Genomic DNA, 112,610 nt, shown 5'->3' on the forward strand with positions numbered 1-112,610 from the left:
GGTCGGCTGGCCAAGCTCCGCGCAGCGGTCGTCAACGCCCGCGCGCTGGCCGAGGTGGGTCGTGCGATCGGCCTGGGCGACCACGTGAAGCTCGGTCGCGGCGAGGAGTCGACGGGCGGTCGGGGCAAGGCCTCGATCCTCTCCGACACCGTCGAGGCGGTCATCGGTGCCGTCCACCTCTCCGGTGGCGGCTTCGAGACCTCCGCCAAGGTCGTCCACCTGCTCTTCGACCCGCTCATCGAGGCCGCCTCGGCCATGGGTGCGGGCCTGGACTGGAAGACCTCGCTCCAGGAGCTCGCCGCCGAGCACGCCCTCGGCGTGCCCGAGTACGTCATCGAGGACGAGGGCCCCGACCACCAGAAGACCTTCACCGCGCAGGTCCGGGTCGGCGACACGCTCTACGGCAACGGCGTCGGCCGCTCCAAGAAGGAGGCCGAGCAGGCCGCCGCGGAGACGGCGTACGGCGAGATCGCGTCCGCGCTGGGCGTCACCGACCCCGCCGCCGACGCCGCCGCGACCGCCGGCGGCACCTCGCAGCCCGGCTGACCGCGTGCCCGAGCTGCCGGAGGTCGAGGTCGTCCGGGCCGGCCTCGAGCGCCACGTGCTCGACGCGACGATCACCCGCGTCGAGGTGCTGCACCCGCGGCCCGTCCGTCGCGACGCCCGCGGGCCCGAGGGCTTCGCGCAGGCGCTGGCCGGCCGCCGCATCGTCGGCGCCCGCCGCCGCGGCAAGTACCTCTGGCTGCCGCTCGACGACGGCGACGCGCTCCTGGCCCACCTCGGCATGAGCGGCCAGCTGCTCGTCCAGCCGCCCGACGCGCCCGCCGAGCGGCACCTGCGGGTGCGCCTGGCGCTCGAGGGCGCCGACGAGGGCCGCGAGCTGCGGTTCGTCGACCAGCGGATGTTCGGCGGGCTGTCGGTCTCGACCGGCGGGGCCGACCTGCCGCCGGAGATCGCCCACATCGCCCGCGACCCGCTCGACCAGCAGTTCGACCTCGCCGACGTCGTACGCCGCGTGCGCCGCCGTGCCTCGGGCGTCAAGCGGCTGCTGCTGGACCAGAACCTCGTCTCGGGCGTCGGCAACATCTACGCCGACGAGGCCCTGTGGCGCGCCCGGCTCCACGGCGAGCGGCCGGGCGAGCGGCTGGCCGGTCCGCAGGTGCGCGAGCTGCTCGGCCACGTCCACGACGTGATGACCGACGCGCTGGCCCAGGGCGGCACGTCGTTCGACGCGCTCTACGTCAACGTCAACGGCGAGTCGGGCTACTTCGACCGATCGCTGCACGCCTACGGTCGCGAGGGCGAGCCGTGCGACCGGTGCGGGACGCCGATCCGGCGGGTCGCGTTCATGAACCGGTCGTCGTACTTCTGCCCCCGCTGCCAGCCGGTCCCGCGGCGCCGCCGCGTGGTACTGCCCGTCGTCGCCCCGGATTGACCCGCGGACGCTGTGGTGGGACTCTTGAAGACGGCCCGCCCGCGTGCGGCCCTCGTCTCCGGCGGCCTCGATGCCGCCCACGGTCCCCTCGCCGGGGACCACCCCTGGCACGTCCACCCCGAACCGAAGGAACACCCCATGGCCAAGGCGCTGATCGGCTACCTGGACAGCGACCTGCGTGACCCCCGCCTCACGGCGGACAACGCCCGCCTGCGCGCCCGCGTCCGCGAGCTCGAGGCCCTCGTGCTGCGGCTGAGCGAGGAGAACGACCGCCTGGTCGCCGCCTCCGCCGCGGACATCCTCGACCGCGAGTCGGGCCTGCAGGAGATGCAGCCGGCCTGACCGGCGGCGCCTCCGCCCACCTGCCCCACGCCGACTCCCCGCCGGTCGCGGACCCGGACGGTCCGCGGGCGCTAGTCTGACGTCCGCTGAGCTTCCCCCGGCGCAGCCCACCCGCCGCCCCGACATCAGCGCCGACGACCGACCGGTGTAGGGAGCCCCCGTTGTACCTGAAGAGCCTGACCCTCAAGGGGTTCAAGTCCTTCGCGTCCTCGACGACGCTCCAGCTCGAGCCGGGGATCACCTGCATCGTCGGGCCCAACGGCTCGGGCAAGTCCAACGTCGTCGACGCGCTCGCCTGGGTGATGGGCGAGGCCAGCGCCAAGTCGCTGCGCGGCGGCAAGATGGACGACGTCATCTTCGCCGGCACCTCCGGCCGCCCCCCGCTGGGCCGCGCCGAGGTCGTGCTGACCATCGACAACACCGACGGCGCGCTCCCGATCGAGTACGCCGAGGTCACGATCAGCCGCACGATGTTCCGCTCCGGCGGCTCGGAGTACGCCATCAACGGCAGCACCTGCCGCCTGCTCGACGTCCAGGAGCTGCTCTCGGACTCCGGCATCGGCCGCGAGATGCACGTGATCGTCGGGCAGGGCCAGCTCGACCAGATCCTGCACGCGACCCCGGAGGACCGCCGCGGGTTCATCGAGGAGGCCGCCGGCGTCCTCAAGCACCGCAAGCGCAAGGAGAAGGCGCTCCGCAAGCTCGACGCGACCGAGGGCAACCTCAACCGGCTCGGTGACCTGATCGGCGAGATCCGCCGCCAGCTCAAGCCGCTGGGCCGCCAGGCCGAGGTCGCCCGCAAGGCCCAGACGGTCCAGGCCGACGTCCGCGACGCCCGCGCCCGCCTGCTGGCCGACGACCTGGTCACCGCGCGTACGGCGCTGGAGCAGGAGATGGCCGACGAGACCCAGCTGGCGCAGCGGCGCGAGCAGGTCGAGGCCGCGATCGCCGCCGCCCGCGAGACGGAGTCCTCGCTCGAGGCAGCGCTCCGCGAGGACCTGCCTGCGCTCGCCGCCGCGCAGGAGACCTGGTTCGCGCTCTCCGGGCTGCGCGAGCGGCTCCGCGGCACCCAGTCCCTGGCCGCCGAGCGGGTCCGCAACGCCGCCGGCACCGCCGAGACCGAGCACCGCGGTGGCCGCGACCCCGAGGAGCTCGAGGCCGAGGCCGCGCGGATGCGGGAGACCGAGGAGCGGACCGCCGCCGAGGTCGACCGCCACCGGACCGCGCTGGAGGAGGCCGTCGCCGCCCGCCGTGCGGCCGAGGACGCCGCCGCCGAGGAGGACCGCCGGATCGCGGCTCTGCAACGGGCCGCCGCCGACCGCCGGGAGGGCCTCGCCCGGCTGCACGGCCAGGTCAACGCGCTGCGCTCGCGCGCCTCCGCCGCCGACGAGGAGGTCGGCCGGCTGACGCTGGCCCGCGAGGAGGCGCTCGCCCGCGCCGACCGGGCCCAGCGCGACTTCACCGCCCTGGAGACCAGGGTCGCCGGGCTCGACGCGGGCGAGGAGGGCCTCGACGCCGAGCACGAGGCCGCGACCTCCCTGCTCGACGACATCGAGGAGCGGCTCGCCAAGGTCCGCGAGTCGGCCCAGCAGGCCGACCGCGACCGCTCCGCCCTCGCCGCCCGCAAGGACGCGCTCGAGCTCGGACTGGACCGCAAGGACGGCGCCGGCGCCCTGCTCGCCGCCACCGACACCGTCTCGGGCCTGCTCGGCTCGGTCGCCGCGCTGCTGACGGTGCGCACGGGCTTCGAGACCGCGGTCGCCGCGGCCCTGGGGCAGGCGGCCGACGCGGTCGCGGTCACCGGTGCGGACGCCGCGGTCGACGCGATCGCCCACCTCAAGGGCGAGGACCTCGGCCGGGCGGGCCTCGTGCTCGCCGGCGCCGAGGCGGACCAGTCCGCCGGCAACCGGCCCGCGCTGCCGGGCCACGCGACGTACGCCGCGGACGTGGTGGAGTGCCCGGCCGAGCTGCGCCCCGCGGTCGACCGGCTGCTCGACCGCGTCGCGGTCGTCCACGACCTGGCCGCCGCCCGCGCGCTGGTCGCCGACCTGCCCGGCCTCACCGCGGTCACCCGCGAGGGCGACGTGCTCTCCGCCCACCTGGCTGCCGGCGGCTCGACCAGCCGGCCGAGCCTGATCGAGGTGCAGGCCGCGGTCGACGAGGCCGCCGCCCAGCTTGCCGAGGTGACGGCGGCGGGGGAGCGGCTGTCCTTCGACATCTCCCGGCTGGAGGCCGAGCGGCTCGAGGCGCAGAAGCGCGTCGACGTGGCGATGGCCAAGCTGCACGAGTCCGACGCGACGCTGGCTGCGGTGGCCGAGGAGCTCGGGCAGTACGGCTCCCAGGCCCGGGCCGCCCGCGGCGAGGCCGAGCGGCTCGCCCAGGCGATCACGAAGGCGCAGGAGGCCCGCGAGCAGGCCGTGGCCGGCCTGGCGGACCTCGAGACCCGGCTGGCGAGCGCCGAGGACGCCCCCGACGAGGAGCCCGACACCGGGGACCGGGAGCGGCTCGTGGCCGCCGCCCGTGACGCGCGCCAGGGCGAGATGGACGCGCGGCTCGCGCTGCGCACCTCCGAGGAGCGGGCGCGGGCGCTGCACGGCCGCGCCGACGGCCTGCTCCGTGCGGCCCGGGCCGAGCGCGAGGCTCGCGCCAAGGCGGCCGAGCGCCGCGAGCGGCTGCTGCGCGAGGGCCGGGCCGCCGAGGCGGTCGGCGTGGCGGTGGCGCACGTGCTCAGCCGGCTCGAGACGTCGGTGGCCCGCGCTGCGGAGGCGCGGGTCGCGGTCGAGCGGGCCCGGGTGGGCCGCGAGGAGCAGCTGCGCGAGGTGCGCACCCGCCTGCGCGACCTCGCCCGCGAGCACGACGAGCTGGTCAGCTCCGCCCACCGCGACGAGCTGGCCCGCGCCCAGCAGACGATGCGTATCGAGCAGCTCGAGCAGCGCGCGGTCGAGGAGCTCGGGCTGGCCCCCGACGCGCTCGTCGGCGACTACGGCCCCGACGTGCCCGTCCCCGTCGCGCCGGCGCCCGACGCCGCCGAGGACGACCCGGAGCCCGAGCCGGTGCCCTACGTCCGCGCCGAGCAGGAGAGGCGGCTGCGCGCCGCCGAGCGTGCCCTGTCGATGCTCGGCCGGGTCAACCCGCTCGCGCTGGAGGAGTTCTCGGCGATGGAGGAGCGGCACCGCTTCCTCACCGAGCAGCTCGAGGACCTCCGCAAGACCCGCAAGGACCTGCTCGACATCGTCCGCGAGGTCGACACCCGGGTCGAGCAGGTCTTCACCGAGGCGTACGCCGACGTCGAGCGCGCCTTCGACGCCACCTTCGCCCGGCTCTTCCCCGGCGGCGAGGGACGGCTGGTGCTGACCGACCCCGGCAGCATGCTGACCACCGGCATCGAGGTCGAGGCGCGCCCGGCCGGCAAGAAGGTCAAGCGGCTCTCGCTGCTCTCCGGCGGCGAGCGGTCCCTGGTCGCTGTGTGCTTCCTGGTCTCGCTGTTCAAGGCCCGGCCCTCGCCGTTCTACATCCTCGACGAGGTCGAGGCCGCGCTCGACGACACCAACCTCGGGCGCCTGCTCGAGATCTACGAGGAGCTGCGCGAGAGCTCGCAGCTGCTCGTCATCACCCACCAGAAGCGGACGATGGAGGTCGGCGACGCGTTGTACGGCGTGACGATGCGGGGGGACGGCGTCTCGGCCGTCATCAGCCAGCGGCTGCGCGAGCCGGAGCCGGCATGAGCGCCGAGCAGGCCCGCCCGGGCCGGCCGACCCGCGCCGACTACGTGGCGTGGCGGACCATCACGACCCGCTGGCGCGACGACGACGCCTACGGCCACCTCAACAACGCGACGTACTACGAGATGTTCGACACCGCGGTCAACGCCCACCTCTACGAGGCGACCGGGCTCGACATCCGCCGGCTGCCGCAGATCGGGATCGTGGCCGAGACCGGGTGCCGCTACTTCCGCGAGATCGGCTTCCCGGCGCCGGTCGAGGCGGGCCTGGTCTGCGACAAGGTCGGCACGTCCTCGGTCGTCTACCGGATCGGGCTGTTCCAGGGCGACTCCGAGGAGGCGGCGGCCGAGGGCCGGTTCGTCCACGTGTACGTCGACGACACCGACCCGGCCCGCCCGGTCACGCCGATGCCCGACGTGATCCGCGACGCAGCCACCCCCCTGCTGCGCTGACCCGGGGTGGTTGCCCCAGGTGCCACAGGGGTAACAAGGGGGAGTGCTGACGATCTCTTTGGTGATGCTCTTCGTCCTCGTCGTGGCGGGCCTCGTGATGACGTTCGTCGCCTTCCCGCACCGCGGCCGCCGGGTGCCGCAGGCCTCCTGGCTGGGCGAGGCCATGGAGCGCGTCGCCGACCGCGCGCCGGTGCTCGACCCCGAGCGGGACGAGGCGGCCGCGGGCCGGCGCCACTGACCCACCCACCCGTCCGCGGCGCGTTTCGGGGGCTGCGGACCCGGATGGTTGGATGACGACCATGGACGCCCTCGCCATCTTGATCCTCGTCGTCGCGCTCGTCGGCCTCGGCCTCGTCGCGGCGGTCACCGGCCTCCTCGTCAGCCGCCGGCGGGGGCCGCGCCCGCTGCCGAACACCCACACCGACGTCCTCGTCCAGCCGCCGGTCGAGACCGACGAGCCGCCGGTCGAGCTCAGCTCGCCGCCGGCGACCCTCGAGCCCGAGGTCGAGCTCCCGGAGACCCCCGAGGCGCTGGTCGAGGAGGCGCCGGCCCTCGAGCGGCCGGAGGGCACCGCGAGCCGGCTCGTCCGGCTGCGCCAGCGGCTGGCCGGCTCCCAGGGAGCCCTGGGCCGCGGCCTGCTCGCCCTGCTGAGCCGCGACCGCCTGGACGAGGACACCTGGGAGTCGATCGAGGACACCCTGCTCACCGCCGACATCGGCGTCGGGCCCACCCAGGAGCTCGTCGAGCGGCTGCGCACCCGGATGCGCGTCGAGGGCGGCACCGGCGCGGACGCCCGCACCGTGCTGCGCGAGGAGCTGCTCGCGCTCGTCGACCCGTCGATGGACCGCCGCCTGCAGGTCAGCGGCGCCGACGGCCAGCCGGGCGTCGTCCTCGTCGTCGGCGTCAACGGCGCCGGCAAGACCACCACCGTCGGCAAGATCTCGCGCATCCTCGTGGCCGAGGACCACAGCGTCGTCCTCGGTGCGGCCGACACCTTCCGCGCGGCCGCCGTCGAGCAGCTGGCCACCTGGGGCGAGCGGGTCGGCGTCGAGGTCGTCCGCGGCCCGGAGGGCACCGACCCCGCCAGCGTCGCCTTCGAGGCGGTCAAGGAGGGCGTCGCCCGCGGCGTCGACACCGTCATCGTGGACACCGCCGGCCGCCTGCAGAACAAGGCCGGCCTCATGGACGAGCTCGGCAAGGTCAAGCGGGTCATCGAGAAGCAGGCGCCGGTCACCGAGGTCCTGCTGGTCCTCGACGCGACCACCGGCCAGAACGGCATGATCCAGGCCCGCGTCTTCAGCGAGGTCGTCGACGTCACCGGCATCGTGCTCACCAAGCTCGACGGCTCGGCCAAGGGCGGCATCGTCGTCGCGGTCCAGCGCGAGCTCGGCGTCCCCGTCAAGCTCGTCGGGCTCGGCGAGGGCGCGGACGACCTGGCGCCGTTCGACGCCGGTGCGTTCGTCGACGCGCTGCTCGGCTGACGCCCGGCTGACGGCCGGCTGACGCCCGGCGGGCGCCGCAAACGCGACGCGCCCGGCCCGTAACCGGGCCGCAACAAAACTCCAGGACTCGTTTCCTGCTCGCAACATCGGGCGGCGAACCGTGAAATCTCCCGCCCCGAGTGTTCTCGGCAACAGGTGGACCCGCGCCGGACAGCGACGTCGAGCACGCACGGGCCGCCTCCCCGAGAGCAACCTGGAGGTTTCGTGGACGGCTACTACGCGTTCATGCTGGTGGCGACAGCGTTCGTCCTCATGATGACCGTGCCCGCGCTGGCACTCTTCTACGGCGGCATGTCGCGGTCGAAGTCGGTGCTGAACATGATGATGATGTCGTTCGTCGCCGCGGCGATCGTCGGCATCATCTACGTCGCGATCGGCTGGTCGATGGGCTTCGGCGGGGACGGCACGTTCTTCGCCAACCCGTTCGAGCTGTTCTGGCTCGACGGCGTCGAGACCGCCGACTACGTCTTCGTGATGTTCCAGATGACCTTCGCGGTCATCACCGCGGCGCTGATCAGCGGCGCGGTCGAGGGCCGGATGAAGTTCGCGGCCTGGGTCGTCTTCATCCCGCTGTGGGCGGTCATCGTCTACTTCCCGATGGCCCACATGGTCTTCTCCTGCACCGACGACTCGCTGATCTGCGGCCGCATCGGTGCGCAGGACTACGCCGGCGGCACCGCGGTCCACATCAACGCCGGCATCGCGGCGCTCGTGCTCGTGCTGCTGCTCGGCAAGCGGCTGGGCTTCCCCAAGGAGAAGATGCGTCCGCACAACCTGACGCTGACCATGCTCGGCGCGGGCCTGCTCTGGATGGGCTGGTACGGCTTCAACGTCGGCTCGATCGTCTTCGGCGGCGAGAGCCCCGAGGCCGACATGGCCCAGTTCTTCTCCGAGACCGGCCGCACCTTCGCCAACACCACCCTCGCCACGATGGCCGCGATCCTCGGCTGGCTCGCCGTCGAGCGGCTGCTGCACAAGAAGGCGACCTCCCTGGGTGCGGCCTCGGGCATCGTCGCCGGCCTTGTCGCCATCACCCCGGCCGCCGGTGCGGTCGACATCGAGGGCGCGGTCGCCATCGGCCTGGTCGCCGGCGCCATCTGCGCCTGGGCCGTCGGCCTGAAGTACAAGCTCGGCTACGACGACTCCCTCGACGTGGTCGGCGTGCACCTGGTCGGCGGCATCGTCGGCACCGTCCTGATCGGGGTCTTCTCGACCGCCGACGGCGCCGGTGGCATCGACGGCCTCCTCTACGGCGGCGGGATCGACTCGCTGGTCGACCAGGTCCTCGGTGTCCTCGTCGCGATCGCCTACGTCGGCATCCTGACCACGATCATCGGCCTGGCCATCAAGTACACGATCGGCCTGCGGATCAGCGAGGACGACGAGGTCGAGGGGATCGACCTGGTCGCCCACGGCGAGTCGGCGTACGACCTGCACACCAGCAGCTTCGGCGGCGGCGCCGGCAAGACCGGCGTCCTCGCGGCGGCGACCAAGAGCACGGAAGGAGCCAACGCGTGAAGCTCGTGACCGCGGTCATCAAGCCGCACAAGTGGGAGGACGTCCGCGAGGCGCTCGAGACCTTCGGGGTGACCGGCATGACGGTCAGCGAGGTCAGCGGCTACGGACGGCAGAAGGGCCACACCGAGGTCTACCGCGGCGCGGAGTACGACATCGCGCTCGTGCCGAAGATCCGCATCGAGATCGTGGTGGACGACGGTGACGCCGACGACGTCGTGGGCATCGTGGTCAAGACCGCGCAGACCGGTCGGATCGGTGACGGCAAGGTCTGGGTGAGCCCGGTCGAGACGGTGGTGCGGGTCCGCACCGGCGACAAGGACGAAGCCGCCCTGTGACCCACCGACGGCCCGGCTCACCCCGCGTGGGGGAGCCGGGCCGTCGCCGTCGTCGGGCATGATCGGCGCACCTCCCACGGACGGGGGAGCGTCGCGACAGGAGAAGCGCATGAAGCTCGTCACCGCGGTCGTCAAGCCGCACCGGTGGGAGGCGGTCCGTGAGGCCCTGGAGTCGGTCGGCGTCACGGGCATGACGGTCAGCGAGGTCAGCGGCTACGGGCGCCAGAAGGGCCACACCGAGGTCTACCGCGGCGCGGAGTACGACGTGGCGCTGGTGCCGAAGCTGCGGCTCGAGGTGGTCGTCGCCGACGACGACGTCGTCGAGGTGGTCGCCGCCGTCGAGCGCGGTGCGCAGACCGGCAAGATCGGTGATGGCAAGGTCTGGGTCACCCCCGTCGACTCGGTGCTGCGGGTGCGCACCGGCGAGCGCGACGACGAGGCCCTGTGAGCCCCACCCCCAGGACGCCGTGACCGCCGCCGAACGCGCCACCCGCACCGAGCATGCCGACGCGCTCTGCCAGAAGGCCTACGACGGGGCCGGCGGCCCGGACCACGGGATGGCCCTGGTCGCCGTCGGCGGCTACGGCCGGTCCGAGCTCGCGCCGCACTCCGACCTCGACGTCGTCCTCGTCCACGACGAGGGCGTCGACCCGGGGGAGGTGGCCGGCCGGATCTGGTACCCGCTGTGGGACTCCGGCGTGAAGGTCGACCACTCGGTGCGGGCCCTGTCGGAGATGGTGACCGCGACCGAGGCCGACGTGAAGGTCGCGCTCGGTTCGCTCGACGTCCGTCACCTGGCCGGCGACCCCGGGCTCTCGCTGCGGCTGCGGACCACGATGCTCGCCCAGTGGCGGCGCGGCGCCCGTCAACGGCTGCCCGAGGTGCAGCGGCTCGTCCGCGCCCGGCACGACCTGGTCGGCGAGCTCGCGCACGTGTCGGTCCCCGACCTCAAGGAGGCCGAGGGCGGGCTGCGCGACGCCACCGTGCTCCGCGCGCTCGTCGCGACCTGGCTGGTCGACGTGCCGCACGTCGAGCTGGAGCGGGTGCGGCTGGCCCTGCTGGACGTCCGCGACCTCGTCCAGGACGTCGCCGGCCGCGCCAGCGACCGGGTGGCCCCCGAGATGTGGGCCGAGCTGGCCACCAGGCTGGAGCTGCCCGACGCCCGCGCGTCCCAGGTGCACGTCCGCGAGCTGGGGCGCCGGATCACCCACCTGTCCCGGTTGACCTGGCGCCGCGTCGACGACTACCTGGCCCGCCCGGCCGCCGTCGGCGCGCGCCGGCCCGCCCTGACCCCGCTCGCGCCGGGCGTCGCCCTGGCCGGCGGCGAGGTCGTGCTGGACCGCCGTGCCCGCCCGGCCGAGGACCCGGTGCTGCTGCTGCGTGCGGCCGCCGAGGCCGCCGAGCGCGACGTCGTCCTGGCCCCGCCCACCGCCGCCCGCCTGGCCCGCGAGTGCGCGCCGCTGCCCGACCCGTGGCCCGCCGAGGCCCGCCGGCTGCTCGTCCGGCTGCTCGCGTCGGGCCACGGCCTGCTCGACACCTGGGAGACGCTGGAGGAGACCGGTGCGCTCGGCGCCGTCCTGCCCGAGTGGGAGCGGATCCGGCTGCTGCCGCACGCCTCGGCCATCCACCGCTTCACCGTCGACCGCCACGTCGTGGAGACCTGCGTCGAGGCGTCCGGGCTGATCCGGTCGGTCGCGCGCCCGGACGTGCTGATGGTCGCCGCGCTGCTGCACGACATCGGCAAGGGCAGCCTGACCGAGCACAGCGTCGCGGGCGAGCCGATCGCCCGGGGCATCGCCCGCCGGATGGGCTTCGACGACGAGGCGGTCGACCTGGTCGGCACGCTCGTGCGCTGGCACCTGCTGCTCGCCGAGACCGCCACCACCCGCGACCCCGACGACCCGGCCACCGTCGAGCTGGTCACCTCGCGGATCGGCTCGGCCGAGGCGCTGTCGCTGCTGACCGCGCTCACCGAGGCCGACGCCAAGGCCACCTCGCCGAAGGCGTGGTCCTCCTGGCGTGCCGGCCTGGTGCTCGACCTCGCCGGCCGGGCGCGGGCCGCCCTCGACGCGGGCTGCGCCCCGGCGCCGGTCGTCGCCGACGAGCTCGAGATCCCGGGCGAGGTGCGCCGCGGCGAGGTGTCCTTCCGCGTCGAGGAGCTGGCCGACGGGGCCCGGGTCACCGTGCTCGCGCCCGACCGCGTCGGCCTGCTCGCCGACCTGGCCGGGGTGCTGGCGCTGCAGCGGCTGCCGGTCCGCGCCGCCCGCGCCTGGGCGCAGGACCAGCACGCCGTCGCGGTGTTCGAGGTGGCCGCCCAGGGCCTGGACGCCACGGTCCTCCGCACGCGGTACGACGCCGTCCGCGCCGGGGCGGTCGACCCGACCGCCCGCCTCCGGCCGGCCGGCCCCGACGTGCTGGCCCCCACCGTCGCCGTACGCCCCGAGGCCTCGGCGCGCTCGACCGTCCTGGAGGTGCGGGCCACCGACCGGCCCGGCGTGGTGCACCTGGTCTGCGCCGCCCTGGCGGGGCTCGGCGTCGCCGTCCGCTCGGCCCACGTCGACACGCTCGGACCCCAGGCCGTCGACGTGTTCTACGTGCAGGAGGCCGACGCCGGCCCCCTGCCCGACGGCCGCGCCGCCGAGGCCGCCCACGCCGTCCGCGCCGCCCTGTCGGGGGAGTGACCCGGCACCCGCTCTCAACCACCCGGCCGGTTGAGGAAGGCGCGCAGCGCCTGTCTCGAAACCCGGTGAGGTGCCTGCGGCCTCAGCCCGGGCGCAGGAGCGACCGGCTCAGCAGCAGCGCGACCGGCTCAGCAGCAGCGCGATTGGGGGTTGTGCTCGCGCAGGTCGGTGCGGTGCCGCTCGTACTCCCGGCGAGTCATCGGCTCGACGCCGTCGCGCTCGCACCGGGCGAGGTAGGCCTCCCAGCGGGACTCGCCGGTGACCTCCCGGAGGTACCACCGGACGCCGTCGACGGCGCGACGCACCCGGACCGCGGCGCCGGCGCTCATCGCCGTCCCCCGACCGTCTCGGCGCCGTGGGACTCCTCCCAGGCGCGCATCGCCTCCTTCTCCTCGGCGGTGGCGAAGAAGTCGGCGGGCGCGACGACCCGCGACGGGGTGTGGGGCACCTCGGTGGTCGGCAGACCGCCGGCCCGGGCCGCGCGGACCCAGATGACGACGGCGTTCGCGACGACGACGAGCACGAGCAGCGCGAAGGCAGCCTGCAGCACACCGTTGAGGGTGGAGTTGAACACGACCTGGTCCATCTGGCTCGCGTCGGTCGCCGGGGCCAGCACGTCGCCGGCGTCCCGAGCCTCGCGGTAGCGGTCGGCCTGGGCGAAGTAGCCGATCGCCGGGTTGTCGGAGAAGACCTTCTGCCAGCTCGCGGTCATCGTGACGATGAGGTCCCAGGCGAGCGGGATGCCGGGCACCCAGGCCCAGCGCAGCTTGCCGTGCTTGATGAGGAGCGTGACGCACAGGGTCAGCGCGATGGCGGCCAGGAGCTGGTTGGCGATGCCGAACAACGGGAAGAGCTGGTTGATCCCGCCGAGTGGGTCGGTGACACCGACGTACAGCATCGAGCCCCAGGCGCCGACGACCACGGCGCTCGCGATCCACGTCCCGACGGTCCACGAGGTGTCGCCGAACCGCTTCCAGACGTTGCCGACGGTGTCCTGCAGCATGAACCGGCCGACACGGGTGCCGGCGTCGACGGCGGTGAGGATGAACAGCGCCTCGAACATGATCGCGAAGTGGTACCAGAACGCTTGGAGCCCCCCGCCGAACGCCTCGGAGAAGACCTGCGAGAGGCCGAAGGCCAGCGTGGGCGCACCGCCCGTGCGGGAGATCAGCGACTCCTCCTCGACCGCGGCCGCCGCGGCGGCGAGCTGGTCGGGTGTGATCGTGAAGCCCAGGCTCGCCACGAACTCCGCGGCGCTCTCGACCGTCCCGCCGGTGGCGCCGGCCGGGGCGTTCATCGAGTAGTAGAGGCCCTGGTCGATGACGACCGCCGCGATGAGCGCGCTGATGGCGACGAACGACTCCATCAGCATGCCGCCGTACCCGATCATCCGGACCTGGCTCTCCTTGGCCAGCAGCTTGGGCGTCGTGCCCGAGGAGATCAGCGCGTGGAACCCGGACAGGGCGCCGCAGGCGATCGTGATGAAGACGAACGGGAAGACCTTGCCCGCGAAGACCGGACCGTCGCCGTCGGTGGCGAACGACGTCACCGCCTCGGCCTGGATCGTCGGTGCGGCGATGACCAGGCCGACGGCCAGCAGCGCGATCACGCCGACCTTCATGAACGTCGAGAGGTAGTCGCGCGGGGTCAGCAGCATCCACACCGGGAGCACAGAGGCCACGAAGCCGTAGACGACCAGGCAGATGACCAGCGTCTCCTTCGACAGCGTCAGGTCGTCGGCGAGCGCCGACCCGTCGACCCAGCCGCCGGCGACGATCGCGAGGAGCAGCAGGACCACGCCGATGGCGGTCACCTCGAGCACCCGGCCGGGGCGCAGGTAGCGCAGGTAGAAGCCCATGAACAGCGCGATGGGGATGGTGAGCCCGATCGAGAAGACGCCCCACGGCGACTCCGCGAGCGCGTTGACCACGACCAGCGCGAGCACCGCCAGGATGATGATCATGATCGCGAACACCGCGATCAACGCCGCGATGCCGCCCACGACGCCGATCTCCTCGCGCACCATCTGGCCCAGGCTCTTGCCGTCGCGGCGGACCGAGAAGAACAGCACGACCATGTCCTGCACGGCGCCGGCCAGGATGACGCCGACGATGATCCAGATCGTCCCGGGCAGGTAGCCCATCTGGGCGGCCAGGACCGGGCCGACGAGCGGGCCGGCGCCGGCGATGGCCGCGAAGTGGTGGCCGAAGAGCACGCGGCGGTCGGTCACCTCGAAGTCGACGCCGTTGTCGAGGCGCTCCGCGGGCGTCGCGCGCGTGTCGTCGACCTCGAGCACCCTGCGGGCGATGAAGCGCGCGTAGAACCGGTACGCGATCGCGTAGGAGCACAGCGCCGCGAACAGCATCCACAGCGCTGAGACGTCCTCGCCGCGGGAGAGCGCGAGGACCGCCCAGCAGACCGCCCCCACGAGCGCGACGGCGCTCCACAGGACGACGGACCGGGCGCCGGGGCGCGGCGAGGAGGGGGTGGGCCGTCCCGGCTGCGGGGAGACTTCGGTGGTCGTGCTCATGCTGGTGCTCCTGTCCCGAGTGACTGCGCTCACCCTCGCACGCCGAGCGGGCGGTGGGTACCCACGTCGCCCGGTTAGGATTTGGCTGTCCGACCACCCGTCGTACCCGTCACCGATCGTCAGGATTCACGTGTTCGCCACCCTCTCCGACCGGCTCGCCGACACCTTCAAGAACCTCCGGGGCAAGGGCCGGCTCTCCGAGGCCGACGTCGACGCCACCGCCCGCGAGATCAGGATCGCCCTGCTCGAGGCCGACGTCGCGCTGCCGGTCGTCAAGGAGTTCGTGGCCGCGGTCAAGGAGCGTGCCCGCGGCGAGGAGGTCAGCCAGGCGCTGAACCCCGCCCAGCAGGTCGTCAAGATCGTCAACGAGGAGCTCGTCGCGATCCTCGGCGGGGAGACCCGCCGGCTGCGCTACGCCAAGACCGGCCCGACGGTGATCATGCTCGCCGGTCTCCAGGGCGCCGGCAAGACGACGCTGGCCGCGAAGCTCGCGCTGTGGCTCAAGGAGCAGGGCAAGACCCCGATGCTGGTCGCCTGCGACCTCCAGCGCCCCAACGCCGTCAAGCAGCTGCAGGTCAACGGCGAGCGCGTCGGGGTGCCGGTCTACGCCCCCGAGCCCGGCAACGGCGTCGGTGACCCCGTCGCCGTCGCGCGCGGCTCGATCGAGGAGGCCAAGCGCCGCGTGCACGACGTCGTCATCGTCGACACCGCCGGCCGCCTCGGCGTCGACGCCGAGCTGATGCAGCAGGCCTCGGACATCCGTGACGCCGTGCAGCCCGACGAGGTGCTCTTCGTCGTCGACGCGATGATCGGCCAGGACGCGGTCTCGACCGCGCAGGCCTTCCTCGACGGCGTCGGGTACGACGGCGTCGTCCTCACCAAGCTCGACGGCGACGCCCGCGGTGGTGCGGCGCTGTCGATCGCCTCGATCACCGGCAAGCCGGTCATGTTCGCCTCCAACGGCGAGAAGATGACCGACTTCGACCTCTTCCACCCCGACCGCATGGCCTCGCGCATCCTCGACATGGGTGACGTGATGACCCTGATCGAGCAGGCCGAGAAGGCCTTCGACTCCGAGCAGGCGATGAAGGCGGCCGCCAAGCTGAGCGGCCAGGGCGGGGAGTTCACCCTCGACGACTTCCTCGAGCAGATGCAGCAGGTCCGCAAGCTCGGCTCGATGTCGAAGATCATGGGGATGCTGCCCGGGATGGGCCAGTTCCGCGAGCAGCTGGAAAACTTCGACGAGCGCGAGATCGACCGGATCCAGGCGATCATCCAGTCGATGACCCCGGCCGAGCGGGCCAACCCGAAGATCATCGACGGCTCCCGCCGGGCCCGGATCGCCAAGGGCTCGGGCCGACAGGTCTCCGACGTCAACCAGCTCGTCGACCGCTTCTTCGAGGCGCGCAAGATGATGATGCAGATGGCGCGCGGCGGCGGCATGCCCGGGATGCCCGGCATGCCGGGGATGCCCGGCCTGGGCGGGCCGAAGAAGGGCAAGGCCAAGGCGCAGCCGAAGAAGGGCAAGGGCGCCAAGCGCTCCGGCAACCCGGCCAAGGCCGCCCAGCAGGCCGCCGCGGACAAGGAGAAGGCCGCCGCAGCCGGCGCCGCCAACCCGTTCGGCATGCCGGGCGGCGAGGACATGGACTACGAGAAGGCCGCTGCCGCGCTGGACCTGCCGAAGGACTTCTCGAAGTTCCTGAAGTGACCACCGTCCTCGTCGTCGACGGCGCCAACGTCGTCGGCAGCCGGCCCGACGGGTGGTGGAAGGACCGCGCCGGCGCGGCGCGGCGGCTGCACGAGCGGCTGCTGGTCGCCGACGTGCCGCAGCAGCACGTCGTGCTCGTGCTCGAGGGTGCGGCCAAGGGCGGGGTCCCGGCCGGGCGCGACGCGCACGTGCGGACCGTGCACGCCAAGGGCGTCGGCGACGAGACGATCCTCGCCGAGGCTCGCACCGCGGCGGAGCGCGGTGACCGCGTCACAGTGGTCACGGCCGACCGGATGCTGCAGGCGCGGGTGCAGGGCGTCGGCGCGCTCGCGGTCGGGCCCTCCTGGCTGCTGGACCTCACCGGCTGAGCAGCCCGCTAGCGTCGGGCCATGGCTGCGCTGAAGTTCTCCGGACCGGTCCTGCCCGACGGCGAGAGCCGCGACCTGTACGTCGTGGACGGGACGGTCACCTACGAGCCCCAGCCCGGGGCCGAGACGGTCGCGCGCGGCTGGATCCTCCCCGGGCTCGTCGACGCCCACAACCACCTCGGCCTCGAGGACCACGGCGCGGTCGACGAGTCGGAGGTCGAGGCGCAGGCGCTGGCCGACCGCGACGCGGGGGCGCTGCTGCTGCGTGACTGCGGCTCGCCGGCCGACACCCGGTGGGTCCAGGAGCGCGACGACCTGCCGCGGCTGGTCCGCGCCGGCCGGCACGTCGCGCGCACCAGGCGCTACATCAAGAACTACGCCCACGAGGTGGAGCCGGCCGACCTGGCGGCGTACGTCGCGACCGAGGCCCGGGGCAGCGACGGCTGGGTGAAGGTCGTCGGCGACTGGATCAGCCGGGACGCCGGCGACCTCGCCCCGTCGTTCCCGGCCGACGCCTTCGCCGACGCGATCGCCGCCGCCCACGCCGAGGGCGCGAAGGTCACCGCGCACTGCTTCGGCCGCGACGTGCTCCAGGGCCTGCTGGACGCCGGCATCGACTGCATCGAGCACGGCACCGGCCTCTCGGTCGACCAGCTCGACCAGATGGCCGCGCGCGGGGTGGCGCTGGTGCCGACGGTGATGCAGACCGCGAAGTTCCCCGAGTTCGCCGAGCAGGGCCGCGCGAAGTTCCCGACGTACGCCGCCACGATGGAGGACCTCTTCGCCCGCCGCCGCGAGGTGCTGATGTCGGCCCACGAGGCGGGCGTGCCGCTGTACGTCGGCAGCGACGGCGGCGGCGCGCAGCGCCACGGCTGGCTCGCCGGCGAGGTCCAGGCGATGGTCGAGCTGGGCCTGCCGGCCGCCGACGTCGTGGCCGCGGCCTCGTGGCGCGGGCGGGAGTGGCTCGGCTTCGCCGGGCTGGAGGAGGGCGCGAGCGCCGACCTCGTCGTCTACGACCGGGACCCGGTCGCCGACCCGAGCGCGCTGTGGGAGCCGGCCTGCGTCGTCCTGCGCGGGCAGGTCGTCGGCGCGGCGCCGGCCTAGGAGACCTTCACCAGGTCCCCGCAGACGTAGTCACCGGAGGAGACCTGCTTCCACCGGCCGCCGTCGAGCTGGATGAAGCGCATGCAGTCCCCGCTGCGCTTGGACCCGACCTGCTGGGGGGAGTGCAGGCCGTTGCCCGTCCAGCCGGAGACCTTGCGCAGCGCCCCGACGAGCGAGGCGCGCGTCAGCCTCCCGCCGAGCCGGTTGGCCTGCTCGACGAAGAGCCGGGTCGCGGACCAGGCGTAGGCGCCGTAGATCGTCGCGACCGCGCCGGGGCGGACCTGCTCGAGCCACGAGCGGTAGAGCGCGACCTCCTTGTTGCGCAGGTCGTCGAGCAGCGCGGTCGTGGTGTAGACGAGCGTGCCCTCGCCGGCCGCGCCCGCCTCCTCGACGTACGTCTGGTCGTAGATCGTCTGGTCCTGGATGAACGCCTTCGGCCGGTAGCCCTGCTGCTGCATCGCCTGCTGCATGCGGATCGTGTGCTGGTAGGGGCCGACGTAGGTGACCAGCTCGATGCCGCGGTTCTTCAGTTCCTGGACGTAGGGGGCGTAGTTGAACTCCGCGACGTCGATCGCCTGGACGTAGTCGACGCCGAGGCCGCCCTTCTCCCACGCCTCGGCCAGCCGCTTCGAGGCGAGCGGCACGGTGCCGACGTTGATGTAGAGCACGCCGACCTTGTCCGCGGCGGCGCCGTAGGTCGTGCGGAGGTACTGCGGCACCGCGAGCGGCTGGAGGTCCGGGGTCACCGCGGCGGTCCCGAAGCAGGTGTCGCACTCGAAGACCTGCTGGGAGACCGAGAGGGCATGCAGGTCGGGCAGGCCGCACCCCTGCGCGGTCGCCGCGCCGCCGTCGTCGAAGACCGACATCGACCCGACCGCGGCGAACGCCTCGTCGCAGGCCTTGGTGTAGGCGACCTGGTTGGCGGCCGAGTCCGCCCGGCTGTCGAGCGCCATGACCTCGATCGCGCGGCCGCAGATGTCGGAGGTGGCGTTGAAGTACGCCGCGAACGCCCGCGCGCCGTCCTGCGCGGCCTGGAAGACCCCAGGGACCGGGCCGGAGATGTCCGAGACGTTGGCGAGGGTGATCGCCTCGTCGGTGACGCCGGTCGTGTTGGCGAAGCCGTCGCAGCTGCCCTGTTGTCCGGGATCGGCGGCCGGGGGACCGCCCTCGCCCGCGGCTCCGCCGGCACCCCCGCCGCTGGCGCCGCCCGGTCCGGAGCCCGTGCCGCTGCTGGTGGTGCCACCGCTGGAGACGTCACCGGACCCGGCCGCGGAGCCGGCACCGGTGTCGATGGGCCCTCCGCCCGTCACGCCCGTCGGGTCCGTGCCCGTCCCGGTCCCGGCGTCGTCGGGCCCGGCCGCGCCGGGTGCCAGCGCCCCGGTCCCGGTCACCTGCGAGACCGTCGCCGGCGCGACCTGCGACCCGCAGCCCGCCAGCACCAGCGCGAGCGCCGCCCCGAGCGCGGCCGTCGCGGCCCGTGCTCCTGTCGTGGTCACCCCATGTGTCCTCGCCACCCTGGGCACGCTAGACCCGAGGGTGACGTATGTCACTACTTACCTGCACCAGCGCCGATAAATGTCCGGACGGCCCGTCGTCGTCCGCAGCGAGCCGGATCAGGCCGCGTCGCGCGGCCGGCCCGTGGCCCACCGGACCGCGGTCACCAGCAGGACGACCAGCCCGGCCAGGCCGAGCACGAGAGGCACGCCGACCGTGAGCGCGATCGAGCCGAGGAACCCGCCGATGTCGGGCGCCGGCCCGACCTGCACGTCCGGCTGCGCCCCCGGGCTGGTGCAGGTCACGTCCAGCTCGCCCGAGCCGGGGTCGAAGCGCCGGGCCGCGAACCAGTCGCCGTCGCCGTCGGACTTCTCGAAGGTCCCGGTCACCGGCCCCAGCGGGATCTCGCCGCCCGCGGCTGCGCCGTCGCCCGCGCCGTCGCCCGCGCCGTCGCCCGCACCGGTGTCGACGACGTCGCACGAGACCGGCACGCCGGCGGGGAACCACAGCACGCGGTCGCCGTCCGTCCCGGCCACCACCGGGTGGGCGGTGCCGTCGGCGGGGACGGTCGCGTCGGTCTCCATGAAGGACGAAAGCGTCCACACCAGCAGGCCGACACCCGCCGCGACGGCCCCGAGGAGCAGCGCGCCGCCCACCACGAACCACCAGCCGCTCGGCCGGGGACGGCGCAGGTCGGGGCCGACCGGACCCGCCGGCCCGGCGGCGTACGGTGGGAGGGGCGGGGGCGCCGGGGGATTGGTCATGGGGCGACCATGCCCGATTTCGCCGCCCGTGCGCGGGTCTGGCAGACTTCCCCGCTGAGTCCTGCGCGCCCGGACCCTCTCACCCGGGCGCCGCGAGACCCATCCGAGGAGCCCGGCCCGGTCCCCACCTGGTGGCGGTGCACCTCACCACACACGACATCCTGAGGAGACACCACAGCTGTGGCCGTCAAGATCCGTTTGAAGCGCCTGGGCAAGGTCCGGGTGCCGCAGTACCGCATCGTCGTCGTCGACTCGCGCAAGAAGCGCGACGGTCGCGTCCTCGAGGAGATCGGCAAGTACCACCCCAAGGAGGACCCCTCGTACATCGAGGTCGTCTCCGAGCGGGCGCAGTACTGGCTGGGCGTCGGCGCGCAGCCGACCGAGCCCGTCGCGGCGATCCTCAAGGTGACCGGCGACTGGCAGAAGTTCAAGGGTGAGCCGGGCGCCGAAGGCACCCTGCGTCACGCCGAGCCGAAGCGCGACAAGCTCGAGGCCTTCAACGAGGCGCTCAAGGAGGCCCAGAGCGAGCCTCGCGGTGACGCCGTCACCAAGAAGTCCGCCAAGAAGGCCGAGGCCACCGAGACCGCCGCGGCCCCCGAGGCCAACGTGACCCCCGGCGTCGAGACCCCCGAGGGTGCGACGGAGGAGGCCGAGGCCGTCGAGACCGCCGAGACCACGTCGGACGCCGACCCCGAGCGTCCTGACGCGGACAAGCAGGCCTGAGCCCGATGCTGGCCGACGCGCTCGAGCACCTGGTCCGCGGCGTCGTGGACAACCCCGACGACGTCGTCGTCCGGGACAAGCAGCTGCGCCGCGGGTCCGTCCTCGAGGTCCGGGTGCACCCCGACGACCTCGGCAAGGTGATCGGTCGCGGCGGCCGCACGGCCTCGGCGTTCCGCACCGTCGTCTCGGCGCTCGCCGGGCGCGAGGGTGCGCGGATCGACTTCGTCGACGTCGACCGGCGCTGACCGGGTCAACAGTTCTTTTGGACGGGTGTCGCTCCCTGCGGGGAGCGGCACCCGTCCGTCATTCCGGTTGGTAGGACCAGCCGCACACCAGCAACGAGGAGAGCAGTGGAGACGATCGAGCTCGTCGTGGGACGCATCGGGAAGCCGCACGGCCTCCGCGGCGAGGTGACCGTCGACGTGCGCACCGACGAGCCCGAGCGGCGGTACGCCGTGGGCTCGCGGCTGCGCGCCGAGCCGCCGCGGGGCTCCGCGTCGCCGCTGCGGGCGCTGACGGTCGCGAGCTCGCGCTGGCACCAGACCACGCTGCTGGTCGCGTTCGAGGAGATCGGCGACCGCAACGCGGCGGAGGCCGCGCGGGGCATCGTGCTCCACGCGACCGTCCCGGTCGACGAGACCCCCGCCGACCCCGACGAGTACTACGACCACCAGCTGGTCGGCCTGGCGGCGTACGACCTCGAGGGGGCGGAGCTCGGCTCGGTCACCGGCCTGGTCCACGGCGGCGCGCAGGACCTGCTGGCCATCCGCACCCCCGACGGGCGCGACACGCTGGTGCCGTTCGTCAAGGCGCTCGTGCCCGAGGTCGACCTCGAGGGCGGCCGCGTCGTCGTCGCCGACCGGCCCGGCCTCGTGACGCCGCTGCCCGAGGACGCGTGAGCCGGCCGTGCGGCTGGACTACCTGACGATCTTCCCCGACTACCTCGCCCCGCTGCAGCTCTCGCTGCCGGGCAAGGCGGTGGCCTCGGGCCTGCTCGACGTGCACGTGCACGACCTGCGGCAATGGACCCACGACCGGCACCGCACCGTCGACGACACCCCGTACGGCGGCGGCGCCGGCATGGTCCTCAAGCCCGAGCCGTTCGGCGAGGCCTTCGACGAGCTCGGCCTCGAGGGCGCGACCGTCGTGGTGACGACCCCCTCGGGCGAGCCGTTCACCCAGGCGCTCGCGCACGAGCTCGCCACCCGCGAGCGGCTGGTCTTCGCGTGCGGTCGCTACGAGGGCATCGACCAGCGCGTGCTGGACCACGCGCGGACCGTCACCGAGGTGCGCGAGGTCTCGATCGGCGACTACGTGCTCAACGGGGGAGAGGTCGCCGCGCTGGCGATCACCGAGGCGGTCGTGCGGCTGCTGCCGGGCTTCATGGGCAACGCCGCCTCGCTGGTCGAGGAGTCCCACGAGGGCGGCCTGCTCGAGCACCCCGTCTACACCAAGCCGGCCTCCTGGCGCGGCCACGACGTCCCGCCGGTCCTGCTCTCCGGCGACCACGGCGCGATCGCGGCGTGGCGCCACGACCAGGCGGTCCGCCGCACGGCCGAGCGCCGGCCCGACCTGGCCCACCCTTCGCAGGTGCTCGACGGCATCGAGGTGCGGCTGGCGCAGCCGGCCGACGCGGCCGAGCTGTTCGTGCTCCAGCGCGCCAGCTGGGTGAGCGAGCAGCAGGACAACCCCGGGCTGCGGATCCCCGCGCTGCACGAGACCCACGACGAGCTGGTCGACTGGCTGGCGCGGGACCACGTGCTCGTCGCGCGGGCCGGTGGCCGGCTCGTCGGCGCGGTGCGCGGCTCGCTCTCCGACGACGGCACCACGTGGTACGTCGGGCGGCTGATGGTCGCGCCCGACCTCGGTGGCCGGGGGCTCGGCCGGCGGCTCCTCGCGGCGGTCGAGGCCGCGGCGCCGGCCGGCGTGGCGGCGTACGAGCTGTTCACGGGGGCCGGCAGCGCGCGCAACCAGCGGATCTACAAGAAGGCCGGCTACCGGCACGCCGGCGAGCTCGAGCCGGGGGTCGTCCGGATGACCAAACGGGCCGGTCAGCGGATTTCTGGCTGCTGAGGCGGCTGTGGCAGACTGATCCACCGGCCCAGTCGGCCGAAGGACCGCTCCGAGGAACGCACGGGGGGTCTGCGTCGGGCTCCTGCCACAGGGGGAGTCCTGCGCCGCCGGCCACCAGCACTGCGCCACCCGCACCGCTACCCAACGATCACCGCGGCTGACCTGTGGCACTCGCGAGGAGCAGTCATGACCAACAACCTGGTGGCCGAGCTCGGCAACAGCGTCAAGCGCGACGACGTCCCGGCCTTCCGCGCCGGCGACACGATCAAGGTCCACGTCAAGGTCGTCGAGGGCAACCGGTCCCGCGTCCAGATCTTCCAGGGCGTCGTCATCCGCGTCCAGGGCTCCGGCATCGGTCGCACCTTCACCGTCCGGAAGGTCTCCTTCGGCGTCGGCGTCGAGCGCACCTTCCCGCTGAACAGCCCCATCTTCGAGCAGATCGAGATCGTCACCCGCGGTGACGTCCGTCGCGCGAAGCTGTACTACCTGCGCAACCTCCGCGGCAAGGCTGCGAAGATCAAGGAGCGCCGCGAGGCCTGAGTCCCGGCCTGGTCCAGGGCTCGGACACCTCCTCCCTAGACTCTGCGCGTGACCACCGAAGACCGCGACCTCGATCCCGCCGACGACACCGTCGGCACCACGGACGGGTCGCGGTCTTCGTCGTCTCCGGCAGCCGCCGGCGCCGCCGGCACGGACGGGAAGAAGAAGCGCAAGCACCTGCCCGTGTGGCAGGAGACGATCCTGTTGCTCGGCATCGCGTTGGTGCTGGCCGTGGTGATCAAGGCGCTGTTCGTGCAGGCGTTCTACATCCCGTCGGAGTCGATGGAGCCCGGTCTTGTCAAGGACGACCGGATCCTCGTTCAGAAGGTCTCCTACTGGTTCGGGGACGGGCCGGAGCGCGGCGACGTCGTCGTCTTCGAGGACCCGGGCAGCTGGCTCAGCGACTCCGAGCAGGGCGAGCCCACCAACGCGATCACGTCGCTGATGGCGAAGGTCGGCCTCTACCCGACCGGCGGGCACCTGGTGAAGCGCGTCGTGGGCGTCGCCGGCGACACCATCACCTGCTGCGACAAGAAGGGGCGCATCTCGGTCAACGGCAAGCCGCTGAACGAGGAGGCCTACGTCAAGCGGGAGAAGGGCATCGACTGCCGCGGCCCGATGACCGGCAACTGCAGCTGGTCGGCCGGGCCGGTGCCCGACGGGCAGCTGTTCGTCATGGGCGACAACCGCGGCCATTCCGCCGACTCCAGCGCTCACCTCTGCCTGCCCGAGCAGGAGACCGACTGCACGAAGAACCCGTACGTGCCGGTCGACTCCGTCGTCGGCAAGGTCTTCGTGCTGCTCTGGCCCACCGACCGATTCGACTGGGTGGGGCGTCCCGACGCGTTCGCGGACGTGCCCGACCCGTCCTGACCCCCTCGGGAACCCGTGTCCGTCCTCCCACGTGGCTCGACCGTCCGGCGTGACGCCGGGATCTACGGCTACGAGCGCGCCCTGCGCCGCCACGGCATCGAGCCGATCGCCGGTGTCGACGAGGCCGGCCGCGGCGCCTGCGCCGGCCCGCTGGTCGCCGGCGCCTGCATCCTGCCCGCCGGCAAGGCCGGCATCGTCCCCGGCCTCGCCGACAGCAAGCTGCTGACCGAGAAGGCCCGCGAGCGCTGCTACGACCAGGTGGTGCGCCGCGCGGTCGCCTGGTCGGTCGTCGTCGTCCCCCACGACGAGTGCGACCGGCTCGGCATGCACGTCGCCAACGTCGAGGCGCTGCGCCGCGCCGTCGCCCTGCTCGACGTGCCTCCCGCCTACGTGCTCACCGACGGGTTCCCCGTGGACGGCCTCGGCGTGCCCGGGCTCGCGGTCTGGAAGGGGGACCGGGTCGCCGCCTGCATCGCCGCGGCCTCGGTGCTCGCGAAGGTCACCCGCGACCGCATCATGCGCGAGATGGACGCCGACTGGCCGGCGTACGACTTCAAGACGCACAAGGGCTACATCACCGAGACCCACACCGCCGCGCTGCTCGAGCACGGGCCCTCGCCGGTGCACCGGATGCGGTTCGTCAACGTCCGCAGGGCGGCCGGGCTCGAGCCCGCGGTCGGCGTGCACAATGAGGTCGCCGCACCCGTCGAGGTCCTGGAGGACATGTCATGAGCGCCGAGGACCTCGAGAAGTACGAGGCCGAGATGGAGCTGACGCTCTACCGGGAGTACCGCGACGTCGTCGGCATCTTCAAGTACGTCGTCGAGACCGACCGCCGCTTCTACCTCTGCAACCAGGTCGACGTGAAGGCCCGCACCGAGGCCGGCGACGTCTTCTTCGAGGTCTCCATGTCCGACGCCTGGGTCTGGGACATGTACCGCCCGGCCCGCTTCGCCAAGAACGTCAAGGTCCTGACGTTCAAGGACGTGAACGTCGAGGAGCTCCAACCTTCGGACATCGATCCGCCCAAACCGTAGTCCGAACGGGCTATTTCACCCCACAACGCTAAGCATCGGTCCTATGGTCGTCCGCGGGGGACGGACGGTCGTGGGGGCCGTCCTCGACACGTGTTCAGGGGTGGGTTCGTGGCTGGTCGCAGGACGCTCGCGCGCCGTGCCAGCCCCCGTCGTGATAGCGGCGCCGCGGCCGTCGAGGGCGCACTGGTCACTGCGTTCGTCCTTGTGCCGCTGCTGCTGGGGGTCCTCTCCTACGGCTTCTACTTCTGGCAGGCACAGAAGGTGCAGACGATGGACCTCGAGATCCCGCAGAACTCCCTCTCGGGGATCTATTGCTCGGCGGATCAGCTCCTCAACCGCGTCTACGGCCTCCTCGGTCCCAACGTCGGCGCTATCGCCAACAACCTCAGCGTGCCGTCCTCTGCGGTGTCCCTGGTCGGCTCGATCGTCGAGTCCCTCCCTGGAATCGGGGTCGTGGTCAGGCTCTCCCTCGACGTCGACGTCCTCGACGGGCTTCTCGGGGACCTGCCACTGGTCGGAAACGTCGTGAAGGAGCTGACGGTGCGGCTGCAGGACGTCAAGATCGACACGAGCGTCTCGTGCTGACGTGGCTCCGGCCCCCACGTCGCCGCGACGAGGGCGGTGCGATCGCCGTTGTCGTGGCGGTGTCCTGCGTACTTCTCTTCGTCGTCGCTGCGCTGGCAGTCGACGTGGGCAATACCTGGGCTCGGCGCGGCCAGTTGCAAGTCCAAGCGGACAAGGCAGCCCTCTTCGCCGCGGAGTACCTGCCCGTCGACTCGCTGACCTCCACCGCCAAGACAGCCAGCCAGGTGAAGGTAGCCAAGGCCGCGGCGTGGTACCTCGCCTGCAACGGTGTCTCAGGGCAGGCGGACGACATCAACCCAGCGTTCCGCAACCTTCCCGACGTGTGCCCGGCCTCGGTCAGCGCGTCGTCACTCGACACTGCCGCGCGGGCCATGCTCGATGCCGGTCTTGTCCGTTTTCCGACCACAACCCAGGTCACCGTCACCGCCCCCACCGCGAGGATCGAGTACGCGTTTGGCGGGGTGGCCGGCACGTCCGAGTCGGTCCAGACGAAGTCGGCGACAGCCAAGGTGTCCTCACCCGGCGTCGTCATGCCGATGGGAGGATCGCTGGGCTGCATCGCAGGGGCGCTCAACGACACCCAACTCCTCGGCCTCGGCAACGCGCTGTCCAGCATCGTCCCCATCAACTACTTCTCGGCCGGCAATGGTGAGGTCGCTGCGACCGATTCGACCGGGGGAACCTCCGACTCGGTGGCCTGGCCCGCGGTCCCGACCCCGACGAGCCCTGCATCGTTGACCGTGACCTCTGCGACCACGATCGGGACGAACCTCAGCCTGACCTACAGCATCAACACCGGCGTGACCGACCTGGTCGGGAGCCTCTTGTCGAACCTCCTGGGAAACCTGGTCGGCACCGACATCAGTGTGGTCTTCGGACGCGGCAGCGCCATCCATCAGGTGACGGTGCCGTTCAACCTCGCAGGTGCTGCGACCGTCAGCCTGCCTCAACCGGTACGGGACAACCCCGGTGGCTGGTGGGTGAAAGTGATCTCGCCGTTCCCGAGGTACAAGGTCCACTTCTCGTTGCTCGGGCTGCTCGGGTGGGTCGAGTACCAGGGCCGTGCGGACGCGCTCTCCAACAATGCCCGCCTCATCGACGTCCCCACTGGGAGCCTGCTCGACGTCGCCGACCTGGACAACCTGCTGGCCTGTGCCAAGCCGGTCGACAGCCCGCGCTCGGACACCACCGACCGGTCCGAGCGGATGATCAAGAACATCCGGGAGGGCCTCGACCACGCCCTCGCTCCGAATCCGGCCGTCATCACTGCGGCGCAGTCGGTGTCTGCCAGCAGCAGTCTCGGCACGCTCGTCAGCAGGCTCACCACCGATCCGACCGGCCTCCTCCTCGGCTGCGGGGCCACGTCGCCGAACATCATCGACAACACCTCTTCGCCTGCGGTGCGGCCGAACTGCGTGCGCATCGACACCACGCGCAGCTGGGCACGGGAGTTCACCCAGGGCTTCCTGACGCCGGACGGTCGTCTGAGCTGCAGCAAGTCCGACTGCTCCCGCGGATCCTTCACGTTGCCGAGCACCCTCGGCATCTCGGGGAGCTACAACGACGACGAGGTCGCGGACTTCATCACCGGCAGCAACAAGGCGCTCGTCCTCGACGACCTGCTCCTCACCAGTCTCGACACGTATCTGCTGCCCGGGTTGCCGCTGCTGACCCCGACAGGTCGCATCGACGATGACATCTACGGCTCTCCGCGGTTCTTCTGGGCGCCCGTGCTGACCACGCTGTTCACGACCGGGACGAACGCCGCCTACCCCGTGCTCACTTTCCGGCCGACCTTCATCACGCAGGAGCAGCCGTCGGTCACCCCCGGGCAGAACCTGGTCAACCTTCTTGTTGGTGGTGTCATCAAGAACGTCAGGCAGCTGTTGAGCAACGGCATCCGCTTACTCTTGAACGGGACGCGTCTTGACGCGCTGCTCGATCTGCTCGGTCTGGGGGACGCCGTCGACGATCTCCTGGACGACCTCGGCTACGCGGACACGCTGGAGACCCATGGGTTGGTCTTCGACACCGGCACGGACACGGCGGCCGACAGTCGCCTCAAGGCAGTCCGGGTCATGACGCTGGCTCCCGACGCGATGCCCGCCGTGGATGAGGACTACGACGGGCCCTTGTCGGAGTACCTCGGCTCGGGCCCCAAGGTCGTCAGGCTCGTCGAATGACCCGTCCGGGGCGGGCGAAGCGCCTGGAATCTGGGGCGACTGTGGTCGAGTTCGCACTCGTGTTCGGTCTGGTCGTGCTGCCGCTGGTTTTCGGGGTAATCCAGTACGGCTACCACTACTGGTCCCTCGAGACCGCAGCCGCGACAGCGCGAGAGGCAGCGCGTCGCCTGGCGGTGGGAACCGAGTACGTGTGTGTCACGGACGCCGGAGTCCGCCGAGCGATCACATGGGACGAGGAGGTCCGGCGGCAAGCCGGAAATCCTGCGGTCGGTGCGGTGGCCGTCACCCCGAACGGCCGCGGCGCCTACGACCCGACCTTGCAACGTCTCGGCGGGATGGTCACGGTGACTGTCTCGTTCGACAGCCTGCACGTCGGCTTCCTGCCTCTGCCGGGCGGCGGCCGAGTGACCGAGTCGGCCGTGGCGCGCATCCATAACGTGCCGAAAGCACGGCAAGCCGCACCAGCCTGCTGAGCTGACCGCGACGGAGGCTGGTCGGGCGGCCCCGCCCGACCGGTCAGAGTCCCTAGTCACCTCGGGCTATCGAGGCCGAAACCGCGGGTAAAGATCCTTACGCTCCTCTCTCCAGACCATCGGGGGTCGCAGGAGGGAGAACGGCTTGTCCAGCCGTCGGCACAGGGAGCGCCGCGGCAAGGAGGGGGGCGCGGCTGCAGTCGAGTTCGCTCTGCTGCTGCCGCTCTTGCTGCTGCTCGTCTTCGGCATCGTCCAGTACGGCCTGTACTTCTGGACGTTGCAAGGAGGCAGCGACATCGCACGGGACGCCGCACGCTTGTCGGCGGTCGGCACGCCTGACAAGTGCCTGACCTTCCGCAGCGCGGTGCGCGCGCAGGTCGAGTCGCTCAACGGCGCCGGTGAGGTCGCGACGATCACCCGGACGTACGTCGACGCGTCGCCGAACGGGATCAACGTCGGCGACACGGTGCGGGTCCGCGTGGAGTTCCCGGCCGCGGACCTCCAGCTGCCGTTCCTCCCGTTCGTCAACGGAGGTCTGGTGGCGACGACCGCCGAGGCGCGGGTCGAGTACGTGCCAGTCGCCCCGGAGCCGTGCGCGTGAGGCGGCGGGACGAGAGCGGCGCGGTGGCCGTGATCGTCGGCATCCTGGCGGTCGTGCTCTTCGGCGTGGCTGCGCTGGCCGTGGACCTCGGCAACGCGTGGGCCCGGGAAAGGTCCGTGCAGAAGCAGGTCGACGTCAGCGCGCTCAGCGTCGGTCATCTCCTGCCGGCGTCGACGGGCGACCTGCCCGCTGTCGCCGGCGCGACCGCGGCGTACTTCGACAGCAACGCCGCCTCCGGTCAGGCCGACGTCGAGCCCGAACAGCTGACGAACGGTGTCCCGGCCGACGGTGAGGTGCGGCTTCAGGACGAGAACGGCTCGCCCTGCACCACCGACTGCGTGCGGCTCGAGGTCACGGCGCCGGGCGCGCGGGTCGACTTCGGTCTCGCCGGCGTGCTCGGGGAGAGCGGGCTGGACGTGCAGCGGTCGGCCTCGGTCCAGGTGTTCTCGGCGATTCCGCGCGGGGAGAGCGTCCTTCCGTTCTGGCTGCCCAGCGGCTGTGCACTCGGACCGGCGATGCTCGACGTGGCGCCGGGCAACTCAGGGAAGTTCACCGGGGATCCCACCGCTGACGTCGCCCGGACGACGACCAGCACGACACCCACGACCACCACGACACCCACGACACCCACGACACCCACGACACCCACGACACCCACGACACCCACGACGTCGACGACCCAGGCCTCGCCGTACTCGCTGTCCGCGGACGTCCAACAGGGCACGCACACGATCGTCGGGCCTGCGTCACCCAGCACCGCCGGGGTCGGGCAGACGCTGTCGGTCGGCAACCTGCGGCTGACGGGCATCCCCAGCAACGTCGACCGAGCGTCGATCCGGTTCGTGGCCCCGGACGGGACCTCTTGGCACGAGTACGCCGCAACGGACGTCGGAAAGACCGACCCGCTGGTCGTGCCGCCGTTCCCGATCGGGAGCGAGGTGACCGGGACGCCCGGGACGTGGCGAGTGTTCGGCGTGGTGCAGCAGAAGAACGACAAGAAGCTGCCGCAGATCTCGACGAACTCGGTGGAGCTCGTCGTGAACGGCACGGCGCCCGTGCTGCCGCCCGCGGCGGTCGAGCCGGAGCCCGAGCCGGCAACAGACGCAGACATGATCGAGGAGATCGTCCTCGAGCCGACCGCTGCGGTCGGTTGCGTCGGGCAGCAGCGCGGCAACTTCGGGCAGCTCGACAGCCCCCGCAGGGGCGGAGCCGGCACCGCCGACACGCTCGCACTCAACATCGCCGCGGGTCTCGACCACCTGATCGCGCCGTACCCCTTCCCGTATGGGACCTCAGGAGCCAAGGACTGCGGGTCGGGCGCGAACATGCTGCCGGGTGCGCTGCTCGACACCACCTCCCGCGACGGCAACAACTGCATCAAGGGCCTGCCCGGCAACCGGGTGAGCCCCCTCGGGCCCGGCTTCATCACGGGCGTCGCAGGGCTGGACGGACGGATCGCCGCGGCCCGCGGGAGGACGACGTGCCCCGGACGGTCGGACGTGACGCGTGGCGGCGGCACCATCAACGACGACGTCCTCTCGTGCTTCCTTCACGACGGCTACTCGCTCGAGCACATCAGCCGGCCGAGCGGCGTCACCCCGGCCATGCTCGACCCCGCGGTGATCCACTCGCCCCGCTTCGTGTGGGTGCCGGTCGTCGGTGCGGCCGACCGCGTCCAGAAGGGCTTCCAGCCGATCCGGGAGTTCGTGCCCGCCTTCATCACCGACGAGAGCCCGCTGAGCACCCGGACGTCGACGGACGCCACCTCCTCCAACGGCATCGTCCTCAACGGCGGGGGCAAGCAGGTGCAGGGGATCCAGGTCTACGTCTTCAACAAGGACGCCCTCCCGATCGAGGAGTCGGCGCCGACCGTCGCCTACGACCCGGTCGTGGGCATGAAGGTCGTCCGACTCGTGCGCTGACGGCCCACCTGTCGTCCACAACGACGTCCGGGGACGGCCCCGTCCACACACGGTCCCGCGGGGCGGACGTGTCGTCGGCTCGGCCGGGCAGCCTCGGCGCAGGAGGTCGAGGACATGACGACGACAGCAGCGCGGAACCACGCGGTGGGGCAGTACGGCGAGACGCTCGCCGCCCGGCACCTGGTGGCGGAGGGGATGGCCCTCCTGGACCGGAACTGGCGGTGCGAGCAGGGCGAGATCGACCTGGTGCTCAGGGACGGTCGCACCGTGGTCATCTGCGAGGTGAAGACCCGCAGCGGACGGATCGGCGGCACGCCGCACGAGGCCGTGACCGACATCAAGGTGGCCCGGCTGCGCCGGTTGGCGAACCGGTGGCTCGAGGAGCACGGCATCGCCCACCTGGAGTCGCGGGTGGACATGGTGTGCGTGCAGCTGCCGCGACGCGGTGCCGCCGAGGTCGAGCACGTCCGGGGGATCGGCTGATGGCCTTCGCGACCGCGCACACCGTCTCCCTCCAGGGAGCGGTCGGCCACCTGATCGAGGTCCAGGCCGACGTGTCGCCCGGCATCGTCGCGACGGTCGTCGTGGGTCGGCCCGACGTGTCCCTCAACGAGGCACGCGACCGCTGCCGGATGGCGATCGCCAACAGCGACCTCGGCTGGCCGTCGAACAAGCGGGTCACGATCCTGTTGAGTCCCGCGGACCTGCACAAGAGCGGCAGCCACTTCGACCTGGCGATGGCGATGGCCGTCCTGGGCGCGAACGGCAAGGTGCCGAAGGCGGCGCTGGCGGGCTGCCTGTTCGTCGGTGAGCTGACGCTGGCGGGCGGGCTGCGGTCCGTGCCCGGGGTGCTGCCGATGGTGCTGGCCGCGGCGCGACGTGGCATCACCGAGGTCTACGTCCCCGAGCCGCAGGCCGCGGAGGCGTGCATGGTGCCCGGCGTCTCGGTGTACGGCATGCGCTCGCTCGCACAGGTCGCGGCGCAGCTGGCGGGGGAGGAGGTTCCCGATGCCCCGCCCGTGGCCGAGCAGTCGGGCAGCCGGCTGCTCACCTGGCGCGGCGACGACCGGCTGGAGGACACCGACATGGTCGACGTGCTCGGCCTGCCCGACGCGCGCTACGCGCTCGAGGTCGCCGCGGCGGGCGGCCACCACCTCATGCTGACCGGCCCCAAGGGTGCCGGCAAGACGACACTGGCCGAGCGGCTGCCGGGGCTGCTCCCGGACCTGGACGCGGAGGAGTCCCTCGAGCTCACCGCCCTCCACTCACTGGCCGGGGTGCTCGACCCGGCGGCCGGCATGCTCACCCGACCGCCGTTCGCCGCGCCCCATCACGACGCCAGCAAGGCCAGCCTCATCGGCGGCGGCACGGGACGTGTGCGCCCCGGCGAGATCAGCCGGGCGCACCACGGCGTGCTGTTCATGGACGAGTTCCCGCTCTTCCGCACCGACGTCATCGAGGCGCTGCGCCAGCCGCTCGAGAGTGGCGACGTCACCATCGCCCGCGGCGAGGAGTCCGCGACGTTCCCGGCCCGCGGCATCCTCGTGGTCGCCTGCAACCCCTGCCCGTGCGGCGAGTACTCACCGGTCGCCCGCGACAACCGCTGCAGCTGCAGCGAGCGCTCACGCCGGGAGTACCGCAGCCGGATCACCGGCCCGCTGAGCGACCGCATCGACATCACCCGCGAGGTGGTGCCGCTGCAGGCCAACGGGGTCGGCACGAGCCCACCCGAGCCGACGGCGGTCATCCGCGCCCGGGTCACGGCCGTGCGTCGACGGCAGGCGGAGCGGTACGCCGGGTGCGGCTGGCGCCTGAACGGCCACGTGCCGGGCCCCGCCCTTCGCGAGCTGTGGCCGCTCAGCGCGAGCGCCCAACGGCTGCTCGACGACAAGATCGGCAAGGGCCTGCTCACCCGTCGGGGTGCCGTGCGTGTGCACCGGCTCGCCTGGACCGTGGCCGACCTGGCCGGCGCCTCCGGACCGGGCGAGGTCGAGCTGTGCACCGCGCTCCGGCTGCGGACGGCCGAGCCGCTCATGCTGGCCGACCTCGAGCGGAGGGCCGGATGACGGGCCGGACGACGGGTGGCGCGAGCGACGCGGACCGGCTCGCGCGGGTCGCCCTCTCGAGGCTGGGAGAGCCCGGTGATCCGCGGTTCGCCGTGCACACCGCCCAGATGGGGGCATCGGCGTTCCACGACGCGCTCCTCCACGAGCGCGACCCGGGCAGCGGGGTGGTGACCGACGTGGCCACCCGGCTGGCGTCGATGGAGCCCGAGCGGGACCTCGAGCTGGCGGCCCGGATGGGCATCCGGTTCGTCGTCCCCGGCGACCCGGAGTGGCCCCGCCAGGTCGACGACCTGTCCGCGGCCGGCGAGGTGCAGCGGAGGGGTGGCCCACCCCTCGGCCTGTGGGCCAGGGGTCCGCTGCGCCTGGACCGGCTGCTGGGCTCGGTTGCCGTCGTCGGATCGCGCTCAGCGACGACCTACGGGTCTGACGTGGCAGCCACGATCGGCGCGGGCGTCGCGCAGGCGGGGTTCCCGGTCGTCTCGGGTGCGGCGTTCGGGATCGACCAGGCCGCCCACCGCGGTGCGCTCGCCGTCGACGGCCCGACGGTCGCGGTCCTGGCCTGCGGCGTCGACCGTGCCTATCCGGCCGCCCACCGCAGCCTGCTCGAGCACCTCGCCGGGCACGGGCTCGTGGTCTCCGAGCTGCCGCCGGGCTCGGCGCCGACCAGGCTCCGCTTCCTCGCCCGCAACCGGCTCATCGCCGCACTGACCCGCGGCACGGTGGTCGTCGAGGCGGCGGTGCGCAGCGGGGCCCTCAGCACGGCCAACTGGGCGGGGCGGCTCAACCGCGCCGTCATGGGCGTCCCCGGACCGGTCACCAGTGCGCCGTCGCAGGGCGTGCACGAGCTGCTCCGACTCGGTGCGGGGACGCTGGTCACCTCGGCCGAGGACGTCCTCGAGATGGTCGGGGTGTCGGGTGCGCACCTGGTGGAGGAGCCCCGCGGACCGGAACGCCAGCGCGATCGCCTGTCGCTGCGGCACCAGCAGGTGCTGGACGCCGTCCCCGTCGCGCGAGCGGCGCACGTGGACTCCATCTCGCGGACCGCCGGGCTCCCCATCTCCGACACCGGGAACGCCCTCATCCGGCTGCGCGAGGTCGGGCTGGTCGTGGCGGACAGGGACGGGTGGCGGCTCGCCGCGCTCGCTCACCGATGAGCCCGGTCACCCTTCCTAGACTCCTGGATCGTGGGAGCCGGGGCGGACGAGCGTGCGGACCTCCCCGAGCCGATGGCCCGGGTGCTGGCCGACTACGAGCGACACCTGGTCTCCGAACGTGACCTGACCCCCCACACGGTCCGCGCCTACACCACCGACGTCGCGGGACTGCTGGAGCACGCAGCGCGGCTCGGACACACCGAGGTGGCCGAGCTCGACCTGCGGACCCTGCGCAGCTGGCTGGCCAAGCAGCAGACGCTCGGTCGGTCGCGCACGACCGTCGCGCGCCGGGCCACGGCTGCGCGGGTCTTCACCGGCTGGCTGCTGCGCACCGGCCGCGCCTCGACCGACGCCGGCGCGAGCCTCGGTTCGCCGCGCGCCCACAAGTCACTCCCGCCCGTGCTGCGCGCGGACGAGGCGGCCGACCTCGTCCGGGCCGCGGCCGCGCTCGCCGACGACGGCAGCCCCGTCGGCCTCCGGGACGTCGCGATGCTCGAGCTCCTCTACGCCACCGGCATCCGGGTCGGCGAGCTCGTCGGGCTGGACGTCGACGACGTCGACCGCGAGCGCAACGTCGTCCGCGTGCTCGGCAAGGGGCGGAAGGAACGCACGGTGCCGTTCGGCCGACCGGCCGCCCGTGCCCTCGACTTCTGGACCAAGCACGGCCGCCCGCAGCTCGCGGTGGACGGTTCGGGGCCCGCCCTGTTCCTGGGCGTCCGGGGCGGACGCATCGACCAGCGTGCCGTCCGGACCCTCGTGCACCGGCGGATCGCGGAGGTCCCCGGCGCGCCCGACATCGGTCCGCACGGCCTGCGGCACACCGCCGCGACGCACCTGCTCGAAGGCGGTGCCGACCTGCGCTCGGTGCAGGAGATCCTCGGCCACGCGTCCCTCGCGACGACCCAGCTCTACACCCACGTCACCACCGACCGGCTGCGTCGGGCCTACCAGCAGGCGCACCCCCGGGCCTGATCTCCACAGGCCGGCGGAGGCTGCTGAGGTAGTCCGTGACGTTCGGCAGGCGGATCCGCCCGTTTCACCTGCGGAACGTCACGGACTATCCGGCTCGGCGACGGAGAGCCCAGCAACCGTCCACAGGGGGAAGGACGCGGGCGGACGAAGGTCAGCGCAGACCGGCGGGGACGCCGGCGACGGGCGGGCGCCAGGCGGCGTACGGGTGGGGGAGCGGGACGGCGTACGGCGCGGCCCGGCCGCCGGCAGCGGGCTCGTCGCGCCAGAGCGGGAGGAGCCGGACCGGCCCGGCGCCGACGAGGTCGAGGGGGTCGAGGTAGGTCTCGCCCTCGATCCACCCCCAGTGCAGGCAGGTGCGGGGGAAGCAGTGCGAGCCGGCCCGCTCCAGCGAGCCGACGACGTCGCCGGCGGCCACGGGGGTGCCGACGGGCACGCTCCCCGCGACCGGCTCGTACGTCGTGCGGGTGGCGCCGTGCGAGACGACGACGACCCCGCGCCCGGCGAGCGTCCCGGACCAGGTCACCTGGCCGGCGAGGGCGGCCCGCACCGCCTGCCCGGGCGACCCGAGCAGGTCGACGCCGCGGTGGCCGGCGCCGTAGGGGGTGTCGGGCGGGTCGAAGTGTTCGACCACGGCCGGCTCCGGGCGCAGCGGCCACTCGCCGACCGGGTCGGTGTCGAGGGGAGCGCCGGACGGGACCACGGGCGGCACCACGGAGACCAGGAGAGCGAGCGTCGCGAGCTGCATGGACCCACCGTCCGTCCCGGGCGGACCCGGCCGCGACCGCCGAGGGCGGGCCTGGGGACGACGGCGCGCGGAGGGCGCCTGGGGACGGTTCCCGGCGATTGGCGGCCGACCCCGCGGACGCCGTAGGCTGGCAGGGCAGTCCGCACGTCACCACGCGTACTGACTTCGCACGTCGGCAGACCGCGGCGGCCCTCCTCTCCAGGGGAGCCGACCAACCCGCGGGCGACGACCCTCGGTCCCAGCGAGAGCCGGGTCGGGTCGCGCGCCGGCGTCAGGGCGACCGGCACCCGTCGGCTCGCGGCAACTGAAAACGACCGGAGCGCGTCACCGGTCCGCCCTCGTTCGCAAGGGTGGGCACACGGCGGCGGCTCCACCACACAGGAGAAACACATCATGGCAGTCGTGACCATGCGCCAGCTCCTCGAGAGCGGCGTTCACTTCGGGCACCAGACCCGTCGCTGGAACCCGAAGATGAAGCGCTTCATCATGACCGAGCGCAACGGCATCTACATCATCGACCTGCAGCAGTCGCTGGCCTACATCGACCGCTCCTACGCCTTCATCAAGGAGACGGTGGCCAAGGGCGGGACGATCATGTTCGTCGGCACCAAGAAGCAGGCGCAGGAGGCGATCGCCGAGCAGGCGACCCGCGTCGGCATGCCCTACGTCAACCAGCGCTGGCTGGGCGGCATGCTCACCAACTTCCAGACCGTGCACCAGCGGATCAACCGTCTGAAGGAGCTCGACGAGCTCGACTTCGACAACGTCGCCGCCTCGGGCCGCACCAAGAAGGAGCTCCTCCAGATGCGTCGCGAGCGCGACAAGCTGGAGAAGACCCTCGGCGGCATCCGCGAGATGGGTCGCACCCCGTCCGCCGTCTGGATCGTCGACACCAAGAAGGAGCACCTTGCCGTCGAGGAGGCTCGCAAGCTCCGGATCCCGATCATCGGCATCCTGGACACCAACTGCGACCCCGACGAGGTCGACTTCCCGATCCCGGGCAACGACGACGCGATCCGCGCCGTCGGCCTGCTGACCCGCGTGGTCGCCGACGCCGTCGCCGAGGGCCTCATCGCCCGCTCCGGTGGCAAGGCCGCTGCCGAGGGCACGACCGCTGCCGCCGAGCCGCTGGCCGAGTGGGAGCGCGAGCTCCTGGGTGGCGAGGCCGAGCAGGCCGCCGTCGAGGCGACCGGTGGCGACGCCGCCGCGACCGAGGCCCCGGCCTCCGAGGCGACCGGCGCGTCGTCCGAGGGCGCTGCCTCCGACGAGGCCGCTGCCGCTGCGACCGACGAGCCCGCCGCCGAGCAGGCTGCTGAGCCCGCCGCCGAGCAGGCCGAGCCGGCCGCCGAGCAGCCCCAGGCCTGACCCTTTCCGCTGACCGCGGCGGGGGGGGGGGGGGGGGGGGGGCGGGGCGGGCGCCGCCCCGCGCCCCCCCCCCCCCCCCCCCCCCCCCCCCGCGGCGGTGGTACGGCGGGTGCGAGCCCGCCCCCAGTCTCCTCCGATTCCTGCGACCCAGACGGGACAACACCATGGCGAACATCTCCGCCGCCGACGTGAAGAAGCTCCGCGAGCTCACCAGCGCCGGCATGATGGACTGCAAGAAGGCCCTGACCGAGGCCGACGGCGACTTCGACAAGGCCGTCGAGATCCTCCGCGTCAAGGGTGCCGCGAAGGCCGAGGCCCGCGGCGCCGAGCGCGAGGCCACCGCCGGCCTCGTCGCCACCTCCGGCGGCGCGCTCGTCGAGCTGCGCTGCGAGACCGACTTCGTGGCCAAGGGTGACGAGTTCGTCGCCACCGCCCAGAAGATCGCCGACGCGGCCGCCGAGGCCAAGGCCGGCGACGCGGAGGCCCTCAAGGCCGTCCAGCTGGGCGACAAGACCGTCGGCGACGTCGTCGGCGACCTCGCCATCTCCATCGGCGAGAAGATCGAGCTGGGCGACGTCGCCTACTTCGAGGGCCCGACGGTCGTCTACATGCACAAGCGTGCCGCCGACCTGCCGCCCGCCGTCGGCGTGCTCGTCGAGTACGACGGTGACGAGGAGGCCGCCCGCGGCGCCGCGATGCAGATCGCCGCGATGCGCCCGCAGTACCTCAACCGCGACGAGGTCCCCGCCGACGTCGTCGAGCACGAGCGCTCCATCGCCGAGCAGAAGTCGCGCGAGGAGGGCAAGCCCGAGCAGGCGATCGCCAAGATCACCGAGGGCCGCCTCAACGGCTTCTTCAAGGAGGTCGTCCTCCTCGAGCAGGCCTCGGTGACCGAGAACAAGAAGTCGGTCAAGACCGTCCTCGACGAGGCCGGCACCACCCTGAAGCGGTTCGCCCGTTTCGAGGTCGGCGCCTGAGGCACTAAGGTCTGGCCAGACATCACGAGGAGGCCGGTTCGATGGAGCAGACACTGTCCATCGGACCGGCCTTCGTCGTGTCCACCGAGGAGAGGAGAGCCGGGTGACCGCGTACAAGCGCGTCCTGCTCAAGCTGTCGGGCGAGGTCTTCGGTGGCGGCGAGGTCGGGGTCGACCCCGACGTCGTGCAGAAGGTGGCCCGCGAGATCGCCGCCGTCGCACGCGCCGGCATCCAGGTCGCGATCGTCACCGGTGGCGGCAACTTCTTCCGCGGCGCCGAGCTGCAGCAGCGCGGGATGGACCGCGCGCGCGCCGACTACATGGGGATGCTCGGCATCGTCATGAACTGCCTGGCCCTCCAGGACTTCCTGGAGAAGGAGGGCATCGAGACCCGCGTGCAGACCGCCATCACGATGGGCCAGGTCGCCGAGCCCTACATCCCGCGCCGGGCCATCCGGCACATGGAGAAGGGCCGCGTCGTCATCTTCGGCGCCGGCATGGGCATGCCGTTCTTCTCCACCGACACCGTCGCGGTCCAGCGCGCGCTGGAGAGCAAGTGCGACGTCGTGCTCGTCGCCAAGAACGGCGTGGACGGCGTCTACAGCGCCGACCCGCGGATCGACCCCACCGCGACGAAGTACGACGACCTCACCTACGACGAGGCGATCAGCCAGGGCCTGCGGATCATGGACCAGACGGCGTTCGCGCTCTGCGGGGAGAACAAGCTGCCGATGGTCGTGTTCGGCATGGAGCCCGAGGGCAACATCCTGCGTGTCGTGCAGGGTGAGAGGATCGGGACGTTGGTCAGCGCCGGCTGAGGCGCCGACCACCCAGGTCCAGCAGCACCCCGCACGCACCCAGCACGCGCAGCGACGAGACGACGAGAACCCACAGGAGCACCGGTGATCAACGACATCCTCAACGAGGCCGACAGCAAGATGAGCAAGTCGGTCGAGGCGACGCGCGAGGAGTTCGCCGCGATCCGTGCGGGCCGCGCCCACCCGAACATGTTCGCCAAGATCATGGTCGACTACTACGGCTCGCCGACCCCGATCCAGCAGCTCGCGTCGTTCACCGCTCCTGAGGCCCGCACGATCCTCGTCGCGCCCTTCGACCAGGGCGCGATGAAGAACATCGAGCGGGCCATCCGCGACTCCGACCTCGGCGTCAACCCCGCCGACGACGGCAAGGTCATCCGCTGCGTGTTCCCCGAGCTGACCGAGGAGCGCCGCAAGGAGTACATCAAGGTCGCGCGCGGCAAGGCCGAAGACGGCCGCGTCGCCGTCCGCAACCTGCGCCGCACCGCCAAGCAGAACCTCGAGAAGCTCGAGAAGGACGGCGAGGTCGGCAAGGACGACGTCACCGGCGCCGAGAAGCGGCTCGACGGCATCACCAAGAAGCACACCGACGCCATCGACGAGATGCTGAAGAACAAGGAGTCCGAGCTCCTCGAGGTCTGAGGGCGCCGGGGACTGATGACCGACACCCCCACGCCGGCTCCGCCGGCCAAGGACCACGGGCGCGCCGGGCGGGACCTGCGCGCCGCGTTCGCATCGGCGATCGTGCTGCTCGGCGCCGTCGCCGCGTCGCTCTTCTTCTGGAAGACGGCGTTCATGGTGATCGTCGCCGTGGCCGTCGTCGTGGCGGTCTGGGAGCTGCGCAAGGGCTTCTCCGCCAAGGGCATCGACCTGCCCGAGCAGCCGTTGATGGTCGGCGGCGTCGTGATGGTCGTCGTCGCCTACTTCTACGGAGCCCCGGCCCTCGTCACCGCCACCGCCGTCTCGGCGCTGGCGACGATGCTGTGGCTGCTGCGCCGCGGGATCGACGGCTACGTGCAGAACGCCACGGCCTCGGTGTTCACGCTCGTCTACGTCCCGTTCCTCGGCTCGTTCGTCGCGCTGCTCCTCGCCGAGGGAGGCACCGGCCTCGGCTCCGACTCCGGCGGCGCCGGCCTCGACGACCCCGGCGTGCAGGGGATCATCACCTTCATCCTGGTGACCATCGCCTCCGACATCGGGGGGTACGTCGCCGGCGTGCTGTTCGGCAAGCACCCGATGGCCCCGGTCATCTCGCCGAAGAAGTCCTGGGAGGGCTTCGCCGGCTCGCTCGTCTTCACCGTGGCGGCCGGATGGGCGCTGGTCACCTACCTGCTCGACGGCGACTGGTGGGTCGGCATCGCCCTCGGGATCATCGCCGTGGTCATGGCGACCCTGGGCGACCTGTGCGAGTCGGTCATCAAGCGCGACCTCGGCATCAAGGACATGAGCCAGGTCATCCCCGGCCACGGCGGCCTGATGGACCGCCTGGACTCGCTGCTCGCCACCGTCGCCCCGATCTGGCTGCTGCTGCACTACGCAGTCTTCTAGGGCAGTCATCCAGGACTGTCGTCCCGGCCCGCACGGCGTGCGCCGGTCGTCCCCGGCAGCCGTTATCGTCGCGGGGATGGAGACGGAGCACGCCGAGGAGACGGCCGCGGGTGAGGACCCCGCGGAGCAGCCGGGGGAGCCGGGGCAGCAGCCGAGCTGGTGGCACCGCGACCACCCGGTGTTCACCCCGCTCAGCGGCTTCTTCACCGGCCTGGTCGCCGTCATCGTGCTGCCGGGCGGGTACGCCGCGGTGCTCGGCTCGTTGTTCTCCACCGAGCGCGCCGAGCAGCTGTTCCCCTACGTGCTGCTCATCCTGCTCGTCCCGCTGGCCATGCTGGCCGTTCCGCGCACACGGCGCTTCGGTGCGTACCTCCTGCTCGGCATGGTGCTGACCGCCCTGGTCGTGGCCGGCGTCGCGGCCCTCGTGCTGTGGGCGATGGTCGAGACCGGCTGACCGCTGGCCGACCGGCCCGGGACCTCAGGATTGAGCCGGGCGACCGGGCGGGTGGGAGAATGGACGGCGATGTCCGACCCCAAGCCCCTTCCTCTCGTCTTCAACGAGCCGCGCGGCCGCAAGAAGCCGCCGCGGCACCTCGCCGACCTCACCTCCCCGGAGCGCAAGACGCTGCTGGAGGAGCAGGGCCTGCCGGGCTTCCGCGCCAGGCAGCTCTCGACCCACTACTTCGGCCGGCTGGTCGACGACCCGGCCGAGATGACCGACCTGCCGGCGACCCAGCGCGAGGAGCTCGTCTCCGCGCTGCTGCCGCAGCTGATGACCCCGCTGCGCACCCTCGAGGCCGACCGCGGGACCACCCGCAAGACGCTGTGGAAGCTCTTCGACGGCGCGCTCGTCGAGTCGGTCCTGATGCGCTACCCCGACCGCGCGACGGTCTGCGTCTCGAGCCAGGCCGGCTGCGGCATGGCCTGCCCGTTCTGCGCCACCGGCCAGGGCGGCCTGCAGCGCAACATGTCCACGGCCGAGATCGTCGAGCAGGTGGTGGCCGGTGCCCGGGCGATGGCCCGCGGCGAGGTCCCCGGCGGTCCGGGTCGCGTCTCCAACGTGGTCTTCATGGGCATGGGTGAGCCGCTGGCCAACTACAAGGCGGTCATCGGCGCCGTACGCCGCCTCACCGACCCGGCCCCCGACGGCCTGGGCATGTCGGCGCGCGGCGTCACCGTCTCCACCGTCGGGCTGGTGCCACGGATCAACCAGCTGGCCGAGGAGGGCATCCCGGTCACGCTCGCGCTGAGCCTGCACGCGCCCGACGACGAGCTGCGCAACGAGCTGGTCCCGATCAACACCCGGTTCTCGGTCGCGGAGACCGTCGAGGCGGCGTGGAACTACGCGCGCACCACCAAGCGCCGGGTCTCCATCGAGTACGCCATGATGCGCGGCATCAACGACCAGGCGCACCGCGCCGACCTGCTCGGTGACGTCCTGAACTCCTACGGCGACTGGGGCTGGGTGCACGTCAACCTGATCCCGCTCAACCCGACGCCGGGCTCGAAGTGGACCGCCTCGGACCCGGCCGACGAGCGGGAGTTCGTCCGCCGCCTCGAGGCCAAGGGCATCCCGACCACGGTCCGCGACACCCGCGGCCGCGAGATCGACGGCGCCTGCGGGCAGCTGGCGGCGGTCGAGTCCTGATGTGAAGCGAGGGCGCCCCCGGCGGACCGGGGACGCCCTCGCGACAGGGTGGAGCGCCGCTCAGCGCAGCGGGTTCTTCAGCAGCAGCTCGACGTTGCGGTCCATCAGCTTGCCGCGACGGTCCTCGGCCTTCTCGTGCCAGTCGTTGGCGGCGAGCTCACGGCCCAGCGAGGCCAGGGCGTGGGTGTCGGCGAGGTCGCTGCTCGGCGACACCGGACCGCCGTGGTCGACCATGGTCGTGAAGATCGACAGCGTGCCGTCCTTGTTGTCCGCGACCTCGATGAGGCGCGACTGCTGCGGCCAGTCGATGTGCGAGGCGGTGTTGATCTCCCAGTAGCCGCGGCCCTTGTTCTTGCCCTTGACGGTCGTCTTGGGGTGCGCCCACACGTGGTTGGTGTGGGTGTGGCCGTTGACCCAGGCGATGACGACGGGGTTGGCCAGCAGCACGGACTCGAGCTTCGCCGCGAGCTGCTTGTCGCTGAAGGAGCTCAGCGGGTGGTGGGAGCAGATGACGACGTACTTCTTGGCCTTCTTGGCCTGCTTCAGCGTGGCGCGCAGCCAGGTCAGCTGAGCGGGGTCGATGTAGCCGTACTGGCCACCGCTGACGGTGTTGACGGTGTCGAGGACGACGAAGCGGATCTTGCCGCGGGTGTAGGCGTAGTACGCCGTGCCGGCGGCCTTGTTCTCCTCGGTGAAGCCGTGGCCGACGGGCTTGCTCGTGGTCTCGAAGTGCTCCGCGACGACCTCGGCCCGCGAGAGCAGGCGGCGGTCCTCGTCGGGGGTGACCGTGCGGGTGTTGGGCGCCTCGGCGATCCGCTTCAGCAACCTGCTGACGGCCTCGCCGCGGGCGAGCAGCGCGCCGAGCACCTCGACCTTGGTGACGCCCTCCGGCGGGACGATGGCCTTGCGGTCGCCCACGGCGAACTCGTTGAGCCCGTCGATGGCGTGCAGGAAGTTGCCCTGGACGAGGCCGTCGTGGTTGCCGAACGCGCTGATCCACGGCATCTTCAGGCCCTCGGCCTGGAAGGGGCGGCGGGCGGCGTCGAGCAGGCCCGGGGCGTCCGGGAAGCCCCACTTCGCGTGCGGGCGGTCCGGCTCTGCGCCGGCGGGCGTGCCGTCGGGGTGCCAGTAGTGGATGTCGTAGTGGTCGGGATCGAGGTCGTGCACGCCCTCCCACTTCTCCGGGTCGCCGGAGTCGGCGCGCACCTCGGCGCCGTCGAGGACGTCGATGTTCCAGCGGATCTCGTTGTACTGGCTGTTGTCGGAGTTGTCGCCGGTCTGGACGGCGAGCGCGAGCGGCTTGCCGGTGACCGGGCCCGTCCCGATGCTGTTGATCTGGCGCACCATGGAGTCGGCGATGTGCGCGGCGAGCATCTCGTGGGCGCGGTAGGACGACGCCAGCTGGCCGGTCGGGCCGCCCTGGGTGTCCTCGTCGTCCCAGCGGTCGACCCACTCCACGCGCAGCGGGGACTGCGCGTCGGTGATGTGCACGTCGCTGAGCTGGGCGAAGGCGAGCAGGCCCTTGCGCTTCTTCGCGCGCTTGACGCCGGCCTTGGCGCCGGCGAGCTTGCGCACCTTGTGCGCCTCCCCCGGGCCGGCGACGAGCTCGACGTAGCCCTGGGCGTTGGGCGTGCCCTTGCCGATGGTGGCGGCGAGGGTGGTCCCGCGACGGACGACGCGGCCGAGCGCTGCGGAGCCGGAGGTCGCTGCGGACGAGGCCGCGGTGGCGGCGGAGGAGACCGCGCCGGAGGCGGCGGCCGTGGCGGCGAGGGCGGCGGCGCCGGCGGACCGGAGCAGCTGGCGGCGGGAGATATCTGGCATCGGCATGGTGGGAGAACCCTAGGTGTGAGCACCGACACCTGGGTGGGTATTCGCTGAATCCGTCACCGGTTCGAGACCACGAGCGCGGCGGCCTCCTCGACGGTCTCCACCAGGTGCACGTGCGGCTCCATGTGGCGACCGCGCGCCAGCGTGCGGAGCAGCGGCCACACCGGGTACGTCTCGGTCCAGTAAGCCCCTCCGACCAGGACCATCGGCGCCACCGAGGACTCGTCGGCGTAGTAGTTCTCGCAGGCGTCCTGGAACACCTCCTGCACGGTCCCCGCAGCGCCGGGCAGGAAGACGATCCCGGCGTCGCAGACCTCGAGCAGCACCGCCTCGCGGGTGGCGTTGCGGAAGTACTTCGCGATCGCGGTCGCGAAGACGTTCGGCGGCTCGTGGCCGTAGTGCCAGGTGGGGACGCCGAGGGTCTCGACCGGGTCGGCGTGCGTGGCGCAGACGTCGAGGGCGGCGCGGGCCCACGCACCGACCGAGGGACGGTACGACGGCACGCGGGACAGCCGCGCGAGGGCGTCGACCAGCTCCTCGGCCGGCCGGCGCGCGGCCCGGGCGCCGAGGTTGGCCGCCTCCATCGCGCCCGGTCCACCGCCGGTGGCGACCGTGCAGGCCCCGGAGCCGGCCAGCACGTGCCCGAGCGCCGCCGCGTCGGCGTACCCCGCCGAGCCGCGCTCGAGCGCGTGCCCGCCCATGACCCCGACCAGCCGGCGACCGTTCACCCACGAGGCGAGGGCCTGGTCGACGGCGTGGTCGTGAAGGGCCTCGGCGAGCGCGGTCTCGGGCGTGGACGGCTGCTGGGACCAGGCGTAGGCGCGGGCGTCGAGGGAGGCGGTGTAGTCGCCGTCGCCGTACAGCTCGGCGGCGGTGTAGAGGTCGGCGCGGGCGGTGTCGAGCGGGGCGCCGGACATCGTCGGCAGGACGAGCGCGCCGGCGGCCCGCAGCCGGTCGGCGTCCCCGGGGGCGAAGGTGCACCCCAGGAACGCCGAGCCGGCCACGCGCCGGTGGAGCAGCGCGTCCACGCCGGCGGTGAGGTCGAGGCCCCGGACCCGCCAGCCCGACAGCGAGCTGGCCCCGGCAGCGAGCCGGTGGTCGAGCTCGGTGCGGGACTCGACGTGGACGATGCGGCCGTGGGTGTGCTTCACCCGGCCAACCTAGAAGGCGTGTGCGAGCAGGTCCGCGAAGAGCGCCTGCTCGTCCACCTCCAGCCCGCGGGCGCGGAACCACCGGCACACGTTCGTGCAGTCGCGCAGCAGGAAGTCGGGGCCGTTGAGGTTGCCGACGAGGTCGACCACCTGGGGCAGGTCGATGACCACGAGGCGGTCGCCGGCGGCCAGCACGTTGTACGCCGACAGGTCGCCGTGCACGAGGCCGTGCCGTGCCATCGTCACGAGCACGTCGCGCAGCTGGTCGAACCACGACGCGAGCTGCGCCGGGCCGGGCCGGGTCTGCGCGAGCCGCGGCGCGGTCTCCGGTCCGTCCTCCCCGTCGACGTGGACCCACTCCATGAGCAGCTCGGTCCCGTCCACCTGCACCGGGTAGGGGACCGGCAGCCCGAGCGTCCACAGCCGCTTGAGCGCGCCCCACTCCGAGACCGCCCACTCGGCGGCCGCGACCTGGCGGCCGAAGGTGGACCGCCGCTTGACCGCGCGCTCGTCGCGGGAGCGCTTCATGCTGCGGCCCTCGGTGTAGGCCGCGGCGCGGTGGAAGGTGCGGTGCTCGGTGGACCGGTAGCGCTTGGCCGCCATCACGACCGCCCGCTCCGGCTCGTGCGGGTCGGCCCGCTCGAGCAGGAACACGTCGGCCTCCTTGCCGGTCTTCAGGACGCCGAGGTCGGTGTCGACCGCGCCGCGGGACGTGACGACCCAGCCGGGCCGCGGCTCGGGACCGCGGGAGAGGGGCTCGACGTCGTGCCAGGTGCTCCAGCGCTGGCCGTCGCCGAGGTCGTCGTAGACCTGCCAGTCGGTGGTGAAGGCGGGGTCGAGGTCGACCTCGGGGTCAGCGACGCGCTCGGGGTCAGAGGTGGGGTGCTCGGGCTGGTGCGGGTGCTGCAGGGACAAGGCTGCTCCAGGGGTGCGGGAGGGCGAGGGGTGCTGAGGGCAGGCACCGGACAGTCGTCGACATGTCACGCTCCTCTCGGTCGCTGGGGCAGCACGGGCGAACGCCCGGCCGCGGACCATCGTGGAGGTCCGGGACCGGGCGTCGCAACGGGATTACCGCGCCGGGCGGGGGAGGGTCAGCAGACCGAGTCCGAGGGCTTGGGGTTGCCGAGCCCGAAGAGCGGTCGCAGGGCCAGGCCGCCGATGGTGCCGAGGATGGCGGTGAGGCCCCACAGCCAGCCGTGGAGGCTAAAGGAGGCGATGCCGCCGAAGTAGGCGCCGATGTTGCAGCCGAAGGCGATGCGGGCGCCGTACCCCATCAGGATCCCGCCGACCACCGCACCCGCGGCCAGGCGCCACGGGATCGCGCGGTGCAGCACCCAGGAGCCGGCCGCAGCGGAGGCCATGAGCGCGCCGACGATGATGCCGAGGTCCATGACGGAGGTCTTCTCGACCAGCACGCCGGCCTGGTACTTCGCGAGGTTGGCCGGGTCGGTCCAGAACCCCCACGAGAGGACGTCGACGCCGATCGCGTCGAGGATCTTCGAGCCCCACAGCGAGAAGGCGAACGTGATGCCCCACGCGCCACCCGAGACGAGCAGGGTGAGCGCGTTGAGGCCGGCGAGGAGCAGCGCGCCGACCCACAACGGCCAGGACCCGCGTACGGCGCGTGCCGCTCCGGTCGCGACGGGCGGCTGCTGCACCGGCGGGACGGTCCGGTCGCGGGCGAGCCGGTAGGTCAGGGCGACGACCACGGCCATCACGGCCAGCGACATCGCCCACGCGCCCAGGTAGCCGCCGCCGACGTCGGTCAGCGAGACCGGCTCGAAGCTCGGCAGGTCACCGGTCCACCACGGGAAGTGCAGCGCACCCAGGGTCGACCCCACGACGAACCCGGCCAGCGTCAGCACGATCGCGCTCTGTCCCGACCCGATGGCGAACAGCGTGCCCGAGGCGCACGAGCCGCCGAGCTGCATGCCGACGCCGAAGAGGAAGGACCCGACGAACAGCCCGAAGCCGATCGGGGCGAGCGAGGGGGCGGGCACGGCGTCGCCGATCGCGGTGCCGGTCGCGAGGATCGGGGCGAAGAGCGTGCAGGCCACGGCCAGCATCAGCATGTGCGCCCGCAGCGCCTTGCCCTGCCTGACGGCGACCAGCTGGCGCCAGGCCGAGGTGAACCCGAAGCGGCTGTGGAACAGCACGAAGCCGAGGGCCAGGCCGATCGCGAAGAGCGCGGCGGGGGTGCCGCCCGACCGGGTCCAGATCAGGCCGCCGAGCGCCAGCGCCGCGAGGGCGCCGCCGATGACGAGGCCGACCTGGGCGGGTGGTGCCTGGGCCGGCGGGGGCCCCGGCGGGACCGCCCGCGGGCCGTCGGCCGCGGCACTGCGCGGTCCGGGTCGTTGCAGGATCGACATGGGTCACCTCTCGATCAGGACGGCAAGACCTGGCACAACCAGCGGTGCCCCGTCCCTGTTCCCCGCCGCCCCGCGCGCGCCCGGCCGCCGTGGACGGGAGCCGCGACGCGCCGCGCGGTGTCCGCGCCAGGGGTTACCGTTCGCCGGTGCTCCGACCTCGCCGGCTCCTGCCCGGTCTCCTCGCCGCCGCCCTGCTCCTCGGCGGCTCCGCGACCGCGCTCACCGGCGAGCCCGTCGCGCCGAAGCCCCGCCCCGGGGCGGCGGGCATCGGCGACCCCTACTTCCCCCAGGACGGCAACGGCGGCATCGACGTGCGCCGCTACGACGTCGACGTCAGCTACGACTTCGCCCGGGGCCGGCTCACCGGCACGACCCGGCTGACGCTGCGCGCCACCCACGCGCTGTCCCGCTTCAACCTCGACCTGCTGCTGCCGGTGCGCGAGGTGCGGGTCGACGGACGTGACGCGTCGTGGAGCCGGCCCGACCGCCACGAGCTGCGCATCCGGCCGGCCCGTCCGATCGCCGCCGGCGAGGTGGTCACCGTGCTCGTGCGGTACGCCGGTCGGCCCGGGCGCCTCGGCTGGGACGGCGAGCGCAACTGGCTGGCCGACGACGGCGAGGTCGTGGCGATGAACCAGCCGCACATGGCGCCGTGGTGGTTCCCCGCCAACGACCACCCGCGCGACAAGGCGGTGATGGACGTCGAGGTGACGGTGCCGGCCGCCAAGCAGGTGGTCGGCAACGGCCGCCGGGTCTCGCGCCGGGTCCACGGCGCGACGGCGACCACCCGCTGGCGGGCCGACGAGCCGATGGCGCCCTACCTCGCGTTCTTCGCCGCCGGGTCCTTCGACGTCGAGCGCGGCACCGACCGCGACGGTGCGCGGCCGCTGCCGTGGTACGTCGCGGTCTCCCGACGCATCCCCGAGCCGGACCGCTCGCGGATGATGGGCCTGATGCGGCAGACGCCGGCGCTCGTGCGCTGGACCGAGCGGCAGCTGGGCGCCTACCCGTTCGGGTCGACCGGCGGCGTGACGACCAGCCTCGACCCGGGCTTCGCGCTGGAGAACCAGACGCGGCCGACGTACCCCGTCATGCACGGCGACGGCGCGCTCGCCACCGTCGTGCACGAGGTCGCCCACCAGTGGTTCGGCGACTCGGTCTCCGTGCGCGGCTGGCGCGACATCTGGGTCAACGAGGGTGCGGCGACCTTCATGGAGGCGCGGTACGCCGAGACGCACGGCGGCGTCCCGGCGCAGCGGTGGATGGAGCGCACCCACGCGGCCCTGGCCGGCTCGGAGGACTTCTGGGACGTGCGGGTCGACGACCCGGGTCCCGGGCGGATCTTCTCGACCCCGGTCTACCTGCGCGGCGGCATGACCCTCCAGGCGCTGCGCGAGCGGATCGGCGAGGACGACTTCTGGCGGCTGCTGCGCACCTGGGTGCGCGAGCGGGCCGGCGGCCACGGCTCGGGCGCGGCCCTCGAGGCGCTCGCGGCGCGGGTCAGCGGCGAGGACCTCGACGCGTTCTTCGACGCCTGGCTGCGGGCGCCGCGGCCGCCGGCGCGCACGGTGGCGAACGGGTTCGCGTGAGCGTCGACCGCGCGCTGCTCGACCCGCTGCTGGTGTTCGCGTCCGGCGCGCGGCTCGAGCGCGGCTTCGGCCACCTCGACCGCGCCGGCGCGGTGGTCTCCGGGCGCGGCCCGGAGCTGTGGATCAACGCGCGGATGACCTACGTGTTCTCCCTGGCGTCCCTGCTTCCCGACCCGCCGGTGGACGCGGCCGGCCTCGCCCGGCACGGCGTCGAGACGCTGGCGGGTCCATTCGCCGACCCGGTGCACGGCGGCTGGTGGAGCGCGCTCGACCTCGCGGGCGAGCCGCAGGCGGACCTGAGGTCCTGCTACGACCACGCGTTCGTGGTGCTGGCCTCGGCCACGGCAACCGCGGCCGGCGTGCCCGGCGCGCGGGACCTGCTGGACCGGGCGCTGCTCGTCCACGCGGAGCGGTTCTGGGACGAGGACCGCGGGCTCTGCGTCGAGTCGTGGTCCGGCGACTGGTCGGTCGCCGAGGACTACCGCGGCGCCAACAGCTGCATGCACACCGTCGAGGCCTACCTCGTCGCCGCGGACACCACCGGCGACCCCGTCTGGCGCGCCCGGGCGCTCCGCATCGCCGAGCACCTCGTCCACCGGGTCGCCCGGGCGCACGACTGGCGGCTGGTCGAGCACTTCGACGCCGACTGGCGGCCGCTGCCCGAGCACCACCGCGGCCGGCCCGCCGACCCGTTCCGGCCCTACGGCGCGACCCCCGGCCACGGCCTGGAGTGGGCGCGGCTGCTCGTGACGCTGCGCGCGGCGCTCGAGGCCGCCGGCGAGCCGCCGCCGGCGTGGCTGCTCGAGGCGGCCGTCGGGCTCTTCGACCGTGCCGCCACCGACGCCGACGAGGGCCGCACCGGCTTCCCCTACACCACCGACTGGGCCGGCGCCGCGGTCGTCGACCAGCGCTTCCACTGGGTGCACTGCGAGGCCGTGCTCGCCGCCGACGCCCTGGCCCGGGCGACGGGGGAGCAGCGGTACGCCGACCTGGCCCGTCGCTGGTGGGCGTTCACGGTCGACCACTTCATCGAGGCCGACGGCTCGTGGCTGCACGAGCTCGACGCCGAGCTCCGGCCGGCCGGCGTGACCTGGTCGGGCAAGCCCGACGCCTACCACGCCGTGAACGCGCTGCTGCTGCCGTCGCTGCCGCTCACGCCCTCTGCCGCGGTCGCCATGACCTACCGCTGACCTGCGGGGCGCCTTCCGGCTCGACCAGCGGGTGGCTCAGCCGGCGGGGACGACCGTGGCGGTGGCCCGGGCGAGCAGGCTGGGGCGGCGGGTGAGGGACTCCTCGGCGTCGGCGAGCCGGGTGGCGCGCAGGCCGGCGTTGATGCCGAGCCAGCGCACCGGCTCGGGCTCCCACGCGGGGGACCGGTGGCCGACCCAGGGGAGCCGGACCAGGTCGGTGTCGTGGCCGAGCACGAGGTCGCGCAGGGTGCGGCCGGCGAGGTTGGTGGTGGCGACGCCGTCGCCGACGTACCCGCCCGCCCAGGCGAGCCCGGTCCGCCGGTCGAGGCCGACCGAGGCGCACCAGTCGCGGGCGATGCCGAGCGGGCCACCCCAGGCGTGGGTGACCCGAGTGCCGGCGAGCACGGGGAAGAGGTCGACCAGGGTGGCGTACAGCCCGGCGAAGACCCGCTCGTCGCGGTCGAAGGCGGGGTCGACCCGCGAGCCGAGGTGGTACGGCGCGCCCCGGCCGCCGAAGGCCAGCCGGTCGTCGGCGGTGCGCTGGCCGTAGATCACCAGGTGGCGGTGGTCGCTGAACGTCTCGCGCCGCGCCAGGCCGATCTCGTCCCACACGGCCGGCGGTAGCGGCTCGGTCGCGATCATCAGCGAGTAGACGGGCACCACCGCGCGGCGCAGGCCCGGCAGGAGCGGGGTGTAGCCCTCGGTGGCCCGCACCACGACGTCCGCGCGCACGTCGCCGGCGGCGGTGCGGGCGCGGCCCGGCTCGATCGCCGTGACGCGCGTGGACTCGTGGATCGTGACGCCGTGCCGCTCGCACGCCTCCGCGAGCCCGCGCACCAGCCGGGCGGGGTGGATCGCCGCGCAGTCGGGGGTGTAGGTCGCGCCGACGGTGCCGCGGGCGCGCAGCACGCCGGTCGCCTCGCGGGCGTCGAGCAGCCGGAGGTCGTCCTCGCCGCGGTCCCAGGTGCGGGCGGCCGCGACCTCGGCCCGGGCGCGGGTCCACTGCGCGCGGTTGCGGGCGACGACGACGGTCCCGCCCTTGGCCAGGTGGCAGTCGATGCCCTCGGCAGCAGCCGTGCGCGCCACCTCGTCGACGGTCGCGCGCATCGCGCGGTGCTGGGCGAGCGCGGCGTCGCGCCCGGCCGTGGCCGCCAGGGAGGCCAGCGAGGCGGGGAAGAGCGCGGAGCACCAGCCGCCGTTGCGTCCCGAGGCGCCGTGGCCGACCTGCTCGGCCTCGAGCACCACGACACGCAGCGAGGGGTCCGCGACGGCGAGGGAGTACGCCGTCCACAGCCCCGTGTAGCCGCCGCCGACGACCACCACGTCGGCGTCGCGGGCGCCCGGGAGGGGTGGGCGCGACGGGGCGGGCGGGGCCGTGTCGTGCCACAGCGCGCGGGTCAGCGGACACCCCAGGAGTAGGTCTGCTTGCGCAGGCTGAGGTACATGAACGTCTCGGTCGCCACCACGCCCTCGATCGAGCGGACCCGGTGGGAGAGCAGGTCGAGCAGGTGGTCGTCGCTCTCGCAGACGACCTCGACGAGCAGGTCGAAGGAGCCGGCGGTGATGACGACGTAGTCGACCTCGTCGAGCGCGCTCAGCGCGTCGGCGACCGGCTCGAGGGGGCCCTGCACCTTGACCCCGACCATCGCCTGCCGCGCGAAGCCGAGCTCGAGGGGGTCGGTCACCGCGACGACCTGCATGACCCCGCCGTCGACCAGGCGCTGGACGCGCTGGCGCACGGCGGCCTCGGACAGCCCGACGACCTTGCCGATCGAGGCGTAGGAGCGCCGGCCGTCCTGCTGGAGCTGCTCGATGATGGCCTTCGAGACGTCGTCGAGCGCGACGGGCGTGCGGTCCTGCCGGCGGGTCATGGGCGGCACTCTTCCACGGAGCGGCGCGGTCCGGCGACCCACGGAACGCCGACACGCGACGACGGTCGACGATCGATTTCGTTGCCAACAGGTTTCGTCTCGACGGTTTCCCTTGCCGGGGGCCCGCCTCGGTGGCACGATCCGGAGCACGCCAGCCAGGGACGAGCAGGGCCGCCGAGGGGAGCCGGATGACCGGGACGAGACCGCGACCGCGCACCGGCCCGTCGGCCGCCCGCGGCGGGCTGGCCACGCGGCGTACCGTCCTGCGAGGCCTGGGGGGCCTCGCAGTGGCGGGCGCGAGCGTCGGGGTGCTGCCGCTCTTCGGCCAGAACGGTGCCCAGCAGGACCCCGCCGAGTGCGCCGCGCCTGACCGCTCGGGCGACGACCGGCTGGTCGTGGTCTCGAACTGGCCCGGCTACATCGACCCCCGTCGCGACGAGGGCAACACCCGCGACCTCTTCGAGGAGCGGACCGGGGTGACGGTCCGCTACACCGACGACATCAACGACAACGCCGAGTTCTACGGCAAGGTCCGCAACCAGCTCGGCAGCTGCGAGCCGGTGGGCCGCGACCTGATGATGCTCACCGACTGGATGGCCGCGCGAATGATCAGCCTCGGCTGGACGCAGCCGCTGGACCGCAAGGCCGTCCCCAACCTGCACGCCAACCTGATCGAGCCGCTGCGCGGCGTCGCGTGGGACCCCGACCTGCAGTTCCACGCGCCCTGGCAGACCGGGCTGACCGGCGTCGCCTACAACGCGGCCAAGACCGGGGAGATCGGCAGCTTCAGCGAGCTGCTCGACAACCCCGACCTCGCGGGGCGGGTCACCCTGCTCTCGGAGATGCGCGACACGATGGCGTTCGCGCTCAAGGTGGTCGGCGCCGACCCCGAGGACTTCACCCAGGACCAGTGGGGCGACGCGATCGACCGGCTGCGCAAGGCCGTCAGCGACGGCCAGGTCCGCGCCTTCACCGGCAACGAGTACCTCCAGGACCTCGCCGCCGGCAACATCGTCGCCTGCGAGGCGTGGTCCGGCGACATCATCCAGCTGCAGTTCGAGAACCCCGACATCAAGTTCGTGGCGCCCGAGGAGGGCCTCGCGCTGTGGAGCGACAACATGCTCGTGCCCAACGGCGCCGAGCACCAGGCCAACGCCGAGGCCTGGATCGACCACTTCTACGACCCGGCGGTCGCGGCGCGGCTCGCGGCCTGGGTCAACTACATCTGCCCCGTCGAGGGCGCCCGCGAGGAGATGGAGAAGCTCGACCCGTCGCTGGTCGACAACGACCTGATCTTCCCCGACGCCGAGATGCTCGCGCAGACCTTCGCGTTCATGCCGCTCGACGACCGCCAGGCGATGGCCTACGAAAGGGACTGGTCCGATGTCACAGGTGGCTGAGACACCCACGAGCCCGGAGCACCCGCCCGCGGCGGCCCACGGCGACCACGCGGCGTACGACGGGTTGCGGCTGCGCGACGTGACCAAGGAGTTCCCCGGCGGGTTCACCGCGGTGCGCTCGCTGGACCTCGACGTGCCGCGCGGCTCGTTCTTCGCGCTGCTCGGCCCGTCGGGCTGCGGCAAGACCACCACGCTGCGGATGGTCGCCGGGCTGGAGACGCCGACCTCGGGCTCGATCACCCTCGCCGGGCAGGACATCACCTACGCCAAGCCCTACCGCCGCCCGGTCAACACCGTCTTCCAGAGCTACGCGCTCTTCCCGCACCTCGACATCTTCGAGAACGTCGCCTTCGGCCTGCGCCGGCGAAAGACCAAGGACGTCGACGCGAAGGTGCGCGAGATGCTCGAGCTGGTCGAGCTCACCTCGCAGGCCCGCAAGCGCCCCGCCCAGCTCTCCGGCGGCCAGCAGCAGCGGGTCGCGCTCGCCCGGGCGCTGATCAACAACCCCGAGGTGCTGCTGCTCGACGAGCCCCTGGGCGCGCTGGACCTCAAGCTCCGTCGCTCGATGCAGATCGAGGTCAAGCGGATCCAGGTCGAGGTCGGCCGGACCTTCGTCCACGTCACCCACGACCAGGAGGAGGCCATGACGATGGCCGACACGGTCGCGGTGATGAACGGCGGCGTCATCGAGCAGATGGGTGCGCCGGCCGAGCTCTACGAGAACCCGCGCAGCACCTTCGTCGCGAACTTCCTCGGCCAGTCCAACCTGATCGAGGGGCGCGTCCTGCGCCGGGCCGCCGACGTCACGACCGTCGAGATGCACGGCATCGAGGTCTCGGTGCCGAGCCCGCGCGTGCACACCGACGCCGACGCCGGCTGGGTCGGCATCCGCCCGGAGAAGGTGCTGGTCGGGCGACCGGGGGAGGAGCTCGACGCGCCCGGCAACACCATCCCCGGCGGCGTCGTCAGCGACGTCAGCTTCGTCGGGGTCAGCACGCAGTACCTCGTGCGGATGCCGTGGGGCCAGGAGCTGCAGGTGTTCTCCCAGAACACCGGCCGCACCCACATGTTCACGCAGGGGGAGTCGGTCGAGCTGTCCTGGCGACCGGAGTACGCCTTCCTCCTCGACCGCAGCCAGGACGCCGACGCCGGCGCCGCCGAGCGCGTGGGTGGCTGAGTGACCAGCACCGCGGGGGTCGCCCCGCCCCTCGAGGCCGCGCCGCTGCCGCCGGACACCGGTCGGCGCCGCGGCCGGACCGGCTACCTGCTGCTCCTGCCCGGCCTGCTGTGGCTGGTGCTGTTCTTCGTCGTGCCGTTCTACTCGCTCGTCGCGACGAGCCTCTACGACCCGGCCGGGTCGGACTTCCGCGGCTACGAGATGACCTGGGCGGTCGGCAACTACGTCGACGCGCTCGGCGAGTACTGGCGCCCGCTGCTCCGCTCGCTCTGGTACGGCGCGATCGCGACCCTCTTCTGCCTGGTGCTCGGCTACGTCCTGGCCTACGCGATCGCCTTCAAGGCCGGCCGGTGGAAGAACCTCATGCTCGTCCTGGTCGTCGCGCCGTTCTTCACCAGCTTCCTGGTGCGCACGCTGTCGTGGAAGCTGATCCTCGCCGACGACGGCTGGGTCGTGGGCACGCTCCAGTTCCTCCAGGTGCTGGGCGACGACGGCCGCCTGCTCGCGACGCCGGTCGCGGTCGTGGCGGGCCTGACCTACAACTTCCTGCCGTTCATGGTGCTGCCGCTCTACGCGAGCCTGGACAAGATCGACCCGCGGCTCGTCGAGGCCTCCAGCGACCTCTACGCGCACCCGGCCGTCGGGTTCTTCAAGGTCACCTGGCCGCTGTCGCTGCCCGGCGTCGTGTCCGGGACGCTGCTGACCTTCATCCCCGCCTCCGGCGACTACATCAACGCCGAGCTGCTCGGCTCGCCCAACCAGCGGATGGTCGGCGGGGTCATCCAGAGCCTGTTCACCGACGCCAACGACTACCCGGCGGCGGCCGCGCTCTCGATGGTGCTGATGATGCTGATCGTCGTGATGGTCCTGGTCTACGTACGCCGCGCGGGGACGGAGGACCTGCTGTGAGCGCGCCGCGCCCCTCGAGCGCCGCCGGCCGGTGGGTCCGCGAGCACCTCGTGCTCGTGCTCGGCCTGCTGGTGCTGGCCTACACGTTCGTGCCGATCGCGATCGTCGTGCTGATGAGCTTCAACGCCCCGGCCAGCCGCAACGTCTACGCCTTCGACGCCTTCACCCTCGACAACTGGGCCAACCCCTGCGCCGACCCGAGCATGTGCGACGCGCTGGCCCGCAGCGTGCAGATCGGCCTGCTCTCGACGCTCGTGGCGACCGTGCTCGGCACGCTCGCGGCCTTCGCCCTGGTGCGCCACGACTTCGCCGGCCGCTCGGCCAGCAACCTGCTGGTCTTCCTGCCGATGGCTGCCCCCGAGATCGTGCTCGGCTCCTCGCTGCTGGCGCTCTTCGTGGCGACCGGCTTCAGCGGCCAGCTCGGCTTCTGGACGATCTTCGTCGCCCACGTGATGTTCTGCCTGTCGTTCGTGGTGGTCGCCGTGCGCGCCCGGCTCGCGGGCATGGACGACCACCTCGAGCAGGCCGCGATGGACCTCTACGCCACGCCCGCCCAGACCTTCTGGCGGGTGACCTTCCCGCTGGTCTTCCCCGGCATCCTCGGCGCCGCGCTGCTCAGCTTCTCGCTGTCCTTCGACGACTTCATCATCACGAACCTCAACGCCGGCACCACCACGACGTTCCCCATGTACGTCTGGGGCGTCGCCCAGCGCGGCGTGCCGATGCAGGTCAACGTGATCGGCACCGTGATGTTCCTCGTCTCGGTCGCCATCGTCGTCGTCGGCGAGGTCGGCAACCGCCGTCGCCTCGCCGCCCGCACCTGACGCGGCGTACGGCGACCTGACCCGGCGTACGGCGGATCCCGGGAGCTCGTGATGCCCAGCGGGCGCCGGAGCGCCCGCTAGGCATCACGAGACGGTCTCAGAGCAGCGAGCCGGCCTTGTCGAGGACGACGCGGAGCACCTGCTCCATCTCCTCGAAGTGCTCGGGGCCGCAGATGAGCGGCGGGGCGAGCTGGACGACCGGGTCGCCGCGGTCGTCGGCGCGGCAGTAGAGGCCCTCGGCGTAGAGCTGCTTGGAGACGAAGCCGTAGAGGATCCGCTCGGACTCCTCGGCGGTGAAGGACTCCTTGGTCGCCTTGTCCTTGACCAGCTCGATCCCGTAGAAGTACCCGTCGCCGCGGACGTCGCCGACGATCGGCAGGTCCAGCAGCCGCTCGAGGATCGCGCGGCACTCGGCCTCGTTGTCGCGGACGTTCTCCAGGACGCGTTCCTCCTCGAAGAGCTGGAGGTTGCGCAGGCCGACCGCGGTCGAGACCGGGTGGCCGCCGAAGGTGTAGCCGTGGGCGAACATCGCCTTGTCCTCCAGGAACGGCTCCATCAGCCGGTCGGAGGCGATCATCGCGCCGAGCGGGGCGTAGCCGGAGGTGATGCCCTTGGCGCAGGTGATCATGTCGGGCTGGTAGTCGTAGCGCTCGGCGCCGAACATGTGGCCGACCCGCCCGAAGGCACAGATGACCTCGTCGGAGACCAGCAGCACGTCGTACTCGTCGCAGATCTCGCGGACCCGCTGGAAGTAGCCCGGCGGGGGCGGGAAGCAGCCGCCGGCGTTCTGCACCGGCTCGAGGAAGACGGCCGCGACGGTGTCGGGGCCCTCGTTCTCGATCGCGATCGCGATCTGGTCGGCGGCCCAGCGGCCGAACGCCTCCGGGTCGGAGCCGTCGAGGAAGCCTGAGGTGATCTCGTCGGCGCGGTAGGCGTTGGTGTTGGGCACTCGGAACGTCGAGGGCACCAGCGGCTCGAACTGCTGCTTGAGCAGCGGCAGCCCGGTGATCGAGAGCGCGCCCTGGGTGGTGCCGTGGTAGGCGATCGAGCGGCTGACGACCTTGTGCTTCATCGGCCGGCCGGTGAGCTTGAAGTAGTTCTTGGCCAGCTTCCACGCGGTCTCGACGGCCTCGCCGCCGCCGCTGGTGAAGAAGACGCGGTTGAGGTCGCCGGGGGCGTGCGCGGCCACCTTCTCCGCCAGCTCGATGGCCGGCGGGTGGGCGTAGGACCACAGCGGCATGAACGCCAGCTCCTGGGCCTGCTTGGCCGCCGCCTCGGCGAGCTCGGTGCGCCCGTGGCCGAGCTGGGAGACGAAGAGGCCCGCGAGCCCGTCGAGGTAGCGCTTCCCGGTCGCGTCCCACAGGTAGGCGCCCTCGCCGCGCACCATGATCGGCACGTCGCCGTCGGCGTACGCGCCGTGGCGGGCGAAGTGCAGCCAGAGGTGGTCCTTGGCGGCCTGCTGCAGGTGGTCGTAGTCCGGGTGCATGGCCCCATGGTGCGCCGAGGTCAGGGGTCGGAGCAAGCCGCCGCGCATGATTCCGCATGTGTCGGGCATGTTTCGCGACGAAATCCGTGGACGAATCGCGCTGAGGCCTCCCCATCCGCGTCCCGGATCACTAGGGTCTGGCCATGGCCGAGCAGTCGTTCCGCAATGTCGTCGACGGCCAGACCGTCGACTCCGCCTCCGGCGAGACCTACGAGGTCCTCGACCCCAGCACCGGGCAGGTCTACGCCCGTGCGCCGCGGTCGGGCGCCGAGGACGTCGACCGGGCGTACGCCGCCGCGCAGCGCGCCTTCGAGGGCTGGGGCTCCACGACGCCCCAGGAGCGGTCGCTGGCCCTGCTGCGCATCGCCGACGCGCTCGAGGCGCGCGCCGAGGAGTTCGTGGCCGCGGAGTGCCGCGACACCGGCAAGCCGATCGGGCTGACCGCCAGCGAGGAGATGCCGCCGACGGTCGACCACTTCCGCTTCTTCGCCGGCGCGTGCCGTGTGCTCGAGGGCAAGTCGGCGGGGGAGTACCTCGCCGACCACACCTCCTTCATCCGCCGCGAGCCGATCGGCGTCGTCGGGCAGGTGACGCCCTGGAACTACCCGCTGCCGATGATGGTCTGGAAGATCGCGCCGGCGCTGGCGGCCGGCAACACGGTCGTCCTCAAGCCGTCGGACACCACGCCCGCGACCTCGACGATGATGGCCGAGCTGGCCCAGGAGTTCCTCCCGCCGGGGGTGCTCAACGTCGTGTGCGGCGACCGCGACACCGGCCGGGCGCTCGTGGCGCACCCGACGCCGCAGATGGTCTCGATCACCGGCTCGGTCCGCGCCGGCATGGAGGTCGCCGGCGCCGCTGCAGCGGACCTCAAGCGGGTCCACCTCGAGCTCGGCGGCAAGGCGCCGGTCATCGTCTTCGACGACGCCGACGTGGAGAAGGCGGCGGCCGCGATCGCCGAGGCCGGCTACTTCAACGCCGGCCAGGACTGCACGGCCGCCACCCGCGTGCTCGCCGGCCCGGGCGTGCACGACGACTTCGTCGCGGCGCTCACCGAGCAGGCGCGCAACACCCGCACCGGCATGCCCGACGACGAGGACGTCCTCTACGGCGCGCTCAACAACGCCGACCAGCTCGCCCGCGTCTCCGGCATGGTCGACCGCCTGCCCGACCACGCCCGCCTCGAGGCCGGCGGCCGACGCCAGGGGGAGGCCGGCTACTTCTACGAGCCGACCGTGCTCTCCGGCCTCCGGCAGGACGACGAGCAGGTGCAGGAGGAGATCTTCGGGCCGGTCATCACCGTGCAGCGGTTCGGCGACGAGGCGGAGGCGCTGCGCTGGGCCAACGGCGTCAAGTACGGCCTCGCCTCCAGCGTCTGGACCCGCGACCACGGCACCGCCATGCGGATGTCGCGCGGCCTGGACTTCGGCGTCGTGTGGATCAACACCCACATCCCCTACGTCTCGGAGATGCCGCACGGCGGCTTCAAGCACTCCGGCCACGGCAAGGACCTCTCGATGTACGGCCTCGAGGACTACACCCGGATCAAGCACGTCATGAGCTACATAGGTGAGTGACGCCGTGGACCACCCGACCACCACCCCAGGGAGACCCATGCGCATCCTTCTGATCGGCGCCGGCGGCGTCGGCGCCGCCTTCTGCTCCATCGCGGTGCGCCGCGACTTCTTCGAGGCGGTCGTCGTCGCGGACTACTCCCTGGCCTCGGCCGAGCGCGCGGCGGCCGCGGCCGACGAGCGGTTCACCGCCGCCCAGGTCGACGCCTCGAGCGCCGAGTCGGTCGCGGCGCTGGCCCGCGAACACCGCGCCACCCACGTGATGAACGCGGTCGACCCGCGCTTCGTCATGCCGGTCTTCGAGGGGGCGCGGGCCGCGGGCGCCGACTACCTCGACATGGCGATGTCGCTGTCGCGGCCGCACCCGGACGCGCCGTACGAGCAGACCGGCGTCAAGCTCGGCGACGAGCAGTTCGCCGCCGCCGACGCCTGGGAGGCCGACGGCCGTCTCGCGCTGGTCGGCATCGGTGTCGAGCCCGGCCTCTCCGACGTCTTCGCGCGGTACGCCGCCGACCACCTGTTCTCCGAGATCGACGAGCTCGGCACCCGCGACGGCGCCAACCTCGCCGTCGAGGGCTACGAGTTCGCCCCGTCGTTCTCGATCTGGACGACCATCGAGGAGTGCCTCAACCCGCCGGTCATCTGGGAGGGCGACGGCACCGGGCAGGGGGAGTGGCGCACGACCGCGCCGTTCTCCGAGCCGGAGGTCTTCGTCTTCCCCGAGGGCATCGGCCCGGTCGAGTGCGTCAACGTCGAGCACGAGGAGGTGCTCCTCATGCCGCGCTGGGTCGACTGCAAGCGCGCGACGTTCAAGTACGGCCTCGGCAACGAGTTCATCGAGGTCCTCAAGACCCTGCACAAGCTCGGCCTCGACCGCACCGACAAGGTCCGCGTCGGCGACGTCGAGGTCAGCCCGCGCGACGTGGTCGCCGCCTGCCTGCCCAACCCCGCCGAGCTCGGGCCGCTGATGACCGGCAAGACCTGCGCCGGGCTGTGGGTCACCGGCCGCGGCAAGGACGGCGCGCCGAGGTCGACGTACCTCTACCACGTCGTCGACAACGAGTGGTCCATGCGCGAGTACGGCCACCAGTGCGTCGTCTGGCAGACCGCCATCAACCCCGTCGTCGCCCTCGAGCTGCTCGCCACCGGCGTCTGGAGCGGCGCCGGCGTCCTCGGCCCCGAGGCCTTCGACGCCGTCCCGTTCCTCGACCTGCTCACCTCCTACGGCAGCCCGTGGGGCATCCGGGAGCTCGACGCCTGAGCCGTCACCGGCTGGTTGAGGAAGGCGCGCAGCGCCTGTCTCGAAACCTGCCGGCAGGAGGCCGCTGGCCCGGCGGGTTTCGAGACGGTTGCCAGCGCAACCGCCTCAACCAGCCGGTCTGCTCGACCAGCGGGGACTGGGCGGAGGCCGGTCAGCTGGCGGACGGCATGGCGTCGGCGCCGGAGGCGGGGAGCGGGTCGACGGCGGACTGGCCGGCGCGGAGGAACCGGCCGGTGCGCTCGCGGCCGAGCACGTCGGCGGCCTGCCCGTCGCGCCAGACGGTGCGACCGCCGACCATGACGAGCGGGACGGTGGCGTCGTTGCGGTTGACCATGCGCGACAGGCCGTCGTACTGGTCGACCGGGGACTCGGCGTACTCCTCCAGCGAGGCGTCGAGCCGCTCGGGGTCGACGACGACGAGGTCGGCGCGGTCGCCGACGCGCAGGTGGCCGGCGTCGAGGTCGTACCACTCGGCGAGCTCGCCGGTGAGGCGGTGCACGGCCTGCTCGACGCTGAGGAACGGCTTGCCGGCGCGCTCGGCGTCGCGCACGTGCTTGAGCAGCCGCAGCCCGAAGTTGTAGAAGGCCATGTTGCGCAGGTGGGCGCCGGCGTCGGAGAAGCCCATCTGGATGCTCGGCGTCTGCGCCATCTTCTGCAGGATCTTGGGGCGGTGGTTGGAGATGGTGGTCCGCCAGCGCAGCGCCGTGCCGTGCTCGAGCACCAGGTCGAGGAACGCGTCGACGGGGTGGGCGCCGCCGCGCTCGACACCGACCTGACCGAAGGACTTCCCGACGACCGAGGCGTCGGGGCAGGCGACGATCTCGGCGTCGAAGAAGTCGCGGTGCCACACGCGCGGGCCGTACTTCGACTCGTAGTCCTTGCGGAAGCGGGCGCGGTACGCCGGGTCGCGCATGAGCTCGTCGCGCGCGAGCTTCTCCTGCAGGTGCAGCGCGGCCGCGCCGGAGCCGAACTCCTCGAAGATCACCAGGTCGATGCCGTCGGCGTACACCTCGAACGGCACCGGCAGGTGCTGCCAGCGGAAGTCGGCCCCGAGCCGGTTGACGACGCCGCCGAGCAGGCGCATCAGGTGGATGATGAACGGGATGGCCTTGATGTCGGCGGCCGAGAGCAGGCTGGTCTTCAGCGGCTTGCGCCACAGCCCGATCGAACCGAGCGCCTGGGTGACGATCGTGTGCGGGTGGGTGGCGTCGGGGCCGGCCTGCAGCGCGCGGCCGCGGCGGCGCAGCACGTCACGCAGTCGGCGCATCTCGTGGTGCTTGGCGTACGTCGACGGCAGGGTGCGCGAGCGGCAGAGGTCGCCGTCGAGCTTGTCGAAGAGCAGCTGCTGGGCCGACATGCCGATGAAGCCGGCGTCGAGCGCCTCGGTGAGCATCCGCTCCATCCGGTCCAGCTCGCTGCGGGTGGGGCGGACGTCGTCGCGGGTGGCGCGGTCCAGGCCCATGGTGGCGGCGCGCATGTCGGAGTGGCCGATGAACGACGCGAGGTTGGGGCCGAGCGGGAGCGACTCCAGCGCGGCGACGTACTCCTCGGCCGAGCGCCAGGTCTTGTGCGAGCCGACCGACTTGATGACGTGCTGGCGCGGGATCGCCTCGACCCGGCCGAAGAGGTCGCCGGCGTCGACGGCGTCGACGTGGACGGTCGAGAGCGAGCACGAGCCGAGGAGGATCGTGGTGACGCCGTGGCGCAGCGACTCCTCGAGGGTCGGCCCCTCGAGCACCTCGACGTCGTAGTGCGTGTGGATGTCGACCATGCCCGGCATGACCCACTGCCCGGTCGCGTCGACGACGTCGGGGCAACCGGTCTCGTCGAGCGGCTCGGCGGAGACCGTCGCGACGCGGCCCTCGCGGACCCCCAGGTGCCGGACCGCGGAGGGCGCACCCGTCCCGTCGAACCAGCGGCCGCCCTTGATGATCGTGTCGTAGGTCACGCTCGGATCGAACAAGGGATCCTGACGCGCGTCAAGCGGTTGCGCGGAACCCGTCGGCCACGACGTCGAAAGCCTCGTGCAGCAGCGCGTCGGAGATGGCCAGCGGCGGGAGGAACCGGAAGACGTTCCCCCAGGTCCCGCAGGTCAGCGTGACCACGCCCTGCTGGTGGCAGTACGCCGAGACGGCGGCGGCGCGCACGGGGTCGGGCTCGGTGGTGCCGGGCTCGCACAGCTCGATCGCCATCATCGCCCCGCGCCCGCGGACGTCGCCGATGACCGGATGCTCGGCCTGCAGCGCGTCGAGCCGGCCGCGCATGATCGTCTCGATCGCGCGGGCCCGGCCGACGAGGTCGTGGTCGGTCATCTCCTGCATCGCCCCCAGCGCGGCGGCGCAGGCCAGCGGGTTGCCGCCGTAGGTGCCGCCGAGCCCGCCGACGTGGACGGCGTCCATGAGGTCGGCGCGACCGGTGACCGCGGCGAGCGGCAGGCCGCCGGCGATGCCCTTGGCGGTGGTGACCAGGTCCGGCACGACGCCCTCGCGGTCGCAGGCGAACCAGTCGCCGGTGCGGCAGAAGCCGGACTGGATCTCGTCGGCGACCAGCACGACGTCGTTGGCGCGGCACCACTGCGCCAGCGCGGGCAGGAAGCCGGGCGCGGGCTCGACGAAGCCGCCCTCGCCCTGCACGGGCTCGATGACGACGCAGGCCAGGTTGGTCGCGCCGACCTGCTTCTCGACCACGTCGATCGCGCGGCGGGCGGCCTCCCCGCCGCTCAGCCCGTCGCGGAACGGGTAGGACATCGGCGCCCGGTAGACCTCGCCCGCGAACGGCCCGAAGCCGTGCTTGTAGGGCATGTTCTTCGCCGTCATCGCCATCGTGAGGTTGGTGCGGCCGTGGTAGGCGTGGTCGAAGACGACGACCGCGTCGCGACCGGTCGCCACCCGCGCGATCTTGACGGCGTTCTCGACCGCCTCGGCGCCGGAGTTGAACAGGGCCGACTTCTTCGCGTGGTCGCCGGGGGTGAGCTCGGCGAGCCGCTCGCACACGTCGACGTACCCGTCGTACGGCGTGACCATGAAGCAGGTGTGGGTGAACGCCTCGAGCTGCGCCGAGACCCGCTCGACGACCGCCGGCGCCGCGTTGCCGACCGTCGTGACCGCGATGCCCGAGCCGAGGTCGATCAGCGAGTTGCCGTCGACGTCGACCAACACGCCGCCGCCCGCCGCGGCCACGAAGACCGGCAGCGTCGTGCCGACGCCGTCCGCGACGTGCGCGCGCTTGCGCTCGAGCCGCTCCAGCGAGCGCGGGCCGGGGATCTCGGTGACCAGGCGGCGCTCCTGGGGCAGGCCGGGCCCGCCCGTGGTGGGCGTCGTGCTGGGTGCGGACGTCGTCGTCATGGCCGAAGCGTAGGCGTGCTCCGGGTCACACGGGAGCCGGCTGGGAGACTGGGCCGGTGACAGACCGCCGCGACATCGTCATCCTCGGCTCGACCGGTTCGATCGGCACCCAGGCGATCGACCTGGTGCGGGCCAACCCCGACCGGTTTCGGGTGGTCGGGCTGACGGCGGGCGGGTCCCAGCCCGAGCTGTTCGAGCAGCAGGTGGCCGAGCTGCGGCCGGCGTACAGCGGGCTGGGGGAGGAGGCCAGCGTCGAGGCGGCCGCGATGAGCGCCGACGTCGTGCTCAACGGCATCACCGGCGCGGTCGGCCTGCGGCCCACGCTCGCCGCGCTCGACGCCGGCACCACGCTCGCGCTGGCCAACAAGGAGTCGCTGGTCATGGGCGGCCCGCTGGTCCTCGAGCGCGCGCGGCCGGGCCAGATCGTGCCGGTCGACTCCGAGCACTCCGCGGTGGCGCAGTGCCTGCGCGGCGGCGCCGCGGAGGAGGTACGCCGCCTGGTGCTGACCGCGAGCGGCGGCCCGTTCCGCGGGCGCACGGCGGCGGAGCTGGCCGACGTCACGCCCGAGCAGGCGATGGCGCACCCGACGTGGGACATGGGGCCGGTCATCACGATCAACTCGGCGACCCTGGTGAACAAGGGGCTGGAGGTCATCGAGGCGCACCTGCTCTTCGGCATCCCCTACGACCGGATCGAGGTCGTGGTGCACCCCACGAGTGTCGTGCACTCGATGGTGGAGTTCGTCGACGGCTCGACGCTGGTGCAGGCCAGCCCGCCGACGATGATGATCCCGATCGCCCTGGGCCTGGCCTGGCCCGACCGGGTGCCGGACGCCGCCGCGCCGGTCGACTGGACCCGCACCGAGACGTGGGAGTTCCACCCGCTCGACGCCGAGGCGTTCCCCGCGGTCGCGCTGGCCCGCGCGGCCGGGGAGCGGGGCGCGACGGCCCCGGCGGTCTACAACGCCGCCAACGAGGTCTGCGTCGACGCCTTCCGCCGGGGCGCCCTCCGCTTCACCGAGATCGTCCCCACGGTCGCCGCCGTCCTGGGCGAGCACGACGTACCCTCGACGGAGCACCTCACCGTCGACGACGTCCTCGCCGCCGACGCCTGGGCCCGGGTCCGGGCGGAGGCGCTGCTCGAGCCGTGACCCACCCCTGAACGGACCCCGATGACCGCCCTGCTCTACCTCCTCGGCGTGGTGACCTTCGTGGTCGCGATCCTCGCCTCGATCGGCCTGCACGAGCTGGGCCACATGATCCCCGCCAAGGCGTTCGGGGGGAAGGTCACGCAGTACATGATCGGCTTCGGCCCGACCGTGTGGAGCAAGCGCGTCGGCGAGACCGAGTACGGCCTCAAGGCCATCCCGCTCGGCGGCTACGTGAAGATCATCGGGATGCTGCCGCCCGGCGCGGCCGCGGTCGCCGACGAGGTGACGTACGACGAGCACGGCCAGCAGGTCGTGCGGGTGCGCAAGTCCAACACCGGCATGTTCACCCAGCTCATCTCCGACGCCCGCGCGGCGGAGTGGGAGCTGGTCGAGCCGGGCGACGACACGCGGCTGTTCTACAAGATGCCGTGGTGGAAGAAGGTCGTCGTCATGGCCGGCGGGCCGACGGTCAACATCCTGATCGCCTTCGGCATCTACGCCTCGGTGTTCGGCAGCTACGGCAACCCGGGCGACATCGAGATCCAGCCGGTCGTCAGCTCCGTGCAGGAGTGCGTCGTGCCCGTCGAGGAGGACGGCCGGGTCTGCACCGACGCCGACCCGGTGACGCCCGCGGTCCGCGCGGGCCTCGAGCCGGGCGACCGGTTCCTCGCCTTCAACGGCACGCCGGTCGAGGACTGGCAGCAGCTGCAGGAGCTCATCCGCGGCAACGACGACGGTCGCGCGGAGATCCTCGTCGAGCGCGACGGCCAGCAGCAGACGGTCGTCACCAACACCACCGTCTCCGCCCGGCCGACCTCGGCCACCGACGACACCCTCACCCAGGTCGGCTTCCTCGGCATCTCGCCGAGCGCCGACATCGTCACCGGCGGCGTCGGCTACACCCTGGGCGAGATGGGCCAGATGACGAAGGACACCCTCGTCGCCCTCGCCACCCTGCCCGCCAAGGTCTGGGACGTCGCGCAGGCCATCGTCGGCCTCGAGGAGCGCGACCCCGAGGGCCCGGTCAGCATCGTCGGCGGCGGCCGCCTCGCGGGCGAGACGACCGCCCACGAGGAGATCCCCGGCAACGACAAGCTGGCCTTCCTGCTGCTGCTCATCGCGGGGTTCAACTTCTTCATCGGGATGTTCAACTTCATCCCGCTGCTGCCGCTCGACGGCGGCCACATCGCGAGCGCCCTGTGGGAGGCCGTCCGGCGCGGGTTCGCCCGGCTCCTCGGCCGCCCCGACCCGGGGTACGTCGACGCGGCCAAGCTCCTGCCCGTGGCGTACGTCGTCGCGTCGGCCATGCTCGTCATGGGCGTCGTGCTGATCGTCGGCGACCTCGTGGTGCCGCTGCACCTGCCGGAGTCCTGACCGGCTCGGTCCGCGCCGTACGCTGGGGGCCATGACCGCCATCAGCCTCGGCATGCCCGCGGCACCGCCGCCGGTGCTCGCGCCGCGCCGACAGACCCGTCAGATCCAGGTCGGCAAGGTCGGTGTCGGCAGCGACCACCCGATCTCGGTTCAGTCGATGACGACGACGGTCACCGCCGACATCAACGCGACCCTCCAGCAGATCGCCGAGCTGACCGCGTCGGGCTGCGACATCGTCCGGGTGGCCTGCCCGAGCCAGGACGACGCCGAGGCCCTCCCCGCGATCGCGGCCAAGAGCCAGATCCCGGTCATCGCCGACATCCACTTCCAGCCGAAGTACGTCTTCGCCGCGATCGACGCCGGCTGCGCCGCGGTCCGGGTCAACCCCGGCAACATCAAGAAGTTCGACGACCAGATCAAGGAGATCGCCCGCGCGGCGGCCGACCGAGGCACCTCCATCCGCATCGGCGTCAACGCCGGCTCGCTGGACAAGCGGCTGATGGAGAAGTACGGCAAGGCCACGCCCGAGGCGCTGGTCGAGTCCGCGAAGTGGGAGGCGAGCCTCTTCGAGGAGCACGGCTTCCGCGACTTCAAGATCTCGGTCAAGCACAACGACCCGGTCGTGATGGTCCGCGCCTACGAGCTGCTCGCGGCCGAGGGCGACTGGCCGCTGCACCTCGGTGTCACCGAGGCCGGCCCGGCCTTCCAGGGCACCATCAAGTCCGCCACCGCCTTCGGCGCGCTGCTCTCCCAGGGCATCGGCGACACCATCCGCGTCTCGCTCTCGGCCCCGCCGGTCGAGGAGGTCAAGGTCGGCCTGCAGATCCTGGAGTCGCTGAACCTCCGCCCGCGGCGCCTCGAGATCGTCTCCTGCCCCTCGTGCGGCCGCGCCCAGGTCGACGTCTACAAGCTCGCCGACGAGGTGACCGCCGGCCTCGAGGGCATGGAGGTCCCGCTGCGCGTCGCCGTCATGGGCTGCGTCGTCAACGGCCCCGGCGAGGCCCGCGAGGCCGACCTCGGTGTCGCCTCCGGCAACGGCAAGGGCCAGATCTTCGTCAAGGGCGAGGTCATCAAGACCGTCCCGGAGTCGCAGATCGTGGAGACCCTCATCGAGGAGGCCATGCGCATCGCCGAGGGCATGGAGTCCGTCGACGGTGCCGGCGCCCAGGTCACCGTCAGCTGATCACCCGGCAGGTTCGTCCGTCCGGCCATCGGTCCGGCTCGTCGATCCTTCGGTCGACCGAGGACTCGTCCGGCCCGGGCTCGCGACGGACTTGACCGAAGAACCTCGCGCTCGACCGATGAAGGTTCCTCGGTCAAGCGTGAGTTCCTTCGGTCGAGCTCACCAATCCACCGGTTGACCGGTGAATTGGTCCCCCTGTCCGTCCCTTTGACACCGACCTGCGCCGGAGACGGTCCGCCGGGAACGGGCGCTCCCGGCGACGCGCGCGACCCCGTAGGCTGCCGACGTGCTGTCGACCCGGTCCGGTGTGCGCGCCCTGGGGGCCTCGGACCTGTCCGCGTTCCTCGAGCTCACCGCGCTCGACCCGGTGGTCAACGTGTTCGCCGACTACCGCGCCCGCACCACCAACCTCGAGCCGCGCTGGCTCGGCGGGGAGATGTGGGGCCGCTTCGAGGGTGGCCAGCTCGTCGCGGCCTGCCACGTCGGCGCCAACCTGGTCCCGGTGCAGGCCGGTCCCGACGACGCCCGCGCGTTCGCCGAGAGGGCGCTGGGGCGGGGCCGCACGGTGTCGACGATCGTCGGCCCGCACGCGGCCGTCGAGGCGCTGTGGGAGGGCGTGGCCGGCGGCTGGGACCAGCCGCGCGAGGCCCGCTGGCGCCAGCCCCACCTCGAGATCGCCGGCCCGCCGCAGGTCGAGCCGGACCCACGGGTGCGTCGTACGACCCGGCAGGACATGGCCGAGCTCTATCCCGCGTGCGTGGCGATGTACACCGAGGAGGTCGGCATCAGTCCCGAGCACGGCGGGGGAGCCGAGCTCTACCGCGCCCGGGTCACCCAGCTGATGAACCGGGGCTGGTCCTTCGCCGCGTTCGAGGGCGACCGGCTGGTCTTCAAAGCCGAGGTCGCCTGCGCCTCCCCGCACGCCGCCCAGATCCAGGGGGTCTGGGTCCCGCCCGACCAGCGCGGCCAGGGACTGGCCGCCCACGGCATGGCCGCGGTGGCGCAGGTCGTCCGCGCCGAGGTGGCGCCGGTCGTCTCCCTCTACGTCAACGAGTGGAACGAGGCGGCCCGTCGCGCCTACGCCCGGGTCGGCTTCGAGGAGACCGCACGGTTCTCCACCGTCATGTTCTGACCGGTGCCCTGAGAGGGTGCAGCCATGAGCCTGCCCCTGAGCGCCAAGGTCCTCGCCACCGGCTTCACCGTCAGCGGCGTCGTCCACCTCGTCAAGCCCGAGGTCTTCGAGCCGCTCATGCCGGCCTGGGTGCCGGCGCACCGCGAGGTCATCTACGCCAGCGGCGTGGCCGAGCTGCTGTGCGCGGCCGGGATGGCCGTGCCCGCGACGCGCCGGGCGGCGGGGTACGCCAGCGTGGCCGTCCTGGTCGGCGTCTTCCCCGGCAACGTGAAGATGGCGCAGGACTCGCTGCGCACGCGCAGCACCCGGTTCAAGGCGATCGCGATCGGCCGCCTGCCGATGCAGCTGCCGATGATCCGGGCGGCGCTGAAGGCCGCGCGCAGCTGACCCGGCGGGGGCGCAGGAACCCCCGCGCCGACGGCCGGGCGGCCGCCGTACCCTTGCGCCCATGACCGCCCGGATCCTGCGCATGTCGAGCCTCTTCGTCCGCACGCTGCGCGACGACCCGGCGGACGCGGAGGTCCCCAGCCACCGGCTCCTCGTGCGCGCCGGCTACATCCGCCGCGCCGCGCCCGGCATCTACACCTGGCTGCCGCTCGGCCTGAAGGTGCTGCGCCGCATCGAGGACATCATCCGCGAGGAGATGGACGGCATCGGCGCGCAGGAGGTCAGCTTCCCCGCGCTGCTGCCCCGCGAGCCCTACGAGGCCACCGACCGGTGGACGGAGTACGGCGACAACATCTTCCGCCTGCAGGACCGCAAGGGCGCCGACTACCTGCTCGGCCCCACCCACGAGGAGATGTTCACGCTCCTGGTCAAGGACCTGTACTCCTCCTACAAGGACCTGCCGCTCGCGCTCTACCAGATCCAGACGAAGTACCGCGACGAGTCGCGCCCGCGCGCCGGCCTGCTGCGCGGCCGCGAGTTCGTGATGAAGGACTCCTACTCCTTCGACGTCGACGACGCCGGCCTGGAGGAGAGCTACCAGCGCCACCGCGACGCCTACATCCGGATCTTCGACCGGCTCGGCTTCGAGTACGTCATCGTGTCCGCGATGTCCGGCGCCATGGGCGGTTCGATGTCGGAGGAGTTCCTCGCTCGCGCCGACAACGGCGAGGACACCTACGTCCGGTGCACGGCCTGCGACTTCGCCGCCAACGTCGAGGCGGTGCGTGTGCCCACGCCGAGCCCGGTGCCGTACGGCGACGCCCCGGCCGCGCACGCGGAGCAGACGCCCGACACCCCCACCATCGAGACGCTGGTCGACCACCTGAACCAGGCCCACGCGCGCGAGGACCGCCCCTGGGCGGCCTCCGACACGCTCAAGAACGTCCTCGTGGTGCTGCACCACCCCGACGGCACCCGCGAGCCGCTCGCGATCGGTGTCCCCGGTGACCGCGAGGTCGATCTCAAGCGCCTCGACGCGCAGGTCTACCCGGCCGAGATCGAGGCCTTCGACGAAGCCGAGTTCAAGAAGCACCCGAGCCTGGTGAAGGGCTACATCGGCCCCGGCGTGCTGGGCGAGGAGAACGAGTCCGGCATCCGCTACCTCGTCGACCCTCGTGTCGTCGAGGGGACCCGCTGGGTGACCGGCGCCGACACGCCCGGCAGCCACGTGCTCGACCTCGTCGCCGGCCGCGACTTCACCCCCGACGGCACGATCGAGGCGGCCGACGTGCGTGCTGGCGACCCCTGCCCCCGCGGCGACGGCGTGCTCGAGACCGCCCGCGGCATCGAGATGGGCCACATCTTCGCGCTGGGTCGCAAGTTCGCCGACGCCCTCGGCCTCAAGGTGCTCGACGAGAACGGCAAGCTCGTCACCGTCACCATGGGCTCCTACGGCATCGGTGCCTCCCGCGCGGTCGCAGCGGTCGCCGAGGGCACCCACGACGAGCTCGGGCTGTCCTGGCCGCGCGAGGTCGCGCCGGCCGACGTCCACCTCGTCGCGACCGGCAAGGACGAGGCGGTCTTCGCCGCCGCCGAGCGGATCGCGCACGAGCTCGCGAAGCAGGGCGTCGAGGTGCTCTACGACGACCGCCCCGGCAAGGTCAGCCCCGGCGTGAAGTTCAAGGACGCCGAGCTCATCGGCGTCCCGACCATCGTGGTCGTCGGCAAGGGCCTCGCCGACGGCGTGGTCGAGGTCAAGGACCGACGGACCGGCGAGCGCGAGCAGGTGCCCGCCGACCACGTCGTCGACCACCTCGTCCGCCTGGTCCGTGCCTGACCTGCTCCGGGGCCGTGCCGGCACGGCCCTGCTGCTGGGGGTGCTGACCCCCGCGGTGCTGGCCGCGGCGACCTGGGTCGTCCTCGACGCGCGCGGCGACGGGCCCGAGGGCTACGTCCCGGCCTACACCGCCGAGCAGTCCGGGCGCGGTCCCGGCCAGGTGCGCGAGCAGGAGCCGGTCCCCGACCGGCGGCGCCAGGAGTACCTCGACTTCGCCCGCCGCGCCGTCACGACGGTCGTCTCGGGCGACGTCGCGGCCGTGCGGCAGGTCGTCACGCCCACGCTCGGCGCCGCCCTCGCCGACCTGCCGCTCGGCGCGGCCGACGTCGGCGTGCGGGCGCTCGGGCTCACGACCGCGGACCGTGCCGGGGCGGAGGCGCTGGTGCTGCTCGGCGGCCAGGCCGCCGCGCCCGTCCTCGTCACCGTCGACGCCTCCGGGGAGCGGATGCTGGTCTTCGAGGTGCGGGTCGACCTCACCGCGACCGCCGGCCCCGGCGCCGACGAGGCCGATCCGGCCCGTCGCCGCGCCCTCGCCGCCGCCGGCCGCGTCGTCGGCAGCCGCGGCGCCGGTGAGCCGCTGGCGGCCGGCCTGACGACGTACTCCCGCGACCGCGCGAGCGCCGTCGTCGCCGCAGCGACGCCCGCCGGCCCGGTCGGCCTGGTCGTCCGGCTCGTGCGCGAGAACGGCCGCTGGGTGGGGCAGGGCGCCGAGCTCGTCCGCTGACCCCGGTCACCCGACCCGGCTCGCTCGACCGCCGCCGGCAACGGCGCACTGCAGGAACCTGCAGTGCACGAACCTGAGGCGTCGCGGGCATCGACCCGGGCGCACCGGGTGCTGCAGAGTTCTGCACGAGGGCGCTCGTCGTCGGTCCCCACCTCGGACGGCCCCCTCGGACCCACGTGTCCGGGTCCTCAGCTGTCCGCGTGCTCGCCGACCCCGGGGAACATCTCGGGAGTTCCTCGGAAGGCGAGCCCGCGGACCGCTGTGCGGATGAGCACCTCGACCGCCCAGCGCCGCAGGTCGTCGACCGTGTGCCCCACGAGCGAGGCGTACGCCGCCGCGCAACCGGTCTCCAGCTCGAGCGCCCGGCGCTCGACGGCCGGCACCTCAGCCAGCCGCTCGGGCAGCGCGTAGGCCGGCAGTGCGGCCACCGGCTCGGCCCCCCGGTCGCGCAGCTCCCGGTCCAGCCGGTCGCGCTGGGCGCGGTGCTGGACGTAGGAGTCCTGCAGGGCGGCGTAGAGCCCCGGCGCACCGGTCTGCGACGTCTGCGCCCCGAGCGCGCCGACCACGTGGAGCGCGGCGTGCTCGGCAGCGAGCGTCGCCTGGAGCGCGTCGAGCGCGGTCACCGGCCCGCCCCCGGCCGTCGGGGCAGCACGACGAGCTGCTGGGCGACCGCGGCCGCCATCGACGCGAGCAGCTGGGCCAGCTCGCCGCTGTCGGCGCGCACGGCCTGGTCGACCAGCCGCCGCTGGGCGGCGGCCGCCCGGCGGCGTACGAGCCCGAGGGCTGCGGCGGCGTCGGCCGTCGGGGGAGCCGACGGTCCCTGCTGCTCGCCCTCGAGCGCGGCGAGGTGCGTGACGTGCACCTGCTCGAGCGGGTCGAGGGCGTCGCGCAGGCGGGGGTGGCGCACCCGGACCGCAGCGACCAGCGCGAGGTCGGCGGCCAGCCCGGCCACCACCTCGTCGAGGAGCGCCTCGTCGGCCTGCGGGTCGGGCGCCGGGGTCGGCGAGGCAGCCGCAGAGGGGTCGTCGCCGGTCACCCGGTCGGCCAGGTCGCCCAGGTCCGGGGCCTCGCAGCCGGCCAGCGACCCGGCCACGAGGGGCACCAGGGTGACGGCGCCCACGCCGACGACGGCGCGTCGTGACGTGGGTGGCAGGGGAGGCACGGCGTGACCCTAACGTCCGTCCCGGCGCGGGCTATGGTGTCCGGACGCTGGGAACCGCAGGACAACAGAACAGGGAGGTCGCCCACCCGTGACCACAGGCAAGCAGGACGCCGTCCGGGACCGGATCGAGGAGGAGCTCCGCGACCCCCTGCTGGCGATGGGGCTCGACGTCGAGGCCGTCGAGATCACCCCCGCCGGCAAGCGCCGCGTGCTCCGGGTGGCCGTCGACAAGGACGGCGGCGTCACCCTCGACGACGTCGCCGACGCCACCCGTGAGGTCGACCGGGTCCTCGAGGCCTCCGACGTCATGGGCGAGCACCCCTACACCCTCGAGGTCACCTCCCGGGGCGTCGACCGCCCCCTCACGCTCCCGCGGCACTGGCGCCGCAACGTCACCCGGCTGGTCAAGGTCACCACGACCGCCGGGGAGACCCTCACCGGGCGCGTCACCTCCTCCGACGAGGAGGGCGCCGTCCTCGACGTCACCGGCCGCGAGCGGCGGGTGGCGTACGCCGACGTCGCCAAGGCGCTGGTGCAGGTCGAGTTCAACCGCAAGGCCGACCCCGACGAGGGTCCCGAGGAGGAGGAGTCCTGATGGACATCGACCTGAGCATCCTGCGGATGCTGGAGCGCGAGAAGGAGATCTCCTTCGAGGTGCTCGTCGAGGCGATCGAGCAGGCCCTGCTCACGGCGTACCACAAGACGCCCGGGGCGCAGGAGCGTGCGCGCGTCGAGCTGGACCGCAAGTCCGGCCACGTGAGCGTGATGGCCGCCGAGCTCGACGACGACGGCAACCAGGTGGGGGAGTACGACGACACCCCGCAGGGCTTCGGCCGGATCGCCGCGACGACCGCGAAGCAGATCATGCTGCAGCGGCTGCGCGACGCCGAGGACGAGATCCGGTTCGGTGAGTTCTCCGGCAAGGAGGGCGACATCGTCTCCGGCGTCATCCAGCAGGGCCGCAACCCCGACGACGTCATGGTCGACCTCGGCAAGCTCGAGGCGCTGCTGCCCGTCAGCGAGAGGGTCCCGGGCGAGGACTACAGCCACGGCACGCGCATCAAGTGCCTGGTGGTCTCGGTGCGCAAGGGCATGCGCGGCCCGCAGATCACGCTGTCGCGCTCCCACCCCAACCTGGTCAAGAAGCTCTTCGCGCTCGAGGTCCCCGAGATCGCCGACGGCACCGTCGAGATCGCCGCGATCGCCCGCGAGGCCGGCCACCGCACCAAGATCGCCGTCCACACCAGCGCCTCGGGGGTCAACCCCAAGGGTGCGTGCATCGGCCCGATGGGCCAGCGCGTGCGCAACGTGATGGCCGAGCTCAACGGCGAGAAGATCGACATCGTCGACTGGTCGGAGGACCCGGCGTCGATGGTGGCCAACGCGCTGTCCCCGGCCCGGGTGACCTCGGTCGAGGTCGTCGACGCCGCCGCCCGGTCCGCGCGGGTCGTGGTGCCGGACTTCCAGCTCTCGCTCGCCATCGGCAAGGAGGGGCAGAACGCCCGCCTCGCGGCCCGCCTCACCGGCTGGCGGATCGACATCCGGTCCGACGAGGGCGACGACGACTGAGGTCCGCCCGGTCCGGAGCCCCCTGCCGGTTCGGGAATGGGCGGCCGACCCGGTAAGGTTGCCCCCAGTGGCTCGCTCTCCCCAGTCCTCCGCACGCCCGGACGACATCGACCCCTCGGGGCCGGTCCGGACCTGTGTGGGCTGTCGGAAGCGGGCCGCGAAGCGCGAGTTGTTGCGGGTGACCGCCGGCTCGGACGACGACGGCCGACCGGCCGTGCTGCCCGATCCGACAGCCACCGCTCCGGGGCGTGGTGCTCACCTGCACCCCACCCAGGAGTGCTTCGACCTCGCGGTGCGCCGCAAGGCGTTCGGCCGGGCCCTGAGGACCAGCGGCACGTCCGGGCTCTCCAGCGCACCGCTGGCCGAGCACCTCGCTCGCACGCACGTCCGACCTGTCAACACCTGATGCACACGACCAGGAACTGGAGCAGCAGCTCATGAGCACTCGATGAGTAACTCGCAATGAGTTTGCACAACCACCAACGGTCCTAGGACGCCGAGCGCGGGTCTGGGGCCAGAAGGAGAAACGTGGCCAAGACCCGAGTTCACGAGCTCGCCAAGCAGTACGGCGTCGAGAGCAAGTTCGTTCTCGAGAAGCTCAAGGAGATGGGGGAGTTCGTCAAGTCGGCGAGCTCCACGGTGGAGCCCCCCGTCGAGATGCGCTTCAAGAAGGAGTTCGGCGAGCAGCTGAAGGCTGCTGGCGGCTCCGCCCCCGCCGAGGCACCCGCTGAGAAGGCCGCTCCTGCGGCCCCCCGGGCGCCCCGCGCCCCCGAGGCCGCCCCGGCGGCCCCCGCCCCCTCGACCCCGGCCGAGGCGGCCCCGTCCGCCGAGCCGGTCGCGCAGCCCAGCTCCGAGCCGGGCCAGCCGACGGCCGAGCCGACCTCGCCCGCCAAGGCCACCCCCGGTGGCCCGCGTCCGGGTCCCCGTCCCGGTCCCGCGGCCAAGCCGGCCCCGGAGCCCGAGAAGGCTCCCGAGCCGACCAAGGTGCGCCCGCACGGCAAGCCCGCCCCGGGTGGTCCGGCCGCTCCTGCGGCTCCGGCCGCCTCCGCGTCCGACGCTCCGGCGGCCCCCAAGGCGCCGAGCCCGGCCCCGCGTCCGGTCGGTCGCCCCGGCGCCCCGCGCCCGGGCAACAACCCGTTCAGCTCCAACCAGGGCATGGGCCGTCGTCCCGCCCCGTCCGGCCCGCCTGCTGGCGGCGCTCCGGCCGGTGGTGCCGGCGCCGGTGCCGGTGACCAGCGTCCGCCGCGGCCCCCGGCCGCGCGCGACGGTGGCGCCCCGGGTCGTCCGGGCATGCCCCGTCCGAACCCGGCGATGATGCCGAAGTCCCCGGCCGCGTTCGGTGCCGGCCCCGGCGGTCGTCCCGGTGGTCCGGGTCGTCCCGGTGGTCCCGGTCGCCCCGGCGGTCCCGGTCGTCCGGGTGCGCCCGGTCGCGGTGGCCCCGGCGCTGGTGCCGGTGCTCCGGGTCGCCCCGGCGGCTTCGGTGGCGGCCGTCCCGGCGGCGGCAACCGTCCCGGCCAGCGCGGTCAGACCCAGGGTGCGTTCGGTCGCCCCGGTGGTCCGTCGCGTCGCGGTCGCAAGTCGAAGCGGGCGCGTCGTCAGGAGTTCGAGGCCATGCAGGCCCCGACGATCGGCGGCGTGCGCGTCCGGAAGGGCGACGGCGAGACCGTGCGCCTGGCCCGCGGCGCCTCGCTGACCGACTTCGCCGAGAAGATCGGTGTCGACGCCGCACAGCTGGTGCAGATGCTGTTCAGCCTCGGCGAGATGGTCACCGCGACCGAGTCGGTCAACGACGCGACGCTCGAGCTGCTCGGCGAGGAGCTCAACTACATCGTGCAGGTCGTCTCGCCCGAGGACGAGGACCGCGAGCTGCTCGAGTCCTTCGACCTCGAGTTCGGTGAGGACGAGGGCGACGAGGCCGACCTGGTCGTGCGACCCCCGGTCGTCACGGTCATGGGTCACGTCGACCACGGCAAGACCAAGCTCCTCGACGCGCTGCGCAACGCCAACGTCGTCGACAAGGAGGCCGGTGGCATCACCCAGCACATCGGTGCCTACCAGGTCGGTGCCGAGGTCGACGGCGAGCAGCGCCGGATCACCCTCATCGACACCCCGGGTCACGAGGCGTTCACCGCCATGCGTGCCCGTGGTGCCCAGGCCACCGACATCGCGATCCTCGTGGTCGCGGCCGACGACGGCGTCATGCCGCAGACGGTCGAGGCGCTCAACCACGCCAAGGCCGCCGGCGTCCCGATCGTGGTCGCGGTCAACAAGGTCGACAAGCCGGAGGCGGACCCGACGAAGGTCCGTGGCCAGCTGACCGAGTACGGCCTGGTCCCCGAGGAGTACGGCGGCGACGCGATGTTCGTCGACGTGTCGGCGAAGTCGGGCCTCAACCTCGAGAGCCTCCTCGAGGCGGTCGTCCTGACCGCGGACGCCTCGCTGGACCTGCGGGCGAACCCGAACCAGGACGCCCAGGGCCTCGTGGTCGAGGCGCACCTGGACCGCGGTCGCGGTCCGGTCGCCACCGTCCTGGTCCAGCGCGGCACGCTGCGCGTGGGCGACTCGATCGTCGCCGGTCCGGCCCACGGCCGTGTCCGCGCGATGCTCGACGAGCACGGCAACGAGCTCACCGAGGCCACCCCGGCGCGTCCGGCGATGGTCCTGGGTCTCTCCGCCGTGCCGGGTGCGGGCCAGAACTTCCTGGTCGTCGAGGACGACCGGATGGCTCGCCAGATCGCCGAGAAGCGCGAGGCCCGCGAGCGGGCGGCCATGCAGGCCAAGCGCCGCGTCCGCCGCACGCTCGAGGACTTCATGGCCTCGATGGAGAAGGGCAAGAGCCAGGAGCTCAACCTGATCCTCAAGGGCGACGTGTCCGGTTCGGTCGAGGCCCTCGAGGACTCGCTGTCCCAGATCGACGTCGGCGACGAGGTCACCCTGCGCGTCATCGACCGCGGTGTCGGTGCGATCACCGAGACCAACGTCGACCTGGCCGCCGCCTCCGACGCCATCATCATCGGCTTCAACGTCCGCCCGCAGGGCAAGGCGACCGAGATGGCGGACAAGGAAGGTGTCGAGATCCGCTACTACTCGGTCATCTACCAGGCGATCGAGGAGATCGAGGCGGCGCTCAAGGGCATGCTCAAGCCCGAGTACGAGGAGTCGACCCTGGGCCAGGCGGAGATCCGTGCGATCTTCCGCTCGTCCAAGATCGGCAACATCGCGGGCTGCATGGTCACCTCCGGCACCATCCGCCGCAACGCCAAGGTGCGCGTCATCCGTGACGGCTCCGTGGTGGCCGACAACCTCGACCTCGCGTCGCTCAAGCGCGAGAGGGACGACGCGTCCGAGGTCCGCGAGGGCTTCGAGTGCGGTCTGGTCCTGCGCAACTTCCAGGACATCAAGGAAGGCGACGTCGTCGAGGCGTTCGAGATGCGGGAGATCCCCCGGGCCTGATGGCCTCCAGACGCTGCCGGGCCGCCATGGGTGGCCCGGCAGCGTCGTCTCCGGCCGTGGACGTCGCGGCCGGCCCAGCGTGTAAAGGTAGGAAGCATGAGCAGTCCCCGGGTGCGCAAGATCGCCGACCGGATCCAGGTCCTCGTGGCCGAGATGCTCGAGCGGCGGATCAAGGACCCGCGGCTCGGGTTCGTCACCGTCACCGACGTCCGCGTCTCCGGTGACACCCAGCAGGCCACGATCTTCTACACCGTGCTCGCCGGCACCGGCGAGGGCGCGCAGGACGACGAGACCGCGCTGGCCGGCACCGCCGCGGCGCTGGAGTCGGCCAAGGGGCTCATCCGCTCCGAGGTCGGCAAGCAGCTCGGCATGCGCCACGTGCCGACGCTGACCTTCGTCGCCGACGCGCTGCCGGAGTCGGCCCGGCACCTCGACGAGGTCCTGGCCCGTGCCAAGGCGCTCGACGAGGAGGTCGCGGCCCGCCGGATCGAGGCGTACGCCGGCGAACCGGATCCCTACAAGAAGCCCCGCGACGCCGAGGAGGAGGCGGCCGAGGAGGCCGCCGCGGCCGCCGACCCGGCCGCGCCGGCAGAGCCGCTCGACCCCACCGACCCGGACGAGGTGTGACCGCACCCGCCCGCGCCGCGGTGCGGCCGGGGCTGGTCGTCGTCGACAAGGCCGGTGGCATGACGTCCCACGACGTCGTGGCGCGGGTGCGGCGCCTGGTCGGGACGCGCAAGGTCGGCCACGCCGGCACGCTCGACCCGATGGCGACGGGCGTGCTCGTGCTGGGCGTCGACCGGGCGACCCGGCTGCTGGGCCACCTGATGCTCACCGACAAGGGCTACGACGCCACGATCCGGCTCGGGGTCGCGACGACCACCGACGACGCCGAGGGCGAGGTCACCGCGACCACCTCGGCCGTGGGGCTCGACGAGGCGACCGTGCGCGCGGTGCTCGGCGAGTTCGTCGGCGACCTCCAGCAGGTGCCGACCGCCGTCTCGGCGATCAAGGTCGACGGCAAGCGCGCCTACCAGCGCGTCCGCGACGGCGAGCAGGTGGAGCTCCAGCCGCGTGCGGTCACCGTCCACGAGCTGGTCGTGCACGAGGTGCGGCACGAGGGCGACACCGTCGACGTCGACGTGAGCCTGCGCTGCACCAGCGGCACCTACGTCCGGGCGATCGCCCGCGACGCCGGCGCCCGGCTCGGCGTCGGCGGGCACCTGACCGCGCTGCGGCGTACTGCCGTCGGCCCCTACGGCCTCGACGTCGCGCGCACGCTCGACCAGCTCGCGGACGACGTCGTCGCGGGCGGGGTAGTGCTCCCCATCGCCGAGGCCGCCCGCGCGGCGTTCCCCGCCCGGGACCTCGACGAGCAGGCCGCCGCCGACGTGCGGGTCGGGCGCAGCCTCGACCTCGAGCTCGCCGGCACCACCGCGGTCTTCGCGCCGTCGGGGGAGTTCCTCGCGCTCTACGAGCCGCGCGGCCCCGTCGCCCGCCCCGTCGCGGTCTTCGTCTGACCGACGCCCCCGCCTGCGACGACCGGCGGGGGACCACCGTCTAGGGTTCCTCCGTGCAGATCTGGCGCTCGCTCGATGAGGTCCCCGGCGACCTCGGTCGCACCGTGGTGGTGATCGGGAACTTCGACGGCGTCCACCTCGGCCACCGTCGGGTGCTCGCCCGGGCGCACGAGATCGCCGGCGAGCTCGGCGGCACCGAGGGTGCGCTGCCCGTCGTGGCGGTGACCTTCGACCCGCACCCGATGGCGGTGCTGCGCCCCGAGCACGCCCCGACGACGCTGACCACCGTCGACATGCGCGCCGACCTGCTCGGCGAGGCCGGCGCCGACGGCGTCCTGGCCGTGCCCTTCGACCGCTCGGTGGCGGCCTGGAGCCCGGAGGAGTTCGTGCAGCGGGTCGTCGTCGACGCGCTGCACGCCCGCGCGGTGGTCGTCGGCGCGAACTTCCGCTTCGGCAGCCGCGCCGCCGGCGACGTCGCCACCCTGGCCGAGGCCGGCCGGGCCCACGACTTCACCGCCGAGGGGATCCCGCTCGACGGTGGCCCGATGGTCTGGTCCTCCACCTACGTCCGCACCTGCCTGGCCGCCGGCGACGTCGCCGGCGCCGCCGAGGCGCTGGGCCGGCCCTACGCCGTGCGTGGCGAAGTCGTCCGCGGCGACCAGCGCGGCCGCGAGCTGGGCTACCCGACGGCCAACGTGCCGACCACCGGCCTGCTCGCCGCCCCCGCCGACGGCGTGTACGCCGGGTGGTTGCGGCGGCTCGACACCGGGGAGACCTACCCGGCCGCGATCTCGGTCGGGACCAACCCGACCTTCGACGGGGTGCGCGAGCGTCGCGTCGAGAGCTACGTGCTCGACCGCACCGACCTCGACCTCTACGGCGTCGAGGTCGAGGTGTCCTTCGTCGACCGGCTGCGCGGGATGACCGCGTTCGAGTCCGTCGAGGCGCTCGTCGCCCAGATGGAGGACGACGTGCGACGCGCCCGCGAGCTGCTGGTCCCGTGAGCCCGCGTCCCCCGAGCCTGCTCCGATGAGCGTGGGCCCCACCCGCGACGGCCGGGCCGCCGCGGCGGACCCGCTGCGCGCGACCGAGTCGTGGTTCCTCCACCACGGGCTGGCCTACTTCGTCCCCGACGAGCGCCGGCGGGCCCGCGAGGCGCTGCGCCCCCGGCGGTTCCTGCCGCTGGCGGTGCTGACCGTGCTGGTCGCGCTGGCCGGGGGAGTCGCGGTCGCCTGGCTGTCGGACCAGGTGACGGCGGCCCCCGCGCTGCTGCTGACGGTCGGCGTGCTCGGCGCGACGGCGTACGCCCTGACCTCGCTGCGGACCCGCCCGATCGTGGTGTGGGCGCTGCGCCGCGGGCTGGGCAGCCTGCGCACGCTGCTGCCGATGATGAGCCGGGCGCTGCCGCTGCTGCTGCTCTTCGTGATGTTCCTCTTCGTCAACGCCGAGGCCTGGCAGCTCGCGGCGAGCCTGTCGACCGGCACCCTCTGGCTCGTCGTGCTGCTCTTCAGCCTGCTCGCGGTCGCCTTCCTGCTGGTCCGGCTGCCCGAGGAGGTCGACCGCACCGACGACGACGTCGACGACGACTTCCTGCTGCGCGCCTGCGCCGGCACGCCGTTGGAGCAGGAGTGCCGCGCGCTGGTCGACGACCCCACCGCCGACCCGGCGGCGCACGCCACGGTCGCGGGCTTCGAGCGGTGGAACCTCGTGCTCGTCCTCGTCGTCATCCAGGCCGTGCAGGTGCTGCTGCTCGCCGCGACGGTGCTGGTCTTCTTCCTGGTCTTCGGCGGCCTGGTGATGGACATCGAGGTGCAGTACGCCTGGACCGGCCTGCCCGAGGGCGCGATCCGCAACCTGCCCTACCTCGACCAGGTCTCGGTGCCGCTCTTCCAGGTCTCGCTGTTCCTCGCCGCCTTCTCCAACCTCTACCTGACCGTCTCCACGGTCACCGACGAGACCTACCGCGAGCAGTTCTTCGGCAGCGTGCTGCGCGAGATGGAGCGGGCCGTCGGCGTCCGCGCGGTCTACCTCGCCCTGCGCGAGCGCCGGGCCTGACCGGGCACGGCTGGACCAGGGGACCGGCTCCGGTTTCCCCACCTGCGCGGACGGGCACCGGGTCCCTCGACCTGACGTCACCCCTGCGACGTCACCTGAGAAAGGACAGCCATGGGCTACGGACTCGGAGTCTTCCTCCTCGTCGTCGGACTCATCCTCGCGCTCGCCGTCGAGGACGCCATCAGCGGCGTCGACCTCACGATGGTCGGCTGGATCATGACGATCGGCGGGATCCTCGTGCTCGTCCTGACCGCCGTCACGCTCAACAGTCGGCGCGCCCGCGGCGGCGCGGTCTCCACGACCACGCACGCCGACGGCTCGCAGACCGTGCAGCGCCAGGAGCCGCCGGCGGTCTGAGCGGGACCCGGCACCACCCACCAGCACCCAGCACGAGCTACGGACCACCCGGTCGGCCCCCGCCGACCGGGTGGTCCTGGTTTTGGGGGCCGTCCGCGCCCCGCGGTAGTCTGCTCCGGTTGCCCGAAGGAGGGCGACCGCCGTCAGAACGGCCGCGGAACCAGAGTGCCCGGGTGAACAGGCCCCGGCGCGCCGCGCAGCAACCAGGCCCTCGTGGCCGGAAGGAGCCCGCATGTCGATCGGTACCGACGCGGAGACCAAGAAGCGGATCATCGCCGAGTACGCCACGACCGAGGGCGACACCGGCTCGCCCGAGGTGCAGATCGCGCTGCTCAGCCACCGGATCTCGCACCTGACCGAGCACCTCAAGCAGCACAAGCACGACCACCACAGCCGTCGTGGTCTGCTCCTGCTCGTGGGCCAGCGCCGCCGGCTGCTGAACTACCTGCAGAAGACCGAGATCGCCCGCTACCGGTCGATCGTCGAGCGTCTCGGCCTGCGCCGCTGATCTCCCGCAGAGGGTCCACTCCGGTGGGCCCTCTGTGCTTTTCCGGGGTCCGCCCCGGGCAGCGCGGCCACGCGGCCGTCCTGCGCTAGATTCTCCAACTGAACACCTCCACCAGGAGCGACCCGCCGTTCTGGCCCGGTCCTCGGTAGTGGCCCTCAGGAAGGACGCCCCGCACGGGGCGCTCCTGCGGGCCTCGATCGAAGATCGGCCTTCTGAAGCGGGACGCTGCGGATCGCTCCGCGACAGACAAGGGACACACCTCTTGACCGACCCCGTCATCTCCGCCGTCGAGACCGTTCTGGACAACGGCAAGTTCGGCACCCGCACCGTCAAGTTCGAGACGGGCCTGCTGGCCCGTCAGGCCGCCGGCTCCGTCACGGCGTACCTCGACGACGACACGATGCTGCTCTCGGCGACCACCGCCGGCAAGCAGCCCAAGGACCACTTCGACTTCTTCCCCCTGACGATCGACGTCGAGGAGCGGATGTACGCCGCGGGCAAGATCCCCGGCTCGTTCTTCCGGTCCGAGGGTCGCCCGGGCGAGGACGCGATCCTCACCTGCCGCCTCATCGACCGCCCGCTGCGCCCGACCTTCAAGAAGGGTCTGCGCAACGAGGTCCAGGTCGTCATCACCGTCCTCGCGCTGAACCCCGACGCGCCGTACGACGTGCTCGCCATCAACGCGGCCTCGATCTCCACCCAGCTCTCCGGCCTGCCGTTCTCCGGCCCGGTCGGCGGCGTGCGCGTGGCCCTCATCGACGGCCAGTGGGTCGCCTTCCCGACGCACAGCCAGCTCGAGGACGCCGTCTTCGACATGGTCGTCGCGGGTCGCGTCACCGACACCGGCGACGTCGCGATCATGATGGTCGAGGCCGAGGCCACCGAGACGACCTTCGCGAAGGTCCAGAACGGTGCCCAGGCGCCCACCGAGGAGGTCGTGGCCAGCGGCCTCGACGCCGCGAAGCCCTTCATCAAGCAGCTGTGCGAGGCGCAGGCCGAGCTGGCCGCCGCCGCCGCGAAGCCGGTCCAGGACTTTCCGGTCTTCCTCGACTTCGAGGACGACGTCTTCGCCGCCGTCGAGTCCGCCGCCAAGGCCGACCTCGCCGCCGCGATGAAGATCGCCGACAAGACCGAGCGCAACGACCGCACCGACGAGCTCAAGGACTCGGTCCTCGAGAAGGTCGGCGCGCAGTTCGAGGGTCGCGAGAAGGAGATCGGCGCCGCCTTCCGCGCGCTGAACAAGCAGCTCGTCCGCGAGAGCATCCTGCGCGACAAGATCCGCATCGACGGCCGCGGCCTGGCCGACATCCGGCCGCTGCACGCCGAGGTCGGCGTGATCCCGCGCGTCCACGGCTCCGCGCTGTTCGAGCGTGGCGAGACCCAGATCCTGGGCGTCACCACCCTCGACATGCTCAAGATGGAGCAGCAGCTCGACACCCTCTCCCCGGAGAAGTCGCGCCGCTACATGCACAAGTACGTCTTCCCGCCGTTCTCCACCGGCGAGACCGGCCGCGTCGGCTCGCCGAAGCGCCGCGAGGTCGGCCACGGTGCGCTCGCGCGCCGCGCGCTGCTGCCGGTGCTGCCGGACCGCGAGGAGTTCCCCTACGCGATCCGCCAGCTCTCCGAGGCCATGGGCTCCAACGGCTCGACCTCGATGGGCTCGGTCTGCGCCTCGACGCTGTCGCTGCTGCAGGCCGGTGTGCCGCTCAAGGCGCCGGTCGCCGGCATCGCGATGGGCCTGGTCTCCGGCGAGATCGACGGCAAGACCGAGTACGTCGCGCTGACCGACATCCTCGGCGCCGAGGACGCCTTCGGCGACATGGACTTCAAGGTCGCCGGCACGCGTGACTTCGTCACCGCGCTGCAGCTCGACACCAAGCTCGACGGCATCCCTGCCGACGTGCTGGGTGCGGCGCTGAAGCAGGCCCGCGACGCCCGCCACACCATCCTCGACGTCATGGCCGAGGCCATCGACGCCCCCGAGGAGATGTCGTCCACCGCGCCGCGGATCATCACGATCAAGATCCCCGTGGACAAGATCGGCGAGGTCATCGGCCCGAAGGGCAAGGTGATCAACCAGATCCAGGACGACACCGGCGCCTCGATCTCCATCGAGGACGACGGCACCATCTACATCGGTGCCACCAACGGCGAGGCCGCCGACGCCGCCCGCTCCGCGATCAACGGCATCGCCAACCCGACGATGCCCGAGGTCGGCGAGCGCTACCTCGGCACCGTCGTGAAGACGACGAACTTCGGTGCGTTCGTCTCGCTGCTGCCCGGCAAGGACGGCCTGCTGCACATCAGCAAGCTGCGCCCGCTCGCCGGCGGCAAGCGCGTCGAGGCCGTCGAGGACGTCCTCTCGGTGGGTCAGAAGATCCAGGTCGAGATCGGCGAGATCGACGACCGCGGCAAGCTCTCCCTCGTCCCCGTGGTCGAGGAGACCGCGGACGCCGAGGGCGCCGAGGCCGAGGCGACCGAGGAGGCCTGACCTCCATCGTGGCTCCACGGACCACGACGACCGGCCGGCAGACCCCTGCCGGCCGGTCGTCCCGTTCTGACGACAAGACGCCGGTGACCGAGACCCTGCAGACGGTGCGCGACGCCGCCGGTCAGGTGACCTCGACCGTCCGGCGTACCGTCCTGCCCGGCGGGCTCCGGGTCATCTCCGAGCAGATGGCCGGCGTCCGCTCCGCGACGATCGGCGTGTGGGTGGGGGTCGGCTCGCGCGACGAGTCCGAGACCCTCCACGGCTGCTCGCACTTCCTCGAGCACCTGCTCTTCAAGGGCACGGCCGAGCGCTCGGCGTTCGACATCTCCATCGAGCTCGACGCCGTGGGCGGGGAGGTCAACGCCTTCACCGCCAAGGAGTACACCTGCTTCCACGCGCGGGTCCTCGACGAGGACCTGCCGCTGGCCGTCGACGTGCTCGGCGACATGGTGACCGGCTCGCTGCTCGAGGACGTCGACGTCGAGGCCGAGCGCGACGTCATCCTCGACGAGATCGCGATGCACGACGACGACCCCGACGACGTCGTGCACAACCTCTTCGCCGAGCAGGCGTGGGGGAGCGACTCGCCGCTGGGCCGCGGCATCGCCGGCACGGTCGAGTCGATCACCGCGCTGAGCGCCGACCAGGTGCGCGCGTTCTACGCCGAGCACTACCGCGCCTCTCGGATGGTCGTCGCGGTGGCCGGCGCCGTCGACCACGAGGTGCTCCTCGCCCAGGTGGCCGAGGCCTTCGGTCGCCACGGCTTCCTCGACGGCACCGACGAGCCGGTCCCGCCCCGCGCGGGCGACCCGTGGCTGCCCGTCGCGCCGGGCACCGTGTCGACGACGCGGCCCTTCGAGCAGGTCAACGTCGTGCTCGGCATGGAGGGGCTCGCCCGCAACGACGAGCGCCGCTTCGCCCTGGGCGTGCTCAACACGGCACTGGGCGGCGGCACCTCGAGCCGGCTCTTCCAGGAGGTGCGCGAGCGCCGGGGGCTCGCCTACTCGGTCTACTCCTTCGCCAGCAGCCACGCCGACTCCGGCCTGGTCGGCGTCGCGGTGGGCTGCCTGCCGGCCAAGTACGACGAGGTGCTGGCCACCGTGCGCGCCGAGCTGGCGCGCGTGGCGGCCGAGGGGATCGACGCCGAGGAGCTGGCCCGAGGCAAGGGCCAGCTGCGCGGCGGGCTGGTGCTCGGGCTGGAGGACTCCGCCTCGCGGATGTCCCGGCTCGGCAAGGCGGAGCTGGTCTACGACGAGCTGCTCTCGATCGACGAGGTCATCGCCCGGATCGACGCCGTGACGCTCGACGACGTCCGCGAGGTCGCCGCCGAGGTGTTCGCGCGGCCCGAGGTCCTCGCGGTGGTCGGCCCGGCCTGAGCCGTCCGCCCCTCGTGCCCATGTGCGCGTCGTGCTCGTCCGCTACCGGACGAGCACGACGACGGCCGCGCAGGCGGCCGCCCACAGCACCGAGGTGAAGGTGCCGATGATGAACCGCTCCGCGGTGCCCTCGCCCTCGGCCCGCAGCTCCGGGTAGCGGCCCAGCCCCTTGAGGGCCAGCACGACCGCCAGCCCCTCGGGCCACGACGTGACCAGGGTGGCGTAGATGGCGGCGCGCTCCAGCGCACCGATCCAGGCGCCGCCGCGGAGCACCCGCCCGGCGCGGTCGAGCGAGGACCCGGTGTCCTCCCGGTCGACGAGCGCGAAGACGCGTGCGGTGACCGGGCCGCCACCGGCGACCGCCAGCACCCCGCCCAGCACGACGAGCACCGCGGTCAGCGGCCGGCCGTCGACGACGACGGAGGTCGGCACGGCGGCCAGCAGGCCCGCCAGCACGAGCAGCCCGGCCGCGGCGGGCACGAAGACCCGCTCGCCGGCCCGGGTCCAGGCCGGCAGCGCCGTCGCGGCGCCGAAGGCGACCAGCACGACGACGAGCTGCCCGAGGTTCTCCGCGCTCACGGTCCCTCCGTCCCGAGCACCCGTGCGGCCAGGGTGGTCGCCAGCTCGTGGGCCCGACGGGACTCCACGATGCCGGCAGCCTGGGCGCGCTGGCTGACCGCGGACTGGCTGATGCCCAGGCGCCGGCCGACCTGCTCGTAGGTCAGCCCCTCCGCCACGAGGTCGGCCACCTCCCAGCCCCGGTCGGTACGCCGGGCGAGCACCGCCGCCCACAGCCACAGCGTGGTCTCGAGCGAGCGGGTGTCGGGGTGCTCGCCCACGACGCGGAGCCCCCAGGGGCTGCTCTTCGCCGCGGTGACGGCCTCACGGGCGCAGAGGTACGCCGGCCCCCGACCGGCCCGCGCGCTCGCGGGCAGGGGCTCCTCCACGGGGCCGAGCCCGATGCCGACGTACCACCCCTCGCGGCGCAGCAGCGCCCCGGCGACGGCGACGAGGGCCTCGGGCCGGTCGATGACGCCCTGCAGCTCGTCGCCGGCGGTGCGCTCGAAGGGACGCAGCAGCTGCGCCTCGGGGGCGGCCGTGACCTCGGTGATCTCGGCGAGCAGGTCGGGGACGCGGTCGGAGCCGCTGCGGCTGCTGCGCTGGTCGATGGTCAGGACGGCGACGGTGCGTGCCACGTCGACCTCCTCACCACCCGGGGGCGTCCCAGTCCCACCAGGCTACATTAGGGAATTGCCTAATGTCGACCGGTCATCAGGTCACAGCCTTCAGCGGCGGGACCCGAAGGGCGATCAGCGGCGGCCGATGATGCCGACGACGGCCGGCTGCTTCTGCTCGATGACCGAGACGCGGAAGCCGACCTCGGCCAGCGAGGCCGACGCCTTCGCGATCATCTCCTGCACCTGGTCGGGGAAGCGCACCTCGTAGAAGAGGAAGACCGCGCCGCCGGGCAGCAGCCGCTCGTGGAGCAGGGCGACCTCGTCGTGGCAGGAGCGGACCCAGAAGAGGTTCACGTTGAACGCGAAGACCTTGTTCAGCCGCTTGACCGGCACCCGCAGCGTGGCGAGGTCGATCTGGCGGACCGTGAGCCGGCCCGCGTCGACGTGCTTCTGGTTGCGGCGCTTGGTCCGGTCGACGCCGGACTCCGAGCGGTCGATCGCGAACATCTTGCCGGACTCGAGCTTCGCGCAGATCGCCTCGACCCCAGCCCCGGGTCCGCACCCGATCTCCAGCACGTGGTCGGAGGGCTGGACGTCCATGAAGTCCACAGCCCAGCGGATGCGCGCCGGGATCGCCTGCACAGCCATGGGGTCAACCTTGCCAGAACGGACCGACCGGTGGGTGCGGCGGTCGGTCCTACTAGCGTGGCCACGTGAGCAAGAACATCAAGGTGGGCGTGCTGGGCGCGCGCGGGAAGGTCGGCGCGGAGGTCTGCGCGGCCGTCGAGGAGGCCTCCGGTCTCGAGCTCGTCGCGCGTGTCGACGCCGGTGACGACGTCGCGGGGCTCGTCGACGCCGGGGCCGAGGTGGTCGTCGACTTCACCCACCCCGACGTGGTCATGGACAACCTCCGCTTCTGCGTCGAGCACGGCATCCACGCCGTCGTCGGCACCACCGGCTTCGACGACGAGCGGCTCGAGACGCTGCGCGGTTGGCTGGCCGACGCCCCCGGCGTGGGCGTGCTGGTCGCCCCGAACTTCTCCATCGGCGCGATCCTGATGATGCGCTTCGCCGCCGCGGCCGCGCCGTTCTACGAGTCCGTCGAGATCGTCGAGCTGCACCACCCCGACAAGGCCGACGCCCCCTCGGGCACCGCCCGCCGCACCGCCCAGCTCGTGGCCGCCGCCCGGCGCGACGCCGGGCTCGGGCCGGTCCCGGACGCCACCAGCACCGCCCTCGACGGCGCCCGCGGCGCCGACGTCGACGGCATCCGCGTGCACGGCCTGCGCATCCGCGGGCTCGTCGCCCACCAGGAGGTCGTGCTCGGCGGGGTGGGGGAGACCCTCACCATCCGCCACGACTCCCTCGCCCGCTCCTCCTTCAGTCCCGGCGTCCTCGCCGGCGTCCGCGCCGTCGCCGACCACCCCGGCCTCACCGTCGGCCTCGAGCACTTCCTCGACCTGGACTGATCGCGCCCGTTCCTTCTGCTCCCTGGCCGGTCGGCCCCTGGTCGGTCGATCCGCCGCGGTGGCGCTGTAGTCCGTGACGTTCGGGTGGCGGATCCGGCGAGATGCCCTGCCGAACGTCACGGACTATCCCGGCGGCGCCCCGCGGGCTGTGGACAACGTGCCGTCGCGTGCCATCGGGTGCCGGCGCGCGCCATCCTGGCGGCGGGCTCAGGTGAGCAGGCGGGCCAGGGCGGCGACGAGGGCCGAGCCGAAGACGACGAGCAGGAACGGCGCGCGCAGCAGGAGCAGCACCACCGCGGCGCCGAGGCCGACCAGCCGGGCGTCGGCGACCAGGCGCTGGCCGTCGCCGACGACCTGGACGGCCACCAGCGCCGCGAGCAGGGCGACCGGGATCAGGTCGGCGACGCGGGAGACGACGGGCCGGTCGAGGACGCGGGCCGGCACCGAGAGGCCGGCGAGCTTGAGCAGGTAGCAGCCGACGCCGGCGACCAGCACGGCCGCCCACACGCTCACGGGCCGACCTCCGGCCCGGGTGACGCCGCGCCCCGCGGACGCAGCGCGCCGACGAGCAGCGCGACGCCCGCGGCGACCAGGACGGGTACGCCGGCGGCGGTGAGCGGCACCGCACCGACCGCGACGGCGGCCGCGGCGACCGCGACGAGCCGGTTGCGCAGCGTGTCGAGCCGCGGCCACAGCAGCGCGAGGAACGCCGCCCCGACGGCCGCGTCGAGCCCGTAGTCGCGCGGGTCGCCGATCACGGTGCCGGCGACGGCGCCGACCAGGGTGGCGAGGTTCCAGAGGACGAACACCGAGCCGCCGGTGACCAGGAAACCCAGCCGCGCGGCCGGCCGGCTCCCGCGGGCCACGGACATCGCAGTCGACTCGTCGATGACCAGGTGGGCCGCGGCCGCGCGCCGCCACCCGGCGTACCCCAGGAGCGGCGCGAGCCGCAGGCCGTAGAGCGTGTTGCGCGTGCCGAGCATGAGCGCGGTGAGCGCGCCGGAGAGCGGGGCGCCGCCGGAGGCCACGACGCCGACGAGCGCGAACTGGGAGGCGCCGGTGAACATCAGCAGCGACAGCACGCACGTCTGCCACACGTCGAGGCCGGCCGCCACCGACACGGCGCCGAAGGAGGTGCCGTAGACCCCGGTCGCGATCCCCACGCCCAGGCTGTCGCGGACGATCCCCGTCCGCTCGGCCGGGTCGAGCGTCCCTGCCACCGCCGCCTCAGTCGAGCCGGGTGTGCAGCCGGACCTGCTTGACCGTCGTCGTGCCGGAGCCGTCGAGGTCGAGCTCGCGGTGCGCGCCGTCGGCCGCCCAGCCGGCGGAGGTCAGGAAGGCCCGCAGCGCGTCGTCGGTCGCGACCGCCCACAGCACGGCGCGGCCGAAGTGGTCCGCGCGCATGGTGTCAGCCGCGGCCTGGAGCAGCCGCGACCCGTGCCCGCGGCCGCGCTCGGCCGGGTCGACGGTCAGCTCGGCGAGCTCGGCGTCGGCGACCGGGTCGCAGTCGGGGTCGCCGGCGGGGCCGACGACCGCGAAGCCGACGACCCGGTTGTGCTCGAGGGCGACCAGCGCGCGGTGGCGGGCGTCGGCCGGCCGGGTGAGCGAGGCGTGCCAGGCCGCGGCCGCCTGCTCGACGGCCTCCGGCCCGGTCGGGAAGGACTCGGGCGGCAGCACGGCGGCGTACGTCTCGGGCCAGGTGCGCAGCTGCAGCGCCGCGATCGCCGCGGCGTCGTCCGCCCAGGCGACCCGGACGCTCACGTCGGCCGTCGTCATGACCGCATCCTCGCAGCACGACAGGCATGTGACACCGGGACCGCGCAGGTGCTGTGACCTGTCACACATCGGTGCTAGCGTGCCGGCATGGAGCCGGGGACCGACCGCAGCGCGACCGTGGAGCCGCGCGACCCGATGCCCGACGGCTACCGCCGCACGCTGGTGCGCCAGATCGCCCAGCACGCGCACTCCGAGATCATCGGCATGCAGCCGGAGGGGGAGTGGATCGCCTGCGCGCCGAGCCTGCGCCGGAAGGCGATCCTGATGGCCAAGGTGCAGGACGAGGCGGGCCACGGCCTCTACCTGTACGCCGCCGCGGAGACGCTCGGCACGAGCCGGGACGACCTGCTCGAGGCGCTGCACACCGGCCGGCAGAAGTACTCCTCGATCTTCAACTACCCCACGCTCACCTGGGCCGACGTCGGCGCGATCGGCTGGCTGGTCGACGGCGCGGCGATCGTCAACCAGGTGCCGCTGTGCCGCTGCTCCTACGGCCCCTACGCCCGCGCGATGGTGCGCATCTGCAAGGAGGAGTCGTTCCACCAGCGGCAGGGCTTCGAGATCCTGCACACCCTCAGCCACGGCACCCCCGAGCAGCACGCGATGGCGCAGGACGCGGTCGACCGGTTCTGGTGGCCCTCGCTGATGATGTTCGGCCCGCCGGACGCCGACTCGCCGAACACAGGGCAGTCGATGGCGTGGGGGATCAAGCGGTTCACCAACGACGAGCTGCGCCAGCGGTTCGTCGACATCGCCGTGCCCCAGGCGGAGGCGCTCGGGCTCACGCTGCCCGACCCGGAGCTGCGCTGGGACGAGGAGCGCGGCCACTGGCACTTCGGCACGCCCGACTTCTCCGAGCTCGCCGAGGTCGTCGCCGGGCGCGGGCCGCTCAACGCCCAACGGCTGGCCCACCGCATCCGCGCGCACGAGGACGGCGCGTGGGTGCGCGAGGCCGCCGCGGCTCACGCCGCCAAGCGGGCGGCCCGCACGCCTGGGCAGGAGCCGGCGGCATGAGCGCCGAGTGGCCGCTGTGGGAGGTCTTCGTCCGGGCCCGCCGGGGGATGTCCCACGTCCACGTCGGCTCGCTGCACGCCCCCGACGCGGAGATGGCGCTGCGCAATGCCCGCGACGTCTACACCCGCCGCCAGGAGGGGGTCTCGCTGTGGGTGGTGCCGTCGTCGGCGGTCGTCGCCTCGACCCCCGACCTGCAGGGCTCGTTCTTCGAGCCGGCGGCCGACAAGGACTACCGCCACCCGACGCACTACACGGTCCCCGAGGGGGTCGAGCACCTGTGAGCACCCCAGCGCCTGGCTCGGACGCGACCGCCACCTACCTCCTCGGCCTGGCCGACGACGCGCTGGTGACCGCCCAGCGCCTCGGCTGGTGGGTGAGCCGCGCGCCCGAGCTGGAGGAGGACGTCGCGCTCGCCAACATCGGCCTCGACCAGCTCGGCCAGGCCCGCGGCCTCTACACGGTGGTCTGCGACCTGGAGGGCGCCGGTCGCACCGAGGACGACCTCGCGTACCTCCGCGACGCGTCGGACTTCCGCAACGTGCTGCTCGTCGAGCGGCCGCAGGAGGACTTCGCGGTGTGCGTGGTCCGGATGCTGCTGCTCGCAGCCTGGCAGTCCGAGGTGTACGCCGCGCTGGCGTCGCGCGAGGGCCCCGCACGGGGGGTCGCGGCGAAGGCGGTGAAGGAGGTGGCCTACCACCTCGACCACGCCGCGCAGTGGGTGCTGCGGCTCGGTGACGGCACGGCGCTGTCCCACGAGCGGGCGCAGGCGGCGCTGGACGCGGAGTGGCCGTTCCTGGCCGAGCTGCTGGAGCCGGACCCGGCCGCGGTCGCCGCGGGCCACCCCGACCCGCCGTCGCTGCGCGAGGCCGTGCTGGCCCGCATCGTGCCCGTGCTGACGGCGGCCACGCTGGTCGTCCCCGAGCAGTCCACCGGCCAGCCCACCGGCCAGCCCACCGGTGGCCGCCGGGGCCACCACACCGAGCACCTGACCGACCTGCTCGCCGAGATGCAGCAGGTGGCCCGAGCCCACCCGGGAGCCACGTGGTGAACGACCTGACCCTGAGCACCAGCGCGGTCCGCTCGCGCAGCGCGTGGGAGATCGCGGCGGCCGTGCCGGACCCCGAGCTGCCGGTGGTGACCATCGGGGACCTCGGCATCCTGCGCGACGTCACCGAGAACGACACCGGCTGCGTGCACGTGCAGATCACCCCGACCTACTCCGGCTGCCCGGCGGTGGAGACGATCCGGGCCGACCTCGTCGAGCGCCTCACCTGCGCCGGCTTCCGCCGGGTCGACGTCGAGCTGGTGCTGTGGCCGGCCTGGACGACCGACTGGATCACCGAGCGGGGCCGGGTGCGGCTGCAGGAGCACGGCATCGCCCCGCCGGCCTCGACCCGCACGCTCGGCGGCCCGGTCGCCGTCGAGATCGCGGTGCGCTGCCCGCGCTGCGGCAGCCCGGAGACGCGCGAGGTCAGCAGGTTCGGGTCGACGGCCTGCAAGGCGCTGCGCGTGTGCCGGTCGTGCCGGGAGCCGTTCGACCACGTCAAGCCGATCTGAGCGCGCGGTGCCGTTCCACGCGCTCGAGGTCGCCGACGTCGAGGAGCTGACCGACGAGGCGGTGGCGATCAGCCTCCGCGTGCCGCCGGAGCTCGCGGCGGCGTACACCTCGACCCCCGGCCAGCACGTCTCGCTGCGCACGCCCGGCGACGCCGAGCGCCGGTCCTACTCGCTGTGCACCGCCCCCGCGCCGGACCTGCTGCGCATCGGCGTCAAGCGGCTGCCCGGTGGCGCCTTCAGCGACGGCGTCGTCCGCACCCTGCGCCCCGGCGACCGGCTGGAGGTGATGACGCCGACCGGCTCGTTCACCGTCGCGCCCGACCCGACCGCGCAGCGCCGCTACGGCGCGGTCGCCGCCGGCTCCGGGATCACCCCGGTGCTGCCGATCGTGGCTGCGCTGCTGGAGGGCGAGCCGCGCTCGCAGGTCACGCTGGTGCGCGTCGACCGGACGCAGCGCTCGGTGATGTTCCTCGACGAGGTGCACGACCTCAAGGACCGCTTCCCCGGGCGGCTGCAGCTGCTGCACCTGCTGACCCGCGAGCAGCAGGACGTCGAGCTGCTCTCCGGCCGGCTCGACGCCGACCGCGCCCGCCGGCTGCTGGACGTCTTCGGCCTCCACGACGTCGAGGAGTGGTTCGTCTGCGGGCCCCAGCAGCTGGTCGCCGACCTGCGCGACGTGCTGCCCGGCCGCGTGCACACCGAGCTGTTCCACGCCGACGCCGTGCCCCGGCCGCCGGTGGTCGCGCCGACCGTCGCCGGCGCGGCCCACGTCGTCGTCCGCCGCGACGGGCGCAGCACCGAGCTGGCCCTGCGCCCCGACGGCCCGCCGGTGCTCGAGGCCGCGCTCGCGGTCCGCGGCGACCTGCCCTGGGCGTGCCGCGGGGGAGTGTGCGGCACCTGCCGGGCCCGGGTGGTCGAGGGCAGCGTCGCGATGGACGCCGCCTGGGCGCTCGAGCCCGACGAGGTGGCCGCCGGGCACGTGCTGACCTGCCAGGCCCACCCCACCTCCGACCGGGTGGTGCTGGACTTCGACGCCTGAGCGCGGGGCGGCCAGCCGGTCCGGCGGGTCTCGAGACGGTTGCTTGCGCAACCTCCTCGACCAGCCGGTGCCTGGGTGAACGGCCCGAGGGCCGATGGGTACCTTCGCGCCATGGAGATTCGCAACCTCGGAGCGAGCGGCCTGAAGATCTCGGCCATCTCGTACGGCAACTGGCTCACCCACGGCTCCCAGGTCGAGGAGGACGCCGCGCTCGCCTGCGTGCGGCAAGCCCTCGACGAGGGCATCACGACCTTCGACACCGCCGACGTCTACGCCAACACCGCGGCGGAGACGGTCCTCGGCAAGGCGCTGGCCGGCGAGCGGCGCGAGGGGCTGGAGATCTTCACCAAGGTCTACTGGCCCACCGGCCCCGGCAAGCACAACGACCACGGTCTGTCGCGCAAGCACATCATGGAGTCGATCAACGGCTCGCTGAAGCGGCTCGGCACCGACTACGTCGACCTCTACCAGGCCCACCGCTACGACTACGAGACCCCGCTCGAGGAGACGATGGAGGCCTTCGCCGACGTCGTCCGGTCCGGCAAGGCGCTCTACATCGGCGTCTCGGAGTGGCGCGCGGAGGAGATCCGCGCCGCCCACGCGCTCGCGCGCGAGCTGCGGGTCCCGCTGGTCTCCAGCCAGCCGCAGTACTCCATGCTCTGGCGCGTCATCGAGGCCGAGGTCGTCCCGACCTGCGAGGAGCTCGGCATCGGGCAGATCGTCTGGTCGCCGATCGCGCAGGGCGTGCTCACCGGCAAGTACCAGCCCGGTCAGGCACCGCCGGAGGGCTCGCGCGCGACCGACAGCAAGGGCGGCGCCGACATGATCGGCCGCTGGATGCAGGACGACGTGCTCACCCGCGTCCAGCAGCTCAAGCCGATCGCCGACGACGCCGGGCTGTCGATGTCGCAGCTGGCCGTCGCCTGGGTGCTGCAGAACGACAACGTCTCCTCCGCGATCATCGGAGCCAGCCGGCCCGAGCAGGTCACCGAGAACGTCAAGGCCGCCGGGGTCGCCCTCGACGACGCCGTCATGAAGGCGATCGACGAGGTCCTGGACCCGGTCGTCGAGCGGGACCCGGCGAAGACGCAGTCGCCGGAGCGCCGCCCGTCCTGAGGGCCGGCCCACCGTCGTCGCGGCGGGGGACCGCGAGCCACGCGGCCCCCGCCGTCGCCAGCACCAGGCCGGCGGCGACGGCGACCCCCCAGCCCTCGCGCACGCCGTCGTCGAGCAGCAGCACGCCGACGAAGGCCGGCACGAACGTCTGCCCCACGATCATCGGTGCGGTCGTCGCCGAGACCTGGTCGGAGTGCAGGCCCAGGCTGTAGAGCCAGAACGCGACCAGGCTGTACGCCGGCACGGCCAGCGCGGCCGCGACCACCGCCAGGTCGAGCGGCGTGCCGATGCCGCGCACCGCGACCGCGGACCCGGCGTACCCCAGTCCGGCGAGGGTGCCCAGCGCCCCGCCGCCGAGCCGGCGGCCGGTGAGCGCGAGCACGGCCAGCACGACGACCCCGCCCCAGACCAGCGCGCCGAACGCCGTCGAGGTGACCAGCCCGCCGGGCTCGCCGGAGCCGACGGCCAGCAGCACCAGGCCGCCGGTCACCACGACCACCGCCGACCAGCCCGCCGGCCCGAGCCGCTCGCCCAGGAGCGTGGAGGCCAGCGCGGTCACCGGGAACGACATCGCCACCGCGGCCTGCGCGAGGTAGAGCGGCAGCAGCCAGATCGCCACCGCGTGCAGCACGAACCCGGCGAGGTAGGCCGCCACGACCGCCATCGTCCACGGGTCGCGCACGGCGTGCCGCACGAAGGCGACCAGGTCGTCGGGCCGCTGCTCCCGGCGGCGTACGCCGTGGGCCTGCGCGACCGCGCCGACCCCGAACAGCAGCGCCCCCGCCAGGCCGGCGGCCAGCCCCAGCCAGCTCACCGGGCGCTCATCGCGGGCTCACCGGTGGCTCACCGGTAACGCTCGGGGAGCTCCTGGCCGATCTTCACCTGCGCCTTGGGCAGCCGCATGAACTTCATCTGCATCGCGCGGGTCACGGCGTAGTAGGTCGTGCCCTTCATCGGCTCCTCGGGGAACCGGCGCGCGAGCTCGCGGCGCAGCCGGAACCGCAGGAAGACCATGTCGAGCACGACGAGCAGCACCGTGCCGAAGAGGATCGAGTTGCCGATGCCGGCGAGCCGCTGGTTGCCGGAGTAGCCGAGCACCATCGTCACGATCAGCAGCGGGATCATCAGCTCGATGATCGAGAACCGGGTGTCGACGAAGTCGCGCACGAAGCGGCGCACCGGGCCGCGGTCGCGGGGGAGGTAGTAGCGCTCGTCGCCGGCCTTCATGGCGGCGCGCACCTGCTGGCTGGACTCCGCCCGGGCCTGGCGCTGGGCACGGGCCATCTCCTTGCGGGTGCGGGGGACCTTCGCACGAGCACGCGCGGCAGCCTCCGCCTCCTTGCGGGTGGGGGTGGGACGGCCCTTGCCGCCGACCTTGGTCGGGACGGGCTCGGAGGAGACGACGGTCTCGGACTTGCTGCGACGGAACACGGAGGCCTTCTGCGGATGACGGACGGGCACGCCCAGCCTACCGGCGCCTCGCCGCCGGTTGCCGTCGAGCCGTAGGGTGAGGTGCACCCCGCAGGTCGTCCCCGAAAGGCCGTACCCGATGAGCTTGATGAAGCGCCTCAGCCTGATCTTCCGATCGAAGGCCAACAAGGCCCTCGACCGGGCCGAGGACCCCCGCGAGACGCTGGACTACAGCTACCAGCGCCAGCTGGACCTCCTCTCCAAGGTACGCCGCGGGGTGGCCGACGTCGCCACCAGCCGCAAGCGGGTGGAGCTGCAGGTCAACCAGCTCGAGCAGCAGGCGGCCAAGCTGCAGGACCAGGCCCAGAAGGCGATCGACATGGGCCGCGAGGACCTCGCCCGCGAGGCGCTGACCCGCAAGTCCGCCCTCGCCGGCCAGATCAGCGACCTGCGCGCCCAGCAGGCCCAGCTCCAGGGCGAGGAGGAGAAGCTCACCCTCGCCCAGCAGCGGCTGCAGGCGAAGGTGGAGTCCTTCCGCACCCGCAAGGAGACGATCAAGGCGACCTACACCGCCGCCGAGGCCCAGACGCGCATCAACGAGGCGATGTCTGGCATCGGCGACGAGATGGGCGACGTGGGTGCCGCGATCCAGCGTGCCGAGGACAAGACCGCGCAGATGCAGGCCCGCGCCGGCGCCATCGACGAGCTGATCGCCTCCGGCGCGCTCGACGACGCCAGCTCGCTCAACCGCGGCGACGACATCGCCCGCGAGCTCGAGGCGATGAGCTCGCAGTCCGACGTCGAGGCCGAGCTGGCCCGGATGAAGGGCCTCAACGCCCCCTCGCGGCCCGACGCGATCGAGTCCGGCGCCACCGGCGACGACATCCTGGTCGCCGAGCCCGAGAAGGTGGAGCGCCCCCGCGAGGAGGGCTGACCCCTCCCCGCCCCGCGACGCCTGCACGAGACCCACGAGAGCCCCGCCGGACCCCGGCGGGGCTCTTGCTTGTCCCGGCACGCGAGACTGGGGCCATGGCCAAGTCGCGGTTCGTCGGTGATCCTGGGCTGACCGCCCGGATGACCCTGGTGATGTTCCTCCTGGGCGGGCTGTTCGTCGCCCTCATCGCGGGGCTGATGGTGGTCTTCGGCAACTCGCCGGGACTGGTGCTCCTCATCGGCATCGGCGGCCTCGGCGTCGCGTGGTACCAGTGGTGGACCTCCGACAAGGTCGCGATGCGCGCCATGCGGGCCCGGGAGGTCACCCCGCAGGAGGCGCCGGAGCTGCACGGCATGATCGACCGGCTCTGCGCCCTGGCCGACATGCCCAAGCCCCGCGTCGGCATCGCCGACATGGCGATCCCGAACGCCTTCGCCACCGGCCGCTCGCCGGACCGCTCGGTGGTCTGCGTGACCACCGGCATCCTCGGCACCCTCACCGCCGAGGAGCTCGAGGGCGTCCTGGCCCACGAGCTCTCCCACGTCGCCCACCGCGACGTGCTGGTGATGACCGTGGCCTCCTCGGCCGGCATCGTGGCGGGGATGCTCACCCAGGGTGCGCAGTACGGCGCGATGTTCGGCGGCAACCGCCGCGACAACAACAACGGCCTGCCGGTCTGGCTGCTCGTCCTGGTGATCAGCATGATCACCTACGCGATCAGCTTCCTGCTGCTCAAGGTGCTCTCGCGCTACCGCGAGCTCTCCGCCGACCGCGCCGGTGCCTACCTGACGATGAAGCCGCACGCGCTGGCCTCGGCGCTGCAGAAGATCACCGGCGAGATGAACGCGATCCCCGAGCGGGACCTGCGCGCCTCGCAGTCGATGAACGCCTTCTTCATCGCCCCGGCGCTCAAGGGCGTCTCGCTGCGCACGCTCTCCTCGACCCACCCGTCCCTGGAGCAGCGGCTCGAGCAGCTGGCCCGGATCCAGGCCGAGCTGGGGCGGCCGGGCGCCTGATGGGGTTCCTCGACTCGATCCTGGGCCGCTCGAAGCCCAAGCAGGCCAACCTCGACGCGCTGTTCATGGTGCCCAGCGCCGCGATCACCCTGCAGACGACGCTCGGCCTGACCCCGACCGGCGACGGCTCGGTCTGCTACCGCGCGGCCGCCGGGGCCGGCTTCTCCCAGACCCAGACCGACGTGCTGGAGCTCCTCCGCGACGCCGCCGACGCCCCCGACGTCGAGGTGAGCGGCGACTCGTTCGGCTTCACCTGGCTCCAGGTCCACCGCGCGGCGGACGACACCTCCGGGCTCTGCACCGACCTGCACGCGGTCAACACCGGCCTGGAGGCCGAGGGGTTCGGCCCGGCCCTGCTGTGCTCGCTGGTGCCCTTCGCCGACCCGAGCGGCCGCCGCGTCGGGCTGGTCTACCTCTACAAGCAGGGCACGTTCTACCCCTTCGCGCCCGCGCCCGGAGGTGGCCAGCACCGCGACAACCTGCTGGAGATCCAGGTCCGCGACGTGCTCGCCGCGGAGCTGCCGGTCGAGCAGGAGATGTCCCGGTGGCTCGCGATCTGGGGCGCCCCCGGGCTCTAGCGCGGACCGTGACCGGATCGTGACACCGGGCGGGCGGCGTACGACGTCACCTGGTGCGGTCATCGGTCGTTGTGTCGCCGACGGCAGGTCCTGGAGCAGCGCCGTACGATCCCCCTCACCCCCACGAACGGAGAGCCGCGCGGTGACCGCCACCCACGAGACCGACGAGGTCCGCGTCGCCCAGATCGGTGAGTACCAGGTCATCACGCGGCCACCCCGCAGCGACCTGGTCGCCCTGGTCGAGATCGCAGCCCAGGTCGCCCAGGTGCCCCTGGCGACGATCAACCTGATCACCGACACCCACCAGCACCAGATCGCGACCGCCGGCTTCGACGCCTCGGTCTGCGCGCGCGAGGACTCGATGTGCAACGCGGTGCTGCACGAGCCGGCGCCGGTGGTGCTGGAGGACGCCAGCAAGGACCCGCGCTTCGCCGAGAACCCGTTCGTGACCGGCGAGATCGGGGACGTGCGGTTCTACGCCACCCACCAGCTGCGCACGCCCAGCGGCGTCGTCATCGGCACGCTGTGCGTCTTCGACACCCAGCCGCGGACGATCACCGACGAGCAGGAGCACGCGCTCCAGGCGCTCGCCGACCGGGTCGTCGACCTGCTCGAGCTCGAGCTGCGCACCCGCGAGCTCAGCGCCTCGGTCGAGCGGCTCGAGGAGGTGCAGACCGAGCTGCGTCGCTCCAACGAGCAGCTGGCCGCCTTCGCCGGCCAGGTCAGCCACGACCTGCGCAACCCGCTGACCGCGGTGTCGATGGCGCTGCGGATGCTCTCCGACGAGATCGCGGAGAAGGAGGCCGAGCGGGAGCCGGGCCTGCAGTACCTCCTGGCGCGCGCCATCAGCGGTGCCGGGCGGATGCAGTCGCTCATCGACGACCTGCTGGCCTTCGCCCGCCTCGGCGGCGAGCTGCAGCGCCGGCCGGTGGACCTCGACGCGGTCATGCGCGACGTCGTCGACGACCTCTCGACCGCGCTGCAGGGCGCGACCCTGGTGGTCGAGCCGCTCCCGGTCGTCACCGGCGACCCCGTGCAGCTGCGGGCCGTGCTGCAGAACCTCGTGGCCAACGCCGCGAAGTTCACCCGGCCGGGGGAGAAGGCCCACGTCACCGTCTGCGCCGACAAGCAGGACGGCGCGTGGCGCATCGCGGTCGTCGACCGCGGCATCGGCGTCCCGGCCGAGCAGCGGCACCGCGTCTTCCAGCCGCTCGCCCGGGTCGACGACTCCGTGGAGGGGTCGGGCATCGGCCTGACCACCTGCCGCCGGATCGTCGAGGCGCACGGCGGCCGGATCGGGCTGGAGGAGTCGCCGGAGGGCGGCACGACCGCCTGGTTCCAGCTCCCGGAGGCCTGAGGCCCGAAGCTCGGGGCCCGAGGCAGCCGGGCCGTCAGTCCTTCTGGGTGCGGCCCGGCAGCGCGAGCATCCGCTCGAGGGCGACGAGCGCCCACTTCTCGGTCTCCGGGTCGACGGTGATCTGGTTGGGGACCGTGCCGGCAACGAGCGACTCCATCGCCCAGACGAAGTGCGGCAGGTCGATCCGGTTCATCGTCGAGCAGTAGCAGACCGTCTTGTCGAGGAAGACGATGTTCTTGTCCGGGTGGGCGTTCGCGAGCCGCTTGACCAGGTTGAGCTCGGTGCCGATCGCCCAGCTCGAGCCGGCGGGCGCCGCCTCGATGGTCTGGATGATGAACTCCGTCGACCCGACCAGGTCGGCCTTGAGGACGACCTCGTGCTGGCACTCGGGGTGGACCAGGATGTTGACGCCGGGGATGGTCGCGCGCAGCTCGTCGACGACGGCGGGGGAGAAGCGGCCGTGCACGGAGCAGTGGCCCTTCCACAGGATCACCTTCGCGTCGCGCAGCTGCTCGGGGGTCAGTCCGCCGCCGGGGCGCAGCGGGTTCCACACGACGCAGTCGTCGAGGGTGAGCCCCATCTTCTGCACCGCGGTGTTGCGACCGAGGTGCTGGTCGGGGAGGAAGAGGATCTTGGCGTCGGGCTTCTGCTCGAAGGCCCACTCCAGTGCGACCTCGGCGTTGCTGGAGGTGCACACGACGCCGCCGTTGCGGCCGCAGAAGGCCTTGATGTCCGCGCTGGAGTTCATGTACGTCACCGGCACGACCGAGTCGACGACGCCGGCGTCCGCGAGCGCGTCCCACGCGTCCTCGACCTGCGCCAGGCGGGCCATGTCGGCCATCGAGCAGCCGGCCGCGAGGTCGGGCAGGACGACCTTCTGGTCCGGGCCGGTGAGGATGTCGGCGGACTCGGCCATGAAGTGGACGCCGCAGAAGACGATGAACTCGGCCTCCGGGCGCGCGGCCGCGTCGCGCGCGAGCTTGAAGGAGTCGCCGGTGACGTCGGCGAACGCGATGACCTCGTCGCGCTGGTAGTGGTGGCCCAGCACGAAGACCCGGTCGCCCAGCGCCTCCTTCGCGGCGCGGGCGCGCTCCACGAGGCCCGGGTCGGAGGGCGCGGGCAGGTCGCCCGGGCACTCGACGCCCCGCTCGGAGGTGCGGTCGGTGCCGCGGCCGAGGGGGAGGAGCGGGAGGTCGACGGTCGTCATGGGCCGGATCCTATTCGCGTCGGGTGGTCGCGCTCACAGCAGCGCACCTGAGTGAACGTACGGAGCGGGCGGCTTCATCCCGCGCAGCCCGAGGTAGCCGTCCTGCCGCAGCTCCAGGCCCGCCGCGAGACCGACGTCGAGCGCCCACTGGTTGGCCGCGGTCACGTGCGCCACGGTCACCGGACCCGACGACTCCGCCAGCGCCGCCCACAGCAGCCGCGTCGCCGTGCGCCGGTCGGACGCGGCCAGCAGGCCCGGCCGGCCGCGCTCGTCGACGTAGACGTAGCCGCGGCCGGTGGAGGTGTCGGAGACCAGCAGCCGCCAGGTGCGCAGCATCAGCTCGTGGTCGGGCCCGTGCCCGGCGCCGCGGGTCAGCCGGTCGAGGCTGTCCATCAGGTCCACGTCGCCCGCCGAGCCGTCGCGGACCTTCTCCACCACGGGGATCGCGTCGCGGTCGACGATGCCGGTCAGGTGCATCTGCGGGTGCAGCTCGAAGCCGGCCCGGTGGTAGGTCCGCACCGCGCGGGGGTCGCTCGAGGAGGAGAGCATCCCGCGCAGGCACGCCCGGCCGTGGTGCAGCGCGGCCGCGAAGAGCGGGCGCCCGACGCCCTGCCCCTGGCGGCCCGGCAGGACGGCGTACGTCGCCAGGCACCAGAGCGTCTCGCGGCGCAGCGAGGTCGCGATGCCGACGACACCGGTGCCGTCCTCGGCCACCCAGCACCCCTCGGGGTCGGTGCGGACCAGGTGCCGGGTGCGCTCGGTCCAGGCCGCGCTGTGCACGGGCGTGCGGTCGGCCGGCTCCGGGTCGGTCACGCGGCGGTCGCGTCGGTCGACCTCCAGGAAGGCCAGACCGCTGACGCGCTCGGCCGCCTCGACGTCGTCCTCGGTCATCGGCCGGATGATGAGGTCGTCCACGGCGCGACCCTAGGTCGGACAGGATGGCGGCATGCGCATCCTCGTCGCCCCGGACAAGTTCGCGGGCACGCTGACCGCCGTGGAGGCCGCCGACGCCGTCGCGGCCGGCTGGCGGCGCCAGGCACCCCTCGACGAGCTCGACCTGTGCCCGATGGCCGACGGCGGCCCGGGCTTCGTCGACGTGCTGCACGCCGCGCTCGGCGGCGAGCTGCTGGCGGTGACGGTGCGCGGGCCGTTCGGCGAGCCGGTGCCGGCCACGCTGCTGGTCGCCGGCCCGACGGCGTACGTCGAGAGCGCGCAGGCGTGCGGCCTCCACCTCACCGGCGGGCAGCGGGCCGAGGAGGCGTCGACGTACGGCGTCGGCGAGCTCGTGTCCGCGGCCGTCGCGGCCGGGGCCGAGGAGGTCGTGGTCGGCCTGGGCGGCAGCGGCACCAACGACGGCGGCGCCGGCCTGCTCGCCGCGCTCGGCGCGACCGCCGACCGCCCGCTCGACGCCGGCGCGGCCGGGCTGGCCGGCATCACCCGGGTCGCGTTGCCGGCCGTGGGCGCCCGCCTCGTCGCCGCCACCGACGTCGACAACCCGCTGACCGGGCTCTTCGGCGCCACCAAGACCTTCGGGCCGCAGAAGGGCGTGCCCGAGGAGCGGCTGCCCGCCCTCGACGGACTGCTCGAGGAGCTCGCGACCGCCGTGGACCGCCGCACCTCGCTGGAGAAGGGTGCCGGCGCCGCGGGCGGGCTCGGCTTCGCGCTCCTGGCCCTCGGCGCGCGCCGCGAGCCAGGGATCGAGCTGGTCGCCGGGGCCGTCGGGCTGGCCCGGCGCGCCCGGGCGGCCGACCTGGTGGTCACCGGCGAGGGCGCCTTCGACTTCTCCAGCCGCTCGGGGAAGGTGCCCTACGGCGTCGCCGCGACGGCCGCCGAGGCGCTGCGCCCCTGCGTGGCGCTGGCCGGCCAGGTGCTCGTCGGCGCCCGCGAGATGCGCGCCCTCGGTGTGGAGTCGGCGTACTCCCTCGTCGACCTGGTGGGGGAGGAGCGCGCCTTCGGCGACCCCGCGGGCTCCCTGGCCGACCTCGCCGCACGGGTCGCCCGGACGTGGTCCCGGGAATAACCGGTGGTGTGCGACGATTGAGGTCGTTCGAACGAGCAGCACCGTCCCCGCTATCCCTGGGAGCAACACATGACCGAGCAGGTGGACACCACCACTGAGCGCCGCACCGACCAGATCAACCTGAGCGCGGTCGCGGCGTCGAAGGTGAAGAGCCTCCTCGAGCAGGAGGGCCGCGACGACCTCGCGCTGCGCATCTCCGTGCAGCCCGGTGGCTGCTCGGGCCTGCGCTACCAGCTCTTCTTCGACGAGCGCACCCTCGACGGCGACGTCACCACCGACTTCGACGGCGTCACCGTCGTCGTCGACCGGATGAGCGTCCCCTACCTCAACGGCGCGATGATCGACTTCGTCGACAGCATCGAGAAGCAGGGCTTCACCATCGACAACCCCAACGCGACCGGCTCCTGCGCCTGTGGAGACTCCTTCCACTGACGTACCAGCCACTAGAACGGCCCCCGAGGACACCGTCCTCGGGGGCCGTTCTGCTCTGGTGCGTTCAGTCCAGGTGCAGGTGCAGCGCGTTCGCCAGCCGCTGGGCGGCCTCGTCGACGCGGATGTCGCGCTTGGCGACCTCGCGGGGGAAGTCGTCGAAGTGGATGCTCGGCACGGGCGCGGCGGCCGCCCGGCGGACCCGGTCCAGGGGCAGGTTGCGGCCGACCGCGAGGCAGTCCTCGCGCATCTCCTGCAGCGTCGCGGCGTCGTCGTAGGCCCGGCGGGGCGCGGGGTCCGGGGTGGGGCTCGAGGGCGTCGTCGGAGGCGTGGTCGAGGGCGTCATGCGTTCGACGCTAGGGGCTACCGCGGGGTAGTCCCACGAGTACCGATCGGTAGTGTTCCGTGTCATGCCTTCCCCTCGGCCGCTGCTCATCGCCGGCTCGATCGCCACTGACCACCTGATGACCTTCCAGGGCAGGTTCGAGGACTCCCTGGTCGTCGAGCAGCTGCACAAGCTCTCGGTCTCGTTCCTGGTCGACGACCTCGAGATCCGGCGCGGCGGCGTGGCGCCGAACATGTGCTTCGGCCTCGGCCGGCTGGGCCTGCGACCCGTGCTGGTCGGCGCCGCCGGCGAGGACTTCGGCGACTACCGCTCCTGGCTGGAGCGGCACGGCGTGGACTGCTCGCACGTGCGCATCTCCGAGAGCAAGCACACCGCGCGGTTCGTGTGCACCACCGACACCACGATGGCGCAGTTCGCCTCGTTCTACCCCGGCGCGATGGCCGAGGCGCGGCTCATCGAGCTCGCCCCGATCGTCGAGGTCGTGGGGGAGCCGGAGTACGTCCTCATCGGCGCCGACGACCCCGACGGCATGCTCCGCCACACCGACGAGTGCCGCCAGCGCGGCTACGCCTTCATCGCCGACCCCAGCCAGCAGCTGGCCTTCGGCGAGGGCGACCTGATCCGCCGCCTCGTCGACGGGGCCGCGCTGCTGTTCTCCAACGAGTACGAGTCGCACCTGATCGAGCAGAAGACCGGCTGGTCGGCCGACGAGGTGCTCGACCGGGTCGGCACCCAGGTCACCACGCTCGGCGCCGACGGCGTCAAGGTCCGCCGCAAGGGCGAGCCCGACATCGTGCTGCCCGCCGCCAAGGACGTCCGCGCGGTCGAGCCCACCGGGGTCGGCGACGCGTTCCGCTCCGGCTTCCTCGCGGCGCTGACCTGGGGCGTCGGCCTCGAGCGGGCCGCGCAGGTCGGCTGCGTGCTCGCGGCGTACGTCGTGGAGACGGTCGGCACGCAGGAGTACTCCTTCACCTCCGAGCAGTTCCTCGGCCGGGTCGAGCACTCCTACGGCGCGGAGGCCGCGGCCGACGTGCGGCCGCACCTGGTCTGAGGCTCGCCCTGCGCGCCCGGCTCGGCGCTGCGGGTCAGGCCGTGCGGCGCACCAGGTAGCGCGGCGACCCGTCGGGGGCGGTGTCCTCACCGGCGTACTCCTGGCCGCGCATGCGGCACCACGCCGGCACGTCGGTGCGCGCCGCCACGTCGGTGGCGACGACCGCGAGCAGCTCGCCGACCGCCACCTCGCCGATCCGTCGGCCGAGGTGGATGACCGGCAGCGGGCAGAGCATCCCGCGGCAGTCCAGCTCGAGGGCGACCTCCGGTCCGGCGCTCACAGGCCCACCTCGGCGCGGATGCCGGCGACGACCTCGGGCAGCGCCGCCAGGAAGCCGTCGACCTCGGCCTCCGTGGTGTCCCGGGCCAGCGAGACCCGGACGTTGCCGTGGGTGAGCGCGCCCATCGCGGCCAGCACGTGGCTGGGCTCGAGCGTCGACGCGGTGCACGCCGAGCCGCTGGCGACCCCGAAGCCGCGGCGGTCGAGCCCGTCGACCAGCGCCTCGCCGTCGACGTAGAGGCAGGAGAAGGTCACCAGGTGGGGGAGCCGGTCGACGGGATCGCCGACGACCTCGGTGTCGGGCACGCGCGCGGCGCCCTCGCGGATGCGGTCCACCAGGGCTGCCTGCCGCCGCCCGACCTCGTCGCGCTCGGCGACCACGGCCTGCAGGGCGGCCGCGGCCGCGAGGGCGGCCGGGACGTTCTCGAAGCCGGTCGCGCGCTCGTCGACCCGGTCGTCACCGGGGAAGGGGTTGCGCCAGCGCGCGCCCTTGCGGATCAGGAGCACGCCCACACCGGCCGGTCCGCCCCACTTGTGGGCCGAGAGGGCCGCGGCGTCCCAGCCGGCCGGCAGCGGCAGGCGCCCGCCGGCCGCGCACGCGTCGACGAAGAGGGGTACGCCGCCGGCGGCCAGCGCGGCGGACACCTCGGCGACCGGCTGGACGGTGCCGACCTCGTGGTTGGCCGCCTGCACGGCCGTGACCGCCACGCCGGGAGCGGCCGCCGCGCGCGCGACCGCGTCGGGGGAGACCCGCCCCGACCGGTCGACCTCGACGGCGACGTGGTCGCCGGGCACCCAGGCCGCGGCGTGCAGCACCGCGGAGTGCTCCACGGCGGAGTGGACGACCGCGTCGCCGTGCCGGGCGCGCCCCGCACGCAGCCCGAGCAGCCCGCGGTGGACCGCGTCGGTGCCGGAGGCGGTGAAGGTGACCTCGTCGGGCCGCACGTCCAGGCAGTCCGCGACGACCTCGCGCGCGTTGTCCAGCAGCAGCCGCGCCGAGCGTGCCGAGCGGTGCAGGCGGCGGGGGTCGGCGTACCCCTGGTCGAGCGCGGCGAGCAGCGTGCGGCGTGCGGCCGGGTGCAGCGGCTCGGACGAGGCGGCGTCGAGGTAGCCGTGCGCGGCGGGCCCGCCGGGCGCCGCGGCCCCGGAGGCGGAGGTCACAGCCCGAACATAGACGACCCCGCAGCGCGACCTGCCGGTGGTTGAAGTAGTGTCTGACCTACTCGTGACCACCCAAGAGGAAGGCTCGTTCGTGGGTCTGCAACTCCCCCCGCGAGGGGTCGGGAAGGCCAGGCGTGGCCGCCGGGCACCCCTGCTCGCCGCCGTTCTCGGCATCGCCGTCGTGCTGCTCGCCGGGTGCTCCTCGGAGAACCGTGACGACTGGAAGAACCTGGCGATGCCCTCGCCCGCCACGGAGCAGGGTGAGTCCACCCTCGCGCTCTGGCAGGGCGCCTGGGTCGCCGCGCTCCTGACCGGTGTCGTGGTCTGGGCCCTGATCTTCTGGGTGGTGTGGCGCTACCGGCGCCGCAGCGCCGACGAGATCCCGATCCAGACGCGCTACAACCTGCCGCTCGAGATCTTCTACACGGTCGCGCCGATCATCATGGTGATCGTGTTCTTCTCGCACACCGTGCGGGTGCAGAACATCGTGCTCGACGACCCGACGCCGGACAACACCGTCGAGGTCGTGGGCCAGCAGTGGTCGTGGACGTTCAACCACGGCGTCGGTGAGCAGGACCCGTCGGCCAACGACGACCTGACCGACGACGAGTTCGCCTACGACCAATACGCCTACGTCAGCGGCACCGGCTCGGACATCCCGACGCTGGTCCTGCCCGTCGACCAGACGACGCGCTTCAACCTGTACTCGCCCGACGTCATCCACGACTTCGGCGTGCCCGCGTTCCTCATCAAGATGGACGTCATCCCGGGCCGGGTGAACCACTACCAGGTCACCCCGACCGAGATCGGCACCTACTCGGGCAAGTGCTACGAGCTCTGCGGCGTCTACCACTCGCGGATGCTCTTCAACGTCGAGGTCGTCAGCCAGGAGGACTACGCGGCGTACGTCGCGGACCTGGCCGAGACCGACAACACCAGTGACGCTCCGCTGATCGGTGGCGAGAACGCCGACACGCAGGTCGGCCTCACCTCCGAGGCGGACGAGTACGCCGAGGGAGACGCAGAATGACCGCAACAGCAGCACGCACGGCCGACGTGACGGTCGTGCGCAAGCCCCTCGGGCAGCAGCTGGTCCGGATCATGACGACCACCGACCACAAGCTGATCGGCAAGCTGTACCTCGGCACGTCCTTCTTCTGGTTCCTCGTCGGCGGCCTGATGGCCCTGCTGATCCGTTCCGAGCTGGCCTTCCCGGGCCAGCAGGTCGTCAATGACGAGCTGTACAACCAGCTCTTCACGATGCACGGCACGATCATGCTGCTGCTGTTCGCGACGCCGCTGTTCTTCGGCTTCGCGAACGTGATCATGCCGATCCAGATCGGCTCGCCCGACGTGGCGTTCCCGCGGATGAACATGTTCAGCTACTGGCTGTTCCTGTTCGGCGGCCTCATCGCCGCCTCGGGCTTCCTCACCCCCTCGGGTGCCGCCAGCTTCGGCTGGACCGGTTACACCCCGCTGAGCGACGCGGTCCGCTCGCCCGGCGTCGGTGGCGACCTGTGGATCATGGGCCTCTACCTCGCCGGTCTGGGCACCATCCTCGGCGCGGTCAACTTCATCACCACGATCATCTCGATGCGTGCGCCGGGCATGACCATGTTCCGGATGCCGCTGTTCACCTGGAACACGCTGATCACCAGCCTGCTGGTCCTCATCGCGTTCCCGATCCTGGCCGGCGCGCTGCTGATGCTGGAGGCCGACCGACAGCTCGGTGCGCACGTCTTCGACACCGCGCACGGTGGATCGATCCTGTGGCAGCACCTGTTCTGGTTCTTCGGGCACCCGGAGGTCTACATCATCGCGCTGCCGTTCTTCGGCATCGTGACCGAGATCCTGCCGGTCTTCAGTCGCAAGCCGATCTTCGGCTACGTCGGCCTCGTCGGCGCGACCCTGGCCATCGCGATCCTCTCGGTCGCGGTGTGGGCGCACCACATGTTCGTCACCGGCGCGGTGGACCTGCCGTTCTTCTCCGGCATGACGTTCCTGATCGCGGTGCCGACAGGAGTGAAGTTCTTCAACTGGATCGGCACGATGTGGGGCGGGTCGGTGTCGATGGACACCCCGATGCTGTGGAGCGTCGGCTTCCTCGTCACCTTCCTCTTCGGTGGCCTGACCGGCATCATCCTGGCCAGCCCGCCGCTGGACTTCCACGTCACCGACTCCTACTTCGTGGTCGCGCACTTCCACTACGTCGTCTTCGGCACCGTGGTGTTCGCGATGTTCGCCGGCTTCTACTTCTGGTGGCCGAAGATGACCGGCCGGATGCTCGACGAGCGCCTCGGCAAGGTCCACTTCTGGCTGCTGTTCGTCGGCTTCCACACCACGTTCCTCGTCCAGCACTGGCTGGGTGTGGAGGGCATGCCGCGCCGCTACGCCGACTACCTGCCCGAGGACGGCTTCACCGTCCTCAACCAGGTCTCGACGATCGGCTCGTTCCTGCTGGCGGCCTCGACGCTGCCGTTCCTCTACAACGTCTACGTCTCCGCGCGTGGCCCCAAGGTGCTCGTCGACGACCCGTGGGGCTGGGGACGGTCGCTGGAGTGGGCCACGAGCTGCCCGCCGCCGCGCCACAACTTCGTCTCGATCCCGCGGATCCGCTCGGAGTCGCCGGCCTTCGACCTGCACCACCCGGAGGTCGCTGCGCTCGAGATGGAGCAGAACGAGGCGGCACGTGACGGCGGCTTCGCCGACGCGCCGGACATGGAGGGCCGTGCGAGCGTGATCGACGACCGCACGCCGAACGACGAGGGGAAGAACGACCGATGAAGGCTGAGGCCTGGATCTTCGCGATCTGCACCGTCTTCCTGGTGCTGGTCACGCCGGCGTACTGGTTCGTGACCTCGGCCAGCGACGAGGGCGGTGACTGGACCGGCACCTCGGCGCTGGTGATGACCACGCTGCTGGTCGCCATGGTCACCCTCTACCTGGGCTTCCACGCCCGGAAGATGGACGCCCGTCCCGAGGACCGCAAGGACGCCGAGATCGCGGACGGCGCCGGCGAGCTCGGCTTCTTCCCGCCGTACTCCTGGTGGCCGCTGTGGTGCGCCGCGACGCTCGCGGTGTGCATGATCGGCATCGCGGCCGGCGCCTGGTGGCTGTTCATCATCGGTGGTGCCCTCGGTGCCATCGCGCTGACCGGCCTGGTCTTCGAGTACTACCGGGGCGAGCACGCCCACTGAACCACCGCCCCTCGGGGCACCAGCAGGACCACGAGACGAGACCCCGCGACCCGGATGCAACCCGGGCGCGGGGTTTCGCGTCTCCTCCGTGACAGCCGTTAACCTCGAGGCGCCGGCCGCGTGCCGGTGACCTCGACCCGAACCGCCGTGGAGTCCTGCATGTCCGAGCGTCGCGCTCGCACCACCCGCCCGCGTGCCCACCGAGGCGCAGCCCTCGCGGTCCTGGCCCTCGCCGCCCCGCTGCTGGCCGCCTGCCAGGGCGACGGCACGCCGGCGGCCTCGCCCGGCTCCGCAGGGACGACCGCCGTCGCGGGCGAGACCGCCCCGCAGGCACGGATCTCGACCAACCTCCGAGGCGGCAGCCGGCCGGTGCCGGTGGACCGGCTCGTGGAGGTGACCGCGTCCGCCGCCGAGCTGAGCGACGTCACCCTCGCGCCCGTCGGCGGCCCGACCGAGGAGGCCCCGCGGGTGCGCGGCCGCCTCACCGACGACGGCACCACCTGGCGGGCCACCGACCGGCTCGAGCCCGGCACGTCGTACGTCCTGCGGGCCCGGGGCGAGGACGCCGCGGGAGAGCGCGTGGTGGAGCGGTCGCGGTTCCGCACCGTCGACCTCACCCTCGACCAGCAGACCTACCCCTCGCTGGCCCCGCTGGACGGCGAGACCGTCGGGGTCGGGATGCCGGTCATCGTCACCTTCGACGTGCCGGTCACCGACAAGGCCGCGTTCGAGGAGCACCTCTCGGTCGACGCGCGGCCCGCGCAGCCGGGGACGTGGCACTGGCTCAGCGACACCGAGGTCCACTACCGCCCCAAGTCCTACTGGAAGCCCGGCACCGAGGTGAGCGTCGACGTCGACGTCAACAGCGTCCCGGCGGGGGGCGGCGTCTACGGCCAGCTGAGCCGGTCGATCGACTTCACCGTCGGCGACGCCCACGTCTACAAGGTCGACGCCCAGGCGCACCAGATGAAGGTCTTCAGCAACGGCAAGCTGCTGCGGACGCTGCCGGTCACCACCGGCAAGCCGGGCTTCACCACCCGCTCGGGCACCAAGGTCATCATCGAGAAGTTCGACGTGAAGCGGATGAACTCCGAGACCGTCGGCATCGCCGCCGGCAGCGCCGAGGCCTACGACATCGACGACGTGCAGTGGGCGATGCGGCTGACCTACTCCGGGGAGTTCATCCACGCCGCCCCGTGGTCGGTCGGGTCCCAGGGCTACGCCAACGTCAGCCACGGCTGCACCGGGCTGAGCACCGCCGACGCCGGCTGGCTCTACTCGATGAGCCGTCGCGGCGACGTCGTGGAGTACGTCGGCACCGACCGACCGATGACGATGGACAACGGCTACGGCGACTGGAACGCCTCGTGGGCCGACTACCGCAAGGGCTCGGCGCTCAGCTGAGCAGGTCGCGCACCATCGGCACCACCTGGGTGCCGTAGAGCTCGATGCACTCCATGAGGTGCTCGTGCGGCAACGGGCCGTGGGAGTACTTCAGGTCGAAGCGGTCGATGCCCAGCGCCTGCACGGTCGCCGCGATCTTGCGGGCGACCGTCTCCGGCGAGCCGACGAACAGCGCTCCGTGGTCGGCCTCGCTGTCCAGCTGCGCCCGGGTCGCCGGGGGCCAGCCACGCTCGCGGCCGATGCGGTCGCGGTTGGCCTTGAAGTGCGGGAACAGCCGCTCGCGTGCCTCGGCGTCGGTGCGGGCGACGAAGCCGGGGGAGTGCACCCCCACCGGCAGCCGCGGCTGGCCGAGCTCGTCGAGCGCCCGGGCGTAGAGGTCGACGTACGGCGCGAAGCGTGCCGGCTCGCCGCCGATGATCGCGAGCATCAGCGGAAGGCCGTAGCGCGCCGCCCGGACGACCGACTCCGGCGAGCCGCCGACCGCGACCCAGGACCGCAGCGGCTGCTGCTCGGGCTGCGGCCACACCCGGGCGTCGACCAGCGGCCGCCGGGTGGTGCCCTCCC

General features: G+C 72.8%; 113 protein-coding genes (2 of these 113 cut by a window edge). 83 read left to right on the forward strand and 30 right to left on the reverse strand.

Annotated features, from left to right (window positions below):
* From rnc to QWY29_RS04495, 11 genes are all read left to right on the forward strand, one after another.
* Window positions 1–546, forward strand: the 3' portion of a protein-coding gene (gene rnc / locus QWY29_RS04445) for a ribonuclease III (protein ID WP_300959447.1). 294 nt of this gene lie to the left of the window's left edge; 546 of the gene's 840 nt are visible here — the last part of the coding sequence; its start codon lies off the left edge, out of view; the stop codon is at window positions 544–546.
* A gap of 4 nt (window positions 547–550) precedes the next feature.
* Entirely contained in the window at window positions 551–1,435 is an 885-nt protein-coding gene (mutM, locus tag QWY29_RS04450; protein WP_300959449.1) for a bifunctional DNA-formamidopyrimidine glycosylase/DNA-(apurinic or apyrimidinic site) lyase, read from the forward strand.
* Window positions 1,436–1,573: 138 nt separating this feature from the next.
* On the forward strand, window positions 1,574–1,777 hold the full coding sequence (locus QWY29_RS04455; RefSeq protein WP_300959450.1) for a hypothetical protein: 204 nt from the start codon (window positions 1,574–1,576) through the stop codon (window positions 1,775–1,777).
* 161 nt (window positions 1,778–1,938) lie between these two features.
* Window positions 1,939–5,502, forward strand: coding sequence for a chromosome segregation protein SMC (smc, locus tag QWY29_RS04460; protein ID WP_300959451.1), 3,564 nt, complete (start codon window positions 1,939–1,941; stop codon window positions 5,500–5,502).
* Complete coding sequence (locus tag QWY29_RS04465) at window positions 5,499–5,951, forward strand: acyl-CoA thioesterase (RefSeq protein ID WP_300959452.1); 453 nt, start codon at window positions 5,499–5,501, stop codon at window positions 5,949–5,951. The genes smc and QWY29_RS04465 overlap by 4 nt, the downstream gene beginning before the upstream one ends.
* A 61-nt stretch (window positions 5,952–6,012) precedes the next feature.
* Window positions 6,013–6,189 carry a hypothetical protein gene (locus tag QWY29_RS04470; RefSeq protein ID WP_300959453.1) on the forward strand — a complete coding sequence of 59 codons (177 nt, stop codon included), beginning with the start codon at window positions 6,013–6,015 and terminating at the stop codon, window positions 6,187–6,189.
* A 61-nt stretch (window positions 6,190–6,250) separates the two neighbouring features.
* A complete protein-coding gene (gene ftsY / locus QWY29_RS04475; RefSeq protein ID WP_300959454.1) occupies window positions 6,251–7,432 on the forward strand; it encodes a signal recognition particle-docking protein FtsY in 1,182 nt (393 codons plus the stop codon).
* Between the two features lie 225 nt (window positions 7,433–7,657).
* Entirely contained in the window at window positions 7,658–8,971 is a 1,314-nt protein-coding gene (locus QWY29_RS04480; protein WP_300959455.1) for an ammonium transporter, read from the forward strand.
* Window positions 8,968–9,306, forward strand: a complete 339-nt coding sequence (locus QWY29_RS04485; RefSeq protein ID WP_166190015.1) for a P-II family nitrogen regulator — start codon at window positions 8,968–8,970, stop codon at window positions 9,304–9,306. The genes QWY29_RS04480 and QWY29_RS04485 overlap by 4 nt, the downstream gene beginning before the upstream one ends.
* 109 nt (window positions 9,307–9,415) lie before the next feature.
* Entirely contained in the window at window positions 9,416–9,754 is a 339-nt protein-coding gene (locus QWY29_RS04490) for a P-II family nitrogen regulator (protein WP_300959456.1), read from the forward strand.
* A 19-nt stretch (window positions 9,755–9,773) separates the two neighbouring features.
* Window positions 9,774–11,987: a [protein-PII] uridylyltransferase gene (locus QWY29_RS04495; RefSeq protein ID WP_300959458.1), complete on the forward strand. Its 2,214-nt coding sequence runs from the start codon at window positions 9,774–9,776 to the stop codon at window positions 11,985–11,987.
* 128 nt (window positions 11,988–12,115) lie between these two features.
* On the opposite strand, the gene QWY29_RS04500 is transcribed toward QWY29_RS04495, so the two are convergent.
* Window positions 12,116–12,316: a YbdD/YjiX family protein gene (locus QWY29_RS04500; RefSeq protein ID WP_300959459.1), complete on the reverse strand. Its 201-nt coding sequence runs from the start codon at window positions 12,314–12,316 to the stop codon at window positions 12,116–12,118.
* The gene (locus tag QWY29_RS04505; RefSeq protein ID WP_300959461.1) at window positions 12,313–14,517 is read right to left on the reverse strand and encodes a carbon starvation CstA family protein; all 2,205 of its coding nucleotides are present in this window, start codon (window positions 14,515–14,517) and stop codon (window positions 12,313–12,315) included. The genes QWY29_RS04500 and QWY29_RS04505 overlap by 4 nt, the downstream gene beginning before the upstream one ends.
* A gap of 130 nt (window positions 14,518–14,647) precedes the next feature.
* Between QWY29_RS04505 and ffh the strand changes: the two genes are divergently transcribed.
* The 3 genes from ffh to QWY29_RS04520 are packed head-to-tail and all read left to right on the forward strand — an operon-like array spanning window position 14,648 to window position 17,697.
* A complete protein-coding gene (gene ffh, locus QWY29_RS04510; protein ID WP_300959462.1) occupies window positions 14,648–16,225 on the forward strand; it encodes a signal recognition particle protein in 1,578 nt (525 codons plus the stop codon).
* Window positions 16,222–16,593, forward strand: coding sequence for an NYN domain-containing protein (locus QWY29_RS04515; RefSeq protein ID WP_300959464.1), 372 nt, complete (start codon window positions 16,222–16,224; stop codon window positions 16,591–16,593). The genes ffh and QWY29_RS04515 overlap by 4 nt, the downstream gene beginning before the upstream one ends.
* Window positions 16,594–16,614: 21 nt before the next feature.
* The gene (locus QWY29_RS04520; RefSeq protein WP_300959465.1) at window positions 16,615–17,697 is read left to right on the forward strand and encodes an amidohydrolase family protein; all 1,083 of its coding nucleotides are present in this window, start codon (window positions 16,615–16,617) and stop codon (window positions 17,695–17,697) included.
* Here the strand turns inward: QWY29_RS04520 and QWY29_RS04525 are convergent.
* Both QWY29_RS04525 and QWY29_RS04530 read right to left on the reverse strand, forming a co-directional pair.
* Entirely contained in the window at window positions 17,694–19,193 is a 1,500-nt protein-coding gene (locus QWY29_RS04525) for an ABC transporter substrate-binding protein (RefSeq protein WP_300959466.1), read from the reverse strand. The two genes, QWY29_RS04520 and QWY29_RS04525, sit on opposite strands and share 4 nt — an antisense overlap.
* Window positions 19,194–19,310: 117 nt before the next feature.
* On the reverse strand, window positions 19,311–19,955 hold the full coding sequence (locus QWY29_RS04530; protein WP_300959468.1) for a hypothetical protein: 645 nt from the start codon (window positions 19,953–19,955) through the stop codon (window positions 19,311–19,313).
* Window positions 19,956–20,135: 180 nt separating this feature from the next.
* On the opposite strand from QWY29_RS04530, the gene rpsP reads away from it, so the two are divergent.
* The 17 genes from rpsP (at window position 20,136) to QWY29_RS04615 (ending at window position 35,157) form a co-directional block, all read left to right on the forward strand.
* Complete coding sequence (gene rpsP / locus QWY29_RS04535; RefSeq protein WP_300959469.1) at window positions 20,136–20,678, forward strand: 30S ribosomal protein S16; 543 nt, start codon at window positions 20,136–20,138, stop codon at window positions 20,676–20,678.
* Window positions 20,679–20,683: 5 nt separating this feature from the next.
* Complete coding sequence (locus QWY29_RS04540) at window positions 20,684–20,923, forward strand: RNA-binding protein (protein ID WP_166190033.1); 240 nt, start codon at window positions 20,684–20,686, stop codon at window positions 20,921–20,923.
* A gap of 105 nt (window positions 20,924–21,028) precedes the next feature.
* A complete protein-coding gene (gene rimM / locus QWY29_RS04545; protein WP_300959471.1) occupies window positions 21,029–21,577 on the forward strand; it encodes a ribosome maturation factor RimM in 549 nt (182 codons plus the stop codon).
* Window positions 21,578–21,584: 7 nt separating this feature from the next.
* Window positions 21,585–22,751, forward strand: a complete 1,167-nt coding sequence (trmD, locus tag QWY29_RS04550) for a tRNA (guanosine(37)-N1)-methyltransferase TrmD (protein WP_300959472.1) — start codon at window positions 21,585–21,587, stop codon at window positions 22,749–22,751.
* A gap of 186 nt (window positions 22,752–22,937) precedes the next feature.
* Window positions 22,938–23,291, forward strand: a complete 354-nt coding sequence (rplS, locus tag QWY29_RS04555; protein ID WP_300959473.1) for a 50S ribosomal protein L19 — start codon at window positions 22,938–22,940, stop codon at window positions 23,289–23,291.
* A gap of 48 nt (window positions 23,292–23,339) precedes the next feature.
* The gene (gene lepB / locus QWY29_RS04560) at window positions 23,340–24,164 is read left to right on the forward strand and encodes a signal peptidase I (protein WP_300959474.1); all 825 of its coding nucleotides are present in this window, start codon (window positions 23,340–23,342) and stop codon (window positions 24,162–24,164) included.
* A 15-nt stretch (window positions 24,165–24,179) separates the two neighbouring features.
* Complete coding sequence (locus tag QWY29_RS04565) at window positions 24,180–24,896, forward strand: ribonuclease HII (protein WP_300959476.1); 717 nt, start codon at window positions 24,180–24,182, stop codon at window positions 24,894–24,896.
* The gene (locus tag QWY29_RS04570; protein ID WP_154612081.1) at window positions 24,893–25,201 is read left to right on the forward strand and encodes a DUF2469 domain-containing protein; all 309 of its coding nucleotides are present in this window, start codon (window positions 24,893–24,895) and stop codon (window positions 25,199–25,201) included. Before QWY29_RS04565 ends, QWY29_RS04570 begins: the two co-directional genes overlap by 4 nt.
* A 108-nt stretch (window positions 25,202–25,309) precedes the next feature.
* Window positions 25,310–25,786, forward strand: coding sequence for a TadE/TadG family type IV pilus assembly protein (locus QWY29_RS04575; RefSeq protein WP_300959478.1), 477 nt, complete (start codon window positions 25,310–25,312; stop codon window positions 25,784–25,786).
* Window positions 25,780–27,969: a TadE/TadG family type IV pilus assembly protein gene (locus QWY29_RS04580; RefSeq protein WP_300959479.1), complete on the forward strand. Its 2,190-nt coding sequence runs from the start codon at window positions 25,780–25,782 to the stop codon at window positions 27,967–27,969. Before QWY29_RS04575 ends, QWY29_RS04580 begins: the two co-directional genes overlap by 7 nt.
* Window positions 27,966–28,442 carry a TadE/TadG family type IV pilus assembly protein gene (locus QWY29_RS04585; protein WP_300959480.1) on the forward strand — a complete coding sequence of 159 codons (477 nt, stop codon included), beginning with the start codon at window positions 27,966–27,968 and terminating at the stop codon, window positions 28,440–28,442. Before QWY29_RS04580 ends, QWY29_RS04585 begins: the two co-directional genes overlap by 4 nt.
* Window positions 28,443–28,587: 145 nt before the next feature.
* On the forward strand, window positions 28,588–29,043 hold the full coding sequence (locus tag QWY29_RS04590; RefSeq protein WP_300959481.1) for a TadE/TadG family type IV pilus assembly protein: 456 nt from the start codon (window positions 28,588–28,590) through the stop codon (window positions 29,041–29,043).
* Complete coding sequence (locus QWY29_RS04595) at window positions 29,040–30,965, forward strand: TadE/TadG family type IV pilus assembly protein (protein ID WP_300959482.1); 1,926 nt, start codon at window positions 29,040–29,042, stop codon at window positions 30,963–30,965. Before QWY29_RS04590 ends, QWY29_RS04595 begins: the two co-directional genes overlap by 4 nt.
* A 114-nt stretch (window positions 30,966–31,079) precedes the next feature.
* Window positions 31,080–31,448: a YraN family protein gene (locus tag QWY29_RS04600; RefSeq protein ID WP_166190051.1), complete on the forward strand. Its 369-nt coding sequence runs from the start codon at window positions 31,080–31,082 to the stop codon at window positions 31,446–31,448.
* Entirely contained in the window at window positions 31,448–33,031 is a 1,584-nt protein-coding gene (locus QWY29_RS04605; RefSeq protein ID WP_300959483.1) for a YifB family Mg chelatase-like AAA ATPase, read from the forward strand. The genes QWY29_RS04600 and QWY29_RS04605 overlap by 1 nt, the downstream gene beginning before the upstream one ends.
* Entirely contained in the window at window positions 33,028–34,185 is a 1,158-nt protein-coding gene (dprA, locus tag QWY29_RS04610) for a DNA-processing protein DprA (protein WP_300959484.1), read from the forward strand. Before QWY29_RS04605 ends, dprA begins: the two co-directional genes overlap by 4 nt.
* Window positions 34,186–34,257: 72 nt before the next feature.
* Window positions 34,258–35,157: a tyrosine recombinase XerC gene (locus tag QWY29_RS04615; protein WP_300959606.1), complete on the forward strand. Its 900-nt coding sequence runs from the start codon at window positions 34,258–34,260 to the stop codon at window positions 35,155–35,157.
* Window positions 35,158–35,308: 151 nt separating this feature from the next.
* Here QWY29_RS04615 and QWY29_RS04620 read toward each other — a convergent pair whose 3' ends face one another.
* A complete protein-coding gene (locus QWY29_RS04620) occupies window positions 35,309–35,902 on the reverse strand; it encodes a M23 family metallopeptidase (protein ID WP_300959485.1) in 594 nt (197 codons plus the stop codon).
* 393 nt (window positions 35,903–36,295) lie between these two features.
* Here QWY29_RS04620 and rpsB point away from each other — a divergent pair, with 393 nt between their 5' ends.
* From rpsB to rlmN, 7 genes are all read left to right on the forward strand, one after another.
* Window positions 36,296–37,267 carry a 30S ribosomal protein S2 gene (rpsB, locus tag QWY29_RS04625; RefSeq protein WP_300959486.1) on the forward strand — a complete coding sequence of 324 codons (972 nt, stop codon included), beginning with the start codon at window positions 36,296–36,298 and terminating at the stop codon, window positions 37,265–37,267.
* Between the two features lie 164 nt (window positions 37,268–37,431).
* Window positions 37,432–38,244: a translation elongation factor Ts gene (gene tsf, locus QWY29_RS04630; protein WP_300959487.1), complete on the forward strand. Its 813-nt coding sequence runs from the start codon at window positions 37,432–37,434 to the stop codon at window positions 38,242–38,244.
* Window positions 38,245–38,347: 103 nt separating this feature from the next.
* The gene (gene pyrH / locus QWY29_RS04635; protein WP_300959488.1) at window positions 38,348–39,061 is read left to right on the forward strand and encodes a UMP kinase; all 714 of its coding nucleotides are present in this window, start codon (window positions 38,348–38,350) and stop codon (window positions 39,059–39,061) included.
* An 87-nt stretch (window positions 39,062–39,148) separates the two neighbouring features.
* The gene (gene frr, locus QWY29_RS04640) at window positions 39,149–39,703 is read left to right on the forward strand and encodes a ribosome recycling factor (protein WP_300959607.1); all 555 of its coding nucleotides are present in this window, start codon (window positions 39,149–39,151) and stop codon (window positions 39,701–39,703) included.
* Window positions 39,704–39,718: 15 nt separating this feature from the next.
* A complete protein-coding gene (locus QWY29_RS04645; RefSeq protein ID WP_300959489.1) occupies window positions 39,719–40,609 on the forward strand; it encodes a phosphatidate cytidylyltransferase in 891 nt (296 codons plus the stop codon).
* 76 nt (window positions 40,610–40,685) lie between these two features.
* The gene (locus tag QWY29_RS04650) at window positions 40,686–41,063 is read left to right on the forward strand and encodes a hypothetical protein (protein WP_300959490.1); all 378 of its coding nucleotides are present in this window, start codon (window positions 40,686–40,688) and stop codon (window positions 41,061–41,063) included.
* Between the two features lie 69 nt (window positions 41,064–41,132).
* Entirely contained in the window at window positions 41,133–42,257 is a 1,125-nt protein-coding gene (rlmN, locus tag QWY29_RS04655) for a dual-specificity RNA methyltransferase RlmN (RefSeq protein ID WP_300959491.1), read from the forward strand.
* Between the two features lie 60 nt (window positions 42,258–42,317).
* Here the strand turns inward: rlmN and QWY29_RS04660 are convergent, their stop codons facing one another.
* The 4 genes from QWY29_RS04660 to QWY29_RS04675 all read right to left on the reverse strand — a co-directional run bounded on the left by QWY29_RS04660 (window position 42,318) and on the right by QWY29_RS04675 (window position 47,604).
* On the reverse strand, window positions 42,318–44,084 hold the full coding sequence (locus tag QWY29_RS04660) for a TIGR03767 family metallophosphoesterase (RefSeq protein WP_300959492.1): 1,767 nt from the start codon (window positions 44,082–44,084) through the stop codon (window positions 42,318–42,320).
* Window positions 44,085–44,140: 56 nt separating this feature from the next.
* Window positions 44,141–45,235, reverse strand: a complete 1,095-nt coding sequence (locus QWY29_RS04665) for an LOG family protein (RefSeq protein ID WP_300959493.1) — start codon at window positions 45,233–45,235, stop codon at window positions 44,141–44,143.
* Window positions 45,236–45,244: 9 nt separating this feature from the next.
* The gene (locus QWY29_RS04670) at window positions 45,245–46,150 is read right to left on the reverse strand and encodes a serine protein kinase RIO (protein WP_300959494.1); all 906 of its coding nucleotides are present in this window, start codon (window positions 46,148–46,150) and stop codon (window positions 45,245–45,247) included.
* Window positions 46,151–46,326: 176 nt separating this feature from the next.
* A complete protein-coding gene (locus QWY29_RS04675; protein ID WP_300959495.1) occupies window positions 46,327–47,604 on the reverse strand; it encodes a YeeE/YedE family protein in 1,278 nt (425 codons plus the stop codon).
* Window positions 47,605–47,750: 146 nt separating this feature from the next.
* Between QWY29_RS04675 and QWY29_RS04680 the strand changes: the two genes are divergently transcribed.
* Together QWY29_RS04680 and QWY29_RS04685 are read left to right on the forward strand one after the other, a co-directional pair.
* Complete coding sequence (locus tag QWY29_RS04680; protein WP_300959496.1) at window positions 47,751–49,193, forward strand: M1 family metallopeptidase; 1,443 nt, start codon at window positions 47,751–47,753, stop codon at window positions 49,191–49,193.
* Window positions 49,190–50,383 carry an AGE family epimerase/isomerase gene (locus tag QWY29_RS04685; protein ID WP_300959497.1) on the forward strand — a complete coding sequence of 398 codons (1,194 nt, stop codon included), beginning with the start codon at window positions 49,190–49,192 and terminating at the stop codon, window positions 50,381–50,383. The genes QWY29_RS04680 and QWY29_RS04685 overlap by 4 nt, the downstream gene beginning before the upstream one ends.
* A gap of 36 nt (window positions 50,384–50,419) precedes the next feature.
* Here the strand turns inward: QWY29_RS04685 and QWY29_RS04690 are convergent, their stop codons facing one another.
* Both QWY29_RS04690 and QWY29_RS04695 read right to left on the reverse strand, forming a co-directional pair.
* The gene (locus tag QWY29_RS04690; RefSeq protein WP_300959498.1) at window positions 50,420–51,706 is read right to left on the reverse strand and encodes an NAD(P)/FAD-dependent oxidoreductase; all 1,287 of its coding nucleotides are present in this window, start codon (window positions 51,704–51,706) and stop codon (window positions 50,420–50,422) included.
* A 74-nt stretch (window positions 51,707–51,780) separates the two neighbouring features.
* Entirely contained in the window at window positions 51,781–52,254 is a 474-nt protein-coding gene (locus QWY29_RS04695) for an Lrp/AsnC family transcriptional regulator (RefSeq protein WP_300959499.1), read from the reverse strand.
* 188 nt (window positions 52,255–52,442) lie between these two features.
* Between QWY29_RS04695 and QWY29_RS04700 the strand changes: the two genes are divergently transcribed.
* The 4 genes from QWY29_RS04700 to QWY29_RS04715 are packed head-to-tail and all read left to right on the forward strand — an operon-like array spanning window position 52,443 to window position 56,564.
* Window positions 52,443–53,654: a polyamine ABC transporter substrate-binding protein gene (locus tag QWY29_RS04700; RefSeq protein ID WP_300959500.1), complete on the forward strand. Its 1,212-nt coding sequence runs from the start codon at window positions 52,443–52,445 to the stop codon at window positions 53,652–53,654.
* The gene (locus tag QWY29_RS04705) at window positions 53,647–54,831 is read left to right on the forward strand and encodes an ABC transporter ATP-binding protein (RefSeq protein ID WP_300959501.1); all 1,185 of its coding nucleotides are present in this window, start codon (window positions 53,647–53,649) and stop codon (window positions 54,829–54,831) included. Before QWY29_RS04700 ends, QWY29_RS04705 begins: the two co-directional genes overlap by 8 nt.
* Window positions 54,832–55,740: an ABC transporter permease gene (locus QWY29_RS04710; RefSeq protein WP_300959502.1), complete on the forward strand. Its 909-nt coding sequence runs from the start codon at window positions 54,832–54,834 to the stop codon at window positions 55,738–55,740.
* The gene (locus tag QWY29_RS04715) at window positions 55,737–56,564 is read left to right on the forward strand and encodes an ABC transporter permease (RefSeq protein ID WP_300959503.1); all 828 of its coding nucleotides are present in this window, start codon (window positions 55,737–55,739) and stop codon (window positions 56,562–56,564) included. Before QWY29_RS04710 ends, QWY29_RS04715 begins: the two co-directional genes overlap by 4 nt.
* A 97-nt stretch (window positions 56,565–56,661) precedes the next feature.
* On the opposite strand, the gene QWY29_RS04720 is transcribed toward QWY29_RS04715, so the two are convergent.
* Window positions 56,662–58,050: an aspartate aminotransferase family protein gene (locus tag QWY29_RS04720; protein WP_300959504.1), complete on the reverse strand. Its 1,389-nt coding sequence runs from the start codon at window positions 58,048–58,050 to the stop codon at window positions 56,662–56,664.
* A 143-nt stretch (window positions 58,051–58,193) separates the two neighbouring features.
* Between QWY29_RS04720 and QWY29_RS04725 the strand changes: the two genes are divergently transcribed.
* Both QWY29_RS04725 and QWY29_RS04730 read left to right on the forward strand, forming a co-directional pair.
* Complete coding sequence (locus QWY29_RS04725; protein ID WP_300959505.1) at window positions 58,194–59,627, forward strand: gamma-aminobutyraldehyde dehydrogenase; 1,434 nt, start codon at window positions 58,194–58,196, stop codon at window positions 59,625–59,627.
* A gap of 37 nt (window positions 59,628–59,664) precedes the next feature.
* On the forward strand, window positions 59,665–60,885 hold the full coding sequence (locus tag QWY29_RS04730; RefSeq protein ID WP_300959506.1) for a saccharopine dehydrogenase family protein: 1,221 nt from the start codon (window positions 59,665–59,667) through the stop codon (window positions 60,883–60,885).
* A 151-nt stretch (window positions 60,886–61,036) separates the two neighbouring features.
* Here QWY29_RS04730 and QWY29_RS04735 read toward each other — a convergent pair whose 3' ends face one another.
* Together QWY29_RS04735 and gabT are read right to left on the reverse strand one after the other, a co-directional pair.
* Entirely contained in the window at window positions 61,037–62,833 is a 1,797-nt protein-coding gene (locus QWY29_RS04735; protein ID WP_300959507.1) for an N-acyl-D-amino-acid deacylase family protein, read from the reverse strand.
* Between the two features lie 31 nt (window positions 62,834–62,864).
* The gene (gene gabT, locus QWY29_RS04740) at window positions 62,865–64,229 is read right to left on the reverse strand and encodes a 4-aminobutyrate--2-oxoglutarate transaminase (protein WP_300959508.1); all 1,365 of its coding nucleotides are present in this window, start codon (window positions 64,227–64,229) and stop codon (window positions 62,865–62,867) included.
* Between the two features lie 56 nt (window positions 64,230–64,285).
* Here gabT and dxr point away from each other — a divergent pair, with 56 nt between their 5' ends.
* The 7 genes from dxr (at window position 64,286) to QWY29_RS04775 (ending at window position 72,017) form a co-directional block, all read left to right on the forward strand.
* On the forward strand, window positions 64,286–65,380 hold the full coding sequence (dxr, locus tag QWY29_RS04745) for a 1-deoxy-D-xylulose-5-phosphate reductoisomerase (protein ID WP_300959509.1): 1,095 nt from the start codon (window positions 64,286–64,288) through the stop codon (window positions 65,378–65,380).
* Window positions 65,381–65,401: 21 nt separating this feature from the next.
* Window positions 65,402–66,754 (forward strand): M50 family metallopeptidase, encoded by a 1,353-nt coding sequence (locus QWY29_RS04750; protein ID WP_300959510.1) that lies wholly within the window; start codon window positions 65,402–65,404, stop codon window positions 66,752–66,754.
* Window positions 66,755–66,785: 31 nt separating this feature from the next.
* A complete protein-coding gene (gene ispG, locus QWY29_RS04755; protein ID WP_300959511.1) occupies window positions 66,786–67,937 on the forward strand; it encodes a flavodoxin-dependent (E)-4-hydroxy-3-methylbut-2-enyl-diphosphate synthase in 1,152 nt (383 codons plus the stop codon).
* A gap of 286 nt (window positions 67,938–68,223) precedes the next feature.
* Window positions 68,224–69,069, forward strand: coding sequence for a GNAT family N-acetyltransferase (locus tag QWY29_RS04760; RefSeq protein ID WP_300959512.1), 846 nt, complete (start codon window positions 68,224–68,226; stop codon window positions 69,067–69,069).
* A gap of 24 nt (window positions 69,070–69,093) precedes the next feature.
* Window positions 69,094–69,456, forward strand: a complete 363-nt coding sequence (locus QWY29_RS04765) for a DoxX family protein (protein ID WP_300959513.1) — start codon at window positions 69,094–69,096, stop codon at window positions 69,454–69,456.
* A 61-nt stretch (window positions 69,457–69,517) separates the two neighbouring features.
* Window positions 69,518–71,293, forward strand: a complete 1,776-nt coding sequence (locus QWY29_RS04770) for a proline--tRNA ligase (protein WP_300959514.1) — start codon at window positions 69,518–69,520, stop codon at window positions 71,291–71,293.
* The gene (locus tag QWY29_RS04775; protein WP_300959515.1) at window positions 71,286–72,017 is read left to right on the forward strand and encodes a hypothetical protein; all 732 of its coding nucleotides are present in this window, start codon (window positions 71,286–71,288) and stop codon (window positions 72,015–72,017) included. Before QWY29_RS04770 ends, QWY29_RS04775 begins: the two co-directional genes overlap by 8 nt.
* A gap of 188 nt (window positions 72,018–72,205) precedes the next feature.
* Here the strand turns inward: QWY29_RS04775 and QWY29_RS04780 are convergent, their stop codons facing one another.
* Both QWY29_RS04780 and QWY29_RS04785 read right to left on the reverse strand, forming a co-directional pair.
* Complete coding sequence (locus QWY29_RS04780) at window positions 72,206–72,640, reverse strand: ferritin-like domain-containing protein (protein ID WP_300959516.1); 435 nt, start codon at window positions 72,638–72,640, stop codon at window positions 72,206–72,208.
* Window positions 72,637–73,179 carry a hypothetical protein gene (locus QWY29_RS04785; protein WP_300959517.1) on the reverse strand — a complete coding sequence of 181 codons (543 nt, stop codon included), beginning with the start codon at window positions 73,177–73,179 and terminating at the stop codon, window positions 72,637–72,639. Before QWY29_RS04785 ends, QWY29_RS04780 begins: the two co-directional genes overlap by 4 nt.
* A gap of 88 nt (window positions 73,180–73,267) precedes the next feature.
* On the opposite strand from QWY29_RS04785, the gene rimP reads away from it, so the two are divergent.
* From rimP to QWY29_RS04845, 12 genes are all read left to right on the forward strand, one after another.
* On the forward strand, window positions 73,268–73,774 hold the full coding sequence (gene rimP, locus QWY29_RS04790) for a ribosome maturation factor RimP (protein ID WP_300959518.1): 507 nt from the start codon (window positions 73,268–73,270) through the stop codon (window positions 73,772–73,774).
* On the forward strand, window positions 73,774–74,748 hold the full coding sequence (gene nusA, locus QWY29_RS04795; protein WP_300959519.1) for a transcription termination factor NusA: 975 nt from the start codon (window positions 73,774–73,776) through the stop codon (window positions 74,746–74,748). Before rimP ends, nusA begins: the two co-directional genes overlap by 1 nt.
* A gap of 136 nt (window positions 74,749–74,884) precedes the next feature.
* A complete protein-coding gene (locus QWY29_RS04800; protein ID WP_300959608.1) occupies window positions 74,885–75,154 on the forward strand; it encodes a YlxR family protein in 270 nt (89 codons plus the stop codon).
* 122 nt (window positions 75,155–75,276) lie between these two features.
* On the forward strand, window positions 75,277–78,201 hold the full coding sequence (infB, locus tag QWY29_RS04805; protein ID WP_300959520.1) for a translation initiation factor IF-2: 2,925 nt from the start codon (window positions 75,277–75,279) through the stop codon (window positions 78,199–78,201).
* A gap of 96 nt (window positions 78,202–78,297) precedes the next feature.
* Window positions 78,298–78,828, forward strand: a complete 531-nt coding sequence (rbfA, locus tag QWY29_RS04810) for a 30S ribosome-binding factor RbfA (protein ID WP_300959521.1) — start codon at window positions 78,298–78,300, stop codon at window positions 78,826–78,828.
* Window positions 78,825–79,721, forward strand: coding sequence for a tRNA pseudouridine(55) synthase TruB (gene truB / locus QWY29_RS04815; protein ID WP_300959522.1), 897 nt, complete (start codon window positions 78,825–78,827; stop codon window positions 79,719–79,721). Before rbfA ends, truB begins: the two co-directional genes overlap by 4 nt.
* 53 nt (window positions 79,722–79,774) lie before the next feature.
* Window positions 79,775–80,725, forward strand: a complete 951-nt coding sequence (locus tag QWY29_RS04820) for a bifunctional riboflavin kinase/FAD synthetase (RefSeq protein ID WP_300959523.1) — start codon at window positions 79,775–79,777, stop codon at window positions 80,723–80,725.
* 25 nt (window positions 80,726–80,750) lie between these two features.
* On the forward strand, window positions 80,751–81,776 hold the full coding sequence (locus QWY29_RS04825) for a hypothetical protein (protein WP_300959524.1): 1,026 nt from the start codon (window positions 80,751–80,753) through the stop codon (window positions 81,774–81,776).
* Window positions 81,777–81,887: 111 nt separating this feature from the next.
* Complete coding sequence (locus QWY29_RS04830) at window positions 81,888–82,133, forward strand: DUF6458 family protein (protein ID WP_300959525.1); 246 nt, start codon at window positions 81,888–81,890, stop codon at window positions 82,131–82,133.
* Between the two features lie 232 nt (window positions 82,134–82,365).
* A complete protein-coding gene (rpsO, locus tag QWY29_RS04835; protein ID WP_300959526.1) occupies window positions 82,366–82,641 on the forward strand; it encodes a 30S ribosomal protein S15 in 276 nt (91 codons plus the stop codon).
* A 262-nt stretch (window positions 82,642–82,903) separates the two neighbouring features.
* A complete protein-coding gene (locus QWY29_RS04840; protein ID WP_300959527.1) occupies window positions 82,904–85,132 on the forward strand; it encodes a polyribonucleotide nucleotidyltransferase in 2,229 nt (742 codons plus the stop codon).
* An 83-nt stretch (window positions 85,133–85,215) separates the two neighbouring features.
* Entirely contained in the window at window positions 85,216–86,508 is a 1,293-nt protein-coding gene (locus QWY29_RS04845) for a M16 family metallopeptidase (RefSeq protein WP_300959528.1), read from the forward strand.
* 42 nt (window positions 86,509–86,550) lie between these two features.
* Here QWY29_RS04845 and QWY29_RS04850 read toward each other — a convergent pair whose 3' ends face one another.
* The 3 genes from QWY29_RS04850 to QWY29_RS04860 form a co-directional block, all read right to left on the reverse strand.
* Complete coding sequence (locus tag QWY29_RS04850; protein ID WP_300959529.1) at window positions 86,551–87,087, reverse strand: hypothetical protein; 537 nt, start codon at window positions 87,085–87,087, stop codon at window positions 86,551–86,553.
* Window positions 87,084–87,704, reverse strand: coding sequence for a sigma factor-like helix-turn-helix DNA-binding protein (locus QWY29_RS04855; protein ID WP_300959530.1), 621 nt, complete (start codon window positions 87,702–87,704; stop codon window positions 87,084–87,086). The genes QWY29_RS04850 and QWY29_RS04855 overlap by 4 nt, the downstream gene beginning before the upstream one ends.
* Window positions 87,705–87,818: 114 nt before the next feature.
* Window positions 87,819–88,334 carry a class I SAM-dependent methyltransferase gene (locus tag QWY29_RS04860; RefSeq protein ID WP_300959531.1) on the reverse strand — a complete coding sequence of 172 codons (516 nt, stop codon included), beginning with the start codon at window positions 88,332–88,334 and terminating at the stop codon, window positions 87,819–87,821.
* Between the two features lie 65 nt (window positions 88,335–88,399).
* Here QWY29_RS04860 and dapB point away from each other — a divergent pair, with 65 nt between their 5' ends.
* Window positions 88,400–89,155 (forward strand): 4-hydroxy-tetrahydrodipicolinate reductase, encoded by a 756-nt coding sequence (dapB, locus tag QWY29_RS04865; RefSeq protein WP_300959532.1) that lies wholly within the window; start codon window positions 88,400–88,402, stop codon window positions 89,153–89,155.
* 207 nt (window positions 89,156–89,362) lie between these two features.
* Here the strand turns inward: dapB and QWY29_RS04870 are convergent, their stop codons facing one another.
* From QWY29_RS04870 to QWY29_RS04880, 3 genes are read right to left on the reverse strand one after another with little or no spacing between them, the layout of a single operon-like run.
* Entirely contained in the window at window positions 89,363–89,668 is a 306-nt protein-coding gene (locus tag QWY29_RS04870; RefSeq protein WP_300959533.1) for an AzlD domain-containing protein, read from the reverse strand.
* Complete coding sequence (locus tag QWY29_RS04875; protein ID WP_300959534.1) at window positions 89,665–90,375, reverse strand: AzlC family ABC transporter permease; 711 nt, start codon at window positions 90,373–90,375, stop codon at window positions 89,665–89,667. The genes QWY29_RS04870 and QWY29_RS04875 overlap by 4 nt, the downstream gene beginning before the upstream one ends.
* A gap of 7 nt (window positions 90,376–90,382) precedes the next feature.
* Window positions 90,383–90,931: a GNAT family N-acetyltransferase gene (locus tag QWY29_RS04880; protein ID WP_300959535.1), complete on the reverse strand. Its 549-nt coding sequence runs from the start codon at window positions 90,929–90,931 to the stop codon at window positions 90,383–90,385.
* A gap of 87 nt (window positions 90,932–91,018) precedes the next feature.
* Here QWY29_RS04880 and paaA point away from each other — a divergent pair, with 87 nt between their 5' ends.
* The 6 genes from paaA to QWY29_RS04910 all read left to right on the forward strand — a co-directional run bounded on the left by paaA (window position 91,019) and on the right by QWY29_RS04910 (window position 95,657).
* A complete protein-coding gene (gene paaA / locus QWY29_RS04885; protein WP_300959536.1) occupies window positions 91,019–91,945 on the forward strand; it encodes a 1,2-phenylacetyl-CoA epoxidase subunit PaaA in 927 nt (308 codons plus the stop codon).
* A complete protein-coding gene (paaB, locus tag QWY29_RS04890) occupies window positions 91,942–92,226 on the forward strand; it encodes a 1,2-phenylacetyl-CoA epoxidase subunit PaaB (protein ID WP_300959537.1) in 285 nt (94 codons plus the stop codon). Before paaA ends, paaB begins: the two co-directional genes overlap by 4 nt.
* The gene (gene paaC / locus QWY29_RS04895; protein ID WP_300959538.1) at window positions 92,223–92,993 is read left to right on the forward strand and encodes a 1,2-phenylacetyl-CoA epoxidase subunit PaaC; all 771 of its coding nucleotides are present in this window, start codon (window positions 92,223–92,225) and stop codon (window positions 92,991–92,993) included. Before paaB ends, paaC begins: the two co-directional genes overlap by 4 nt.
* On the forward strand, window positions 92,990–93,502 hold the full coding sequence (paaD, locus tag QWY29_RS04900) for a 1,2-phenylacetyl-CoA epoxidase subunit PaaD (protein ID WP_300959539.1): 513 nt from the start codon (window positions 92,990–92,992) through the stop codon (window positions 93,500–93,502). Before paaC ends, paaD begins: the two co-directional genes overlap by 4 nt.
* A 7-nt stretch (window positions 93,503–93,509) precedes the next feature.
* Window positions 93,510–94,541, forward strand: a complete 1,032-nt coding sequence (locus tag QWY29_RS04905) for a 2Fe-2S iron-sulfur cluster-binding protein (protein WP_300959540.1) — start codon at window positions 93,510–93,512, stop codon at window positions 94,539–94,541.
* A gap of 111 nt (window positions 94,542–94,652) precedes the next feature.
* The gene (locus QWY29_RS04910) at window positions 94,653–95,657 is read left to right on the forward strand and encodes an aldo/keto reductase family protein (RefSeq protein WP_300959541.1); all 1,005 of its coding nucleotides are present in this window, start codon (window positions 94,653–94,655) and stop codon (window positions 95,655–95,657) included.
* On the opposite strand, the gene QWY29_RS04915 is transcribed toward QWY29_RS04910, so the two are convergent.
* Together QWY29_RS04915 and QWY29_RS04920 are read right to left on the reverse strand one after the other, a co-directional pair.
* Window positions 95,572–96,471 carry a hypothetical protein gene (locus QWY29_RS04915; protein ID WP_300959542.1) on the reverse strand — a complete coding sequence of 300 codons (900 nt, stop codon included), beginning with the start codon at window positions 96,469–96,471 and terminating at the stop codon, window positions 95,572–95,574. The genes QWY29_RS04910 and QWY29_RS04915 overlap by 86 nt on opposite strands.
* A gap of 29 nt (window positions 96,472–96,500) precedes the next feature.
* Window positions 96,501–97,088, reverse strand: coding sequence for a DUF3043 domain-containing protein (locus QWY29_RS04920; protein WP_300959543.1), 588 nt, complete (start codon window positions 97,086–97,088; stop codon window positions 96,501–96,503).
* Between the two features lie 118 nt (window positions 97,089–97,206).
* Between QWY29_RS04920 and QWY29_RS04925 the strand changes: the two genes are divergently transcribed.
* The 4 genes from QWY29_RS04925 (at window position 97,207) to QWY29_RS04940 (ending at window position 100,952) form a co-directional block, all read left to right on the forward strand.
* Window positions 97,207–98,001 (forward strand): PspA/IM30 family protein, encoded by a 795-nt coding sequence (locus QWY29_RS04925; RefSeq protein WP_300959544.1) that lies wholly within the window; start codon window positions 97,207–97,209, stop codon window positions 97,999–98,001.
* Window positions 98,002–98,096: 95 nt separating this feature from the next.
* Complete coding sequence (gene htpX / locus QWY29_RS04930) at window positions 98,097–99,017, forward strand: zinc metalloprotease HtpX (RefSeq protein ID WP_300959545.1); 921 nt, start codon at window positions 98,097–98,099, stop codon at window positions 99,015–99,017.
* Complete coding sequence (gene pspAB, locus QWY29_RS04935) at window positions 99,017–99,595, forward strand: PspA-associated protein PspAB (RefSeq protein WP_300959546.1); 579 nt, start codon at window positions 99,017–99,019, stop codon at window positions 99,593–99,595. Before htpX ends, pspAB begins: the two co-directional genes overlap by 1 nt.
* Before the next feature lie 142 nt (window positions 99,596–99,737).
* Window positions 99,738–100,952: a sensor histidine kinase gene (locus QWY29_RS04940; RefSeq protein WP_300959547.1), complete on the forward strand. Its 1,215-nt coding sequence runs from the start codon at window positions 99,738–99,740 to the stop codon at window positions 100,950–100,952.
* Window positions 100,953–100,986: 34 nt separating this feature from the next.
* On the opposite strand, the gene nadA is transcribed toward QWY29_RS04940, so the two are convergent.
* Together nadA and QWY29_RS04950 are read right to left on the reverse strand one after the other, a co-directional pair.
* A complete protein-coding gene (nadA, locus tag QWY29_RS04945; protein WP_300959548.1) occupies window positions 100,987–102,159 on the reverse strand; it encodes a quinolinate synthase NadA in 1,173 nt (390 codons plus the stop codon).
* Between the two features lie 33 nt (window positions 102,160–102,192).
* Window positions 102,193–103,074 (reverse strand): GNAT family N-acetyltransferase, encoded by an 882-nt coding sequence (locus QWY29_RS04950; RefSeq protein ID WP_300959549.1) that lies wholly within the window; start codon window positions 103,072–103,074, stop codon window positions 102,193–102,195.
* Window positions 103,075–103,105: 31 nt separating this feature from the next.
* Between QWY29_RS04950 and QWY29_RS04955 the strand changes: the two genes are divergently transcribed.
* Together QWY29_RS04955 and erpA are read left to right on the forward strand one after the other, a co-directional pair.
* Window positions 103,106–104,179 carry a glycerate kinase family protein gene (locus QWY29_RS04955; RefSeq protein WP_300959550.1) on the forward strand — a complete coding sequence of 358 codons (1,074 nt, stop codon included), beginning with the start codon at window positions 103,106–103,108 and terminating at the stop codon, window positions 104,177–104,179.
* Between the two features lie 69 nt (window positions 104,180–104,248).
* Window positions 104,249–104,611 carry an iron-sulfur cluster insertion protein ErpA gene (gene erpA, locus QWY29_RS04960; RefSeq protein WP_300959551.1) on the forward strand — a complete coding sequence of 121 codons (363 nt, stop codon included), beginning with the start codon at window positions 104,249–104,251 and terminating at the stop codon, window positions 104,609–104,611.
* Window positions 104,612–104,675: 64 nt separating this feature from the next.
* Here the strand turns inward: erpA and QWY29_RS04965 are convergent, their stop codons facing one another.
* Window positions 104,676–104,954 carry a hypothetical protein gene (locus QWY29_RS04965; RefSeq protein ID WP_300959552.1) on the reverse strand — a complete coding sequence of 93 codons (279 nt, stop codon included), beginning with the start codon at window positions 104,952–104,954 and terminating at the stop codon, window positions 104,676–104,678.
* A 64-nt stretch (window positions 104,955–105,018) separates the two neighbouring features.
* Between QWY29_RS04965 and QWY29_RS04970 the strand changes: the two genes are divergently transcribed.
* On the forward strand, window positions 105,019–106,005 hold the full coding sequence (locus QWY29_RS04970; RefSeq protein WP_300959553.1) for a carbohydrate kinase family protein: 987 nt from the start codon (window positions 105,019–105,021) through the stop codon (window positions 106,003–106,005).
* Window positions 106,006–106,039: 34 nt separating this feature from the next.
* Here the strand turns inward: QWY29_RS04970 and QWY29_RS04975 are convergent, their stop codons facing one another.
* The gene (locus QWY29_RS04975; protein ID WP_300959554.1) at window positions 106,040–106,285 is read right to left on the reverse strand and encodes a sulfurtransferase TusA family protein; all 246 of its coding nucleotides are present in this window, start codon (window positions 106,283–106,285) and stop codon (window positions 106,040–106,042) included.
* A complete protein-coding gene (locus QWY29_RS04980; RefSeq protein ID WP_300959555.1) occupies window positions 106,282–107,445 on the reverse strand; it encodes a cysteine desulfurase family protein in 1,164 nt (387 codons plus the stop codon). The genes QWY29_RS04975 and QWY29_RS04980 overlap by 4 nt, the downstream gene beginning before the upstream one ends.
* Before the next feature lie 91 nt (window positions 107,446–107,536).
* Here QWY29_RS04980 and ctaC point away from each other — a divergent pair, with 91 nt between their 5' ends.
* The 4 genes from ctaC to QWY29_RS05000 all read left to right on the forward strand — a co-directional run bounded on the left by ctaC (window position 107,537) and on the right by QWY29_RS05000 (window position 112,046).
* Complete coding sequence (ctaC, locus tag QWY29_RS04985) at window positions 107,537–108,475, forward strand: aa3-type cytochrome oxidase subunit II (RefSeq protein ID WP_300959556.1); 939 nt, start codon at window positions 107,537–107,539, stop codon at window positions 108,473–108,475.
* On the forward strand, window positions 108,472–110,229 hold the full coding sequence (ctaD, locus tag QWY29_RS04990; RefSeq protein ID WP_300959557.1) for an aa3-type cytochrome oxidase subunit I: 1,758 nt from the start codon (window positions 108,472–108,474) through the stop codon (window positions 110,227–110,229). Before ctaC ends, ctaD begins: the two co-directional genes overlap by 4 nt.
* Window positions 110,226–110,642: a cytochrome c oxidase subunit 4 gene (locus QWY29_RS04995; RefSeq protein ID WP_300959558.1), complete on the forward strand. Its 417-nt coding sequence runs from the start codon at window positions 110,226–110,228 to the stop codon at window positions 110,640–110,642. The genes ctaD and QWY29_RS04995 overlap by 4 nt, the downstream gene beginning before the upstream one ends.
* A 159-nt stretch (window positions 110,643–110,801) precedes the next feature.
* Complete coding sequence (locus tag QWY29_RS05000; RefSeq protein ID WP_300959559.1) at window positions 110,802–112,046, forward strand: L,D-transpeptidase; 1,245 nt, start codon at window positions 110,802–110,804, stop codon at window positions 112,044–112,046.
* Here QWY29_RS05000 and QWY29_RS05005 read toward each other — a convergent pair.
* On the reverse strand, window positions 112,039–112,610 hold the 3' portion of the coding sequence (locus QWY29_RS05005; RefSeq protein WP_300959560.1) for an LLM class flavin-dependent oxidoreductase. The gene runs 466 nt beyond the window's last position; 572 of the gene's 1,038 nt are visible here — the last part of the coding sequence; the start codon falls outside the window, past its right edge; it ends in the stop codon at window positions 112,039–112,041. The genes QWY29_RS05000 and QWY29_RS05005 overlap by 8 nt on opposite strands.

The organism is Nocardioides abyssi (assembly GCF_030412915.1).
GTDB lineage: Bacteria > Actinomycetota > Actinomycetes > Propionibacteriales > Nocardioidaceae > Nocardioides > Nocardioides abyssi.

What these genes read in the sequence shown, in the direction of transcription:
- QWY29_RS04725 (WP_300959505.1), top strand. Translation starts at nt 58,194, where the DNA reads ATGGCCGAGCAGTCGTTCCGCAATGTCGTCGACGGCCAGACCGTCGAC.
- QWY29_RS04530 (WP_300959468.1), bottom strand. Translation starts at nt 19,955, where the DNA reads ATGACCAATCCCCCGGCGCCCCCGCCCCTCCCACCGTACGCCGCCGGG.
- QWY29_RS04970 (WP_300959553.1), top strand. Translation starts at nt 105,019, where the DNA reads ATGCCTTCCCCTCGGCCGCTGCTCATCGCCGGCTCGATCGCCACTGAC.
- ftsY (WP_300959454.1), top strand. Translation starts at nt 6,251, where the DNA reads ATGGACGCCCTCGCCATCTTGATCCTCGTCGTCGCGCTCGTCGGCCTC.
- QWY29_RS04730 (WP_300959506.1), top strand. Translation starts at nt 59,665, where the DNA reads ATGCGCATCCTTCTGATCGGCGCCGGCGGCGTCGGCGCCGCCTTCTGC.
- rbfA (WP_300959521.1), top strand. Translation starts at nt 78,298, where the DNA reads ATGAGCAGTCCCCGGGTGCGCAAGATCGCCGACCGGATCCAGGTCCTC.
- QWY29_RS04880 (WP_300959535.1), bottom strand. Translation starts at nt 90,931, where the DNA reads ATGACGACGGCCGACGTGAGCGTCCGGGTCGCCTGGGCGGACGACGCC.
- QWY29_RS04955 (WP_300959550.1), top strand. Translation starts at nt 103,106, where the DNA reads ATGCGCATCCTCGTCGCCCCGGACAAGTTCGCGGGCACGCTGACCGCC.
- QWY29_RS04540 (WP_166190033.1), top strand. Translation starts at nt 20,684, where the DNA reads ATGCTGGCCGACGCGCTCGAGCACCTGGTCCGCGGCGTCGTGGACAAC.
- QWY29_RS04455 (WP_300959450.1), top strand. Translation starts at nt 1,574, where the DNA reads ATGGCCAAGGCGCTGATCGGCTACCTGGACAGCGACCTGCGTGACCCC.
- QWY29_RS04505 (WP_300959461.1), bottom strand. Translation starts at nt 14,517, where the DNA reads ATGAGCACGACCACCGAAGTCTCCCCGCAGCCGGGACGGCCCACCCCC.
- pspAB (WP_300959546.1), top strand. Translation starts at nt 99,017, where the DNA reads ATGGGGTTCCTCGACTCGATCCTGGGCCGCTCGAAGCCCAAGCAGGCC.
- rplS (WP_300959473.1), top strand. Translation starts at nt 22,938, where the DNA reads ATGACCAACAACCTGGTGGCCGAGCTCGGCAACAGCGTCAAGCGCGAC.
- QWY29_RS04995 (WP_300959558.1), top strand. Translation starts at nt 110,226, where the DNA reads ATGAAGGCTGAGGCCTGGATCTTCGCGATCTGCACCGTCTTCCTGGTG.
- ispG (WP_300959511.1), top strand. Translation starts at nt 66,786, where the DNA reads ATGACCGCCATCAGCCTCGGCATGCCCGCGGCACCGCCGCCGGTGCTC.
- QWY29_RS04605 (WP_300959483.1), top strand. Translation starts at nt 31,448, where the DNA reads ATGGCCTTCGCGACCGCGCACACCGTCTCCCTCCAGGGAGCGGTCGGC.
- paaB (WP_300959537.1), top strand. Translation starts at nt 91,942, where the DNA reads ATGAGCGCCGAGTGGCCGCTGTGGGAGGTCTTCGTCCGGGCCCGCCGG.
- QWY29_RS04965 (WP_300959552.1), bottom strand. Translation starts at nt 104,954, where the DNA reads ATGACGCCCTCGACCACGCCTCCGACGACGCCCTCGAGCCCCACCCCG.
- rpsO (WP_300959526.1), top strand. Translation starts at nt 82,366, where the DNA reads ATGTCGATCGGTACCGACGCGGAGACCAAGAAGCGGATCATCGCCGAG.
- erpA (WP_300959551.1), top strand. Translation starts at nt 104,249, where the DNA reads ATGACCGAGCAGGTGGACACCACCACTGAGCGCCGCACCGACCAGATC.
- tsf (WP_300959487.1), top strand. Translation starts at nt 37,432, where the DNA reads ATGGCGAACATCTCCGCCGCCGACGTGAAGAAGCTCCGCGAGCTCACC.
- nusA (WP_300959519.1), top strand. Translation starts at nt 73,774, where the DNA reads ATGGACATCGACCTGAGCATCCTGCGGATGCTGGAGCGCGAGAAGGAG.
- QWY29_RS04490 (WP_300959456.1), top strand. Translation starts at nt 9,416, where the DNA reads ATGAAGCTCGTCACCGCGGTCGTCAAGCCGCACCGGTGGGAGGCGGTC.
- QWY29_RS04910 (WP_300959541.1), top strand. Translation starts at nt 94,653, where the DNA reads ATGGAGATTCGCAACCTCGGAGCGAGCGGCCTGAAGATCTCGGCCATC.
- QWY29_RS04645 (WP_300959489.1), top strand. Translation starts at nt 39,719, where the DNA reads ATGACCGACACCCCCACGCCGGCTCCGCCGGCCAAGGACCACGGGCGC.
- QWY29_RS04700 (WP_300959500.1), top strand. Translation starts at nt 52,443, where the DNA reads ATGACCGGGACGAGACCGCGACCGCGCACCGGCCCGTCGGCCGCCCGC.
- QWY29_RS04825 (WP_300959524.1), top strand. Translation starts at nt 80,751, where the DNA reads ATGAGCGTGGGCCCCACCCGCGACGGCCGGGCCGCCGCGGCGGACCCG.
- QWY29_RS04570 (WP_154612081.1), top strand. Translation starts at nt 24,893, where the DNA reads ATGAGCGCCGAGGACCTCGAGAAGTACGAGGCCGAGATGGAGCTGACG.
- QWY29_RS04750 (WP_300959510.1), top strand. Translation starts at nt 65,402, where the DNA reads ATGACCGCCCTGCTCTACCTCCTCGGCGTGGTGACCTTCGTGGTCGCG.
- QWY29_RS04600 (WP_166190051.1), top strand. Translation starts at nt 31,080, where the DNA reads ATGACGACGACAGCAGCGCGGAACCACGCGGTGGGGCAGTACGGCGAG.
- QWY29_RS04925 (WP_300959544.1), top strand. Translation starts at nt 97,207, where the DNA reads ATGAGCTTGATGAAGCGCCTCAGCCTGATCTTCCGATCGAAGGCCAAC.
- dprA (WP_300959484.1), top strand. Translation starts at nt 33,028, where the DNA reads ATGACGGGCCGGACGACGGGTGGCGCGAGCGACGCGGACCGGCTCGCG.
- QWY29_RS04830 (WP_300959525.1), top strand. Translation starts at nt 81,888, where the DNA reads ATGGGCTACGGACTCGGAGTCTTCCTCCTCGTCGTCGGACTCATCCTC.
- QWY29_RS04660 (WP_300959492.1), bottom strand. Translation starts at nt 44,084, where the DNA reads ATGCCGATGCCAGATATCTCCCGCCGCCAGCTGCTCCGGTCCGCCGGC.
- gabT (WP_300959508.1), bottom strand. Translation starts at nt 64,229, where the DNA reads ATGACGACGACGTCCGCACCCAGCACGACGCCCACCACGGGCGGGCCC.
- paaA (WP_300959536.1), top strand. Translation starts at nt 91,019, where the DNA reads ATGGAGCCGGGGACCGACCGCAGCGCGACCGTGGAGCCGCGCGACCCG.
- QWY29_RS04720 (WP_300959504.1), bottom strand. Translation starts at nt 58,050, where the DNA reads ATGCACCCGGACTACGACCACCTGCAGCAGGCCGCCAAGGACCACCTC.
- QWY29_RS04695 (WP_300959499.1), bottom strand. Translation starts at nt 52,254, where the DNA reads ATGACCCGCCGGCAGGACCGCACGCCCGTCGCGCTCGACGACGTCTCG.
- QWY29_RS04620 (WP_300959485.1), bottom strand. Translation starts at nt 35,902, where the DNA reads ATGCAGCTCGCGACGCTCGCTCTCCTGGTCTCCGTGGTGCCGCCCGTG.
- ctaD (WP_300959557.1), top strand. Translation starts at nt 108,472, where the DNA reads ATGACCGCAACAGCAGCACGCACGGCCGACGTGACGGTCGTGCGCAAG.
- QWY29_RS04520 (WP_300959465.1), top strand. Translation starts at nt 16,615, where the DNA reads ATGGCTGCGCTGAAGTTCTCCGGACCGGTCCTGCCCGACGGCGAGAGC.
- rlmN (WP_300959491.1), top strand. Translation starts at nt 41,133, where the DNA reads ATGTCCGACCCCAAGCCCCTTCCTCTCGTCTTCAACGAGCCGCGCGGC.
- QWY29_RS05000 (WP_300959559.1), top strand. Translation starts at nt 110,802, where the DNA reads ATGTCCGAGCGTCGCGCTCGCACCACCCGCCCGCGTGCCCACCGAGGC.
- QWY29_RS04650 (WP_300959490.1), top strand. Translation starts at nt 40,686, where the DNA reads ATGGAGACGGAGCACGCCGAGGAGACGGCCGCGGGTGAGGACCCCGCG.
- QWY29_RS04465 (WP_300959452.1), top strand. Translation starts at nt 5,499, where the DNA reads ATGAGCGCCGAGCAGGCCCGCCCGGGCCGGCCGACCCGCGCCGACTAC.
- nadA (WP_300959548.1), bottom strand. Translation starts at nt 102,159, where the DNA reads ATGACGACCGTCGACCTCCCGCTCCTCCCCCTCGGCCGCGGCACCGAC.
- htpX (WP_300959545.1), top strand. Translation starts at nt 98,097, where the DNA reads ATGGCCAAGTCGCGGTTCGTCGGTGATCCTGGGCTGACCGCCCGGATG.
- QWY29_RS04770 (WP_300959514.1), top strand. Translation starts at nt 69,518, where the DNA reads ATGACCGCCCGGATCCTGCGCATGTCGAGCCTCTTCGTCCGCACGCTG.
- rpsB (WP_300959486.1), top strand. Translation starts at nt 36,296, where the DNA reads ATGGCAGTCGTGACCATGCGCCAGCTCCTCGAGAGCGGCGTTCACTTC.
- QWY29_RS04615 (WP_300959606.1), top strand. Translation starts at nt 34,258, where the DNA reads ATGGCCCGGGTGCTGGCCGACTACGAGCGACACCTGGTCTCCGAACGT.
- QWY29_RS04500 (WP_300959459.1), bottom strand. Translation starts at nt 12,316, where the DNA reads ATGAGCGCCGGCGCCGCGGTCCGGGTGCGTCGCGCCGTCGACGGCGTC.
- QWY29_RS04860 (WP_300959531.1), bottom strand. Translation starts at nt 88,334, where the DNA reads ATGGCTGTGCAGGCGATCCCGGCGCGCATCCGCTGGGCTGTGGACTTC.
- QWY29_RS04675 (WP_300959495.1), bottom strand. Translation starts at nt 47,604, where the DNA reads ATGTCGATCCTGCAACGACCCGGACCGCGCAGTGCCGCGGCCGACGGC.
- QWY29_RS04765 (WP_300959513.1), top strand. Translation starts at nt 69,094, where the DNA reads ATGAGCCTGCCCCTGAGCGCCAAGGTCCTCGCCACCGGCTTCACCGTC.
- QWY29_RS04585 (WP_300959480.1), top strand. Translation starts at nt 27,966, where the DNA reads ATGACCCGTCCGGGGCGGGCGAAGCGCCTGGAATCTGGGGCGACTGTG.